The organism is Pseudoalteromonas spongiae UST010723-006, assembly GCF_000238255.3.
GTDB classification, from domain to species: Bacteria; Pseudomonadota; Gammaproteobacteria; order Enterobacterales; family Alteromonadaceae; genus Pseudoalteromonas; species Pseudoalteromonas spongiae.
In genome coordinates this window covers 1,383,674-1,499,016 of the sequence record NZ_CP011040.1, presented here as the reverse complement: position 1 = coordinate 1,499,016, position 115,343 = coordinate 1,383,674, and the positions used below count along the sequence as shown (strand labels likewise).

The window sequence follows — 115,343 nt, the reverse complement described above, 5'->3', positions numbered from 1 at the left end:
GAGTTTTAAGCGGTGAGTTGTCCATTTGCGAGACGAGATAATATGGGCGCACACCCACTTCAACTTTTTCATTATGTGTTTGTGACATGCTTTGGCAGCCACTAAGAAGTAGAATCATCAAGAAAATTATCGCGCGCATAAATCACCCTTATGGTTATGATTTACCCATTACAGCACAATAAAATGACAAAATGTGAAACAACACATTATTTTTGGCAATACTCATATTAACCTTGCTGTGGTGTATCAATTGAGCACTAGCAGTGTGATTTTATTACTTTATGGCCTTGCCTCAATAACATTGGCTAATCAATCAAAAACTTGAGCTCGGTGGCTGCTTTAGTCGGTATAACTTCTGTTATCTCGTAGCTGGCTATGTTTTCACGATAAAAAGGGTCGTGTGCGAGTTCGCGCTCAAGTGTTTTGCGATCGTTAATGGTTGAAATGATCACGCCACCTGTTCTTGGCTTTTTTCGGCCCGATAAAATGAAATGCCCTTGTTTATATTGGGCATTTAGGTATTCAATGTGCTCAGGTATAAATTTATCAACCTCCTTAAGTGGCACTTGATAGGTGAGTGAAATAATAAACATATGTCGTCCTTGATTTATAAAAGCAAAGTCTGATTACTCGCGCGTAAAGGCTAATACGCTTTAGTTGTTTTTAGCGATGCCCATTAATACCTGCATCGTGCTATTGTTGCTGGTTAATGAAAATCCGTTAGTCACGCTTTCAACAAGTAAATTTGCGCTTTCATAACCTTGGGTGATCATCTCTGGCGTAAAACCAAAATCATCCTGCTCATTGCGCTGCCAATCCCACTGTACAAACGTACCGCTTTGGTTTAACAAGCGTTTAAACAAGGTTAATAACTGCTGGTAATTTGGCACAAACGCACACACTGATGATGCAATAATTAAGTCAAAACCTTCTGTTAACAATGGGTTATTTTTAATTTCGTGTTCTGATAGTTCACAACAAAGCGTTCTGACATTGGTAAGCGATTTGGCGTTTAACACATCGATCATTTTTGCTGATGTATCAATGGCAATGATCTCTGCGGCTTGTTTCGCAACTTTTTCTGTAAGCAAGCCAGTGCCACAGCCAAAATCGAGCACACGCAGGCCATTTAGTTCTGTATATTGTGTAAGTGATTTGAACGCGTTTTCGGCGTAGAGGACTACATCTTGGTTGTTGTCCCAACCATCGGCATATTCATCCCAACTGTTGCTCATATTTGTTCCTGTTTAAAAAGTTTTTAAGATTTAATGCGCGCAAGTAGAGCACGTATTTCGCTTACAACCATTTCGGGTTCATCGTTTTGTGGGTAATGGTAGCTTTTATCGGTTAATACAGCTTTTCCTTGCGGAAAATCATTGGCCCAATCGGTATGCAGTTTACCCCACAGTTCACGGGCTTTGTCGGTAAAAAATAAGAGTGCTGGCTCGGGGTAGTGTTTTATTGAGGCAATGACGGTAACCGGAATATCTGGAATTTGCGGGTAGTCGGGCAGTGGGCGCTTAGACCAAAAATCTAAATATTGGTTAGAAAGTCCATTTGCTTGGTCGTCGAGTTTTACTTGCGCAATTTCCTTTTCAGCCTGCGCTAAGTTAATTTGGCGCATGATATCGACATCGTGCTCTGAGGCTGGCTCAATAAGCATTAATGCGCTTAGTTGGGTTGGGTAAGTTGCCGCAAATCGTCTTGCGATGTAAGCGCCGTAAGAATGGGCAATTAACACCACGGGTTTTTTAATATCTAGTGCAGCAAGTAGCAAGTGCGCTTCTTCTGCATATTCTTCAGAGCTGTAATTTTTGATTATTTTTTGCGAACCGCCATTGCCGATACGCGAATAGCGAATAACACGCGCATGCTGAGTTAGTGTGTTGAAAATAGGGTCCCAATCGGATAAACCTGCCGAACCTCCGGCTTCTAATAAAATGGTATGGTCACCGCTACCAGCCATTTGGTATTCGACGGTATATCCTTTCACTTTTGTAAATTGAGCGGTAGCGAAAACATTAAAAGTGAGCAGTGAACTTGCGAATAACAACCAAAATTTCAAAATAACTCCTTGTTATAGTGGTGGGAGGTGAATATTTTAAGACAAAAACTAATACCAGTTTGTCCTTAGCCAAAAAGCCTAATAGTCACAGGTGTATTTACTGTAATTCCAACTTCCACCTGAATCTAAGCAGGTGTCTGAGTGTAAAAATTCGTTTAAGAACGGCGTAACTGAGAGGGTGATTGCAGCAACTGCTAACCAGGCTTTAAATTTTCTGTGCGACTTTTTGAGAATAATAACTGCAAATAATGTGCACGATGCGGCCCACATTAAATTGTGTTTACTGTGCTCATTCCAAGCAAACTCGCTTGTATCAGGCAAGCTTATAGTCCAATAATTAAAAAATGCGGTGTTCACAAAAATTAATGCGCTAACAACAAGAGACGTTGCGATACACCATTTTAAAATCTTAAGCTTATTCATGTGGCAATATTCTGATTAACGTATTTGCACGATTATGACTTAATTTTAGGTACATGTATTGTAAATAACTGTATTAATTAATTTGTTAAGCGCCTAGTAACGGCAGGTGTTTACACCGCTGATAGGTTAATGCGAGTGTTAAACATTGGCGAATAACATGATGCGGTAAAGGCTTATTGAGCGGCAATATAATTGCTCTGTTTGCTTGAAATTCAAGTGTATCGCGATAGAGTTCTCGAAACGTATCGACAAGCTTGGTGCGGCAGTTAAAATACAATGCATAGTATTGAGGGTTTTTGGGCTTCCAGTCCATGCGTATTGGCGTACCTGATTTCACACTGTAACTTGGCTCGCCCCATTTTAAACACTCGTCAACATCGCCTAAGTTTAATTCTGTTGCCAGTGAAAATATTAGGCTGCGTAATTCTTCTAAACGTTGCTGTACGTGAAGAGGGTAAGTGCGCAATCGCTGTTGTACTTCATTGTTCATGTTGCTTCCTGCTATCGATTAGGGTTCTATAAATCTTATTTATGTTTTGGTCACAAATAATTAGAGCAAAGAGGCTAATACGCTCTGGTACTTAATCAAGTTTATTTATACCGCGGGCGAGTTACACTCTTTGCTAAAAATGGTATTAACTACCTTAAACACTATTTTAAATCGCCATGCTCTAGGTAGTATGCGTGAACTTTGATTGGATTAACATTGAGTTGGTGTGCAATTTCCTCATTACTAAGGCTTGTATTGGCACCTTCTATGCTAAATTTTTGCATTAGCGATGATGCGCTGTTAATCCAAAACAAGTGATCAACTCCAGGTTTACCTTCAATAATACGAGCATAGAATTGCCTTGCTACGCCATTGGGAGTGAGGCGAATGTATTCCGCAGTTTTTGGCATATCCGGATTAAGCTGTTGCCTAAAAATAACGTCTTTCACAATGATGTTTTGTTGAGGTAATTCAAGCGTTCCACCGCGTTCAAAATGATCTGAGTATAGATCAGCCTTAAACTGCCATATTCCTTTTTCATTTTGGGCTAGCTTGGTTAGGTCAAATCGTTCTGGCGATAGCGTCCAATAATTTGAGTTATTTACTAGCGTATTTCGCAGCTTATTGTGATTTACACTGTTGGCGAGCTCAAAACGCACAATTAACTGCATGTCGTGAGGAGCATGAAACATAGGTAAATGCGACGCATAAAGTGATTGCCCATCTGAAAAAAGCAGCATGCCATGTAAACCAACTCGCGCGTTGTGCAGATGGTTGCTGTTTTTCGCAGAGGCTGCATTAGCAACACCAAGTAAAATGGATAAAATGAGTGGCAATATGAATTTCATTATATAACTCCATGCTTTGTTTGTGAAAAAAGTAACCCGAAAACACTGATAGTGAGGGTGCATGTAAATACCCAAGCAGTAATCGACAGGGTGTTTTTAAACACGAAATGTTGAATAATTGCTTGCCCTAAAATGCCAAGGCCAACCCAAATAGCATACGATACCGTTATTGGGATTGTTTTACTGGCAACGCCAAGCAGATACAAGCTCAAACCCATGCAAGCGCATAGCATAAGAACATAAAAATGAGATTTTGCGGATGTGTGAGCGCCGAGTAGCGCAACCCATAAAATTTCGAAAAGTGATGCACCAAAAAGGGCGAGATAACTCAGAAACATAACGCCACCTAATTAAATTGGGTGGGGCCGTCCCCGATGAAAATGGAGCGGTAAGGTCGTCCTTACTTCCTAACGGATGCTAAAAATAGCAAAAGCAAAGCGCATCTGCAACACCCTTTTAACGGTTGAACAAGTCGCGTGTGTATATTAGTAACTCGTACGCTTTTGTTAAAACGAATACTGAAAATCCAACATTACGCGTGTACTTTCGTAGTTTATAGGTGATTGCCCCCCTTTAAAGGGTTGTACCGCATACACATTGCTATTGAAGAGATTTTTGATGCCAAAATTCCATAACGTATGAGTGGTTCTATATTGATAGAAAGCATCAACATCATAAATCGTATCTAATTTTTCTGGCTCGCCGCAGATAAAGTTTGGATCATTAGTACAAGCATATTGACCCGATACAATCCTACCTAGCAGATGAAAGCGCGAATTGGCAGTGAAACGATAGTGTAAATCAGCCTTAAACATATGGTTTGGAATACCCAAAACCGCATCTTTATTTGATGGAATAGTAAAGGAGTCAATATTACTTTTTTCAACTGTAAAGTATGAATAATTAGCATTGACGTGGAGCTTATCTAATTGCCACTTAAGTTGCAGCTCCATACCCATGGTTCTAAAGTCACCGAGTGTTGTATTACTGGCTGATTGCGGATTAAAACCAATAAAATTATCTACTTGTAATAGGTACAAATTACCGACGAGCGACGCCGTTTCGGTTAATTGATAACCGGTTTCCATTTCCCAACTTTTACTGGTTTCGGGATCTAATATGGGGGTGCCTGCATTATGTGCACTGGCAACAGTATCAAATTGCGGTATTTTAAATGCCTCGTTGTAGATTAATTTTGTATGAAGTTTATCCCAAGTTTTGGTAAGTGACAGCCTAGGTACCAGCTCAGGCCCAGCTAAGTCGTGGTTTTCGTAGCGGATACCGGCAAGTACGTTGGCAAAATCCCAATCAGATTCGTATTGGGCGTATAAGGAATAATCATTATTTGACGCATTATTACTGCCAAAATATCGTACTGTTGGGTCGAAAATGTAAGATTGGTTCACTTCGGCTTTTTCATAATAATAATGTGAGCCAATCAATAGGCTGCTGTTATCAGCTAATGCATACAAACCTTGTACATCGACACGAGAGCGGTTTATTTTACGTGAAAGATCATGACCATATTGCCCTTGGCTATTCCATGGTTTTTGATTGGTGTAAGTTAATTTACTGCTTAACGCGAGCTTATCATTAAGCTGCCACTCTTTACCTAAACTAATCGCTTGATGTAAAAAAGTTAACTCATTGGCTTGCGTATAACGCTGGTTTGGCGAAAAAAATAATCCCGAGTCACCAAACAATAGGCGGTCTTCTTGTTTTAACTTTTCATATTGTGCATTTAAATCCCAACCGTTATAGCGCAGATTCATACTTAGGTTAGTCGGTTGCGAGTTGCTATTGTTTTGCAGGTTAAATTGATAACCGTCCAGTGCTTGCCAAGTGGCATTACTGTAATCACCATAGCCTAAACTACCAGATAGCCCATATTCCAATTGGGAAGATTTAAGTGTTACTTCACCTGAGTGAGTAAAACCAACAATGCCATTATGAAAACCCGATTTACCAATGTCTGTCATCAGATTGAGTTTATTGTCGGCGGTAGCTTGGTTGAGTGTGGTGACGCGAATTACTGCTAAAGCAGCTTGACCGCCATATTTAACGGACCCAGGACCACGAATGATCTCTACCTGAGAGATATTACTTACTGGATAGCGGTTACCTAAAACCAGTGAGCCAAATGCCATTTCATTTTGTTCAATGCCATCAATAATCAGTAATATTTTAGCTTCCATGCCCCAAATGCCACGAAAGCTTACCGAGAATGTACCCAAGGTATCGGTGCCAACCCAAAAACCAGGTACTTGTTTTAATAAATCTTTTAAATAACGTGCGCCAGAGCTTTCAATGGCACTGCGAGTGATCAATGTTATGACACTTGGTTGTTCATTAATGCCTTTTTTATCGTTGGACGCGATATCAATTTCGATGTCAATTAATTCTTGAATGGATAGGGAGAAAAGGTCAGCTTCAGAACTCTGTGTTTGCGCGGATGTTTTAAACGATAACCCACTCAAAAAAGTTAACAAAGCACAGAGTATATAGGTGATAAGGTATTTGAAAATCATACAAAATTAATGGTGAGCAGGGTATATATATAGTTTAGAAGCATTGCTCTTTTTATCAACTATTTAGAGTAGTGCTTTATGCTAATTTGGCATTTAAACGGGCAAGGTTATACTTTTAAATTTGTCGATTAAACAACATGAATTAAGCTAGCAATAGCAGGAAAGCATACTGAAACTTCACATATTGACTTTAAAAGGTTACGCATGATTGAGCTGTTTTACCGTTCCGAGTAGATTTATTAGTGCATTTTTCTTAGCGCCTTTGGTCATGTCGTAATTGCTAATAAAGCGGGTCATATTTAAAAAGATTTGACCACCAAACGACTCACAATCATCAGGAGAAGCAAAATACGCCATTGACCATTCTGGGAATAATCTGCTATCAAGTTCTATTTGGTCAATAACCATCTTAACTCTATGGCGTTTGTCTGATTTTATTTTCAAAAATAATTCATCCAATGTATTGGCTGGGCCTTCAATGTATTGGACAAACTGGCTATTTTTAAAATAAAGAAAGCCGGTAATTGAATGTTTTTGATTGGTATTTGCGGCATTAATTAACAGACAATTTAGGTCCAATTCATCAAAAAACGTTGTTGCTTCACTGAGATACACTAATCCTGTAATCACGCTAAACTCCTTCCTATTATATTAGCAGAGCTTAGCGTAATTCTAATGTTTTACCATGTAGCGCTAAGAATTTATTACTCAAAAGTATGTTGATTAATAATGGGTTTATTGTTTTTAACTCTACTCACTCTCCTAACTCGGGAATTTTTCTTTAAAATCACTTAAAGCGAAATAGTTGTTAGACATTTTATGCCTGATTCTTTACCAATGCTGCGCCGTGTTTTAATGAAATAAAATAGTTGGCTTAAATTGCTATGGCTTGCGCATAAGCCAACTATTATTTATCTCATTTATCCAGCTTGTTGCTGCGGAATCTAATCTCCGCCCGAGTCACCATCGCTTCCCTTACTAGAGCTAGAATCAGCCAACGAATCAAATTAGCAATAAACACTTACTCCAAAGTCAGTATGTCGATAAATTAAAAGAGTGGTAAAAATAAGGGGAACGCTAATATGTTTAAGTACTAAAGCTCGGTATTACCAGCGCGATACCAAACAATAAAAACGTTACACCACTTATTTTATTGAATCGTTGACGGTTTTTATTACCACTAATTAGGTGCTTTGCCTTATCAGCCAGTGCGGCATAGCTGAAATAAATTGTAAAATGAATCAATGCACTGATAATACAAAGCACAGTTACTTGAGGTATCAATGGTGTTTTTGAGTAAATAAATTGAGGTAATAAGGCTGATACAAAAATTAGGGCTTTCGGGTTTAAAGATGTCACCCAAAAAGCTTGTTTGAAGATTAGCCAAGGTTGGGAGTGTATAGAAGGTCTAGACACACCAGTACTTAGTTGAAATACAGCTGAGCGATAAATCTTAATTCCTAAATAACATAAATAACTAGCGCCAAAAAATTTTATTACGGCTAATAATTCTTCAAACGCCAAAATAATCGTTGCTAAACTTGTAGCGCTGATAAGTAATAAGAGTTGAAATGCAATTACATTCCCTAAAACGCCGAACGCTGCGAGCTTTCTGCCGAAGTTTAAACCGTTATTAATTGAAAGTAATACGGATGGGCCTGGGGATGCCAAAAGCATCGTAACTATTATTGTATACGTAGCATATTGATCTAGATTCATTTTCTTCTCTGACTATTGCTTTAGTGTGTGGTTGTCACTGCCATAATCGCGAACTATATTGCCAACTCTTATTCTGAAATGACTAAAAAGCTCTTCTTTTCCTTTTTTCTGCGCGGTTTGGTGCTTAAAATGCGCTTTCCACTGTGTTACCGCCGCTTCGTTTTGCCAAAATGATAACGATAAAAATGTGTCTGGGTTTGAAAGGCTTTGAAAGCGTTCGACAGAAATAAAGCCATCAATTTGATTTAGCGAACTTTTTAATTCCTGCGCCATTTCAAAATAACGTGCCTTTCCGTTAGCTTTTGGAGTTACTTCAAATATTACTGCGATCATATATTTTCTCCTTAGGAACTCGCATGTACGTTACGGGGGTCTACAAAAACGTACGTTTTCATTAACAATAAATTTTTTAGTTTTAGCCAAGTGAGTATTGCTTTTATCTTGCTATGACAGATGTAACCTGCTCCGAGAGTTTTCATCATTTGCCATCGGGCTAAAGCTGATTAATACACGTACATCTAATTTAAAAAGATTTTATAAAAGTTGGTTATTTTCATACTTATTGTTTCCGTGTCTGTTTTTTGGCAGTCTACCGGTCTTAAATAGTGATGCTTCGACGGTGGTCGAACTGTGAAGGAATAAATAAGTGGAACCTAATATTGCTTACGTTGGAAGTCTAATAGGCGATAAAGCCAGATCAAAAATGTTGACTGCTTTGATGAGTGGTAAAGCGTTGACTGCAACAGAGTTATCACTTGAAGCCGACATTACCCCTCAAACCGCCAGCAGTCATTTGATGAAATTAGTTGAAGGCGAGCTATTGATCGAAAGAAAGCAGGGGCGTCATAAATATTTTCAGCTTAAAAACTTGCAAGTTGCTGAACTGATTGAGCAAATGCTAAATATCAGCGCAACGCTATCAAAGAGCAAAACTATTACGGGACCCGCAAACGAAAGGCTAAGAAAATCGCGTATTTGTTACGACCATTTAGCGGGGGAGCTAGGGGTAAGGTTACTTGATGCGTTAGTGGATCAAGGTTTGCTTATTGAGGAATCTACAGAGCTTACGTTGACAGAAGCAGGGCACGATTTTTTTTGTAAGATAGGTGTTGATTTTAACGTACTTAGCAAGCGCCGCCGACCGTTGTGTAAAGCGTGTCTAGATTGGAGCGAAAGGAGAAGCCACCTTGCGGGTAGTATTGGGAAATGGGTGTTAGACGATGCGATGAATCGTAATTGGGCAAGCCAAGACTTAGATTCCAGAGTGATTCAATTTACACCGCAAGGGTTAAACGCCTTTACGAAAAGGTATGGTATTTGAACGTTAACTGCACGCATTGTACAAACTCACTTTATTCCAGAATTCCAATTTAAGAATTTCACTTATTTTCAAACGGATATAACACACACTTTGCATGTTCAAAATCACCTAACTCTGGAATTTTTTCTTTAAAATCACTTAAAGCTGGAATATTTGTTAGACGTTTAATGCTGATTCTTTACCAATGCTGCGCCGTGTTTTACTGAAATAAAATAGTTGGCTTAAATTCGCAAAATTTAAGCAACAGCCAACTATTATTTATCTCATTTATCCAGCTTGTTGCGGCGGAAATTAATCTCCGCCTGAGTCACCATCGCTGCCCGAGCTAGAGCTAGAATCAGTCGACGAATCAAATTCGGAATAAACACTTACTCCAAAGTCAGCATGTCGATAAATTAGAAGCGCGGTAAAGACAAGAATAACGCCAAAAATGGGGTCATCATGCAGGTACATCCAAGCACCTAGTATTGCTATTAAGATAGAGATTATCTTTTTAATCATGTTTTACTTTCTTGTTTGGTTTAATTAAATGCAATTCCGATTTGCTAAATAGTGTCGCCATAGCTTAGTCCGGCAGTATTTTTGGCCGAAATGATGCTGTAGCAACTGGTTATATGCCGCCTAAAATATACCCAAAAGCAAAAGCGACACATGCAACCAAAATCAATTGATTTAACTTTGTTTTTTCATTGCGCTCTGAAACAGATTGCAACATAGCTTCAACAGAGCCTTTGTATTTACCAAATGCGTTAAGTGTATAAGTGGGTTTATTGTTTAGTTGGCAGAAAAAATCATTATTAGAATCGAGAAACTCTCTCAGTTGTGATTGGCTAATATTAGTTTGATTTGCCAAAGTTATGATACCGCATCCAGATTTACCATGGGATGCGACAGTTTCAAGAATTTGTTTAGTTTGGTTAAAGTCCATTTATTTTCTCCGTACTTTTAGTTGGTTTGTTATCTGTATACCATGCCTTTAGTTCATTAATTTTAATTACAGGCTTGCCATTAAAATCACTTATTACTGTGGGTGTTAAATGCTCGAAATGCTTAACATGCCAATCTTCCATATACAGCTAAGCGTTGCGAATCACTCTGAAATGCTTTGTTATGCACGTATTTGATATAAGTGCCCTGACTCAAATTCATTCTTAGCTACGCACTTTATTTGCCAACCAAGTTTATGCGCCACTTTTTGGCTACCCACATTATCTGAAGCAATGAAAACTTTAACTTGGGTTAAGTCGATGGATTGAGCCAGTTTGAATATTGCTGACTTGCACATTAGCCACGCCAGCCCTTTCCCCCAAAACTTCTGTCGAATGAAATACCCAAAGTCGAGCTCAGCATCAAGTAGCGTAATTCCACAAAACCCAACAATTTCGTTAGTTTCAACAGACCTGAACGCAAACCTAGTTTTTGCCTGTTGCTCATTAGCAAACCAAACTTCAGCTTCTGCATCAGTCAAAGGTCTTCTAGGTCCCAAAAACCTCATAGTTTGCTCGTTTTGAAGCAAGTCAAAAACAGCACTTCGATCACTATCAACTAATTGTGAAATAACGATTTTGTCCACGTTTACTCTCCTAGCACATAACGCCGCCAACAGCGGCCGAGCGTAGCGAGGTCCAGCGCACGGAGTGCGCGATGCTGCTTGGCCTTGTTAAATGGCTTGTTCATTGCTGCATGTAGCCTTTAAATTCTTGCAGACTATTTGCAATCTTAATGGCCGATTCTGGTGCCATACCAATGCTTGGCATGTAAAACACCTCTTCGGCTTCATTCACAACCAAAAGCTCACCGCCACCATTACCGCCGAATGTTAAAAAGCCAGGAGCGTACTCGGCGATCTGATAGTCGCGATTGAATTCTTTCAGTTCTTCAGGCTGCCACAAGACATACCATTCTGGCTCTACTGATAGTTCACCTTCTAGGTAGCCTTCCTCTAACCAAGATCTCAGAACTTGTTTGATAGCTTCGATATCCATGATTGCCATTTAACATGTTTATAGCGAGCGAATCGCGCATTTTTCTACCACAGCGTCGCTCGTTTTTATGAATGACTCATTTGTAACAAACTTCTTAACTATTTGCCAGTACTAACAAAATGCAGCAATGATGGCTTTTATCTCAGGACAAAAACGTGCGATTGGATTGTTTTCCTGACTATGCAAGCAATATACTCTGACGAAATAGAAAAGTAATTTTTAAAGACCGCTGTTCGCTCTTTTGCGGCATTCGAATAAACACGTCTTGGGGCAAAAACGTGTATAGGTGAACGTCTATTTTTGAGAACTTGGTTAATAGCGATTAGACGACCATTGAGAGTCGTTTGAATGTTCAAAACTCCCACCTTCTCCAGATTGAAATCTCAAAAAATTACTAACGGACAGAAAAAATAATCGATAAAAATAACGCTAATTCAGAAAAAAAGCTGCCATTTTTTCGGTTTAATTAGCCTAACCAACTGTTTTAATGAAATTAATCTAAGTTCAGATTCTGGAATTAGCTGAGTTTATACATACCTGATTTCCACAAAAACAAGTTCATTATTCAAGCTATTGAAACTCGATCAAATCTTAAAATTGGAATTTTGGAATTAGGTGACTTTATATACTCAGATATTACAAATTGAACTCAAATCATTTACTTAAACTCCCACGTTAAAGATTTTTTTCAAACCAAACCCATCAAATTTTTTAAAAAATAATCCTAAATAAAAAGGCTATTTGAAAGAGCTGATTTATTAAGCTGTGAAAGTTTTAACTTATTGTTTTATTTGGTTTTAAACTCATAAAAGGCATGTGTTAGCAGCTAGGTTAAAAGAGTGCTCGCTTAGGTTTATAAAGTAAAAACTCTATTTTCACCTATTAAGGGGCTTGAAAAAAAACACCTGTTCAGCTTACACTTGTGCGCTAATTGAGCGTACATGTGTAAGCCTAAACTATGAATGTTTTGTTAAACCCACTTTCTAACTGGTTCAGTAAACAGTTTTTCCATCACACATCGATGGCGGGATATATTGAGCCTGTAATTCAATTATTTAAGCCAAGTTGGCGCGATGGTTATTATCGAGCCAAGGTGGTTGTGGTTCAGGCTATTGCTAATCGAACACTTGCGATTGAGTTAAAAACAGAGTCCCGTTGGCCAACGCATAAAGCGGGGCAGCATATTGAACTAACGTTAGAGATTAACGGCCGATTAGTTACGCGTGTATTTACTATTGCTTCAAGCCCGAATCAGGCAATGCACGAAGGGGTGATCCGTTTAGTGGTTAAGCAGCAAGATGCGGGGGCATTTACCCCTTATTTAGCGCGCTTACAGGTTAATTCGTGGGTTAATATTTCAAAACCCAAGGGAGCGTTTTTATTACCGCAAAGCGGTGCGGTTACTTTTTTCGCTGCTGGCTCTGGCATTACGCCATTTATTGCGATGCTGCATCAAAACCTACACGAACAGGTGGATCCTATCCATTTGGTGTACTACGCAAAAGCAAATGAGCATCTAGTGGTGGCGGAACTTGAGAGCTTAAGCAATCGCTTAGCAAATTTTACCTTTACCTTACTTAGTCGAAGTAGTGACGGCGATGTTATTGAAAAGCTATCGGAGTTTCATAATTCAAAGTGGCTGGTGTGTGGTCCAAATGATTTTTATAAAACTATTCAAAATTATGCAGAAGCCCATCAGATATCAATTTCAAGTGAGCATTTTTCGTTAGTTAATTTGCATGTACACGGTGATGAAAAAGCGCATTTTCAGGTGGACCATGGCGGCATTAAATTTACAGCCGACAACCAACAGCCACTTTTAGCGCAGTTTCAAGCAAACAAAATTAATGTGCCTTATGGCTGTGGCATGGGTATTTGTCATCAATGCCAATGCGTAAAGAAAAAAGGCGTAGTGCGAGATATGCGCACCGGTAAATTATCAGATTACGGTGAAGAGTTAATTCAATTATGTGTATCGCAAGTGGTGTCAGATGTGGAGTTTAAAGCGTGAACACAGTAGCAGAACCAAATTATGATTTATTAGCCAAGCAGTTAAATGATATTCAAGCATCAACCATGGCTAAAGTGGGTGAGCAAGACGCAAATTACATTCGCCGTGTAATCGTTATGCAGCGGATTTTAGAATGGTCGGGGCGTATTTTATTGGTGCTTGGCTTTATTACGCCGTGGCTTTGGCTTGTTGGTGTGCTTGCGCTTGCAACGGCTAAAATACTCGACAATATGGAAATCGGCCACAATGTTATGCATGGCCAGTATGACTGGATGAACGACAAGCATATTAATTCTAAAGCGTACGAATGGGATATCGCCTGCGACGGTAAAAGCTGGAACCGCGTACATAACTTTGAGCATCACACCTATACCAATATTATCGGTAAAGATCGCGACTTTGGTTATGGTTTATTACGCTTATCAAACGATTTTCGCTGGCGAGTAAAAAACCTTTGGCAATTTATCACTTACCTAAATTTAAGTGTGTTATTTCAGTGGGGCGTGGCGTATCACGAGCTTGCCGCTGAGCGTGTGTTCTTTGGTAAGAAAAAAGAGAATCGCGATTACAAAGTGCCACACAGCGAACTAAAAACACGGTTTTTTAGTAAAGGTGCGCGTCAATTGATTAAAGACTATCTAATTTTCCCACTGTTAGCAGGGCCATTCTTTTTATGGGTATTAGTGGGTAATCTAATTGCCAATTTGCTACGTAACTTATGGACATCAACTATTATCTTTTGTGGTCATTTTACTGGCGATGTAAAAACATTCAGTGAAAAAGAATGCGAAAACGAGACAAAAGGGCAGTGGTATTACCGTCAAGCATTGGGCTCATCAAATATAAAAGGGAGTAAGTGGTTTCATGTTCTAACTGGGCACTTAAGCTTTCAAATAGAGCATCATTTATTTCCAGATATGCCTGCAAAACGTTACCGTGAAATTGCGCCTAAAGTGCAAAAGGTATTTCGTGAACACGGCATTCAATACAACACAGGTAGTTTTTTCAAACAATATGGCTCGGTAGTTAAACGTATTTTGCGCTATTCGTTGCCATAACTGGTTAAATCAGTTCCTTAACATAATGTGCCCGGTTATTGTCTGCCAACGATAGCGCGGGTGCATTATTTTCTAATCTAGTTACATAAGCTTAGGTTTCCTTTTTAGCACGTATTACTATTCACTACAGCTTGAGATAATAAATAGCGATGTTCAAACTTGCTTATACAAAACTGAAGGTTAAGTTCAACCTTCAGTCTGATTATAGTTGAATGCTTATTGCTCGCCGTAAATAGGGTAATCGGTGTACCCACGTTCATCACCACCAAACAAAGTGCTAGGATCTGAAATTTCGTTTAACGGTAGGTTGTTCTCTAAGCGATAAGGCAAATCGGGGTTTGCTAGAAATTTCCGACCAAACGCAACGTAATCAACCAAATTATCGCTTATGAGGTCGTTTGCTTTTTCGGGCGTGTAATTACCGGCGACAACAATTGCGCCAGAAAAATTTTTACGAAGTTGCTGACGAAATGTTTCGGTAACAGTCGGGGCATCATCCCAATCAGACTCAGCAAGGTGAATATAAGCAATGTCCAATTCGTCAAAATACTTTGCTAACAATAAAATAGCATCGATTGCTTCTGGGTCGTTCATGCCTCTTTGGGTTATAAATGGCGCTAACCTTATCGCTGTGCGCTCAGCACCTATTTCGTTGCTAATTGCTTTGATGATCTCTAATGCAAAACGAATACGGTTTTCTAAGCTGCCACCATATTCGTCATCACGTTTATTAGAGGTAGCGCGTAAAAACTGGTCAATTAAATAACCGTTTCCAGCATGCACTTCTACACCGTTAAATCCTGCTTCTATTGCATTTGCTGCCGCTTGGCGGTAGTCGGCTACAATGCCTTTAATTTCTTGCGTGGATAATGCGCGTGGAGTAGGGCAGTCAAGCATACGGCCAACGCCATCATCACCGACTATCCATACTTGTGCATCAGGTGCTAAGGCGCTAGGAGCAACGGGTAATCCATCTGAATGAAACACCGAATGTGACATGCGGCCTACATGCCATAGCTGAGAAAAAATAATGCCTCCGTTGTTATGTACTGCATGGGTTACTTTTTTCCAACCGTCGATCTGGGCTTGTGTGTAAATACCGGGCGTAAAAGAATACCCTTTGCCTTGTGCAGAAATTTGGGTGGCCTCCGATACGATAAAGCCTGCACTTGCTCGTTGTGCATAGTAAGTTGCCATTAAGTCTGTAGGAATGTCACCAGGTTGCGCGGTACGAGAACGCGTCATAGGTGCCATCACCACTTTATTATTGGTATTAAGGTTGCCAAGTTTACCGGTGTTAAATAATGCGTTTTTCATATTCTTAACCTTATTAGTGAATGTCATTGCTCGAAAATAGAATTTCGATTTTTAGGCCATCAGGACCTTTGATAAATACTTGATGTTCGTTTGCTTCAGGGATTTCTCGTTCAACAAATGGCATGTTTAACCTTGTTAAACGTTCTTTTATTCTGTGGTAGTCATTTGAGGTAAACGCTAAATGGTCTACCGTTGGCAAGCTCGGTATTGAACTATGCGTTTCGTGATGCCCTAAATAAAAAGATTGCACAGGGTTAATGTCATCTCTTTTTGCAATGTGGATACAAGGCACATTGAGTTCGTCATACAACCAAACACCTGCAAAACCAAATGGCGGACGTTGTCCTTTTTTCAAACCAAGTGTTCGTATTAAAAACTGAGACATTTCATCCAAATCCGATGCTAGCAATAGTGCGTGATTCAATTGCATATCAACCTCCTTAAAGCGATGTATTCAGTTTAACTATTTTGATTAAATTGATAATTGCTCGTAGAGTTAAATCACTATTCAGAATAATTGAAGAATTATGGCTAAAATTGATGATATGGCGTTGTTTGTTCACGTTGTAAAAGCGGGAGGATTGGCGGCAGCTGGACGAAAATTAGGGCTTTCACCCGCAAGCATGACAGCACGCATTAACCAACTTGAAATGCGTTACGGCACTAGATTATTGACGCGAAATACACGAAGTATCTCGTTAACTGATGTTGGTGAGCGTTTTTATGCTGGCTGTTTACGTGTAATTGAAGAGGTAGAAAATACGGAAAACATGCTTCAAGAATCGCAAGACACTTTGCGAGGAAATTTACGAATATCGGCAACATCTGATTTCGGCCGACAATATGTTGCCCCCGCCCTTGCAGAATTTAGCAGTATTCACCCAGATGTCTCACCTCATTTGATGTTAACTGACAGCTTAATTAACATCATCGATGAAGGGGTAGATATCGCGTTTAGATTTGGTAATTTACCAGACAGTAACCTTATTAGTAGGCAGTTAGCTAAAAATCGACGAGTGCTGTGTGCCTCGCCTGATTACATAAAAAATTATGGATTACCGCAACACCCTAAAGAGTTATTAAAGCATCGATGTCTGATTTTAGAGCGCTCAGGACAACCACTAAACGAGTGGTATTTTGAAATTAATAACAAACGGCAGCTAATAAAAGTAGCGCCGCATTTATCGTGCTCTGATGGTGAAGTAATTAGGCATTGGGCAGTTCAAGGTCATGGTATAGCATTTAAATCGTTGATCGACATAAGAGAAGATCTCTCTAAAAACAAACTTGTATTGCTATTAGATGAATACGTACGAGGGTTTAACCACAGCGATACTGAAGTAGTGGGCGTACAAGCCATTTATGCAAGCAGACAATATTTACCAATGCAGGTAAAAGTATTTTTAACTTATTTTGAACAGTGGTTGAATCATAAATCTATTAAAATATGAAATATCAAAGAGTTAGTTTTAGATGTTATGGCTTGACGACGTGGTGTGGTTTAAATTTTAAAATAAAAAAAGCGACTATCTGGGGATAATGATAGTCGCTTAGGCCTACTCGTTGGGTTTAAATCAGATTAATAAACTCTGTGGTTGCAAAGCTATTAGCAGTTTTGTTCTTCGCTGCCGATCTCTTCTTTCGCTTTTTCACACAGGTCTTCGGCTTTGTTTTGCGCGTCAGTGATGGCTTCATCAATACGCTCGCCTGCATCTTCTGCTGGGCCTTCAGAACAACCCGTTAGTGTAAATACTGCACCAAGTGCAATTACTTTTGTCATTGCCATTAATGTTTTCATGATATTTTTCCTTATAAAATTAATTGAGTATTAGCGGTTTTTGGCCCGCTTAAGCCCTGGGTGCCCTTACTCTGGGTAAAATCAGCGACAGTACCAACAGTGCGACAAATACAAAGAATAAAATTTTCGCGATACTCGCTGCGGCGCCTGCAATGCCACCAAATCCTAAAAGTGCGGCAACAATTGCTAAAACAATAAATGTAAGTGACCAACCAAGCATACATCCTCCTTAATTATCGGTTTCGGTTAACTATTAAGCGGTTACTTCTTGCAATGCTTTCATCTCGTCATGACACGCTTGCATGCTGTTTTGAATCAGTTTTAACGTACTGAAGTAAGGGGCTGGCAATGGCTCTTCAAGCGCAGCTTCAATTTTATCAAGCACGCGGTCTTCAACTTCTTCAAGTTGGGCAATGTAAGTATGCTCTTTGTCAGTACTTACTACCGACAACACCTTGGTATATGTTTCGCGCATTGATACAACTAAGTCGCTGTCCGTTTCGACTTCACCTTCATCAAGCACTACTAATGGTTGCAATTCAGCCGCGGCACGCTCTTTCTCAGAAATCATGCGGTCGAAGATGATTTCAAGACTTTGGCTAGAGACTTTTGTTTTAGCTTCTTTATAAAATTCGATACCGCCATTTAAAACTTTCACAAGCTCTTTTACCGGGGTTAAGTTGTAATTCGAGTTTGACATAAATGCTCCTTTTCAATTTTCTTAACGGTTCAAACTATTAATGCATGGCATGTGCCAAAAATTAAAGTATTAAAAATCAGTTGTTTAGGTTGTTTTGTTGAAAAGTGCCTGCGACACATTTACAGGCACTATGAAGTTTTTACTTATCTTGACTCTGTATATCTTGCAAAGAGTGGCCACCCTTTGCGTTAAAGTCCAAAGTACGGATTGGGAATGGAATAAGAATGTCGTTTTGTTCAAGTGTTTTATGAATAGTGGCAACCGCTTTGTGGCGCATTTCCATAAAGCCAATCTCGCCTGGGTAGTCTATCCAAAACCATACAAGCAGGTTTACTGAGCTGTCAGCAAACTCGCTGGCATATACTGCAGTTTCAGATTGTTTAATTACGCCATCAAGATCATTAATAGCATGGGTAAGTACGTCTCGTGCTTTATCTACATCGTCTGCGTAAGAAATCCCCACAGGTACTTCAATACGACGTTTACGTAGGCGCGAGTAATTTAATAGCTCGTTTTTAAACAGGATTTTGTTGGGCACTATGGCCATTTGACCATAAAAGTTCTCTATTAGAGTATTGCGCAGGTTAATACGCTCTACGGTGCCAAAGGTATCGCCCGCTTCTATAATATCGCCAACGCGAAATGGTTTACGAATACCCATTACAATGCCTGCAATTAGGTTTTCGGTCATATCTTGAAAAGCAAAGCCAATAGCAAGGCCAATAATACCCGCACCCGCAAGTAATGATGCTACTGCTTTTGACAGCCCCATAATGTCGAGTGCGAAAAAGAAACCAATAACAATAATCACCATGCGACAAATGCCTGTAATAAGGCCGGCAATTTGTGATGACTCAAAAATGCGGTTAAGTAACTTCTTTATCCAACCCGATATCCATTTAGATAAAACTAAAAACACAATGAAGATAACAAGCGCAATTACCATGTTGGGCAAATTCTTTATGGTTATTTCAAGCCAATGAGTGAGCTTTTCATTTATAAGAGACCAAAACTTCTCCAATGTAATCGACATAACTGCTCCTTTAATAAAGTAATGACGTTACCTTGGGGCACGCAGTTTATATGCCAGCGTAGCTAAATTGAGTAAGGCTAAGGTGTTGTGAGGCGTTTGTAATAATGGGGCGGTGTATTTGTGTAAAAGGTACATGGATATTTTTCACACTGGTTATGTAAATACTACATTGGCAAATTTCTATTTTTGTATAAGCTGTTGATATTTAATGCTAAAAATTCTGGTATGTGAAATGCATTAAGTAAATCGAACTCAGCAAAAAGGAAATTTATTATGAATCGTACATTTAATACACTTGCACTAGTTACTGTTTTATCTACAACTGCTCTTTCAGTAAATGCGAAAGACAACCAGTGGAAAAAAGAAGCAAGCGACGCTTGGATTGATGGTAAAGCTGAAGCAACCTTACTTTTCAATACACAGTTAAATTCGTTTGATATTAACACCGATGTAGATAAAGGTGTGGTAACGCTAACGGGTAAAGTAAATCACGATGTTGATAAAAAGCTGGCACAAGAGTTAGTGATTGGTATCGACGGCGTTAAAGAGGTTGAAAACCGTTTAACAGTGATACCAGATAGCAAAAACAAGTCAGAAAAAGACGACAGTCAAATTGAGTCTGACTTTGTAGACGCAAAAATTGCAACGGTAATCAAAACACGCTTATTGTTCGATACAGATATTAGCGGTACGAGCATTGACGTTGATGTTGAAGGCCAGAACGTTACCTTAACAGGTGAAGTTGAATCAGAAGCTGAAAAGCAATTAGCAATTACCATTGCTAAAAATGCAGACGACGTTGAAAACGTAGAAGATAACCTTCGCGTTGTAAAACAGTCTTAATCCTGTCCCAATTACTGCACTACAAAAAAGCACCGAAAGGTGCTTTTTTTATGCCTGTATTCAATTCATGTAATTTTTGTTTTAAACGCAATAATAAACTATATAACCATGTTGTACGTATACCAATTAAACTCCTATTAGGTACCTAGTTATGTTTTGTGCGGATTGCGAAAGAATCGATAACTACTTATTCCCTGAAACCACGTTTTGGTTATTTTTACCAACCTTTGAGAGCGTGAACAAAGCAATTGTGTTTTGTGGAAATGGTGATTACCCCGCAACTCAGGTTGACTCACATTGCATTCGGGTGAAAGTTACTAAGCGACAGGTTAATCGCTTTTTACTTGGTTTATTTGGCGAGTTTGAACCCAACGAACTAAATGCCTCAAAAATAACAACAACCGATGGAAGGGAGCCTAGTTTTGCTGATATTGGTCGTTTGGTGCCTGCAAGTGTGCTTATCAATCGATTAAACAGTGAATGGATAATTAACGCCATTGAAGGCGACAACTACGAAACGCATTTTCAACCAATTTTTGAATTAGACAAACACGGTGAAGTAACGCCATTTGCTTACGAGGGGCTATTTAGGATCCGTGATGAGTTTAATAACATTGTTCCGCCAGCTCACGCGTTCAAACTAGCGGAAGGCTCCGATTTATTGTTTTCACTTGATTTAGTCGCTCGTCGCTCGGCAGTTGGTCATTTCAAAAAATCAGGACTTAATGGCAAGCTGTTTATCAACTTTAATCCATCGAGTATTTACGATCCATCTTATTGCTTAAGGGCGACAGCCTCAGCCATTAACGTGCTGGGTATTCAACCACAAGATGTGGTATTTGAAATTACAGAAACAACATCAGCAACAGATGAATCGGTAATGCGTGGGATCTTAAATTTTTATCGTAATGCAGGTTTTGGTGTTGCACTTGATGATATTGGCTCGGGATGGTCGGGCTTAAATATGTTACACAAGTATCGCCCTGATTACGTGAAAATAGACATGGATTTAGTGCGTGGTTTACACGAAGATCCGTATAAACAAACAATTGTGAAGCATCTTATTCAGATAGCGCATGACAATGGCAGCAAAGTGATCGCAGAGGGCATAGAACATCAGCAAGAATTAGCGATACTGCGCGAATATAAGGCGGATTACTATCAAGGCTTTTTATTAGGTAAACCCATGCTGCAACAATCAAAACTAACTGTTGAAGCGCAAACACAAATAGATAATACGCTAAAAGGCATTAATTAACGTTAAGTCTGTATAACTGCGCATATAACTATCCAATGCCAGTAACCAACATCTAAGTTACTGGCGCCCATCTTCAATGTTTAAAGCGGTTAACATGTTTTGCCTAGCAGCTGTATTGAACTCTTTATTAATCTGTGTGGTCTACTAACTTCTTGTTTTATTTAACCTGAACTCGCGTTCAGGTATTTGTAAATTTACCTAGAGTACATTCTTCTTTAGGTATATCAGTTAGAGAATATATGGACGTAGTACTTAAAGAAATAACCAGTTCAAATTATGAGTTAGTGTGTGATTTAGATGTAACAGAAGATCAGCAAGATTACGTGGCATGTAATATGTGGTCGCTGGTTGAGTCGCATTACAATTCTGGCCATACCTGCAAAGCAATTTATTGTGATAACCAAGCTGTTGGCTTTTTTATGTGGGTGCAAGAATCACCAGAAAAAGTGTCGATTTGGCGTTTTATGATAGATCACAAATATCAAAATAAAGGCATTGGCAGAATCGCTTTAAATCAAGCGCTTGACGCGATTAAGTTAACACCGGGGTTGTGTGAGATTGAAATATGCTATAACCCTAAAAATCCTGTCGCGAAAGACTTTTACTCACGCTTTGGCTTTCAAGAAGTGGGCATGGATGAAGACAACGAAGATATGCTCGCGATAATATCGCTATAGTTTGCAATAATACTAAAAAGGGGCGGTTTTTAGTGAAAACTTACCCCATTTTAGTTGGCGTATCACCTAAAGCTAGCGTGTTAAATCACGTGTTTTAAGTCTGCTAACGACACAGGCTTTAAAATCACATGCTCAATTTGGTGTTTGGCAAGCGCCTCAGCGGGTGGTTCGCTACCGCTAACAATAACTAGGTTGGCACCACACTCTTTTGCCTTTATTTCACTTGCGAGGGTTAAACCCGAGCCATCAGCTAGGTTTAAATCGAGGCAAATCGTATCAAATGCGGTGTCGTTGTCTAACAAGGCACAGCATTCGCTAAAACCGCTTACACTGTGACTTTCACAGCCAAGTGAATCAAACAGCAAACACATTAAATCGCGGGTGTTTTTATCATCTTCTACCACTAAAATACGTTGTTTAGTTGCGTTTTCATCAGCAGAAGAAGCGGGTTTTTCCCTGATGCATGGTTTTGCTTGTAAATGCGCTTCAAGCGACTGGTAAAGCAATTCGGTATTTATTGGCTTGGTAATAATGCCATCAAAACCAAGGGCAAGCAGGGTATCGATATTGTCTTTTTGTGCAGCTGCGGTGAGGGCAATAATCGGTGTGTTAATACCTTGCTTTCTGAGCGTAACAATGGCCTCTCTGCCACCCATTTCGGGCATATGCAAATCCATAAAAATAAGATCAAACGCCTGCTCGCCTGAGCACACTAAGTTAACCGCATCGAGCCCGTTATTTACACAGGCTACTTTTGCGCCAGTGTTACTAATTAGGTTTTTTAATAGGGTTTGAATTTCGGGCAGATCTTCAACAATTAGTACATCGCCTTTAAGTGATAACGGGCAAAGCTGGCTTTCATCACTTTTGCTTGCTGCCAAACTCAGAGGCTGGCATTCACCAATGTCGGTGCCTAAGTCAATATCAAAACAAAAGGTGCTACCAACACCTACTTCGGATTCGAGCGTAATTTTTCCGCCAAACAATTCAACTAAAGCGGCACTAATTGCCAGCCCCAAACCTGCGCCTTCTGAGGTACGGGTAATGGTATCTTGTAATTGCTCAAACGGCTTAAATATTTGTTTTTGTTTTTCTTTTGCAATGCCAACACCGGTATCTTGTACTGCTACATTCAAACAATAGTTCTGATCTTGCTGCACCAGTTTGAACACCACTTCAACTTTGCCTTCGGGGGTAAACTTTATGGCGTTGTAAACAAGGTTAATTAAGATCTGCTTTAGCCTTTTGGCATCGGTCATAATTACTGTTGGCAGGTCGCCTTTTGCCACTATGCTAAGCGCAATGCCTTTTTTCTTTGTTTCCATTGAAAACAAACTTTGCAGATCGGCAATTAACGGGCCCAGCTCGGTGGGGGACTTTTCAATATTTAAACTGCTGGCATTAATTTTTGATAAATCGAGTACGTCGTTCAGCAGGTTAAGTAAATGCTGACTGTTGTTATGAATAATGTCTAATTCGGGCTTAATATTGCTAAGTTGGTGGTTGTCGCGCAGCAGCTCAGTGTAACCAATAATTGAGGTTAGCGGTGTGCGTAACTCATGGCTTAAATGCGCCATAAAACGGTCTTTTGCGCGGCTATCCGCCTCGGCTTTGTAGCGCTCTAAGCGCTCGTTTTCTAAGTCACGCCGTGATAGTGCATATAAAATTGCCCGATTAAAGCGTGGGCTGCTTATTTCAGATTTTAATAAAAAGTCATCTGCGCCGTGTGCAAGGGCTTCTTTATCAAGCCGCTCGTCAGATTGCCCAGTAAGCATAATAAACGTAGTACTAAGCTTAAGTGATTTAGCGGCCTCTAAAATAGATAAACCCGTATGAGCGCCCAAGTGATAGTCTAAAAAGCATAAATCAACCGGCTGCTGCTTTAATTCATCGAGCACACCTTGATAGTCACTTAACCATTTGATATCAAATTGGTAATTAGGAATTTGCTCAAGGTAATCGACCGTAAGCAAATAATCGTCTTCATCGTCTTCTACCAATAATACACTTACGCGCTCAACACTTGTCATATTAATTCCTATGGCAGTTCAACAATTTCAATCCAATACTTACCAAGCTGTTTCATCAGTTCAACTAAGCCTTCAAAAGTAACTGGTTTAGTAATGTACGATGCTGCGCCAAGATCATAACCACGCAATTTGTCTTCTTCTTGCTTTGAAGTAGTCAGAATAACCACGGGAATAGAGCGCAGTGCCGCATTTTCTTTAATCAGCTTTAGCGCTTCGCGGCCATCCATACGTGGCATATTTAAATCGAGCAAAATAATATTAGGGCGCGGGTATTTTTGTTTATCTTCAAACGGCGCTTGATTGTTTAAATACGCCAGCAGCTCAACACCGTCATTTACAAAATACAAATTGTTGATGACTCGGCTTTCTTCAAGCGCGTCTTGGGTTAGTAAACGATCATCTTCGTCGTCGTCGGCCATTAAAATATTAATTCGTTTTACTTCAGCTTCCAGCATTACTATTTTCCTCTAAATGAAATGATGATGCTGCAATCGGCAGGATCATGGTAAACGTTGTACCTTGGCCAACTTCGCTGTGTGCAGTAATTTGGCCGCCATGGCGCTCTACGATGCGTCTGCAAACCGACAAGCCAATGCCTGTGCCTTTGTAGGCGGTGCGACTGTGCAAACGCTGAAATGGGGTGAAAATTTTATCGCTGTAATCTTGTTCAAAGCCGATGCCGTTATCGCACACATCAATTTGTATCCATTCGCTGGCAATATCATCTAAATGTTGTGCTGGGGCGCTAGCCTCTGATACGGTTACATTGATTTCGGGCGCTTTATCGGCTTGGCGGAATTTAAGCGCATTTGATAACAAATTTAAAAATAACTGCTGTAGTTGGCTTTCGTCACCTTCAATTTTTGGCATGCTTGCCAACGTAATGGTGGCGTTTGATTCGTTAATGGCGATTTCAAGGTCGTCCAGCACGCCTTCAAGTACGGTGTTTAGGTCTACTTCAACAAAAGCTTTCCCTTTTGTCGTTACCCGCGATAACGCTAATAAGTCTGATATTAACAACGACATACGCGCAGCAGCATTATCCATACGCGATAAGTAATCTTTGCCTTTATCGTCAATTGCGTTGGCATAAAGCTCTGTAATACGCGCTGAAAATGCGCGAATTTTACGCAGCGGCTCTTGCAGATCGTGTGATGCAATAAACGCAAAATCTTCTAACTCGCGGTTACTGCGACCAAGCTCTTCGGCGTAAAGTTCCAGCGCTTGGGTACGTTCTTGTACTTTTTCTTCAAGTAATTCGTTACTTTTTTCAAGCTCTAATGCGTTTTGTTTAACATTGCGCAGGTGTTTAATAAGTAATATTAAAAACAAGCTACTCATCACAATACAAATAGTGGCAAACCAAATTAGGTTTGCTTCAGAAGTTTTACGTGCGTTACTTAAGCGGGTAAATAAGTGATTACGAATAATCGTTTCGTTTTCAATGATCTCTTGATAAATGGTGCGTAAGTCTAGGTCAGATATTTGCACATCTTTTAAAAGGCGCTTAGGCGATCGCTCAGAGTTTGTTTGTACGTGACGAATGCCTGCGCCCACTAAGGCAAACTTAGCTTCGGCGTAGCGCACAAAGTTGTCGATACGTTTTTGCTGAATATCGCTTTCAGAGCGAATTTCGCGGGCTTGCGTAATACTCTCAGAAAATTGATCTAACGCTTTTTTATAAGGCGCTAAATCGTCTTCTTGCAGCGTGATTAAATAAGCGCGCTGGCTTGATTCGGCGTTGAGTAAGTCGATATGCAAACGGTCAATAGCCAGCATCACCTTTGATGTGTTTTGAAAACTTTGCTGAATTTGCGCAATACTTTGGGTGTTTTGTAACCCAATAAACGTAATAGTGCTAATGCCCAATACAATAATGACAAATGCGCACCATGCAAAGCCGATACTGTGAATAGCACGATCGAAAAATGCTTTCATTATATTCACTTAGCGTTTTCAGCGATTTGTTGTAACAGCTCGCTGCAGGCTTTACTTGCGGCGATTATTTTATTCGCCGCATCGCTAATCTCGCTGTTTTTTGCTGCATCTTCACTTAAAATTTTAATGATTTCAGCATGCATTGAAATATGATTTAGTGGCTTTCGCGCATCGTGAACTAAGGTATTAAGTTGTTCATTGTTGTCAGTCATGTTTCCTCGCAAATCATGTTTTACAGTGATTCTTCGTAAGCGTTTAATCGGTTATAGAGCGTTTTAGTACTGATGCCAAGTAGCTTGGCAGCCAGTGTTTTATTACCTGAAACTGACTCAAGCGTTTTGTAAATAAGCTCTTTTTCTACCGCTTCAATGGTTTTTCCTACATCAACTTCTGGTGCATCGAAGGTAGTCGTTGGCGTACTTGGTGTAACCGCTTGCTGAGCAACTACTGGTTGACTGCTCGCTGGTGGCTGCGCAAAAGGCGATGGCTCTATTTGTTCAATATCGATTGTTTGGCTATTTGGATCAGCCATAATAAACGCGCGGTGAATACTGTGCTTTAACTCACGGATATTGCCTGGCCAATGATGGGCAAATAGCACCTGTTTACTGGTAGGTGAAAATTGATACTGGGTTTTATATTCGCGGTTTAGGTCATCTAAAAAATACTCGCTTAATAGCTCGATATCTTCTTTTCGTTCACGCAATGGCGGTATTTCAATTGGAAAAACCGCAAGGCGAAAATAAATATCTTCACGCAGTACTTTCTTTTCGGCAATCTCACTCATGGTGCGGTTAGTGGCCGACACCACACGGCAATTTACTGGAATTTGTTTGTTACCACCAACGCGTGTGACATGTTGGGTTTCTAATACACGCAGTAAATTAGGCTGCATATCAATTGGCATTTCGGTTACTTCGTCTAAAAACAAAGTACCGTTTTCAGCTTGTTCAAATACACCTTGCTTTTGTGCAACCGCGCCAGTAAATGCGCCTTTTTCATGACCAAATAATTCGCTGCCGATTAAATCTTTGGTGATGGCGCCGCAGTTAACCGATACTTGCTCGCCTTGGCATTTGCTGGCGTTATGAATAGCCTTTGCGACAACTTCTTTACCAACACCGCTTTCACCAATTAATAATACATTTGCGTTGGTTTTTGCCACGCGCTCTATCATGGTGATTAGGTGCTGCGCCGCTTTTGATTTACCAATTAAACAGCCAAAGTGGCGCTCTATTTTCGTTGTACTTTTACTAGTAACCGCAGGCTCTTTAAACAATACGCGCTTGACGTCGTCGGCTTGAATGGGTTTGGTTAAGTAGTCGATTTGGTCATCACAAAGCGAAGCGATGGCGGTTTTTACCGACGGATGCCCGGTAATTAAGGTGATGTTGACGTTAATACCTTGCGCGCGAATAAAATCGATTAGGTGAATTCCGCTGCCATCGGGCAACATAAAATCTAAAAAAACATGGTCAAAGCGCGTATTTGCAAGCCACTCTTTGGCCTCCGCAATGCTTTCAGCGGTGTACACTTCGCAGCCGATATATTCAAAAATACGCGCGCCTAATTCGTTAAATTCAGAGTCGTCATCGACTAATAACACTGTTTTCATAATGTCCTCAATGTACTGCACTACAAAGTAAACAAATTACTTTGTCATAATCCATAATGATTTTTCTTTTATTTCAATGGTTAGTGTTTCGCACGTTTTTATTTCGCCATCAATACTATACCTTACTGTGTCGCCGTGTTGGTGTAAACAAACACGCTTACAAAGCGCATGATTTACGTTGTTTTCGCTGTGTTTTTTCTTACCTTCTAGGCCATTAAACACAAGTTGCGCAAGGCTAAACGCTGCGCTGCTGTTTTCATCGTGTTCGATTAAGGTGATATCGAGCTGCCCATCTTGGTAGTTAGGCTCGCCACCGCCTTGTGCTAACACGGTAGAAAACGGCGCGGCATTGGCAATCACTAAACTGTTTACGTTCAACTCTTTGGGGTTTTGTTCATCAACTGCAATACACACTTTTTGTGATTTGCTTTCAGACACGGCATTAATAAAGCCGCTAATGTAAGCAAATTGACCACCTTGATTTTTCTCTTCGCGATTAGCAAAGCTGATCATTTGCTCTTCAAAGCCAAATGCAATTAGCAACAAAGCGGTGTGTTCATTACATTGAATGGTGTCAATTTGCTGTGTTTTACCTTTTACAATTGCTTCGCATGCAAGTGTTATGGGTTCTAACTTAGTTTGCACACCAAGCAATACGTGTGCGAGCGCATTAGCAGTACCCAGCGGAATAAAACCTAAATGGCAGTCGCTGTTAACAAGCGCATGGGCTACGGCTGTTACGGTGCCATCGCCACCACAGGCAATCACTTTATTATGATTACGTTTCAAACGCAGGGCGAGCGCACTTACATTGGTGTCTTTTTCGGTAAAGTGAAATTCAAGTAAAAAGCGCTGTGTTAAATAACCAATCACTTGGTTATCGTATTGATACCATTTACCGCTACCTGAAACTGGGTTTATCACCAGCGGTAGGGTTTCGGTTTTTGCGAGTAAATCAACGTGTGCAATGGCATTTAAGCGTTTTTTTTGCGAACGATTTAAACGCGCGGTTTGGCGTAATTCTTTTACTCTATCAAGCGCACCTTGAGTACTGAGCTTATGCTTATAAAGTAAATAAGCACATAATAAAAATACCGAACGACCACGGCCAAGCGCACAGTGGATCACCACTTTTTTGTTAAGCGTGTGCATCGCCTCAATCCAACGTAACGCATGGAGAATTTGCGCGCGAGTAGGTGACTGGTGATCAAGCACCGGTAAATTTAAGTAGTACAACCCTTCTTGCTCAGCCGACCAATTTAAGCCGTCAAATTCCGCAGTTACATCTAAAATCGCGTCAATTTTATTGGCTTTTAACATAGGAATATCGCTTGGGAATAAACGACACGCAATAAACATTTGGTCTTCAACTTGTTGTAACGCAGGAACGGAGTCTTTGTAGCGCTGCCATGCGTTGTAAAGCTGCGCGCACAGTAAATAAGGTAACAATACCAGTTTAATAATTACTGGAATTTGCCCTGTTGCGCGTTTGCGAAAGAAATTTGGTTTTTCAAATAGGTAAGCGCTAAATACGATTAACACCGAAAGCAGAATCCAGCTACTGGCAAAAATAAATAACGGGTGTTTAGACACATAAACAAGACCGGATGCCGCAACAACCAGCAATAAATAAATGAAAGTTACATTCATACTATCAACACCTCAAAACTAAATAACATAAGGTTACAAGAATCGTACCTAAGGCTTTTTGTATGTATTTCAATATGATAGTGGTTTTTAGGGCATGTAATAACTACCCGTTTGAAAAAATTACAAAGGGTATAAAGCAAAGGTGTGTAAAAATTACATACCTGTATAAATATGCTAGCCTAGCACTTTCTTAAGGAGATATTATGCGTTTTTCCCGCTATTTTAATGTAAGTATTTTAGCACTTATGTTGATCATCGTTGGTTGCGGTGAGAGTTATCAAGCGTTACGTGATCGCGAAGCAAAGGAGCAGCAAAGCTGGCCTAAATGGCCTGAGTTTGAAGCCGCTGTGCCAAAACCCGATTGGTGGCATTCAGTACCAATCAAGTACATTGATCCTATGAATTTTACATCGGAAGAGATGACAGCCTATTACGAGAAAAATACGGGCGATGATAAATATAAACGTGATTTTAAAGTAATTTATGCGCGAATGCTTAAGCATCAAAATAATGCCCAAGAGATTGCAGGCTTTTTAGGTCGTGGCACGGTAAGCGAGTTTAAACCATTTTACGAATTCTATATCACACACTTTTTAGATGAGACATGGCAAAGCGAGTATTGCGAGCAATGTAACGACGCTAACTCTGCCATTAATATTGGAACCCAATGGCTTTATTATTTAACAGAGGGCGGCGAGTATGAGCGGGCGCAAAAAATTATCGATCAGTTGTTAGAGTCGAAATACCCTCGGGCGATCCCGATGCAGCGATTCTATTTAATTCGCTCTTACCGACGCTTACTAGCCAAAACGGTTACCGAAAAAGAAATATACAACCAATTAGAACCGTACATTGTCGAAAATTATAAATTGGCTGAACAAAAGCAAGACTACAAATTAATGCAGCGATGGTTAGATTTATAACGTGGTTTGTTGCAGTACAAATTGAGCGACAAGGATTTATCAGTTGCTAGTTAGCAAGCCTTTAAACGCACGCATTAAAAAAGCCCGAATAACTCGGGCTTTTTAGATTTTAGTGCGCTTTACTTACCCGCTAATTTTGCACGAGCGCTGTGCAGCTTTTTGTAGCTTTCGATTAAGCGCAGGTGCTTATCAAGGCCTTCTAGCTGCGAGTTAGTTGGTGTTAAACCATAAAAACGCACATCGCCATTAATAGAGCCAATAATCGCGTTCATTACTTCCTCGCCAAACATACGAGTAAAGTTATGGTGGTAGTCTTCAAACTCAAGCTCGTCATCAAGTGCTACTTGCAGGGTTGCATGTAGCGCTTGGTAGAATAGGCCGCGTTCAACGGTGTTATCGTTGTACTGTAAGAAGCTTTCAACGAGGTTGTTTACTTCTTCTAAATCGCCTAATGCTAAGTAAATTAACAGCTTAAGCTCTAGAATAGTAAGCTGACCCCACACTGTGTTTTCATCAAACTCAATACCAATTAGGGTAATAATATCAATGTAGTTATCAAGTTCGCTCTCTTCTAAACGATTAACTAAATCAGCTAGCTCGTCGTCAGACAGTGAATGCAGGTTTAAAATATCGTCGCGGTATAAAAGTGCTTTATTGGTGTTATCCCAAATTAAGTCTTCTGCTGGGTAAACCTCAGAATAATCTGGTACCAAAATACGGCATGCTGTGCCAAGGCCAGTAAATTCAGCAACATATGCTTCTTTACCGATGTCTTCTAAAATACCGAATAGGGCATCGCACTCTTCTTGGTTAGTGCCAGAGAAATCCCATTCCACAAATTCATAATCGTGCTTAGCACTAAAGAAACGCCAAGAAATGGTGCCTGTTGAATCAATAAAGTGCTCAACAAAGTTTTCTGGCTCTTGTACTGCCATAGAGTTAAAGGTTGGCTTAGGTACATCGTTTAAGCCCTCAAAACTACGGCCTTGTAATAGCTCAGTAAGGCTTCGCTCAAGCGCCACTTCAAAGCTTGGGTGCGCACCAAAAGAGGCAAACACGCCGCCCGTTTTCGGGTTCATTAAGGTAACACACATTACAGGGAACTGGCCGCCAAGTGAGGCATCTTTAATGACTACTGGGAAGCCTTGCTCTTCTAGCCCTTTAATACCCGCAACTATGCTTGGGTATTTGTTCAGTACGTCTTCTGGTACATCTGGCAATACAATTTCTTGCTCGATGATTTGGCGTTTTACCGCGCGCTCAAAAATTTCCGATAAACACTGTACTTTGGCCTCTGCAAGGTTGTTACCTGCGCTCATACCATTACTTAAAAATAAGTTTTCAATCAGGTTTGACGGGAAATAAACAGTTTTACCATCTGAATAACGGGTGTAGGGAATAGAACAAATACCGCGCTCAACGTTACCTGAGTTAGTGTCGATTAGGTTAGAACCACGTAATTCTTGCTCTGGGTCGTAAATATCCAGCGTATAGTCGTCTAAAATCTCGCTTGGTAGCTCGTCTTCTGGGCCTGGTTTAAACCATTTTTCATTTGGGTAATGAACAAAATCGCTATTGGCAATTTCTTCACCAAAGAACTGATCGTTATAGAAAAAGTTACAGTTTAAACGCTCAATAAATTCGCCAAGTGCCGAGCACAGCGCGCTTTCTTTGCTTGCGCCTTTACCATTGGTAAAACACATCGGTGATGCTGCATCGCGAATATGAAGCGACCATACGTTTGGTACAATGTTACGCCACGATGAGATTTCAATTTTCATGCCCAAGTCTTCTAAAATCTTGGTCATGTTTTGAATGGTTTGCTCAAGCGGTAAGTCTTTACCTAAAATCATGGTATTGGCGTCGCCCTCAGGCTGACCCATTAACATGGCTTGCGCGTCTTCATCGAGGTTTTCAACTGCTTCTACAACAAACTCAGGGCCTGTTTGAATTACCTTTTTAACGGTACAACGGTCGATAGAGCGCAAAATACCTTCACGGTCTTTGTCAGAAATGCTCTCTGGCAGCTCTACCTGAATTTTAAATATTTGGTTGTAACGGTTTTCTGGGTCAACAATGTTGTTTTGCGACAGACGAATATCGTTAGTTGGAATATCGCGCGCGTTACAGTACACCTTTACAAAATACGCCGCACACAGCGCAGATGAAGCAAGAAAATAATCGAATGGACCAGGTGCGCTACCATCGCCTTTATAGCGAATAGGCTGATCGGCAATAACGTTAAAGTCGTCAAACAGCGCTTCTAAGCGCAAGTTATCAAGATAATTTACTTTGATTTCCATGAATTAGGTTCCAAGTGTGTTGCCGCGAATAGGTGGTTGCAGCAAGGCAAACATAATGGCTGTAATTATCCGCTTTTTTAGCGCTTAATTCACTAAAATCGGAAAATAAATCGAGTTTTGGTCATCTATTGCCACATTTGGTGACTTATTTAAGCGAGTAAATTAAGGCAGTAAATTAAGCGAGTGAACAATGTGCTTGCGGCTAAAAGCGTAGACGAAACAAAGTAAATAGTGCGAGAGAATGATAACGCAATATGTGGCTACATCCTTGCTAGCCCGCTTTTACAAAGTGACAATAAACAAACTTTTGGGTTGTAGCAAAAGGTGTTGTATGGGTTTCATAGCGTTGTTCTTTAAGCACAAAATGCTCACCAAATTCGGCATGTAAGCTTTCTGCACTGTAACGCACAATAGGCAAGCCACTGCACTTTTCTGGGCCATCTTCTGCAAATGTGGCAATAATAATGTGGCCATGTGGTTTTAGCGCATGCAATAGGTTTTTAATGTAAGCGCTGCGCTCTTCAGGCGTTGTTAAAAAGTGAAACACCGCACGATCATGCCATACATCAAATTGCTGTTTTGGCAGTCTTACCTCTGTTATATCCGCTTCTATCCACCCAACATTTGCTGAACTTTCACCAATGCGCTTTTTAGCTGTTGCAAGGGCAGCACCAGATAAATCAAGCACCGATACATTTGTATGCCCATTTAACAGCAAATCATCAACCAAAGTGGACGCGCCGCCACCCACATCAATAATGGCGGCACTTTTTTCACAGTTTAAACGGTTTATAAACTTTAACGAGGTCACCGCATGCGGCTGAAACCAACTCACATCACTTGATTCTTTAGTCGTGTAAACCGTTTCCCAATGTGATTTCTTTTGCATAGTGTTTCCTGAGTTGGTTTGGTGATGCCTTAATGAACCGCGGAAAATAGTAGGCTAAAATAAGCGACGAAGTAGCGCAAGTCTACTGTTTTGCGTCCACGGTTTAATTAAATTGTTATGTTTCAAACCCACAGTTTCCAGCGGTAAAGATTACCCTAGGTTTCCGCTGCTAAATCGACATAGCACTTTGTTAAGCATATAAGATTTTTAGCATTTAAGTCTGTTTTAATTTTAAAACCTGAGAAGAACAAATCATCAAGTTGATACTTAATCATCGAATCATGATGTTCCCAATGATATGTTTTTCTAAAGTATTCTTGAGCCATTTCATCGCTCGGAAAGGAAAAAACCAATTCGAATTTAGCAGACTCTAAATCAGAGCGGCCTTTTCGAAGTGACTTAACTATTGTTTCGATTCTATCCATGCTCAACTTGAACTAACGCCCATTCATTAATGCGCTTGTTAGGTACACTTTACGCCAGAGTATTAAAGCTTTCTACTCTATCAATTAACTCTTGAGGGAAAAAAGTAGTACCAGTTAGGTTTTCACCGACCCAATTGGGACCGAGCTTAAATTTAGCCTCAAACAACTGGGGCAACCAATCATTTTTGAATTCACTCAGTGTAATTTGATAAGGCTTTCCATTTGAATATTCTGCGAGGTGCATAAGGCTCTTTCTAACTCGTAATTCTGTTGACCAAATAGGTAGGACGCAAGTGCCATCTTCTTCCACCCACTCTAGGAATTGATCATCTTCAAATTCAATAACCCATAATGATTGAAACTGATTAACATCTCGACAAAAAGCGTTGATTTGTGAACCTAGGCTCATCCGTGTACCTAACAATTTAATATGACCCAATGGGTCGTTTCTCTACCGAGCCGCGGGTCATTTTTTATCATTGAACCAGTTCTATCACAAAGGCTAACTTATTGCTATATATACTTTTAATCATTTAAGTAATTATGAAAAGGATAAAAACGCCCCATTGGGTCTTTTCCATGACTATAGGAGCAAGTTACTAGTTAAAATGCATAAATTCAACGTATGTTATTCGCTCCAATTTGCCCTTGAAGGCTGGTGTTGAGAAAAACTTCCCCCTTTAATCAAACCTGAAAACAAAATTTAAATGAATAATGCGAGACAGGGAGCGAAGCGGTTGAGCAAGTCATGCTGAGGCATGGATGCCGATTTATGGCGTTTATATTCACATTTAAATTATGTTTGAAGAGTTAGTTTGATTTCTGGGGCGGCTTTTTCTTGGTTCGTTCTTTTTGGCCGTTTAAAAAGAATGAACGAGCGCATCATGGATGATGCGAGATAACAATCAAGGATGAGTGCTACTTTGCAAACGACTACTCATAATCCAAAAGCCGATTAGCAACTCCATCCACAATCAATCTCCTCTACAATTTAACCAATCGGATCAGAGTCGTTGATTTCTAGATCGAACGACTACTGTGCCTGCGATTTTGTCATGCCAGCCTTGCTTTTTTGCATCAAAAGCGACCCCAAAAAACCTAAGCCTAGGGGAAATAACGAAATGTAGTAGCCAACATAACGAATAATTGATTGTTGTTTGGAGGGCGCATTGCCTGTTTTAGCATCTACTACTGCGGCAACTCAGCACTTAATAATGCAATCGCCAATTTATTGTTTTTGCTTTTTGCAACGTCTAACGCGGTGTTGCCGCGCTTATTTTTGCGTGATGTATCGGCACCGTTTTTAAGTAAAAAACGCAAGTTTTCAATTTTTCCTAAGTACGCAGCATCAATGGTGGGTGTGTCGCCATTATTATTCGCGATATTTACATCAGCACCGTTTGATACGAGTAGTTTTACTAGTTCAAAATTGTTGGTGCTCCAGCCAGCAAGTATTAGTGCGGTGTCGCCAGCCTTTGTTTGCGCATTTAGGTTTGCGCCTTGTTGTATTAGTAGCTTCGCTCCTTCCAATAAATAAGGGTCTTTACGAAAGCTTGTTATAAATAATGGCAGAACGGAGCTGTTTGAATTATGCAGCTGGGTTTTGTTGTTTGCGGTATTTTGTAGCATGCGAAAATAGTCGTGCTTGTTGTTGGTTAACGCAAATGCAAACAATGAATCTTTATTGATGATGACATTTTCAAACTTCGCGCCATGGTCAATCATGGCTTTTGCTATTTGAACGCGATTTAGTATTACCGATTGATAAAAAGCCTCGGTGATTACGGCGTGTTGATTGAGTGTAGATTCAGTAATTGTGTTATTTAGTGCGCTTAAATCATTATGTACCACCGCATCTATCAGCGGGTGATTTGGTACTAACGCGGGTGCTGTACTTTCGATAACGCCTTGTAGCCAAGGGTAAATAGACGACACTCGGGTGTAATATTCGCCAACGCCGTAGTGCCCCTCAGGAGTGCCATTGCTAACCTGATAAGAGCTTATGCCAATCACAATTGGCGTGTTATCAACAAGTACAAAAGCAGGGCCGCCACTGTCACCGCGCGAGCTTATGCCTTCAAACTGGGTCGCCGTTTCGGGTTTATTAAAAGTAAATCCAATCACATGCTCATTAGCACTTGCTACGGTATTTGTTGCGCCTCGTTGCTTAGCATCATCTCGAATAAGACCATCTTGCCCGTTGCCAAAGGTGCCTCTGCCCACAAAAATAACCTGTTGCCCAACTTCATTTTTTTGCTGATTTAAAGTCGCTGGTTTTGCATTTTTTAGAGGATCTTTTAATTGAACCAGCGCGGCATCATAAAATTCGTCATTTGCGCGTTTAAATTTAGGGTGGGTAACAATTTTTGCGACGCGGTAATGGCTGTTGATATGCCGCGCAGTAAAAATATCACTTTCTTTACCTGCTACACAGTGCGCTGCGGTTAACAGCCAGTTGTTATTAATTACGGTTGCGGCGCAACCAGCAACATAAGCAACAGACGGTGAATACTGCTCGCCAAGCGCTAGGTACTTTTTATCGTCTACATCATGCCTGATGACAATGGCATTAACTGCAGTTGTAGCAAAAAGTAGTGCGAGCGAAATAACTGTATTCAATGTCAAAACGTATATCCCTATGTTGAGTTTGCAAGTGAGCGATTTCGCGCCTTGTGTTTACATCATCACAGTGCTTTTAGAGCTAAAAAGCGCAAACTAGTGTTACTACAATAGGTGAGACAGGGATAAAAGCCAACAGTATTTTCTAAGCTAAACAGATTGTTAGCTTTGTTAAGCACCTATAAGCATTCTTGTGTAAATGCAGCCCATACCAACGGCTATAAAACCAAAAAAGCAGAGACTGAAAGTGCGTTCAGGTATTGCATGAAAGGCTAACGACGGCATTTGTTTTAAAATTGATAGTGGCGGAATAACTAACACGGAATGGCGTTCGAATTTTTTATATTTACTCGCGAGCTTGGCAAAAAACAATTTAAAGCCAGCGACATACATTAAAACAAAAGTTGAAGCACCAAGTAACTCAACCATCGCCATGAGCTCTATGCTCATCATGATTTCAGGCCCTGCTACAAGCAAAACAATTATTGCAGCTAATGAATGCCAACTTCCTTTTGCTATTAATTTTTTGAACGAGTTAAACAAAAACCTCTCCTTTTATAGCTAACTAATTAGTTAAGCGGCGTAGCTTAAGCACCTTGTTAGACTGAAATAAACGCATATAACCATGAGAAAAAGAAATACAAGGGTACAGCTATAAAACACGAAGGGACTAGCGGTAACATAAGCACGACTAAGTTGTATGCGACAAATGTGTTTACTGTCTGATCTTTAGAGCCATTAGCATGAATAAAGTCATCTGTTGCATCTCTATTTTTAACTTCTTTATAGCCACTATCGAAATCAGGTGCGTTAGTAACAACAGCTTTATACATGTACTTAAACAATGGTGAGCAGATCAAAGCGCCTGTTATCACTGAAATTAGCGCTATTCCTATATTCAATGTTCACTCCTTGAAACTTAATAGTGTTGATAATACTTGGTAAAAATTAGTGACGAAGGAGCTTCAACAAATTGTTATGTTGCATTGAACCCTAAATTATTTATTTGTGCTCCACAATAAAAGCAATTTGTACGACGCTTTGAAATTCTGTGACCACAATCAGAACACTCAGTTGGTTGTGCTAATTTGCCATCGGCTTTACCATCTCGAAGATCTATTTCTTCAATTTTCTCCATAATTTGTTTTTGAGATATACCCAATTCATTTAATAGCTCTAACGCTGCCAAGTTCATAATATAAAGTTGGTCTATTTTTTCGGAAAGAGTGTCAACATGCGCTTCATTTTGATACGAACGAATTTTTGTTTGACTACCTTCAACTGAATTTTTAGATATTCGAAGATCTTGAAACATATTGGTTAGAAATTGCATCCGTTCTCCTTAGAAATATAACAGCGTATTAGCGTGCATAATGATTTAAGCGCTTTATATCGTGCAGACCAATAATTTTTTATTTAATTATTTCAGTAGATTATCAGTATCGTTTTAGGCTTACAACGTGAAGCTTGGCAAGTATTAAAATTGCCTCACTTAATCGCGTCTAAATTGGTATTGGTATAGACTTCTTCCTGAATTTTCACGTTTTATCTCAAGCGTTTTCATTAATTAGTTTGATCGGCGTGACATATCCTGTTTGGACATTAAGCCTTGTTAATTTTTACACCACGGATTTATCGTAACACACTAATTCTACAACATTATTCTCAGGGTCTTTTACGTAAATTGATCGCCACTGACACCATTGATGTTCGGCGGTTATTACTTCGCAACCGGCATTTTCTAGCCTTGTTTTCTCGCTTAAGTAATCTTCTGATGAAATTTCTAATGCAAAATGATGCAGGCTTGAACAAGCTGGTTCAATGGTTGAGGTATTGTCATTGACAAATGCTCTCGGTAACTCTTCGGCAAATAAGCCGATTACTTGTGTATGACCACCAAAGCCCTCTGCAATTTTAAAAAATGCGACTTTGGGAAATTCTTTAATCAGTTCAAGGCCAATAATGTTGGCGTAGAACGCTTTCATACTATCCAGATCGCGCACTCTAAGTACTGTTTCGCCTAATCCTTTAATTGCAGGGTTCATCTCTTTCTCCTTAAAACATAATACCAATTCACTTAAGTAGCTGATCATCCTAGCGGACTAAATATCATGCTAACTGCGTTAGAATTTATCAATGTAGAACAACTACATAAGAAAAATTCAGCCTTGTTACCATTTCATTTATCCAGCGCTATCTCTGATCACATACTTAACAGAATTGGTATAACAGCGTATTAGTGTGCGTAACGATTTAAGCGCGTTATCTAGATCTTAAAACCTTGCAGACTAATTATTTTTTATTTAATTATTTCAGTAGATTATCAGTATAGCTTTAGGCTTACAATGTTAAGTTTGGCAAGTGTATTTATGGCTTACTTAATGGCGCGAAACGTTGGATTACGTAAGGCAGCGGTTTAATTTAAATACGAGAGAAGCCTAAAAGTTTGCTTTGTGCAGCGTGTTTACAGCTAAGCAAAGGATTTAAACTGTGCTCTTATAAGAGAGCTAATTAATTATTTTGCGCCGCAATATCGGGTGCTTTAATAACAAAGTCACGTTCTCTGTCGCCGTCGAATCCGACTGCGCTATACACTTTATGGGCACCATTTAGCTTTGCGCCAGATAGCAGCATGACTTTGTAGCAGCTTAACTGCCATGCTAAATCAATTGCATAACTGAGTACTTGCTGGCTTAACCCTTGACGGCGAAAATCGCGGCGCGTTACAACATGTTCAATTAAACCAAACGGGCGTGCGCCAACGGCAATGCTTAAATTGATACTGAGTGCACACGTAGCTGCAAGCGTGCCATTAATATCAGCAACCACTATATGGGTTCTGTCGTCACTAATTATTTGTTGCCAGCGCTCAATGGCAAGTGAATCGGGCAGCGTTGGGTCGCTTGGTCGCAATTCGTTATAGAGCGTTAATACACCAACTAAATCATCCTTGTTAGCGAGTCGGATCATGGTATTTCCCTTGTTTGGCTACGTTATTGCGATTGCTTTTGTGTGCGTTTTAGCCAACGAATTTGTTCACTTTGGTCGCGCGTGGGGGTGCCGCCGTTGTCTTTTAGTGTTTGCGCGTTTTGTGCCAGCATGCGCTCGGTGTTGAGCTCAATTTTCTCAAGTACTGTCATCAGTAATGTTTGCTCTTCATCACTAATGCCATCGAGCACATCTTCACAGCGTTTGGCCATGTAGTTAGCAATATTTTGGTAAATAGGTATGCCAGCTTTGCTTAATTCAACAAATTTACTGCGGCTGGTGGCATGGTCGTTGGCGGCTTGAATAAGCCCTTCTTTTAACAGGCCATTGATTGCACGGGTAACTGAATAAGGGTCGAGCCGTGTTTGGTAAGCAATATCAGCCGCATTAATCGGCCCATAAGAGCCAACATTTAATAGTACGCGAATTGCTCGGGTGTCTAGGTCGGTAATTTGTTTTACATAGGCGTCTCTATCAAGTACCAGTAAATTACTGGCGGTTGCAATGCGGTAGGGAACCTGCTGATAGAGGTCAATCGCGTCATTGGTTTTACTGCTTAATGAAAAAGACGTTTGGCGTTTGTTTGTTGTCATAGCGCGTTATTGATTTTTATATTTAGGCACGGTACTGGCTGCAAAATAGCATATTTAGCCGATGTGAAACACTGAGAAATAAGTTTGTACAAAAACTAGACATGGTTTAGTGACTTGATTATATTTATGTTGCATATGCAACATAAATATAATCAACAGGAGAAATAGCATGGCGTTAGTAGCCCCTTTATCACCCGATCACGATAGCGAAGTGGCAGAACTAGCAAAGTTTTTTAACGAAACCTTAGGCTTTTGCCCAAATAGCGTATTAACCATGCAAATTCGCCCAGAAATAGCCCGCGCATTTATTAATTTAAACAAAGCGGTAATGGCAAATGATGGGCGCGTAACAGCAGAGCAAAAGCGTTTAATTGGTTACATCACCAGCGCAAATACTGGGTGTCGTTACTGCGAAGCACATACAATTTTAGCGGCTGAGCGTTATGGCGGTAGCGATGAACGTTTAAAGCATATTTGGCAATTTAGGTTATCCGATTTATACACTGATGCTGAAAAAGCGGCGTTTGAATTTGCCTTAGCAGCCTCAAGCGTGCCTAATGCGGTTGATGATGCGATTTCGGCAAATTTAAAAGAACATTGGGATGATGGCGAAGTGGTTGAAATTTTGGGTGTGATATCACTGTTTGGTTATTTAAACCGCTGGAACGATAGCATGGGCACCACCATGGAAGCGGGCGCTGTTGCCGCAGGAAAAGAACACCTAACACACAATGGTTGGCAGGTTGGTAAACACCAATAAGTGAATTATTGAAAAACTGAATATTGCACTTAAAAGTTATTTTTTAAGTGCAAACTTCACGGCGGCATCGGCATGAATGCCTGTAGTGTCGTAAAGGGGAATCTCCGTATCGTTTTGTGATACTAATAATGCGATTTCAGTACAGCCAAGAATTATCGCTTGCGCACCTTGGCGGTGAAGCTTATTGATGATTGCGAGGTAACGTTCTTTTGACTCAAGATTGATTTCGCCAAGGCATAGTTCGTTGTAAATAACGCTATGTACACAGTCGCGATCTTCTTGGTTGGGTACAATAACATCAATACCAAACCTTTCTGTTAGGCGGTTTTTATAAAAGCCTTGCTCCATGGTAAATGCGGTGCCAAGCAAACCAACGCGCGATATATCGTCTTGTATCAATTGTGCTGCGGTGGCGTCGGCAATATGCAGTAGCGGAATCGAAATATTCTCTTCAATTTGGTGCGCTACTTTATGCATGGTGTTGGTACAAATAAGTAGGCAGTGCGCACCTGCTGCTTCTAAATCTTGCGCAGATTTTGCTAGCATGTCGCCCATTTTTTGCCATTCGCCTGCCCGTTGCAGTTTTTCGATATGATCAAAATTAACGCTATAAAGTAAAATTTCTGCGCTATTAAGCCCGCCAAGCGCGGCTTTTACACCTTGGTTAATGGCTTTGTAGTAATTGAGCGTTGACTCCCAACTCATGCCACCTAAAAGACCGATTGTTTTCATCAATTACCAATAACACGCTTGATTAAGAGGCAATACACAACGTACTTCGCCAGTTAGTTCGCTAAGTGGTTTATCGCCAAGTGCAACCGCTTGCCAACCATGAGGGTACGACAGTGAAAAGGGCGGAATTAACAGAGTATCAGCCACCGCTTGAAACCCCGTTTTACTGTAAAAGTTAGGGTCGCCATAGGTCACAACAAAATCCACGTTGTGTGTTTTTAAATACGTAAGCGCGTGGTTTATGAGTGCTTGCCCGATGCCTTTACCTTGCTGCGAAGAAGCCACCGCCATTGGCGAGAGGATCACCGTGGTAAGATTTGGTTGGTTGCTAATCCATAATTTACTAAACAGTACAGCGGCAAAAAGCGTATCGTGCTCTTTAGCAACAAAGCCAATCAGTTCATCGCTTGTGCAGTCATTCAGCATGCGTTCGGTGAGTTCGCCGATTTTTAACCCAGCCTTTGCGCCATCAGCGTCGCTAAAAACATGGGTAAAGAGCGCAGTGATATCGGCGGCTGCATGATGAGAAATGGATTCAAATTGCATGTTAAACAGTTCCTTGCTTACATTGATTAATAAGTTTAGTGCTGTTTGCAATATTGTTGCGAGTTAATTTAGCAGTAATCACTTCAGATTTTGCGCTAAGTGTATTGATGTCTTGCAACCAAATTGAAATCGACTCATCGTGAATGGTGTGTGCGAGTTGATAGTTTCCGCCAGCTGGCAATGTGAGGTTGAAATTGGCAAATGCAACTTGGTACGAGTTGTGGTTATTTGCCTCTTGGTAAGTCGCTTTTACCCAAATATTGTGTTTACCCGCAGGGTATTGCCTTGCCGTAACCCAAGTGGCGGGTTTGTGCTTATGGCACATTAGGTAAACATATTCTTTTCTACCTTGGCTATTATCGTAGCTGGTATTTTCAATACGAAAGTGCCCTTGTTTAATGTCGTTATTAAAAGGCGACATAGCACAGGCAAACAGGTTACTTAATAAGAGTAAAATAATGAGGTGTTTAGTCATCATAATTCCATTTTGATGAGAGACGCGCTAGCGTACGGATTTTTGTGCCAAACTGCAACTGGTTGGGTAGTCGGTATAGCCTTTTTCACCGCCACCATAAAATGTACTGTGCGCATTATTGGCTAATTGCGTTAGTGGCATATTGCCCTTCATGCGCTCAACTAAATCGGGGTTACAAATATAGGCTGTACCAAAGGCAAATAGGTCTGCCATGCCTTTATTTAAAAAGCAGTTGGCAAGCTCTTGCGTTAAACCGCCCGCCAACATTATTGGATGTGGGTAAAGCGAGCGTATTTTTTTGCGATACGTATCGGTGATTGGCTGATAATTACCAATATTTTCAGATAGGTGCAAATAAGCGAGCTTGATTGGTGCGAGCGCCTTTAAAAGTGCTAGGGTTAAGGTTGGCATGTCGCTGTCATGCTGTTGAAAGCTGCTAGAAACAAATGGCGAAATACGCAGCCCCACTTTGTCGCTGCCAATAGCATTAGCCACAGCTTGGCACACATCAATTGTTAATCGAATACGGTTTTCAATTGAGCCACCGTATTTATCATCGCGTGTGTTGGCATAACGGCGCATAAATTGATCTAGCAAGTAACCGTGTGCGCCGTGAATTTCTACTCCATCGAATCCCGCCTGCATGGCGTTTTTCGCAGCAATAACAAAGTCATTCACCGTGTTTTGAATATCGCTTAAATCCATGGCTTTTGGCATTGTGGTGTCTATCATGCCTAGTTCGCCATTTGGTAGCGGGCCGTAAACTTTATCGGGTTCTTTTATTGCTGATGGTGACAGTGGTTGTAGCCCTTCGATAGCTGTACTTGAACGCCTGCCAACGTGCCACAACTGAGCAAAAATCTTGCCGTCGCGCTCGTGTACTGCATGGGTAACTTTACGCCAACCAGCAATCTGCTGTTCAGTGTAAATACCCGGCGTAAGTGAATAGCCGCGCGCAACCCCTGAAATAGGCGTTCCTTCGCTAATAATTAAACCCGCAGTTGCACGCTGAGCATAATAGGTTGCCATTAGGTCGTTAGGAATGTTGCCCGGTTGCGACGCCCGCGAACGCGTCATAGGCGCCATAACAATGCGATTTTTGAGTGTTACTGATCCTAATTGGATCGGATCAAACAGGCTTAACTTCATGAATTAAGCGTGTACGCTAAAATTTCGACAATTTGTGATGGTGATGTGGCCCACGCTTGCGCGCTGCCGTCTACTTCTTTTAATGCATGAACAATTTCTTCGCTATGCAGTGTTATGTAGGGCTTGCCAAGGGCGGCGCAGTAACCTGCATCAAATGCGGCGTTCCACTGTTTGTATTTATCACCAAAGCGAATAATCGCTAAATCACATGATTTAATGGCATTTTGAATACGTATTGCATTTACTTTTGCTGATTTGTGGTCGCGCCAAAATGAGTTAGTTTCTTCGCCTAGGCAATCGCCAGCAGCATCGCTTGATTCGTGATCTGTGTTTGGTGAGACAAACTGAATATCGAGATTTTTAGCTTGGCAGCCAGCAATAATTTGTTCGCGCCAATCACTGTGGATTTCACCTGATAAATAAACTTTCATTAAATGCCCCTTACTTATATGTTGTGTGTTGTTGGCTAATTTCATTAACTAGGGTCTGTTGACCTTTCAAGTTCGTTTTTGCAGCAGTTTGATTGGGTTTTATACAAGGCAGCGGCTGCGTGGCATAGTTATTCTATGTGAGTAAGCCGATAACACAGTAGAAAAGCCAATCAAGCGCTGCCGAACGGTTCTTTTGAGCGCACTTTTCTCATTGTTGCTCGATATTCGCTTAGATTGCTAGGCCACACATCGAGCGCCGCGATAAAAGCACGCTCAAAGAGAACAAAAATAGAACAGCAACGTTCAACAGACCCTAGCCAACTCAACCCTAACCTATTGCTTCAGCCAAATATAGTTTATGCGTTGCTTAGAGAGTTTCAGCGGTAAAATGACGTAATTAGTACCATACACGGTAATATTTGTGACTTCACCTTCGCTAAGTGCAAAGCTGTTGCTTTCACTTTCTAATTGCCACGCGCTGTTTTTAGCCAACACCTTAAACACGGTTCGCCCTGCATCGTTTGGAATTTTAACCTCTAACTGAGCGTTGTCTCCGTAAGCGGCAACTAACGCATCTTTTTGGTAGAGGCCGGTAAATTTAACCGCGCCTTGAGGCGAGTGCTGAGATGTATTTTTTAATCTACAATCACTGCAATTTACCACTGTTTGCCCGTTAAAATTTACTGCAACGTTTTGGTAATTTAAGCCAGTGTTAGTCAATTGCCAATCTGGCGAGCTGCTATCAAAGCAGCCCACCAAGAGTAACAACAAGATTACAATCGTTACTCTTTTCATGTTATTTACCAGCAGTAGAAATCATTTTTAACAGCTCCTTAGACGGCGCTTGTTCAACAATAACTTCTTGTAGATCAGAGTTCATTACGTTTTGTGGCTTTTGCTGTTCATTCGCAGTAAGCGTAGCGCCACCGTTTGCACCACTCCAATAACGCGTGAAGGTCAGCATTAAGTTGCCCCATTCGTTAAAGTCGTTTAGCTCGGCACTTAGTTCGCCATCAAAGTTTAAGTCGTAGTTAGTTAATACGTCGCTGCTGTTGCCGTTACAATCAAAATCAACCGCAACAGAATTTGCATTGACTAAACCAAGCGACTCATCGATTTGAGCTTCGTTAATTGTGCCGTTAACACCGTGCGAGTAGCTGATTTTGAAATCTGCTGGTGCAGAGGTGAAACCATTTGTTAGTTGCGTACCCTCTGGGAAACAGTTGTTGTTACCAGAGAAGAAACGACGGTGGTAACGATCGCCTTCGCTTTCGCCGATAGTTGATAAACCACTTAATTGATACAAGTAGTTCATTACGCTGTGGTGATTAGGTTTATTATTGGTGTGGTTGTTACCGCCATGACCAAGGCCTAGGTTGTGACCTAGCTCATGCATAATCGTGCCTGCTTGCATGTTGTAAACAACATTGCGGTCTATTTCCGTTTCTAGGCTAAAGCCCCAGTTACCCATAGAAATAATAAAGTCATTACCGTTGATTTCAGCAAGGCCAGAAGAACCTGCTGAGCCATCTTCGTTCTGACTATTTGCCATTAGCATGTAGTGGAAAATAGGACGACGTTTGATGTCGAAGTTTTTCACTTTATGGTCAAGAATACTTGGTGCTTCAGCTGAACCTGCAAAGTTAGTTTGCGCGTAAAACTCAACTTGGTTACCGCCGCCTAAGTCATAGTCAGCTGGCGAAATACCTTCAGCTTGGTGGTATAAATCACCAGCATCAAAATGCATTGCAATATTTTGCGCTGCAAATGCCGCTTTAACTGAATCTAATGCTTGACGATGCAATTGAATACCTGGGTCATTACTTTCCATGTAGTCGACTTCGATAAAGATGTCTCTTACACCTGCGCGAGCACCCCACTCATAAAGTGGTAGGCCTGCAAAGGTTGCGCCTTCTTGTTCGGCGCAATCTGGAATGCCGTCGTTGTCGTCATCGGTATTACAGGCTACGTCATTTTGTCCGCCTGGTGTCATGTAATAGCTTACTTGCCAGTCTTGCGCTGAGTTTGTATCGCTATCAAGCGCTGTGCGAACAACACTCATACCTAGGTCTTCTTCCATTGGCGCGGCATTATTACCTGCTTGCCATTGGCTTGCGTCAGTTGGCAGGTAGGCATTTTCACCAAAGCTAACAAAATCTACCGTTGTACCAGACACCGTTTGTAATTCAACAAAACCGCCTGAGTAGTACCATTCAGGGTGAATATTTGATTCGTCTGAAATTAACATTAGCTGATCTGATTCAGCGACACTTTGTTGCCAGTAGCCATTACCGTGCTTTGCTTGCAGCACAATAAATTCACCCGGTGCGAGCGTTTTGTCTGAAAGTGCAAAAGATCTTACGCCAGTATCACTCCAATCGGTATAGTTAATGCTTTCGGCAACAATTTGATAGCCTGCAAGTGAAACAGGGCTGGCCGTACCGTTATAAACTTCTACCCAACGATTATCATCCCAGTATTTTGACGATGACACTTCTGAAATAAGCAGATCGCTGTTTTCAGTTTTAAATGTAAAGCTTTGTTCAACAAGCGACGTACCGTGGAAGTTGGCAACATCACCCGTTACTTTTACAACGTAATCACTTGATGCAGAAAGGCTTTGAGCTGGATCTAAGGTTAAAACAGTTGGGTTAGCATCAGTTGTTGCTGAGCTTAAAGTAAGCGCAACACATGTAACAAAGTTATCGTTACTTACCTGAATGCTGCCGCTACATTGTGCATCTGAATTAGTGGTAACGCTGGTTGCGTCTAATACATCGTCGAATGAAATTGTAATCTTGCTATCAACTGCGACTAAACGTGCGTTTGATTCGGGTGTTTTGGTCACAATTACAGGGGCACTTGTATCAACTAATTGAATACTCACTAACTGCGTTGTTTCAAGGTCGCCATCGCTTAAGGTGATTTCAAACTCTTGGTCTTCAGCGCTGTTTAGGCTCGGAGTATAAGAAAATACGTTGTTTTCAAGTAATGTTAATTCACCTTGTTGCGGCGCAGCTTTAATTGCAACTTGTACCGTGTCGCCATCAGGATCTGAAATGCCTAAATCAAACTCTAGCGCTTGATTAAATTCAACTTGTACTTGAGATGCATCAGTAATCGGTGCGCGGTTTACATCGGTAATAGTAGTGCTGATGTTTAGCGTTGATTGTGCACCATCGTTGTCGCTTGCGGTTACGGTAAAACCGACAGCGCTATCGCTGGTAACTTCTGGCGCAGTAAAGCTTAAACTGCCATTAGCATATGCGAACTCGACCGTTGGGCCGCTAGTTTGCACTACGTTTGACGACTTAATGCTACCGTCACTGTCTGAAAGTGTAATGGCAATAGCAACATCACCACGCTCAGGGTAGGCACTGGCAATATTGCTTGAAATAGTTGGTGCTTTATTCGGTTTGTCGTCGGAACCACATGCCGTGAGTAAGAGAATGCTCGATGCAATTAGGCTCGCTTTAAATACTGGCGCTTGCATTTTAGTCCTTTATTTTTATTGTTAAGAATTTGAAATAATGGCGTAAATGAAAGCGCAAGTCTAGCGATTGTGATGGATTGTAATATTATGTTTTTAAATGACTTAATTAAATTTTGTTTATCAATCTTGTGCAACAAAAAGGCGGGTGAGTTTATTTACAACAGGTGCAACTAAGGTAACTGTTGGAAACGCAACAACAAATGCAAACCCCCAAGCTTTTAACCAAAGCGAGATTAAATTATCAACAAAGCCAACGTTGAATAATGTGATAACAAACGACATTAAAAATGACATTAACAGTGCCATAAAAAATGAAAAGACAAAACGTTGGTATTTGCTTGGGATCATTGCAGGGGACAACTTTATTTATAAAACACGCGCCAAGTTTACCATAGTAGCGCGTGTTTCAGGCAAGTCATGCGATTAAACAACACGAAACATCAATACTATTTAACCTAAGCTCAGCTTATTTAATTAAATTTAATATCGCTTTAAAGTGCTCGTCGCGGCAATCTTTCACTAATTCAAACAGGCTCATTTCAAGCCCCGTAATATGTGCACCCAATTGCTGCAGTTTAGTGATGGCAAGCTGTTTATTTTCTGCTTTACGAGATGCAATACAGTCACCCACCAAGTGTACTTGGTAATTGTTGAGCAGCAAACTAGAGCAGGTTTGATAAACACAAATATGCGCTTCAATACCACAAACCAGCCAATGAGCCTTACTTTCGTGCTCAATTGTTTGCATAAACACGGGCTCGCGAAAGGCATCAAAGGTGTATTTTGTGATCGGCGTAATATCGTCTAGTAAGTTTGCTATTTTAGGGTGTGTTTCACCTAATTTTTCAGGGTTTTGTTCAAGCCAAATGATCGGAAGATTAAGAATTTTCGCGCCTGAGATAAGCGCGCAACACTGGTCAATATAGGCATCACCGCCTGCCATTAGGCTTGCTAGTTTTCCTTGAATATCAACAACAATTAAGCCTGCATTATTACGTGTAATCATGTTATTTGCCTCGATTGTTCGCTCTGAGTTTAGCCTTTAGTGCGAGAGTAAACGGTTAATAATGGAAAATGACTTTCACCAAATTGAATGGTGAGCGATAAGGTTTCATCGTCTTTAAACATTTGCTCAAATGCTAATGGGCGAATACGCGCGCCATTGCTAACTTGTGCCATTAAATGTTTATGATTGAGCGTACGCGAGCCATTAGCAAGGTTTTGAATGGTCACTACGGCGAAACGCTCACCATTTTCGTTGCTCATTAACACAAAGTTTTTTACATGGAAGTCGCTTAATTCAGGTTCGATGTTGCGCTCGTTTGGAAATGCCAGTTCAAAACTATGTGGTACGACGCGATCAACACTAATCACATTTTGATTAGCAAATAAGGTAAGTGGCGAAAATGCGATAAGGCAAAATAATAATCTAATCATAAAAACTCCATTTAATTGGTATAAACAGGCGCTAAGGCGCTTCCTGTTTGGTTACGAAAGTAACACACTCTTTGATAGCAGCAGTATTAATATTTAGTTGTTTAAGCGTTTGTGCTATTTGCGAGCGGACTGGGTGCAAGTGCTCGCTATTGGTAAAATTGGATAAGGCATTTGTGTCTTCAAAAACGCATGTAATCTGCAAACTTTGCGGAAATTTTTGAAAGTTAACTGTGTGCGTAACCCAGCAAAACCCCGCTAAGTCTTTAAGGGTTTCTTCGCAAAGTTTCGTGAGCGCAATGCGGATTTGGTTATCTAATTTTTTATCGGATTTACGCATGTAATTTAAAAACCTTGGGCAGCGATTATTCGCTGCCCACTATAACTAACCTAAGCGTTAGATAACACATTATTTTCTAGCAATTATTTCTGTATTAAATGTGTTCACAATAGGTTGTTATTAACCCTCTAATTAGTTTTTACCTTTTAAATCAAACACCACATTAATTGTCGCCTTAAAGGTGAGATCGTCTTGTAAATAGGTACCGGGCGAAACCGATCCCATGTCAGCACTCATCATGCGTGCATTACCCATTTTTTCCATTGTTCCGTAATGCTTAATTTGGTCGTAATTTTGCGCGTTAATACTGTAAACCTTGCCAAGTGCTGCGCCAAATGAATTGGCGAGGGCTGCACCATTGGTTTTCGCATTTTCAATGGCAAGTTCCACCGCTTTTTGCTGGAGCTGTTCTTCTTTTGACGAAGCCATTTCAACACGTTGAATTTGGTTTACTTCAACGCTTAACGCTAAATCCATCACATCACTAAGCATGGTTAAATCGTTCACGGTTACTTGAATTGAGCGACTTGCAGCGTAGCCAACATGCAGTTGTTTACGCTCTTGCTGCGAATACTCGTATCGCGGTGATACAGCAATGCGTGATGCAACAATGTCTTTTTCGCTAATATTGTATTTTTTAAGACCTTTTAACAGGGTATTAAAGCGTTTATCGACTTCAGCTTTGGCCTCTGCACTTTTTTTATCGGTATTCTCTACCGAAAAATGTAAAACGGCGATATCTGGCTTAACTGTGGTTTCGCCGTAGCCGGTAATGGCAATATGGCGGTGATTTGGCAGCGGGCTGTTGGCAAATGCAAAACTTGAAAGGGCTAATAGCGATAGGTAAAACAATGGCTTCATGGTGCGTCCTTTTTAAATAAGTCTCTGTTTTGAGATACGAATTATAAATAAGTTCACCATAAAGCATTGTGAAGAATTGTTAAACCGCCATAAAATTACCGTGAAACCCAAGTGGTAAGGTGTAAGGCAGCCATGCGCGGCAAATAGGCCCATCACTAACATGACCTATTTTGAAAATATTAACGCAGGTTCGTTTTGACGGCACATGAAGCGCTGTGCCGACTAAATAGCCATTGCCTTCTTGATGCGAGTTATCAACAATCACATGCTCTTCAACCAAAAAGTCTTCGCCATACACAAAGGTATCTTGCTTGCCATTATTTACATTAACCACGCGTACACTGTCGCTCCATACATCACTTTTTACTGATGATAAGGTCACCAGTAAATTATTTTGTAACCCTGTTAAGTGGTCGTACACACGTGGAAATTCGCTGATACCTGCAATGGTTTGTTTATGAGCACTGCCGTTTTTATAAAGTGTGAACAATACAGTATTGGCAGGCGTTGCATTGGACGTTTTACCACGCATTAAATCACTCATATGATGTAAGTTTTCACAATTTGGGTAAAGGCTGGCATCAAAGCGAATCGTACCATCGGTGTCTTCCCACGCATTACCAAAATGAAAGGCAAAGCCTGCATCCACTTGGTATTCACGCGTCAGTGTTAAGGTATTTTTGTCAATGACTAATACCTTCATAGGCAGGCTTTTGTTGAATCGAATTGCGCTGAACAAACGCTCATCGGTTTTATCTCTATCAAGTGACGGTAAGATGATCAGTATATTATTCTGCGTGATTAAAAAGTCATGTAACATGCCGCCACGGTAATTGGTTTTAAGTAGATTTACTTTTTGCGTTATTCCGCGGTTATTAAGATGGTAAAGTACAATGTCGCCAGTAACGGTACTGCCAAAATTCCAAATCGTGCGGTCTGCTTCAATTTTTGGGTGTGCTGAAAAAGCGAGTCCTTTTAAACTATTGCTATAACGTGTGTTTTCGCCAAGGTTTACAAGACCTTTTGCGTCCAAACTACTTGTATCTATTGCGGTTGCAGAGCCAGCTTCCCAAAGTGCCCACAGCTCGCCATTTACCGGAATAATATTGGTATTGGCAGCATTAATAATGTCGGTTTTATTGACAGGCAAGCTGCCGGGTAATTTGCTATTTGGTCCAGAGAATAAAAATTTATCTGCGGCTTGCTCTTGAGTGTACTTGTTGGTTTTTACAAACTTTGCGCGGTGCTGAATGCCAGTATCAGCAAAATTAAAGTGTTGGATCATGCCATCACCTTCAAACAGATGAGTGTAGCGTTGTCCATTGCGCTGATGCACCGCAGGCCCATTACGATAAAAATTGCCGCGAAGCGCTTTTGGTAATTTCCCTTCAATGGTTAAGTTTTGCCAAGGAATATCACCAGACATGCTTTTTAAACCAATTAAACTAGGGTTACTAAGAGCAGCCTTGTCAAAACTGGTTGCGAACTGCGCCATGATATCTTCATTTGCGCTCGCCAAATTTGCTAGCGCAGGAAAGGGGTTACAAGCAGCTGCAGCAACAGATAAACCGAGCATACTTTTTAAGGCTTCACGTCTTTGCATTACTTCGCTCCCTAGTAGTTAACAGTTGATGAATTAATAACGGCAACATCCGATACCATGAAGGTCATTTGCTGATAGCTTGGCGGACCAAAATTTACCGGCGCATTATTTGAGAAACCATAACCTTCGATTGGCATACCAAACATGTTGTTGTCGAAGTCTCGGTTACTGTTTTCATCATGGAAGTAGCGAATGGCATAGTCACCGGGTTCAACATCATTGAAAGTCACTGTTAGTTTCCCTTTTTTTGCATTCACGATTGCAACATTGTGTGCTTCACCTTTTTTAAAGTTGTTTTCGCCTTTGAATAATTGGATGTATAACTTCCCCTTATCGTGTTGAATACCTTCAATATTAAATTGCACGGTTTGTGCAGATACAGGTAATATAAAAAGGCTTAACGAAAGCGTAGATAGTGTTAAAAAGTTCATTGAATCTCCTTAATTAAATTGTTTTTTAATGAGTGTTATTGTGCTCGTTGGAATCACAATATGACGATTTTTTTCAGTGCTCAATCGACCTTTCGTAAAGTGAGTTCATTACTTCGTGAAATAATAAAAAAAGCAGGATGTACAATTGGCGAATCGTGAAATTAACTTTAATAATCAATCGATAAGAGAGTTTTTAGAGGCAAGAGATTTAGCGACTGATACCGTTGTTGTTGCTATTTTTGTGTTGTTTTTAACGTTTCTTCGCCCGTTTGGTATGCACCAAATTGACATGTTTTATGCAGGGTTTTTCTGGAGTGTGATGTGCTTTACTGGCTACGTAATTTACTCGCCAACAATGTTCTTTTTGTCAAAACTATTCGATAGAAATTTACCCGAGCGGATAAACAACAAAGCCGTTCGACTTGTACTTTCAACATTAGTAGCCAGTGTTTTAATGGGGCTGTTAGCGCCCTTTATTATTAATCTCTTTTTTAACTATTTTGATAACAGCTATTTGCAATCATTACCTATGTCGATTTTATATTGCACGGTTATTGGTGGCATTATTGCAGGTGTAAGTTCAATTAAATCGTTAATGTTGCAACAACAGCAGCTGCTTAAACAAAGTGCAGAAGAACTGGCCCTTGAATCGGAAAAAGTAGATACCATTCAAAGCCAGCCAATCGAATCTTTGATTAATGAGCTGCCGATTGCCAAACGCGGCAGGTTAATTTGTTTGCAAATGGACGACCACTACTTAAATGTAATAACAGATAAAGGCGAGCATCTGTTATTGATGCGCTTTAAAGATGCACTCGCGAAACTTGAACATTATGACGGCTTTCAAACACATCGTTCTTGGTGGGTAGCTAAAGAGGCTGTGGTAGATACCAAAAAAGACGGGCGTAAGCTTATTCTTATTTTGCAAAACGGTACCGAAGTGCCGGTGTCTCAAACCTATTTAGCCAATACCAAAGCGGTGTTAGATCTTAAATAACTCCATTAATTTTGAAATTTTATAAGTGCAATGGCACCTGGCTTTTCTGTTTTGTTTGTAAGTGTTAACTCACCGTTTTGGTTTCGTATTAATTCGCGACTTAATACTAAGCCAATACCCGATCCTTCAGGTTTGGTTGAATAAAACGGCACAAATAGGTTGTCGTTTAAATCAACGCCAATACCGTTATCTTCAATGGCAATTTGCCAGTTATCGGTTTGATTAATCCGAATAGTCACGCCAGACGAGTTTGCAGTTAAATTTGCCTCATTGGCGTTTTTTACAAGGTTGAGTAGTGCTTGTTCGAGCTGCTCAATATCACAGGTTATAGTGCCATTTTGTTCAATGATGATATCGACTTCGGGGAATAGCGCCTCGCAGCGTTTGGCTATTGCATCTGTGGTAACGCTGGCAAGTTTTGCTCTTGGAATTTGAGACAGTTTGGAGTAGCTTGCAACAAACTCCAACAAGTGCTCGGCGCGTTTTTCAATCACGTTAAGCATGGTGGTTTGTAAATCTGATTGCGTTAGTTTTGGCAATTCTTGCAGTGATTGCGCCATTGAATAAATCGGCGTAAGTGAGTTGCGCACTTCGTGATTAAGTACTCTTACGAGCTTTTGCCATGCTTCTTTTTCGTTGTGTCTTAAAGACTGCTCAATCGATACAAACACCAATAAACGATAATGACGATTACCGCGGTTAAGCGCATGGGCAACGACTTTGTGGCGTTGATTATTCTGTTCAAGTTGCCATTTGTCAGCATCGACGCTCAGCCCTAAACTTGTTAAATCATTACCCAGTAAATTAGTTTTTTGGTAGTAGTTAGATGCTGCTTGGTTATGATGATAAACCTGCGATTGGCTATCAATCACGATTATGGGGAGTTCAAGTTCGTTAATAAAATCAAAGATAAAGCTTTCGTTTTGTGCGTATTCATGGCGTTTATTTTGAATGCGCTTGGCAATGGTGTGTAAATCACGTTTAAGCCCAGCAACACGACCTGCTGAGTATTTAGCAAGGTGCCATACCGTAAACTCTTCATTCGCTAAGCCATCAAGCTGCACAGCAACACTGTCGAGGGTATTAAAAAATCGGCGATAAAGTGCAGCGAACACTACAACAGTTGGTGCGAGTAGGGCAATAATCAGTGTTGTGCCTTCAAGAAAATCGAGCTTAAAGTGCACAATTAAAAAAATTAACAGCCCTAATAAAATCAAACAAGGTAGCGTAAAAAGTGTGATGACCGTGCGTTCTAAAGAGTGCTTTTGCATTAGTTGCTCTCTTTAACGCAAATATTGAATTTTTCGATACGACGATAAATAGCTGATTTACTTAACCCTAAAAATTCCCCTGCAGCAATAACGTTGCCATCAAAGTGTTTGAGCGCATTATTGATCATCAGCTTTTCAGCTTGCTCTAGGTTCATTAGCGGCACGCTTTCATGTTGTGTGCTGAGCTCGAGTTGCAAATGTGTTGCATCAATACTGTCGCCATCGGTCATGACCACTGCACGCTCTAACACATGTGATAACTCGCGCACATTGCCCGGCCAACTGTGTGCTTTAAGTTTTTCTAATGCAGTATTTGTAAGTAGTAAAGGCTCAAACCCATAGCGCTTACAGTGCTTTTCAATAAAGTGATTGGCGAGTAAGGCAATTTCGTCTTGGCGTTCGCGAAGCGGCAGAATTGTTAGCACTAAAGTGTTGAGCCTGAACAATAAATCGCGTCTAAATTCGCCATTGCTAATGGCTTTTTCAAGGTCGGCATTAGTTGCCGAAATAATGCGTGCATTGCTGGTTTGCGTTTTGGAGCTGCCGAGTATTTCAAATTCGCCTGTTTCAAGTACGCGCAGCATTTTAGCTTGCAGTGGCATTGGCAAAGTACCAATTTCATCTAAAAATAAGGTACTGTCGTTTGCAAGAGAAAAGCGTCCTTCCCGGTTTTCTTTCGCATCGGTAAATGCGCCTTTCTTATGACCAAATAATTCGCTTTCAAACAAGTTATCAGGAATGGCTGCCATATTCACACTCACCATATCGTGGTTTGCGCGTGGGCTGTTATCGTGAATGTACTGTGCAAGTAGGCTCTTACCTGAGCCATTTTCGCCGGTGATTAGCACATTTGCGTCAGTTTTTGCGATGCGGCTTGCGGCTTTAACTAGCGTTTTAGATTGTTCGCCTAATGCTAAAAAGCCGCTGCTTGGCTGGTGATCGCTGGTATTCTCTGGCGCTAATTGGTTTTCGATGGATTCGAGTAATTTGGCGTTTTTCCAAGGCTTTTCAACAAAGTCGGATGCGCCAAGTTGCATCGCTTTAACCGCTAAGTCCACTTTTGCCCATGCGGTGATGACTATCACGGGAATTGTCAGCTCTTGGCGTTTCAGCTCTTTTAAAAAGCCAAGGCCTTCTTCACCAGAGGTGGTGTCTTTGGTGAAGTTCATATCGAGCAAAATTAAATCGATTTGCTGATTTTTTAAAAGGGCTAAGCCGACACTTGGGTGGTCGGCTTCTGTGCACGTGTAACCATGGCTTTCAAGTACAATGCGCGCCGATAAACGCACATCGATGTGATCATCAATAATCAGTATTTTTTTCATAATTTTATTTTTATAGCTTTAAAGCCTTAACCAATTAAGGGCTTTCTTAACTGGCTAAGGACAGAGGTATTAACCCCAAATTTAGGTTAATTATCTCTTAGTGCTGCCATTGGTTTTGCATTTATTAGTTTGCTCATTGGGAATAATGTGGCAAACAGTGCAAATAACACAATGCTAGCTGCGGTTATAGTGAGCCATAGCCAATTGAGAAGCAACCAATTTGCTAACTCAACTTTAAACATTGTGTAACCACCTACCATCACCACCAATGCGGCTATAAAAGCAAACGCTAAAGGCAGTAAGGTGTCTGACAACAGTTGCTGATACAAACGCTTGCGTTTTGCACCGAGGGCCATGCGCATACCGTATTCGTAGCGGCGTAGACCTAGGTTATAGCTAAGTACACCGTAAATACCAATGCCTGCAAGTACTAGGGTAAAGAGAGCCAACACAATGCTTAAGCTTAATGTGATTCGTTCCATATGAACCATTTTGGCGTATTCATCTTCCAGAAAATCGAACTTCCAAAGGCCAATGCGGCTATCAACCGTACGCGCTGCCTGTAACAGCTGCTCTCGGTTTAAGGTTTTTCCTTGTTCCATTTGAATGATTAAGCCAAATGCATATGGCTGTGCAGCCCACCAAAAGTGTCGCCCTTGGTGTTTGTCGAAAAATTTTGGGTGGTTAAAGTTTTCAGTAATACCAACCACTTCCACAGGGTTATCAGGGTCAAAACTTAAGAACTTTTCGCCAACTAAACTGCCACCAGGTTTGAGCATATCGTTAACTGCTTTGGTGACCAAAAACTCGTGTTTTTCACCGCGAATAGCGGCTTCGCTAAAGGTGCGTCCTTCTATAATTTTAAGACCAGTAATATCAAAGTAATCAGGGCCAACCCAGGCTTGTGGAATAAAGACCGTTTCTTTACCTGACATATCTTTTACTGTGCTCGAGCGTAGTCCGTCGTTTACTGGGCTGTCGCCGTGGCCTACCTTAACAACACCATCGATGTTTGCCACTGCAGCGCGAATTTTTTGTAGGTCATTATATTTCTGTTCGAGAGTACGCTCTCTATCGTTGATAAAGAGCATGGTGCTATAGCGATTATCTACTTCACTGCCAAGCGGTCGTAATAGCGTTTCTAACGTTTTGTTTAATGCCATGGTGGCACCGATTACAAGGGCCGTTGCTAAAAACAGTTGCAGCGCAATTAACAACTTTACGGTGCTTCCTTTAATTTGGCTTACGCCGCCTTTGCCTGAGCTTTGAATTTGTGTTCTAAGCTGGCCAAAGTTGATTAATCGGCTGGTGATAAAAGCAAATAACCAAGCAAATACCACGCAGCAAATAACGGCAGAAGATACTACGGTCAGGTCGAGATTAATGGCGCTAACAAGTGGTAAATGGCCTTCACTTAAAAACTTAAATAGTTTGATGCCCCAAGCCGCAAAAAATAAACCAGCCAGTGCCGATACCACCATTAGCAGGCTTGATTCCACTAAAATACTGGTGAAAATAACGCCGCGTTTTGCACCTAAAACGGCTTGCAGTGCGAGTTGTTTGTGTTTTACTACGGCGCGAGAAATAAATAAGTTACTAACATTTAATAGTGCAATCAGCACTAGGCTTACTACGCCCACTAACATAAAAATTGCTAACGTATCGTTGCCGTTAAGCTCTTTTTCGCGAAACGGTGTAACGATAGGCACAATGTCGTCAACTTCATCAAACTCTGCTTTCCAATCACTTTTAATTTCTAAGATACGTGCGTGCAAGTAGGCTTTGGTAGATTCTGGCGTTTCACCCGCTTTGAGCGTACCGATAAGTTTTAGGCTACCAAATAAGTTCCACCACGGGCTTGGGCGATCGTCATTATAAAAGCGCGAATCACCGCTAAAGTGAAACCATAAATCACTTTTACTGCGGTTAAACATAAATGGGTTTGCGTAGTCTTTAGCTACCACGCCAACAATTTTATATTGGCCATGAACGAGTTCGATCGTTTGTCCGATCGCATTTTTACTGCCATCAAAATAGGTTTGCCAAATAGAATAGCTGATCAGTACTTCGGTACTTTTCTCATCAAGGCGTTTTTGTGGTGATAAATGTTGACCAGCAGCAAGTTGCATATTGGTAATGTCGTAATAGTCGTTGCTGGCAAAGGTCATATTTAACTTAGGCTGACCCGGCAAGTTCATGATTACGTCTTCGCCAATGTTAATTGCAGCAACTTTGTCAAAATTGTCGTGGTTGTTATACCAGTGAATAATCGACTGGAAGCTTTGAAAGCCGGGGCTGTTTTTATCGGAATAAACGTTATCTTGTTCCACCACCACAAGACGCGCTTCGTCATCGACATTAAGCGGTTTAATAAAGTAACTACTAAATAAACTCATTACCACAAAAAAGCAGGCAAGCGTGAGCGAAAGAGTGAGCACTATGGCGCTGGTAAACCCTGGCGCTTGCAGCAGTGAACTGCTGGCGTGTTTGATTTGTTTGGTTAGGCGTTGGACACTCATGCATGCGCCTCCAACTGTGTTGTTACATCAACCGCAGATACGCTTTCTTTGCCAGAATTGAGCACTTTGCCATCGAGCAGTTTTACCTGTTTTTTAGCGTAGCCGGCATAGCGCGGGTCGTGGGTTACCATGCAAATGGTAGTGCCTTGTTCGTTTAGTTCGGCAAGTAACGCCATTACCGCATCACCATTTTTCGAATCGAGGTTACCCGTTGGTTCATCCACCAATAAAATACTTGGGCTGCCAGCTAAGGCGCGGGCTATAGCAACACGTTGTTGTTGACCACCTGATAACTGATTTGGTTTATGTTTTACACGATGATCAATCTCCACTTGTTTAAGTGCAGTATTCACGCGGGTATCAATATCAGCTTTGCTTAAAGCGGGTTCGCGATACAACAGCGGTAGCGCCACGTTATCGTAAACACTCAGTTCATCAATTAAGTTAAACGATTGGAAAATAAAGCCAATATGCAAATTGCGCAGCTCTGCAAGGGTATCCATATTAAGGCTGCTGGTATCAACACCTTCAATTTTATAGCTGCCGCTGGTGACATCATCAAGCAACCCCATCACGCTTAAAAGGGTTGATTTACCGCAGCCTGATGGGCCGCTAATGGCAATATAATCACCTTTATTGATTTGTAAGTTGATATCGCTCAATGCGTGAGTTTCTACGTCGTCGCTAAAGTAAATTTTTGACACATTGGTCAGTTCAATTACCGGTGTATTGTCCATGATTGCTTCCTTAATTATTTGTAATCGTTATTGTTTGCAAGTGTTTAAAATCAGAGCTGTCTGAAATTACAAGGGTGTCACCGGCATTTGCACCTGAATTGATAACAATGTTATCGCCGGCTAGTTTACCAAACTCAACTTGGGTTTTAACCAATTGATTGTCGGCTGGGTTTAAAATGAAAATATGGTTTTGCGTATCGCCACTTACAAAGCTAGGGCGACGCACATAAAGGGCGTGATTAAGCTCGTCGGTGACAATATCACCTTCAATGGTGAGTTGTGGGCGGGCATTGCTTGGTAAGGTGCCTGTAAGTTCAAGCTCCACAGTAATGCGACCATCGCTGACAATTGGATTAATACGATTAACCACCGCTGAAACTGTACCTGCGAAGGTGTTTACCCTTGCTTTTTGACCGACTTCAATGCGGCTTGCTTCGCGCTCTGGCACATTTAAATCGGCAAGTAGTTGATGTTCACTACCAACTACCGCAAGTGGTGCGCCCATTTGCACGGATTGACCTTGCTCTACATTGACCGCTTGCAACATGCCATTGATACCCGCGGTGACATTGAGTTTGTCGACATCCAATTGTGCAGCATTAAAGCTAAGCTCAAATTCGCGCATTAATTCGCGCTCAACTTGTAATCGTTGGTTGTGTAAATCACTCGCTTGGCTAAGCTGCTGTTTGGCAAGTGAAACGCGTTTACTCAGTTGTGATACCGCTAATTGCGAGCGTTTATAATCAAGGGTAGATACAATGCCTTGCTCAATGAGTTTTTGTTCTGCTTCGGCGCGCAAATTGGCGTTGGCAAGTTCGCTTTCAAGCAACGTTAGGTTTGCTTCAAGGTTTAGTTTTTCACTTTTTTGGCTAAGTTTTAACGCTTCAAAGTTGGCTTTTTGACGAGCGAGCGTTAAACGAGCACGGTTTAGTTGTTGCTCAAGCGTGGGATTTGAAAGGCGCAAAATCACCGTATCTTTTTCCACGCGGCTACCCGGTAGATGAAATACTTGCTCTACTTGTGCTTGGTAACGGGCAGTAATAAAACGGCTGTATTTAGAGCGCAGTTGACCAAACCCCGACACCGTTAACTTAAGTGGCCCACTACTTACGTCTGCTAGCAGTAACTCATTACGGTTTATGGTGGCATCCCCATCACTAAAGGAAGATGCAAACCCCACTATTAAACTGAGCGATAAAATAATCGCGAGCGGCATAGGCCAACGTTTCTTTTTATTATTACTTGCAAGGCTTTGTTTAATATCCATCTGACTAACTTCATAACTTTTGATGGTTTAGTTATAGCGAACGCCGTGCCATAAATTAAAGTTAATAAAATCAGTTGCTTACTGTTTGTGGTTGAAGTTGATTTTTCCCTTGAACGGGAATGGGAATTAAAAGTGGGAAAAGTTGAACGTGATAGAGGGTGATACGTGTAAGTTTATAAAATTGTTATGTTTTGACTTTATACAATTCAAATATTCATATTAAAGGTTACTTTATGGCTAATATGACGATTGCTCAATTAAACAGTCAGGATATATTAATTGATGATGCGGTTGACCTAAGAGATAGGTCATCAGTTAGGCCTGACTTTAGATGTATTGAATGTGATGAACCTGTTCGAGCACATAAAGCTGGTGGTCACGTTGCTGCACATTTCGAGCACCTTAACCGGAACGCTAATTGCTCTTTAAGCCATAGAGCGCGGTGATTATCAATGTATTAAATCATAGTCAGTGACGATTTATTCTAATTTTAAAATATACACTGCTGTTTTGAAGTTAATGAATTTACTATAACAAATTCAATTCGTTGCATATATTCCTTCATAAGTGTGATCTGGCTTTATGGTATTCTCAAATTTAAACTTTAACGAGTAATCAAAATGATTAAGTATAGGAAGTAGAATGATTTGTATATAAGCAAAAGTGGTTCACTTTTGCTATTCGGCTTGCGCCAAAACCGACTTTAAAGCGATGGTGCCTCTCAAACAAATGAAATTAGAATGAATAGGTTTAGAATAGGCTAGATAAATCTGGTCAGTTCCGCATAAGATAGGGTTTTTAAAGTGGGTGTCATATAAAAAACTTACTTTCAAAGCTCTAAATCACCGATTCAACATTAGGAACCATTAATGTATATCAAACATTTTGCATTTGTTTTTTTGTTAGCGTCTTTTTTATCATTTTCTAAAGAAGACTCACTTCAACTAGAGGATGTAATTGCTGATATGAAATCCAATGAAGTATTGGAGTGGGCTGAAATCGATGTGGTAATTAACAAAGGGATTGAAGATGAACAGGCTGAAGCATACTTTATCAAAGGTTATGTTCATTTTTTTGGAATTTACAACAACACTAAAGACCTTAAAATAAGTACATCCTATTTAAAAAAAGCGGTTGCTAAAAATTATCAGGAAGCTCGATTTTACCTCGGGACTGTATTGCTTGAACAAAATGAACCAGCAGCTGTAGATGTGCTTTTGGAGTTATCCAAAGAGGGCGACATAGACGCAATAATTAATCTGTATCAAGCTTACAAAAAGGGATTGTATAAAGATCAGGAGAAATTGAAGGCTTTATTAAAGTTGGCATCTGATGCTGGTGATGATGAAGCTGCAATATGTTATGGAAGATTGGTCTTAAACGAATCAATAAATATTAATGATTCTGGCGCAATAATTAATATGGTTAAGTATCTATCGGTTAGAGCTGAGACCAAAGGTTTTTCGAATGATATGTATAAACATTTATATTATCACTTTTTTACTGTGTACAGCTTACCTCGTTCACCACTAAAAAATGAAAAATACAGCAAGTATTATCTAAAGCAAGCAGCTGAAAATGGACATGAGCATGCTATAAAGCTTATCAAACAAACTAACCTATGGTTAGAACAGTAAAAGGAAAACTAGGGTCAGAGTAAACTTAGGAAAACGGATAACTGTCAGATCAAGTCTGAGCTAGTACAGTTTGAAGTTAGACTAAATAATAAACATATTAATAGCAAAATAACGTCTTCAAGTTTTTCAAAATTGCCTGTTGTATTTAGCTTAGGTAGAAAGAGTGGTTTTATTTCTCAGCTGCAAGCTCAATATCTCTGAAGTAACTCACCCTAAAAACCACTTTTTATGCTTTTATCCCTTAAATCCGCCTTTTATCATTTAAAAAGGCGTGAAATGTGTAAACGTATTAGATTGCGTTGAATTGATATGAATAAGCATGAAGATGATAAAAATGAAAAAGTTACTTCCTTTAGCCTTTTTAAGTAGTGCTGTATGTGCCAGCGAGCCTTTTAATTTAGGTGAGTTTGCCAATGGTAAACTTAAATTTGGTTCTGCAAATACCGTGTTTGTTGCAGGCAATGAAAAAAAGGCGACGCTGCAAAAAATAAATTTAACAGATAACCATGTTACCCAACTGAAATTACCTGAAAACCCCATTATGTATTCAACGGGATATATGGCAGCAGAGCACAGCCCTCAAGCATTTGTGCTAACAGAGCAAGGCATTTTTCATGTAACTGAGAAGGCGCAAAACTTAATTATTACGGCGTCTTCAGTATTTACTAAAAACTCAGTTGAACAGTTTGAATCATTTCCGTTTACCCTTGACGTGAATAATGATGGCCTTACTGATTTTTATTTACCCGGTATTGAAAGCCAATCACTTTATATTCAGCAAAAAGATGGGCGCTTTTTGCATACAAGCCTACCATTAAAGGCTGAAACCACCGCAAAGTTTAATAATGGTCATTTAACCATAAGTAACCGGTTGCCTAAAATGCCGATATTGCTTGATCTAAATAATGATTCAATACGTGATCTGGTGTTTTTTGATAAAACTGCAATTACGTTTTTCTCCGTAACAATCGATGGCGTAAGCTCCAGCGTGAAAAGGTTTACTTCGTTTGATGTATTGCACAACGAAAGTAAGCAGCAACTTACTAAATTTGAAGATTTAAATGGTGATGGTTTTGCGGATATTTATACCAAAGAGAGCCTAGCAGATAATGCGCAAGGTGAAGTCGACTTTGATACTAAACTTATCCACCGTATTTATTTTGCAAAACCTGCAAACAATGAGCAATTGTTTACTACAAACCCAGATATTAAATTAACGCTGGAGGGGGCAAGTGCAATATCAAATATCAGTGATTTTAATGGCGATGGCGTTGCCGATTTAGCCTTAACCTCTATTGATATTGGCTTTACCGATATTCTTTCAATGGCGAGTGCCGCAATGAATAACGAAGAGTTTGAACTTGATACTGAAGTGGCGATTTATAAGGGAACTGGCAGCAATCAATTTGCCAAAAAAGCATCTGCGAGCAAAGACTTTGATATTGCTATAAAACTAAATGAATCAAACAGTGAAAGTGGCAAAGGCGTATTTTTAAAAGATTTTAACGGTGATGGCCAAACAGACTTAATGGTTAAAACAGATAACGATGAGTTAAGTATTTATCTTGGCGACAAAAAACGCGTACTGAGTCGCAAAGCGGTTTACATTGAACGCCCGCTACCCAAGTCAATTCAGAATATATACAGCACCGATTTTAACCAAGATGGCAAAGAAGATATCGTGCTAAAAATGAAAGATAAACAAGGCAACTACCGCATAGAAGTGCAAGAAGTTAAATCTGCTAAGTTGTAATGTGTTGTGTAGAAATAAGTAAGTGCCCATTTAAAAGTGAAATGGGCGCTTTTTCATTATTTTGTTAAGTGAGCTTTGCGAAAACAAATTAGCTTAAAAGCATTAACCGCAATTAAATACTAAATGTAGTTGATATGGGTCGCCGAGTGCATCACCGGCAATATCGCCACCAATACTAAGAGCTGCGCCCGCATCATCTACATGGCTTCTGCCAAAAATCCACATAGCAGTACCTGCAGCTTCAACGGCATCAGCGATATTGCGTTTAGTTAAATAGTCTTGTTCACTCATATTGCCAATGTAATCAACTTTTTCAGAAACCACATAAGGCTTCGACTTTGATTCTTTACAGTACGATTTTGCTTGCTTAAATGCTTGTTCTGAAACCTCTGTTTTGGTTTCGCCATACAAGTCAACGTAATGGTTGCCGTCACTGCTTGGGCGTACGTTTTGGTGGTGAGCACATGCGGTTAGTAATAGCGCTGCTGCTAGGGTTGTAGTCTTGGTTAAAAACGTCATATTGAGCCTATAAATAAAGTAACTATAGGTGTAATTATTACGGATGATTATTGCGAAAAATGTAAGTAAGTGTTGGGTATTTGTTGGCAAGTTAAAACACTTTTTAACCGCAATAAAAATATTAAAAAAAAGTAATGTAAACACTTGTGCTTTACATATTTTTAGCTAGTATTGCGGCGAATTAATTGACTCATTTTTAATCAAGAGGACAGCGATGAGTAAAACTAAAAAAATGCATCACGATCATGGCCGTGGTGAGATAAAAGACAACGCAATTAAAGCGTTAGTCACAAGCGTGTTATTTAAAAGCAAAGTTGAAAAGGCGAAAAAAGGTAAGGGTAGCTACCAGCGCAACAACAAGCATAAAGGGCGAGAGTCTTACCTTAAAGCAGCCTAAGCTTTAAGATAAGGCTTTTGTCTTTAGTTACGTAAAATTTATACAGTAAATATTTAATAGGCGATAACGCCGCTTAAACGTCATCGCGTTAGCGCACATTAGCTAATTCTATCAATGCCTTACAATTTTCTTGGCTTGAGGTTTGGTTAAATAGCATCGATATGCTTATCTTATTGGTGCTATTTTAGAAGTAACTGCCAGCTCATTGCTCAAACCTAACATTAGTTTTTTACTTTGTTAAAACTTGTCTGAAATTGTACTTGCAATACTACACTTGCTCACAAAGCTAAACGCTATCTTACAAGGCACAATGCTAAGCTTTCCGAAAATTTTTACTCAGATTTACGGATTATTATATGAAGCATTTTATCCCTTCAGTCATTGCCGCAGCAATTATTTTATCGGGCTGTGGTAGCTCTTCTTCATCAAATTCAGTTGATAACACCAGTTTGGAAGTACACGCGATTAAGCCCGCAGATGTAGCGAGCTACATTGAAAATTATACCCAGTTAGCGACGCAGCTAAATGTACAAATCGATGGCCATAACTCAGCTATCGAAATGCTCGACTTTGATATGGATGAAGGTGTTATTTACATTCGCTATGATCTTGGCGTGATTGTGTTGGGGTTTGATTTTGAAGGTGAAAAACCAAAGCAAGAAGTTGCAGTGATCACCAATCAAAATACCGAACAAGCCTTGCTTGGCGAGAATTTACAGCTAAGCGAGCAGAACGAAAACTTCGTAATAGAAGGTCAGCTTGTTGACAACACATCGGGTAATTTACATACGTTTAATATGACATTTAACGAAAGCTTAATCTCAGGTGGTAACAGTCAACTTGTGGTAAACGGCACTGCTGCGGAGCTATCGGGTACATTAGGCAGCAAAACCTATGTTCAGTTTCGTGATTTAGCGCTTGATCACCCAAGTGTAAATCGCATTATCTTTAAAAGTGTTGATGGTTCTGTGAATGATGATATCAATATGCACACAGGCAGACTAATTCATCAAGCACAATACACAACGGTAATGCCAGCCGATGGCGAAGCGTATTCTGGCGGCGTTGACTTGTATGCCGCAGGCATCAAAAAAGAGTATCAAGTAGGGGGCAAATTGGGTGTACATGCCTGGTGTTGCGAAGGTGATAAAGATGCAGGCCAACTTAGCAAGTCACATAGTGCACATGGTGCTCAATTGACTTATTTCCGCGAAATATTAGGGCAGGAACTCGGCCCTGAATTTTACTTTTTTACTATTAACGCAGCGCCTGCTGACGATATTTATTTGATGAAGCAAGCTGAAATAAACAAATACTTTTTTTAATTTTTAGGGGTTGGGATAATGTTCACGATAAAGCCTTGTATTACAAAGACTATAACCTATTTAACTTACGCAGTTTTACGTAAACGAATACGTGCAAATTAACGCACGTGTTAACAACTTATTGGATGAAGACTTTACATCGTATAGCACTAGCTACACAGACCTAAATGGTGACGGCGAGTACGAGTACTTAACCGGTCGTGGTGTGGTGAGTGAAGGTACATTTACCGACGATTACAATGTAAAAGATAAATGCCGTAACTTCTGGATCGGTGTTACTGCGTTCTTCTAAACATTAGATTTAGCAAGATTAGTCAATATGACTTTACAAGGAGCAGCCTAGGTTGCTCCTTTTTATTTTGTTTTTTAGTCGCATAGCGCTTTTCAAGCCATAGGGTAATTCTGTAGTCTTAGCAGGTCTATTCTTTAAAGGAGTTTCGCGATGTTGCGAACTATTTTATCTGTAAGCTTGGGGGTTGCTCTAAGCGCGGGTGCCTACGCCAATGAGGTAATGACACCAGAAAAACTTTGGCAATTAAAGCGTGTGAGCGCGCTTGGTTTAAACAAAGAAAAAACCCACGTTATTTATAAAGTGACAACACCAAGCGTTGAGAAAAACGATTTCAGCAGCAAGGTGTACCAAGTATCGCTTAAAGGTGGTGAATCACAACTGCTAGAGGCCTACCAAGGCGTGGTGATTGATAAAAGTATCTCACCAGATGGCAGTAAAAAGTTGTTCCATGAAAAAGTACAACTAGAAGATATTTTAGCGACCGACCGCCATAAAGAACTTGGCAAAGCAAATGCCTATGTATTTGATGACTTAAACTACCGTCATTGGGATACTTGGAAAGACGGCAACTTTAAGCACGTATTCTATCAAGACTTAAAAACCGAAGAAAAAGTCGATATCATGCAGGGCATGCCATTTGAAAGCCCAACCGCACCATTTGGTGGCACGTCGGATTACACTTGGGGTCCAAAAGGTGAAAACATTTACTACGTGAGCAAAAAGCTAACGGGTACTGAATATGTTCAAAGCACCAATACCGATATTTATCGTTACAACCTAGCAAGCAAAAAAACCACTAACCTGACCGAGAAAAACCTAGGCTACGACAAGTATCCTGCGTTTTCACCAAAAGGCCACTTAGCATGGTTACAAATGGACGAAGCGGGTAACGAAGCCGATAAACAAGACATTATTGTGCGTGTTAACGACCGCGACTATAACTTAACAGCGCATTGGGATGGCACCGTAAACAGCTTCAAATGGAGTGTTGATGGTAAAACCATTTATTTTGTAGCACCAGTGGGTGGTACTGTGCAGTTATTCCAAGTGTCGGTAAACACTAAAACCAAAGCACAGCCTAAAATCAAACAGCTTACCAACGGCCAATATGATGTAAACGGCATTGTAGCGGTATTAAAAGATAAGCTTGTTGTTACACGTAACAGCATGAATGCCGCGCGTGAAATTTACCGTTTTGATCTTGGTAGCAAAAAGCTTACTGCACTTACCAAAGAAAACGATGCGTTTTACGCTGAACTTGATTTACCAAATGTTGAAAAACGCATGGTAAAAACCACCGATGGCAAAGACATGGTCACTTGGGTGATTTACCCACCTAACTTTGACAAGAGCAAAAAGTACCCAACGCTACTTTATTTACAAGGTGGTCCACAGTCTGCGCTTTCTCAGTTCTACTCATTCCGTTGGAATTTCCAAGTAATGGCATCACAGGGTTACATTGTGGTAGCACCTAACCGTCGTGGTATGCCTGGTCACGGTGAGCAATGGAACAAAGATATCACCAATGATTGGGGCGGTCAGGTAATGGAAGACTACCTTGCAGCAATTGATGATGTAGCAAAAGAGTCTTACGTAGATAACTCACGTATCGGTGCTATTGGTGCAAGTTACGGTGGTTATTCAGCATTTTATTTAGCAGGTAACCACGAAGGTCGTTTTAAAACCTTTATTGCACACTGTGGTATTTTCGATTTACGCAGCATGTACGGCACAACCGAAGAGCTGTTTTTCGTAAATAACGAACTAGGCGGCGCATATTGGGAAGACAATGCAGCAACGAAAAAAGCATACGGTCAATTCAACCCAATTAACCACATTGAAAAGTGGGATGCACCTATGTTTGTGATCCACGGTGGTAAAGATTACCGCGTACCAGTTGAGCAAGGCATTGCCGCGTTCCAAGCAGCTAAATTACGAGGTTTAAAGAGCCGCTTCATGCTATTCCCTGAAGAAAATCACTGGGTACTTACGCCGCAAAACGGTATTGTATGGCAGCGTGAGTTCTTCAAGTGGTTAGAAGAAACACTGTAATTAAACACTAGTAATCTTATCGTTATTAAGTTAAAGGCCTTGCTCGGAATACCTTGCAAGGCCTTTTTAAGTTTCATGGTTAACGATATTTATTGTGTAAGTTCAAAATCTGTTAAGTTCTAATCGTTGCGCCTTTATTCATAACTTTTTGACCTGCCTGCTTTTTTAATTGGTAATAACCCACATTTTGCACAACTGCAAAAAATAGCTCTGGAATTAAAAACAGCAAAATAAGCGGGCTTGCGCCTAGAGTTATTGCATAAATATAAAACACACTAAAAAGTACTCTCGCAAAACCATCATATAAGCCAAGTAAAGGGCTGGTATGTTTTATTCTCAGCAGCGACCACACAATTACAACTGAGCCCAGTAAATGGGCAAACAGTAAATGCTGTATTTGAAAAGCGGGAAATTCTCCTTGAAAGCCAAGTGTTTGGTGAAAACTGGCAAACAAACTGATTACCCAGCTGGCAACACCGGGAATGGCAAACGGTGTCGTGATAATTAAATCATAGTAGGCGCTTCGTGCTACCCATTTATTGTAGTTTTGCATTGTGTTTGTGCTCCTTATTAAACATCGAGCACAAGTGTACGCTTTGCCCTATAGGGCAAAGTCAACGGTTAATTAAGCGCAGCTAGAATTTTCGAGTAAGAGATTAAAGCTTTTTATGTCGTTGAGCTGTTGTTGGCACTTGGTGATTTGTGTTTTTAGCTGCGCTTCACGCTCGCTTAGCGCGGTTAATAATACGTGTTTTGGCAAACCGTAATTAATATTTGCGCCTTGGCATAATTGTTTTATTTGATTAAGTGAAAAACCAAGAGATTGTGCCAAGCGAATTTGCTTTACGGTTTCAATGTAGCGCTCGTCATACACGCGATAACGGCCTTGGCGTTTTGCTTCGGGTAATAACCCTATTGCTTCATAATGACGAATGGTTTTGGTGGTAGTGCCAACCCGTTTGCTAAATTCCCCAATAAACATGCTATCCCTTTTATTACAGCTGCTATGAGAGTATTAAGACATATTTACGGTGTGATTAAAATAATTAAGGCAACGGAGCAAAGATCAACAGACCCTAGTTTAAAGCGTAAAAGGCTATGTTTTAAAAACACAGCCCGCCTTAATTTCGTCTTTATCCACTAAAATCATAATATTGAAAGCCAAAGCACCAGAAGGAAATTCTTCCTCATTGGCAAGCACGGCAACAAAGTAACCACTTTGCTCAGAGCGCAAAATATGGCTCACAAAACCATCAATACCGATGTCATGTCAATTAGTGTTGGTGGGTGCTTACATTCCAGCTAAGGCATAAGCATTTAAACTTACAGTGTACACTTTTTGCTTAAACCCTTCGTTAAATAGGTCTTTTAATGTTTAGTCTAAAACGTTGTCTGATTTTTAAACGAACAGTTGCTGAAATATTTAAATCTAACTAAGAATTGTTTTCAATTGCGTTGTTGCGTGCTAGCATGCGCACCTTTTAAATTCTGTCGAGCATATTGTGGAACGGTATTATTCAGAGGTGTTGGGCTATATTGCGCGTTCTGTTGGCTGTAAAGATAAAGCGCAAAACATAGTGCAAGAAGCGTATACCCGTCTATTAAGTCATAATCAAAACTATCCTCAACAAGATAAAACACATGCGCGAGCGTTATTTTTTAGAGCCGCGAAAAACATTGTGATAGACCAATATCGCAACAGTAAAAGTGTTGCGCAGCCAGATGAGTTTGAGCTTGTCGCCCCTGCTAATTTTGAGCCTGAAACTGTGGTAACAGCGCAGCAACAGCTTGCAGTACTACAGCGCTGCATCGATGCTTTACCGCTCAAAACAAAACAAGCTTTTGTTTTATATAAATTTAAAAACTTAACGCAGCCACAAATTGCAGAGCAGATGGAAATTTCTGTAAGCATGGTGGAAAAACACCTAGCAACTGCCATGTTAGCGTGTCGTGATGCACTAAAAAAATAATAAGAGAAACTGCAGAATGAACCGTCAAACACTCGCAATACAAGCACAAGCTAACAAATACATTGAACTCGAAAAATTGGGTTTTAATGCAGACCAACGCACTGAATTTAAAGATTGGCTTAATGCATGTGAAGCGCATCAAACCGCTTATCAAGAAAGCAAACACGTTGATGCGCTGCTAGCGCAATTTAACGAAAGTGAGCTTACGACTGAAAGCACAATACCAACACCGTTAAAGCCACAAAGCGAACATACACGTACTACTGAAAGAACCGTTTGGCTCAAAAACTACCGTGCCATTGCCGCGTGTTGTGCGCTTTTAATGATAAGCGTACTGAGTTATCACTTTGTGCCAAATATGTTTTCGCAGCAACCCTTTGTTGCCGAATATCAATCAACACGCGGTGATTTGCTTGAATACACCTTGCCTGATAATTCACATATCACCTTAGATGCAAAAACACAGTTGTCGCTGGCGTTTAATGACAAGCAGCGACTTTCACAGCTTACCTCTGGGCGGGTGCTATTCGATGTTGAAAGTGATAAAGCACGGCCCTTTGTTGTTAATGCTGGCACTACTAAAATAACCGTACTGGGTACGCGTTTCTCGGTCGATAAAAAAGCAAATCAGGTTCGTGTTGCGGTGGCACATGGCAAAGTGGCAGTGCAAATGAATGAGCATAATGTGGTGCTTAATCAGGGCGAAGTTGCACTCATTAATGGTAACAGCATAAAGCGTGATGCCATGGCACATGCCAATGTTGGGGCGTGGCAACAAGGACGCTTGGTGTTTAATAATGAGCCTTTGCTAAATGCCTTTCACACATTTAAGCGTTATCACAATCGCGACGTTATTTTTACTGATGCACACGCTGAACAATTACGTTTATCGGGCGTTTTTTCAGCATCTGAGCTAGACGGCTTTGTTAATTTGTTGCCACATGCGTTACCAGTCGAGGCTAAAATTATTAATAATCAGATAGTTATTAGCTCTAAAAAATAAATGCAAAAAAACAGTAATTTTATTGAGGGATTCTCATTCTCATTCGTTTTAATAACTAAGAAAATTAAATACGGATGACACAATGAGTACTTACTCGCCAATCAAAACTAAATTGACGCCGCTTGCATTTGCACTTGGGCTTAGCCTTTCGTTGCCAACCATGGCAAGTAGCAGCGCGTCAGTTTATCAATTTAACCTTGCTGAGCAGCCACTGGTTTACACCCTTACCACTTTGGCTGAAAAAGCGAATATGAACTTGATTGCCGACGCTAAGTTGCTTACGGGATTAACAGCGCCAGCGCTTGCTGGCGAACTGAGCTTGCTTAACGCACTTGAAATCACTTTGGCACAAAGCCAGTTAAGCGCACATATTGTGAATAACAATATTGTGATTAAAACAACTGCTGATACTTTACAACCTAATGGCGATCTAAAAAGTCAAAAATCAAAGGCCGAACCAAGTAAAGCCAATATTGAAGTGATCACGGTAACGGGCAATAAGCTGCAAATGCACCGCAGTGAAATTGAGCGCTCAAGTGGTCTGTCTAATTCAGATATTTTCTCAACATTTTCAGGCATTGAAGCGAATAATATTCGTAACGAAGCGGGCGCGTTAGATATTGGTATTCGCGGAGTTCACGGCGAAGGGCGCGTACCAATTTTTATTGATGGCAGCTTGCAATCAACCCATACCAACCGTGGCTATATGGGCTCAGCTGATCGCAGTTACATCGATTCAGACCTAATCAGCACCATAGATATTGAAAAAGGATCGTCAAGCAAAGCATCACCATATAGCTCAGGTGCCATTGGCGGTACTGTGAATATTCGCACTTTAGGTGTGCATGATATTTTAAAAAGTGGCGAAACATTTGGCGCGTTAGTTAAGTTAAAAACTCACAACAACAATAAAACGCCTAAAGTGCCAGAGAACTTTGGCTTGCAAAGCTATTACGAAGTAACCAATGGCATCGATACGCTCGATTTTAACGGCGGTGGTGTATCACTTGCCGGTGCATTTAAAGGCGATAAATTACAAGCCGTCGTGGCTTATAGCAAAAAGGAAGTTGGCAATTACTTCGCGGGTAAAAACGGCTTTGAAGAATTTGTAGAAGTAAAAGAATACATTCGCTGGGTGCCATCAAAAGAAGACCCGACAAAATATGTTGATGAGCCGTATGATTTCTTTATTCCGCCTCCGGTTAATAGAAATGGTGAAGTGGTAAACACCAGCTTTGAAAGCGACTCTTATTTAGCAAAGTTTACGTATGATTTTACCAAAGAACACTCACTGGAAGTTAATACGCGTTTGCATCAACAAGTGGCAGGCGAAATGCTTGCATCGTATTGGTATAAGCAGCGCGCAGGCGATACTAAATTCTGGAAAGAAGTTGACGAAAATGGTCAAGAGCAGTGGATGTCTGAAGAAATACCAGAGGGTGTTGAAACCATGCCACAATGGCAACCAGGCACAGCCAAGGTAAATAGTGCCAGTGCTTTGTACCATTACTTACCGAGCAATAATCCGTATTTGGATGTCACGGTAAATGTATGGCGCACCAGTGCGAATCTTCAGCAGTACAACGCACTTGGCAGTAATTTAGGTCAAAATGCGGGGCAGTATTTTCACCGTTACAACAACACCCGAATTGGTGCAAGCTTACTTAATGCCTCATACATTACAGTTGCTAACATGCCAATTGTGCTCACTTATGGTTTGTCGTGGCAAGAAGAGAAGTTGGCGCCACATAAAGATTGGTTAGATAACTTCAAAAAAGACTGGCTACCGGAAGACCATAAGTACAAGGCAACATCGCGCCACGGCAAGCAAGTTAAGCGCGCGCTATTTACCAATGCGCAAATCGATTTAGCACCCGTCGAGCTTACTTTAAACATTAACCATCACGATTCAACTAATGATGATTATCAAACGGGCGAAACCCTAACGTTCGATGCTAAAACCGATACAACGCTGCAAGCGCGGGTCAATGTGTTTAATAACACAAGCGTAAAAGCCAAATACAGTAATGCGTACCGTATGCCAAATCTTTATGAGTCAACGGTGTCAAACGAGGTGTTTTCCTACTCGCCAGATTACCCAGTTAAAGCTGAAAACACCCAATCTTATGATATTGGTATCGAAAGTGAGTTTAGCGATGTGCTGTTTAAAGGCGATCAATTAGTGCTTTCAGCCGAGTATTTTTACACTAACATCAAAGACATGTTAGCAACGGGTTTTTTACCGAGTACAAAACCAGATGCGCCGTCGTGGGATCAAACCTTTTCATTCACAAACTACGATTCATTCGAATTACCGGGTACCGAGCTGGGTTTTAACTACCAAAGTGAATGGCTCTACGGCAAGTTTAGCTACACCAAATACGCCAATGTTGAAATGTGCTCAAGCCTAATTGCTAACGCAGAAGGGGTTGATAAATGCAACGATACTGGGTTTTCGGGCAGTTTAACGCCGCTCAGAATTCCTGCCGATAAAAACTATATTGCAAATATCGGCACCAGCTTGTTAGACGATACTCTTGATTTAGGGTTTACCTATAAAAAGCATTCTGAAAAACACCATCCAGGTGGGTTTTTATCGGGGACTGCGGTAAATACATTGGAATATATTCCATCGGGTTACCAGCTTGATTTCTACCTAAGCTACGCAATTAGCGACAGCATAAAAAGCAATCTATCCGTTACCAACTTAACGGATCAATACAAGGTATCAACGGGTTCAATTGTGGCTATGCCAGAACCTGGGCAAACCATCACCATTAGCTTAGAAGCAAAGTTATAAACACCTTTTATGCCCAATAGCGCATTGCTGCGCTATTGGATACTTATTTTTACTTTTTCGGAGCAGTTATGACCACCGTCACTTCGTCATTTTCGCGTGCACAAAATTTAAAAGCCGCCACCGCAGATGTGCATGATAATGTTGATAAAAGCATTATGGCACACGACCCTTTTGCCAATAATCAAAGCTATTTAGCGTTTTTATCTTTGCAGTATTACTTCTTAAAAGATGTAAGCGCATTGTACGAGCATAGGGAGCTTAGCGAGCTTATTAACGATTTAATCTCTCGCCGTCGTTTAGGCATGCTAGAGCAAGACTTTGCTGATTTAGCAGCTGAGTTGCCACGCATCTTTTTAGCACCTGAAATCAGTGATTCAACTGACTTTGCCACAGCATTAGGCTGGTTATATGTAGTCGAAGGCTCAAAAGTGGGTGCTGCCATGCTGGGTAAACAAGCACAGGCAAAATTACCTGTAAGCCCTGACAATGGTGCGCGTTATTTAGCGGGCCCAGGTGCAGGGCGTGGCAGTGCATGGCGCGAGCTGGTAAATGTTATTGATACGATTGAGCTCAATGACGAGCAAGAAAATGCGCTAATTAATGGCGCACACCAAGCTTTTAGCCGCTTTCAAACTTTTCAGGCGCACGTTTACTCATGATTTTAAAAGCCGCTTTAGTGACGTATAAAAATAGCCTGTTATTTGTATTGGGATACGTGTTTGTCGCCCTTGGCGTGATTGGCATGGCACTGCCTGTTATGCCAACAACGGTATTTTTTATTCTCGCTTTGGCGTGCTTTACTAGAGCCTCTCCTAAGCTTGCACAAAAGCTGCTGCACCATCCACGTTTTGGTCATACGCTGCAATTATGGCAGCAATATCGTGTTATCCCGTTCAAAGCGAAAATTATGGCATTGCTTGGTATGGCAGTTAGCTTTTGTGTTTTGTTGGTACTTTCGCCCGCAACTTGGGTCGCCTGTGTGGTGGGCAGCATCAAGTTGTTGGTGGGCTCGTATATTTTAGCTAAACCATCAAAAGTATTGCTTTAACTAAGCAGTACTTTTGCACTTTTTATAAACGCAAAATTAAAAGTAAACTCTTTTAATGTCAGCACATTAACTTAAGTATTTTACAAAGTTCATTTCTTAAGTTTGATTTAAGGTTTGTCTCATAAAGTTACTCTATCGCAAGATGGAGAGCAGCTTTGTCTTCAACAGCGCATTGACGTTCTTTGTTTTAATGCACTGTAATAGCCTGATCGTTTACCACTAGCGACTGGCCGTTTTTTTGTGCGCGATTAAAGCTCGAAATCAACACGCTATTTGATAACGAGTTAATATCTTCGACTTCTTCCACCATGCAAAACATAATTGATTCCCAGCCTTTTTGCTTAATAAAGTTTTTGTGCTGTTTGATATTTTCTTGATAGTTTTTATCGGTAGTTAACAGGCCGATAGAGTGTTTATTACCTAGTTTGTACTTCTCATTACTCGTTGTTGCGCATTTTGCGTAACCACTTAATACATACACTATATTTGCTTGTTTGTTCATGGTGCTAACTTTTTAAATTGGTTCGATACAGTTTGGGTTTTATGTTTGTATGCATTTTTCAAACCAAGCTAAATAACATTTTTAAATTAGCTCTGTATGCCTTTAATTATGTGGGCTTTGCGCAGCAATGTTTTTTACAGTATGGTTTTGAGTCTAATATTTTTTAACAGCAGTCAATTTTTTGTGCCTGTACAAAACTGATAATTTTAAAGTGAGTGAATAATTTTTTCGAATTCTCTTAGGTATAGGTGTCATGACATTCTCCAAATTTTAGTTGGGAAAGTGTCAGCCTAATTTAAGATGGCACAAGATAAATAAAAAGGCCACATTATGTGGCCTTTAAAGTACTGGATTTTGGAACGCTTAAGCGTCTGTTTTATGTCCTTTCACACCGTAGAATACGATAAATACGTAACATACGGCAGGAATAATAAATGAGAGGGTAAGGCCAATCGTATCAGCGGCCATACCTTGGAAAACAGGAATAATGGCACCGCCCACGATAGCCAAACATAAAATGCCTGAACCTTGTGAGGTGTGCTCTTTCAAGTTGTTAATCGCAAGACTAAAAATAGTTGGGAACATAATTGAGTTACATAAACCGACAGCAAGCATTGTCCACATCGCGATAGGGCCAGAACTTAATATTGATACCACAATCAATACGATAGCAAGAGCCGCATTAAAGGCTAATACTTTTCCGCCAGATATTTTTTGCATAACGGCAGCACCAATAAAGCGACCGACCATGGCACCGCCCCAATAATAAGCGATGTATTTGGCAGCGGTGGCTTCAGTCATTTGTGTTGCACTGGCACTTGAAATGTAATTGATTAAGGTACTGCCAATGGCCACTTCTGCACCCACATAAACAAAAATACCGATAGCACCGAGCACTAAATGCTTGTGTTGCCACGCAGAGCCTTGAGTAACTTGAGGGGTTTCTTGATTCGCGATTTTAGGTAACTTTAATACTAAAAAGATAAGCGCGAGTACCAACAATGACGCAGCTAAAATTAAATAAGGTAACTGTACAGCGGTACCATCATGACTTTGATTAGCGCTATCAGCAGAGAAGAAAAGTGCCGCCCCAAATAATGGCGCTACTGTTGTACCTAATGAATTAAATGCCTGTGTTAAGGTTAAACGAGAAGGCGCTGTTTTAGGGTCACCTAACGCACTGACATAGGGATTTGCAGAGACCTGTAAAATCGTAATACCACTGGCTAATACAAATAAGGCCATTAAGAAAAGCGCATAGATGCCTGAGGTTGCCACAGGGTAAAACAACAAACAGCCCACACAGGCAATGGCTAAGCCAGTCACAATGCCTTTTTGATAACCGATTTTCCCGACTAACTTACCGGCAGGTAGCGAGATAATAAAATAGGCACTAAAAAAGCAAAACTGAATAAGCATTGCTTGAGTGTAATTAAGGGTAAATGCCTCTTTTAGATAGGGAATTAAAATGTCATTAAGACAAGTAATAAAGCCCCACATAAAGAAGAGGCTAGTTAAAGCAACGAGTGCAAACTGAGTGTTTGAGGTGTTGCCAACATCAACCTGAGCGGTTTGACTAATTGGGTTAGGTGAGCTCAATGTTATTTCCTTTAATATGTTGTCAGTTTTTTGTAATTTTTAATATTAAAACGCTAAAGTATACAATATAAAACAAGCTGAAAAGCATTACATACGATTGCATTGCGTATTTAAATCTTAAAATGCGCAGTTAGTTTGATAGTGAAAGCGAGCTAGCCGCCGTTTGACTTATCTTTGATAGGCCAGAGTAGCAACGTTTACTCTGTGACCAGTTGGCTGTATAGCCATGTTATTTTGGAGGTTTTTACATTCATCGCGAGATATGAACAATAAGGTTGTTACATTTAGAGCAAGTTATAAGGTTTTTGGTAATTTCACTTTGTTTTTTATTAAAATACAAAGCAATTTGTTTACGTTAGAAGCAGTCGACGATTGGGCAATCGGATAACTCATAATAGCGTGTTAACCTTTGTGGTTTAAATTGTGTTCTAATCCAAAGCTTTTTGATCGCGACGTTGCTTTGGATTGAACCTGTTAGGCTGCGCTTGTTTGGCACTTATTCTGTGTTGCCCTATATGGATGTAGGATAAGGTAACTTTGTAGGAGCACAAAGTCTTTATCGCTCATTGATGTAAAATAACGACACAACAATCGCTCTGCTTCGTCTAAATGCCAAACAAACTGCTGAAGAGACAGACAGTAAATGTCAGAACGCTCTTGCTTTTACTTTTCAAAAACAATGTATAGACTTTTAAAAAAGCTGTATTTCCATTTCTTTCGCAAATAGCTCTAGGGCATGTAAGCCGGCCACCGAGTTACCATATTGGTTTAATTCAGGCGACCAAACAACCACAGTGTAACGCTCAGGCACAACGGCTAAAATCGCACCACCGACGCCTGATTTACCCGGCATACCAATACGATAAGCGAAATCTCCCGCAGCATCATACAAACCACTGGTAAACATTAAAGAGTTCATTTGTGAGTTTTGCTTACGTGAAATAAAGGTTTCTTTTGTGGTTTGTGAAACCCCTTTATTGGCTAAAAAGCTGAAGGTTTTAGCCAGTTCTACTACGTTCATTTCGATGGCGCAGTATTTACAATAATTACTGAGCACAGCGTCTACATCGTTATCAAAGTTATTAAATGACTTCATTAAGTTTGCCATTGCCGCATTGCGAAAACGATGCTTAAACTCTGATTTTGAAACCGATTTATTAAAGTTAATTTTGCTATTGCCCGAAAGCTGACGCACCGTTTCTAAATAATGATGCAGTGGGGCACTTACTCGTGATTGTAGCGCGTCACATACAGCAAGCGCACCTGCGTTGATAAATGGATTGCGCGGTACGCCGTTTTCCATCTCAAGCTGAATTAGCGAGTTAAATGCGGTGCCAGATGGCTCTTTACCAACACGTTGCCACAGTGACTCGCCATAACGTTGTAGCGCGAGCGAAAGGGTTAATACTTTTGAAATAGACTGAATGCTAAAGCGTGTTTTGGCATCACCAGTAGTGTAGATTTCACCATCGACAGTGAGCACCGCCATAGCAAATTGCTGAGGCTTAATTTTGGCAAGTTCAGGAATGTAATTTGCAACTTGGCCTTGACCAAACAAGCTTCGACATTCTGAATTTATAGTGTTAAGCAGCGACGTAATCTGATCCATTGTAAAACCTCTAACTCTGGCATTAAGCTCATCACTATAAATGAGTTTAGCGAGTTGTCACCAACGAAAAGAACTTATTTGAACCAATTAATATAGCTAATGAGCAAAGATGCGTGTTATTTAGCGGCAATTCTTAGTGCCAGTGCGCGAGCATGGTCTTTTTTGGCATAGTAACGAACAGCATGACGAATAAGCCATTTGAGCTCAGTGTTAGCTGAACCTACCCAAGAATCAAGCAGATCGAAAACTAGCTCCGGATGATCTTTGGCAATATCTCCTAAACTATTGGCTACGCTGCGCCTAACGTACAAGCTGGAGTCGTCTTTTAAATGGCACAAGAAGGGTAAAATGGGTGTTGGATCGCTAATAATCGCAGGTAATCGTTTTCCCCAAGGTAGCTTTGGTCGAGTACCTTCTGAAACTAAACGGCGAATATGTCGGTTGCTATCAAATTGCCATTCATTCAGGGTTTCAAGGGTACGCGCTTGTTGCGTTATTAAAAAAGGCCGAATGCAAAACTCAGCGCTAAAACGTTGAGTAAGCTGATATTGCGCTTGCATTGATACATCGAACGGGTCGCTTCCATCATTGTATTTTGCATCTAAGCCGTAGTTTGCGATGTAAAAGCTAAAAGGTAAGTAATAAAAGCCCGCCAGTCCGAATTCTTCTGAGCTTTCGTCAGCATCAATTAAGGTACGTAATAAAATATCAATCGCAGTTTGGTAATGTGCGGGAAGGTATTGATGCAACGTAGCTGCGATAAATTGGCCTTTTGCCATTAATGCCAAATCACTCGGTGCTAAACGACAGGCTTCAACAAACTGCGTGCTATTAAATTCGGCATAGACAAGTTCGATATTACGCGCCAGAAAGCAAATGGCGTTATCATTTAATAGATCGGCTAACGAGCTTCCTTTTGCGATAGCGCGTGGCGCATTGGGAATGCTCGCTTTAGTAAATGATGGCAGTTGCACAGACATTTAAGGCTATTCGCTATCGTTTTCTTTTTGGTCGTTTTTTAGTGCTAATTTAAACGCTAAAATAACCAATGCAAACATTAAAAACGGCAGTGCTGCAAGACTGTATTCTGCCCACGCTTTATCGTAAAAAATGGGTTTCATAATAAAGTGTCCGGCAATTACCAAAACGATGGCAACCAGTAGTATTGGAATTGTGATTAATTCGCTTTTAATTTGTCCCTTGCTTCGCATAAGAACACTTTGTAAGTTATGAATAATCCGTAGTTTATCTGCTTTTTTGTTAAAACAATATAATGTAAATCAAGTTTGTAGTGTTCACTTTATAAGTGAATACATTTTTTTGATTGACGCAGGTGAAATTCCACCCATCATGTCATCGTTAGTTAGCGCAAAAAGAAAGTCGTCGATTTCATTGGTATCGATTGCTGTTTGATTGATTAGTACGGTAGCCCACAGTGTTAAATCATCGTCATCAATTTGCGCTGAGATATATAAATTAAGTGCATGTTTTAGATGTTGTTTATAAACTTTTAGCGGCAAAATTTTTTGCTGTGTTTGTTGAGCAAGTACACGATATGCATTATTAATATCGCTGCCGTAAGTAATGAGTTGATTTAATGCTTGCTCGTAGGTCATTTCACTTTCTTAAATGGATAAAGGAATCGTTAAATTGCAACAGACAGCCATAATTAGAAAAGCCGAACATCAAGATGTTACAGCGGTGCTTAATGTACGAAAACAAGCAATTTTGGCTGGCTGTAAAGATGCGTATGATAGCACACAACTTGATTTGTGGACCGGCGTTAGCGCCGATAAAGTGATCACCGACATGATTGTAAATTCATTTTATGTGTCAGAAATGGGCAACGAAATTGTTGGCACTGGTAAAGTAGACCTTACGACAGGACAAATCGATGGCATATTTGTTTTGCCGTCGCATTTTGGTTTGGGATTAGCGCGCGCTATGTTGACTTTTTTAGAGCAAAAAGCAAAAGCACACGGTTTAACAAAGCTATTTCTTGACGCCACACTAAATGCGGTAAATGCTTATAGTGCCTATGGTTTTATTGCTGATACGCCACGCAACTATGAATCGCCAACCGGTGCAGTGCTACGTTGTGTGCCAATGCAAAAGGAAATTAAATGACACTTGTATACACCCATGAAAATTTGACCTTAGTGGTTAATGTAAGTACTGCATTGCAAAATGCCGGTATTAAAACGCAAATTAAAAATCAGTATGCAGCGGGTGGGCGTGGCGAAATTCCTTGTTTTGAGACATGGCCCGAGGTTTGGGTAGCGTCACAGTTTCAAGTGAAGCAAGCGAAAGAGATAGTGGCGCAGATTACGTTAGAGAGTACACAGCCTGATTGGCAATGTACTCACTGTACCGAGCTAAACGGGGCAGCATTTGATTTTTGTTGGCACTGTGATAGCCCTAAACCACACTAAGTTTATTGCCATCTATGATCGCCTAGCGATACCGCTTACGTGATTGTTACACCACGCTAAACACATTTCACATACAGCGACACAAATAGCGCATTCCGCACTGCATAAGTGTGAACGCTTCAAAAATACCTCTTTGTAACATTTTAAATTATTGAATTTTAATAATAAATTTAATTGTAATTAGCTCATTACAATTAAAGGTAAAATAGTTGTTACTTTTTATGTAAATTAGGTTAATAATATAAGTACTATATCTTTCGTAGTTTTAAAAAAGCAGTTTGAGGCATTATGTCTGCATTTATTATTATTTGTATGTTGCTTAGTATTATCAGTACCTTATATTTTGCGATTGGCTCTAAAAGTAGTCAGCAAAAATATATTGAGCATGTTGAATTTCCAAGCGCAATTAAGCAAACATTGCGTGCAAAGTACAGTTCGCTTTCTGATGAGCAATGTGAACTAGTATTAGCCAATTTACGCGAGTATTTTTTGATTTGTCATATGGCAAAAGGGCAGCCAGTTGCAATGCCATCAAAAGCGGTTGATGTTGCGTGGCATGCGTTCATATTACACACGCGAGAGTATAAAACATTCTGTAAAAAAGCATTCGGTCGATTTTTACATCACACACCTATATCGGCATCGACAAATAGCCAAGACGTTGATGCAAGCTTACAGCGTGCGTGGCAGTATTCTTGTCAACGCCACTTTATTGATTATTCAACTCCTGAAAAACTGCCATTTTTGTTTGCGCTTGATGAGATGCTCGCTATTGAAAATGGTTATTGCTACTCGTTAGATGAGTCGCCGCAAGCTGGGAAAATCAATGTATTTTCACTAACTAATCGTGCTACATCTTCGCAGCAACCGAATGTGCAAACCCCACACATTATAAGTTGTGGCGGATATGCAAGTAGTTAGAAACCGCCTACTAAAACTCAGTTTGACGTATTGAAACTGAGTTTTGGGCCTTTACACTATAATTTAAAATCTACTTATCGCCTCTGACTTGAGTATGTACAGATTCGGTTTTCGAACGATTGATGCTCAACCACCGCGCTCAATATTTGCTGCTCGCTTTTGTTAAACGTCATTCGCCAGTGATACAATATCGCCACTTTCATTTCTCTTAACGCAATAAAGTAGTTGTTTATATTATGATAGATACGGTTAGTCCGGCCCTGTTGGTGGTGTTTATTCTTGCATTTTTCAGTTGGTATATTGCGTTTGTATTGTTTACCACTCGCGTAAAATACAACAAAAGTCAAAAACCTAAAGAGCAGTAGCTGTGTACGAATCATTTGTTGATTGGTATTGGTCTATATTCGGTGTTGGCGAAAATAATGTTGCGTTTGGCAGCCAAATTGCGGCCCTGTATTCTTGGTTAATGTTACTTGCTGCGGGCTTAACCTATTTAAAATACCTTAAACAGCAAGTGCCTAAATTCGTGTGTTTCGCATTTGCTATTGTTGCATTGTCATATTCATCAACCGACTTGTTAATGGCCGGTGTAAATGACTTTTACCGATATTTTGATGAAGGCGATAGTTTTCGTGCCATTGCGGTAAGCTATACGCTACTCGATAGTTTAACCGCCATTTTAGTGATGTTAGTGGTGCAGCGCATGTGCAAACAAGCCAACCCTTTTTTGGATGCTGTCGATATTATGGTGATGATATTGCTCTATAACGGCGCAGCTCATTTCTTGGTAAATGGATATTACATGGTAGTTGAACAAGGCAGTGTCGATTGGATTGCGATGCTATATTCGGCAACCATTATTATTACTGACGGTGTGTTGGTTCTGGTGATGTTTTTCCCAGCGCTGGGGTGTTGGCTCAAAAATATTCCACTGCGTACGCAATTAAAAAGTGCAAGTTAGCTTGCACTTTTTAGGGTCTGTTGACCTTTCAAGTTCGTTTTTGCAGCAGTTTGATTGGGTTTTATACAAGGCAGAGGCTGCGTTGCATAGTTATTCTATGTGAGCCAGCCGATAACACAGTAGAAAAGCCAATCAAGCGCTGCCGAATGGTTCTTTTGAGCGCACTTTTCTCATTGTTGCCTACATGGATGTAGGTAAGGGGCGAGAGCAGGACGCGGAAGCTTTGCTCGATATTCGCTTAGATTACTAGGCCACACATCTAGCGCCGCGATAAAAGCACGCTCAAAAAGAACAAAAATAGAACAGCAAAGATCAACAGACCCTAGTTATTACGTTTTAAACAAAATATCTACGCCTTTAGATATTTGCTGTGAAACGCAATATGTTCGTCAATAAAGCTTTGAATAAAAAAGTAACTGTGATCGTATCCTGCTTGCATACGAAGTTCTATTTCACTATCGCTTTGCTTCGCAGCAGCAATTAGGTTTTCAGGCTTTAGTTGCTCTTGCAAAAAGTTATCAGCGTCACCTTGATCAACCAGTATAGGTAATCTTGATTGAGCACTTGCCAATAGTTCAGATGCGTCGTACTCGCGCCAAGACTCTTTATTCGAGCCTAAATATTGTGTAAACGCTTTTTGTCCCCAAGGGCAATTCATTGGGTTTGTAATGGGACTAAATGCAGAGATAGAGCGGTATTGAGATTGGTTTTTAAGGCCAATAGTTAACGCGCCATGTCCGCCCATGCTGTGGCCTGAAATCGATTTTGTTTGAGTCACCGGAAAGTGCTGTTCCACTAACGCGGGTAGCTCTTTTACAATATAGTCATACATTTTGTAATGACTTGCCCACGGCGTTTGTGTCGCATTGAGATAAAACCCTGCGCCTTTACCTAAATCGTAGCCTTCATCGTCGGCAACATCGTCACCTCGGGGGCTGGTGTCGGGAGCAACAATTGCAATGCCAAGTTCAGCAGCCTTTTTAAATGCGCCCGCTTTTTGCATAAAGTTTTCATCTGTACAGGTTAAACCAGATAACCAATAAAGAACGGGAACGGGGCTTTCTGCTGATGCATTTGGCGGTAAAAATAGGGCAAATCGCATGTCGCAATTTAAGCTGATAGATTTGTGGCTGTATTGTTTATGCCAACCGCCACACACTTTGGCTTTACTTATCACTTCTAATGACATGTTGTTTCCTTTTAAAAGCGCCTAACATTTGTCAGGCGCTTTAACTAAAATTGCGGTGAGTTTAAGCTACTTATCCATATGCACTACAGAGCGAATGCTTTCGCCTTTGTGCATTAGCTCAAACGCCTCGTTAATGTCATTAAGTGACATGGTATGCGTAATAAACTCTTGTAGACCAAAGTCACCAGCAAGGTATTGTTCAACAATGCCAGGTAATTCTGAACGACCTTTCACGCCACCAAATGCAGAGCCACGCCATACGCGACCTGTAACAAGTTGGAATGGACGCGTAGAAATTTCTTGTCCTGCACCGGCAACACCAATAATCACCGATTCACCCCAACCTTTGTGACAGCATTCAAGTGCTTGGCGCATTACGTTTACATTGCCGATACACTCAAAAGAGTAGTCAACACCACCGTCAGTCATCTCAACAATGACTTCTTGAATTGGCTTATCAAAGTTTTGTGGGTTGATCACATCGGTAGCACCAAGTTGTTTTGCTAAATCAAATTTTGATTCATTGATATCAATACCAATAATGCGACTTGCCCCCGCCATGCGAGCACCAATAATTGCCGATAAACCAATACCGCCTAGGCCAAAAATCGCCACGGTATCACCTTTTTCAACTTTTGCAGTATTAAGCACTGCACCCATACCGGTCGTTACACCGCAGCCTAGTAAACACACTTCTTCTAGTGGCGCTTCTTTGTTTACTTTTGCTAGAGAAATCTCTGGCAGTACTGTGAACTCAGAGAAAGTTGAGCAACCCATGTAGTGGTAAATTGGCTCGCCATTAAGTGAAAAACGAGTCGTGCCGTCTGGCATTAAGCCTTTACCTTGTGTTTCACGTACCGCTTGGCAGAGGTTTGTTTTGCCCGATTTACAGAACTTACATTCGCCACATTCAGCAGTGTAAAGGGGGATTACATGATCGCCTACTGAAACGCTTGTTACGCCTTCGCCAACCATTTCAACAATACCGCCACCTTCATGGCCTAAAATTGATGGGAAGATCCCTTCAGGATCATCACCTGAAAGTGTAAATGCATCGGTGTGGCAAACACCTGTTGCAATGATGCGAATAAGTACTTCACCTTTTTTTGGCAATTGCACATCCACTTCTTCCATTTTTAATGGTTCGCCTGCTGCCCAAGCTACCGCAGCTTTTGATTTTATTGATGTTTGGCCTGGTTTAAGATCTAACGCCATAATATGTTTCCCATATGTGATTAAAACTGCCTGACTAGTGTGAGCTATAAAGGCTAGTTCATTTGCTACTTTGTTGGTAACTAGTTTATTTATTTCTTATTAAAAGATAATCACCCTAAATTGAAAATTATTATTTCATATATGTAATAATGTGTTCAGAATAGCGAAGAGATTAAAAAAGAATGGATTGGACTGGGGTAAGTGAATTTGTTGCGGTGGCAGAAACACAAAGTTTCACCGCGGCAGCAGATAAACTAGGTAGCTCTGTGGTTAATGTGAGCCGTAAAGTCAAAGCACTAGAGCAACGCTTAGGCGTTAAACTATTGCAACGCACAACGCGCAAGGTGTCACTCACCGAAATGGGCCAGCAATATTATTATGACTGTAAACCGCTGGTGGAAGGCTTAGCGCTGGCAGAGCTTAATGTGAGTAATATTCAGCACGGTATTAGTGGGCAAATTCGCGTTACCGCTCCGGTTACCTTTGGTGAGCGCTATATTGCGCCGCTGGTGAATGAATTTTTAGCGTTGCATGGGCAAATTGAAGTCGACTTAGTGTTAACCAACCAAAAACTCGATTTAATCGATAGCAGTATTGATGTTGCTATTCGTTTAGGTCACTTAAACGATTCAAACCTTATTGCAAAAAAGCTCGCAACACGACAAATGTTTGTTTGTGCAAGCCCTGATTATATTGCAACCCATGGTGAGCCACATACTTTATCTGAGCTTGCTATGCATCAATGCTTGGTTGGCAGCAATCAATATTGGCGGTTTTTACAACAAGGAAAGGGGCGTAATATTCGCGTAAACGGGCGATTAAAGTGTAACTCAGGCGTGAGTTTATTAGATGCTGCAATAAGTGGTTTAGGGCTTGCGCAACTGCCTGATTATTACGTTGGCGACGCATTAGCGCGGGGTGATTTGGTTGAAGTATTACCGAGTTATCGCGATAAAGAAGAAGGGATTTGGGCGCTTTATGGTCATAATCGGGCGCTGCCTTCTAAGCTCGATTTATTTATTCGCTTTTTACAGCAGCATATAAAAAAGCCCGCTTAACGCGGGCCAAGATTAGGAAGTCTTTTTATATTTAACTTGAATTAAATCATTCTACTAGGCGTGTTTTACAACCACAGTACCGGCAAGTAAGTCATGCCATGTTCGGTTCTTCTCATCAATGGCTGCCCAAATAAAGCCTAAACCAAGCGGTAACGCTGAAACGTAGTAACCAACGTAACGAATAATGCTTTGCACTACGGTTGGTTTCGCGCCCGTTTCGGCATCAACTACTTTGCTGTCTACTGCCATTTTGCCTGGGGTTGCTGCTTTATATACCCAAAACATTACGGTAAGTATAAAAGGCAGTACTTCGTGATTCATAAACTCTTTAAAGTCGAAGAAATTTAGTGGCGTCCATGGCAAATAATCATCGAAGAAGGTAAAAGCGAATGCGGCAATTACCAGAGAAAAAAGTAATCCATCTAAAATAAGTGCGGCAAAGCGTCTAAAAAAACCGGCGTATTCAATACGGGGTTGAACTGTTTGATAATCTGAATATGTCATGGCGACCTCTGTATGCTTCCTGTTGATGGGTTCATACTAGTCGGTCAGTTATTTTGTATTGCTGAAAAATGAATAACGGCGAATTTAAATTGCGAACGGCAAAATGCGTGTTTTGATCAATCGTTGATAACCTAAACTGTACGTTCACTTGATTATTAATAGATTATTTTTGTACCTAAAAAGTGTTTAAAAGATGATTTCGCTATATCCAAAGTAACAATAAATTTACATTTTTATTGGGTAGAGTTTTTGCTCTTTGTTTCAAACCCTTAAATAGGTACAAATAAACCCTATCTCACCTTGTAAAGCCAGTTTTACGTGCCAGATTTTGCATTTATTTTCATTTGTTTACATTAATAATTAAAATTGACAACGCTGTCTTTTTTCTGTTTTTTTGAGTGTTGTAAATGGTTTGTTAACTATTTGCGTGACTTCACAACAACAAAAAGGCAAACGTTATGAAAGCAAAATTTAATAAAACAACACAGGCTTTATTACTTTGCAGTACCTTCGCAGGCACAGCACTTGCGGCGGATAAAGTGTCACTTGATACCGATAGTTCAGAGCGATTTATCGTTACCCTTAAATCTGATTCATTGAAAATGGGTTTACCGGTTACAGCAGATGCACAGCAACAACAGGCTTTTAAGCTTAATAAACTGCAATCGTTAGCTAGCAGTGTTACGTCTCGGGCAATTCATGTATTACCGAGCACTAATTCGGTTGCACTTAAATTAACTCAAGCTGAGCGAGAGCAATTATTAAACCGCAGTGATGTGCAATCGGTGGAGGTTGATCCAAAACGCTATTTACTTGCAGAAAGCACACCTTACGGTATTGGTATGGTGCAGGCGGATCAGCTAAGTGACAACCTCACAGGTAATCGCAAAGTGTGTATTATGGATACTGGTTATCAACTGAGTCATCCAGACTTACCATCAAACGGCATCACAGGTAATGATGGTTATGGCAGTAATGATACCGGTAACTGGTATAACGATGGTAACGGCCATGGTACGCATGTTGCGGGTACTATTGCGGCAATTGGCGGAAATGGCCAAGGCGTCGTTGGGGTAAATCCTTCTAATCAGTTAGGCCTTCATATTGTTAAAGTGTTTAACGACCAAGGACGCTGGGCTTACGGTTCTGATTTAATTCGTGCGATTGAGCAATGTCAGCAAGCGGGCGCCAATGTGACCAGTATGAGTTTAGGTGGTTCGGGTCAATCAAGTGCCGAGCGCCAAGCTTTTGCAAACAGTTATGCGCAAGGTATGTTGCATATTGCAGCAGCAGGTAACGACGGAAATAGTTCGATGAGTTATCCTGCATCGTACGATGCAGTGGTATCGGTTGCTGCGGTGAATAGCGGGGAAAGTAAAGCATCGTTCTCACAATATAACAGCCAAGTAGAAATTGCTGCGCCAGGTGTAAGTGTGAATTCAACATGGATCAACAGTGGCTACAAAAGTATTAGCGGTACATCAATGGCAACGCCACATGTATCAGGCGTGGCAGCATTAGTATGGAGCCACTTTCCAAACTGTTCTAACCAGCAAATTCGCGATGCATTAAACACAACGGCAAAAGATAAAGGTGCAGCAGGACGCGATACCTCTTATGGCTATGGTATTGTGCAAGCCAAGGCAGCGTATGATTATTTAGCAAGTAGCAGTTGTGGTGGCGGTACCGGCGATGCAAAGCCTGTCGCCAATTTTGCGGTACAAGTCTCTGGTAACACTGCACAATTTTCTGATAGCTCAACTGATGACAAAGGCATAACCAGTTACGCATGGGAGTTTGGTGATGGCGCGACTAGCAGTAGCCAAAATCCTAGCCATACCTACGATAAGTTTGGCGATTACACCGTAAGTCTCACGGTTACCGATACTAAAGGTCAAACTAATCGTAAATCAAGCATCGTCACAATTAGTGATGGTTCAAGCGGTGGATGTAACGGACTAGCGAATTGGTCGACGTCAAAAGCGTATAAAGTGGGCGATAAAGTGGCGTATCAAAGCAATCAATACGAAGCAACTTGGTGGTCAACAGGGGCGCAGCCAGATGTATATACTAATGTTTGGAAAAACACAGGTAAATGCAGTGGCGATGGCAACGCAAATCAAGCGCCTGTTTCAAACTTTACGTTTAGTGCAACTGGATTAACGGTAGCGTTTAGCCAAACCGCTACAGATGATAAAGGCGTTGTAAGTTATGCATGGGACTTTGGTGACGGCATAACCAGTAACGCTACCAACCCGAGCCATAGTTATGCGCAAGCGGGCAGTTATACCGTAAGTTTAACAGTTGCTGATAGTGAAGGGTTAAGTCACTCAAAAAGCCAATCAGTAGTTGTAAGCAGTGATACTGGCGCAGGTTGTAACGGTGTGGTTGCATGGAGTGCCGGCACAGTGTTTCTAACTGGAGAGCAAGCATCTTACAATGGTCGTTTGTACTCAGCTAAATGGTGGACCCAAGGTGCAAACCCAGAGCAAAACTCAGGCCCTTGGGATGTATGGCAAGATGAAGGTGCATGTAACTAACCTAAACCCATATTTAACCTAAACTTGGGGTTAGAAGTTAACTAACACTTTATGATCCCGAGGTGAGGTTATCCATACCAAGCCCATTCTCAAATGGCGAAAGGCAACCATCTGGTTGCCTTTTTTAGCTTACACTCCGTATTTGCGTTACAAGGTGGCAATTATTTAGCTTGATATAAACAGTTAAAATATTAATAATAATGAGAATTGTTACTATGTATTTGTAGGGCTATGGATTCTTTCCAGCAAAATATTAGACACGTTTATATTGATAACCAATCATGGTTAGCAAACTGGTTACGTAACAAGGTAGGGTGCTCAGAGCTTGCATCTGATCTAACCCAAGATACTTTCATTCGTCTGTTAACTAACAAAAGAAATGCAACGATAGATAGGCATAAACCTCGCGCCCTATTGACGCATATTGCTAAAGGGTTAGTGGTCGATCACTGGCGTCGCAAAGACGTTGAGCAGGCTTATCTCGATAGTCTTATGACTTTCTCAGAAGAAGCGCAACCGGGTCCTGAGCAACGCCAATTGGTAATAGATACACTGATCCGCTTAGATCAGATATTGACTGAATTGCCTGAATTAACTCGAAAAATTTTTCTGCTATCTCAATTGGATGGTTATCGTTATAACGCGATAGCAACACTTTGTGATGTTGCCGAAATCACGGTAAAACGCCATATGAAAACGGCATTTATTGCTTGCCTATCGGTTGAGTAGTGTTGTGAAAACAAAAAACCAGCAAGCGTTAATTGAACAAGTAGCAGATTGGCTTGTTATTTTGCAAGACGGCAATGTAGATCAAGAGGTAAAGCAGCGCTTTGATGCCTGGCTTGCACAACACCCATCACATCGCGAAGCGTGGTCTCGTGCGCATTGCTTTTTAACTAACGTTGATGCAATGCCTAAAGGAATAAGCAGCAATACGGTGCTGACACTTAACCAAAAAAGCAGGCGCAGAATGGTAAAATTATTGACCATTGCATTTGCCTTACCTGGGCTCAGCTATCTAGGCTATCGTAAAGAGTTGCATCATTATGCTTACGCTGATCATATTACGCAACTGGGGCAAACTAAGCGTGTTACGTTAGATGATGGCAGTATCGTTGAGCTCAATACCAACACAAAGTTAGTCAATCGTTATTCAAATGCTGAGCGTTTAATCGAATTGCTTGAAGGTGAAGTGTTTATTAAAACCCATAGTGATAATCACACTCCAACAAGGCCTTTTAAAATAATTACACCCCACGGCGAATTACGTGCACTTGGCACAGAATTTAATGTTTCGGTAAGTAACAAACAGACTAATTTAAGCGTATTTACGCATGCAGTGAAGGTTAATACACCCTATTTCAATATTGTTGTGAATGCCGCTGAACGCTTAGTTTTTTCTAGTAAGAGTCATAGTGGAGTAAGAGTTGAAGCATTCACCACCGCAATGTGGCGAAAAGGTTTGTTCGTTGCCTCATCGTTACCTTTGAGACAGGTTATTGATGAATTGCGTCGTTACCACATAAGTTATATTCGAGTTGCTCCCAGTGTTGCTGATATTCGTGTATCCGGCACGTTTGATATTCATAACTTGATTAGTTCACTGGCATTGTTAGAGCAAAGTTTACCGATATCCGTATCGTATCGTTCAAAGTGGTGGGTTACGATCGACGATAAAAACAGTACATAATAATATTTTTAATTAAACGCACTGGGCAGTGATACTTTTTTTGGTTGAGTTCGGTAAGGAATGTATGCAGTCGTATTTGTTAACTAACAGGGTTTCAGTTGGCGCGCTTTTTCTCAAACTTTAAAATTCCTTTTTTCGTTACAGTGATTCATTTTGCGGCAATTGCGCTATTAATGGTCGACTTTAATCCAAAACCAGTCGTTCATAAGCGTGTTTTACAAGGCGTGCTAATTACACGTGCCCCAGCAAAGTCCGAACAAAAGCCTGTTGAACAATCACCTAACAAGGCTAAACCTGAAATTAATCAAACACCACAGGTTGTAGAAACACCGCCGAAAGAAGCTAGGGTTAGCAAGCCACTAATAGCGCAAAAAGCTGTTAAAAAGAAAGCAGTAAAAGAAGCGCGCGCTGAACTTACAGATAAAAAAAAGCCGGAAATAGCTAATAAACCATCACCACAAGTAAAGCCTAAAACGCCAGAGCTTATTAATAAAAGCCAAGCGACATCAGCCCAAACCAATACACCAGAAGATACGCCAACCGTAAGTGAAAATGTAACGACAAATGCCGTAATTCCACCGCGCATTGATGCTGCGCTTGGCAATAACCCTAGTCCTCCTTACCCACGAATATCGAGGCGATTAAAAGAGCAAGGCACAGTGTTACTTGAGATTTATATTCTTGCAAATGGGCAGGTCGGGGAAATGCGCATAAAACAAAGCAGTGGCTATCGAAGGTTAGATCAGGCAGCGCGTGCTGCCGTTGCAAAATGGCGTTATCAACCAGCACAAAAGAATGGACGGTCAATTGCTTATTGGTATGTACAACCGATTTATTTTTCACTCAATGATACAACACGTTTTTAAAAGGTATTTTAATGGAAAACCCTTATGGCATTGCCTCTTTATGGGCGCAAAGTGATTTTGTAATTAAGTCAGTCGCGGCTGTTTTATTTTTTATGTCAATTTGTACTTGGTCAGTTTTGATTACTAAATGGCTACATAACCGAAAGTTTAAAAATATTTCGTCCAATGTCGGCCAATTTTGGTTGGCGGCAAATTTAAATGATGGGCTAAGTACATTAAGCCAAGCATCAGGCTATAACCCGTTTAGTAACTTAGTGCAAAGTGGCATGCTGGCAAAAACCCAGCATCAAGCCAATGCAAACGCATTAACACACACTTTGCCATTAGCTGAATGGATTGCGTCAAGTTTACAAATGTCATTGGAAGAAACTAACGAGGCGATGCAAAAAGGTTTAACAACATTGGCTTCAATCGGTGCAACGGCCCCTTTTATTGGGCTATTTGGCACGGTTTGGGGAATTTATCATGCGCTGATTAATATTGGCACCAGTGGCAGCGTGAGTATCGATAAACTCGCAGGACCGGTTGGTGAAGCGCTAGTAATGACCGCATTTGGCTTATTTGTCGCGATACCCGCAGTATTAATATACAACGCATTAGTGCGCAGTAATCGTCAGTTATTAAATCGTTTAAACCACTTTTCACAACAGTTAAACGGATACCTAGTTTTGGGCACGTCACCAATAAAAACATCGTCGACCAAATCACAAGAGGAGGCGTCACATGGGGTTTAATACCCGCAGTATGGCACAAGATGACACTATGGCTGATATCAATGTAACGCCGCTAGTCGATGTGATGTTGGTTTTGCTAATCATATTTATGATCACGGTGCCGGTAATTACACAGTCTATAAATGTTGAGTTACCAAAAGCATCTCTTGAAAAAACTGATTCGCTGCAAAGCACGGTAGCATTTGAATTAAAGCCTGATGGCACTTATTGGTGGGATCAAAAACAGGTTAGTTTTGATGATGTAACTAAGCGCTTTGCCGAAGTAGCAGAGTTGGATACCCAGCCTGTAATTGAGCTTTATGCTGACGGCAATATACCGTATAAAAATGTGGTTAAGATAATGGCCGCAGCACAAAGGCAAGGCGTTACCTCGTTGGGATTTGTTACCGAATTAGAATGATTTCAAATAATAATGATACTTAATTCTATTTGGTTCGGTAGTTAGGGTAGTTCTCACTATTTTAAGAGTAAAAATAACTATGTTTCCACAACCTGTCCGCTCGTTGTTACGTGAACCTAATCGTAAATTGTCTTTTTCACCAGTTGCTTTTGCTGTTTGTATGGCGTTCAGCGCACCTATTGTGTGTGCTTCAGGTGATCCATCAAATCAAGTAACGCAGCAAAAAATCAGTTATCAAGTGCAGGCGGGTCCATTAAATGATGTACTAATTAATTTTGCTGCGGTTTCAGGGGTGAAGGTATCATTTGAATCAGCGTTATTTAATGGCATTCGCTCAAATGGATTAATTGGTAGTTACACGGTTAAACAAGGTTTTGACATACTATTGGCGGGAACTTCATATCGCGCTGATTATACCCAAAATGGATATGTGTTAACACGTGAACAAGATAGTGTAGCCTTGCCATCGGTAAATGTATTGGCAGATGGTTTAGAGCAGGCAACGGGACCAGTTGAAGGGTATATTGCAGCGCGCTCGAGTACTGCAACAAAGATTGATGTTGCAGTCGAAGATATGGTGCAATCGGTTGCGATTGTGACCGCAGATAAGATGGAAATGCAAGGGGCAAACCGTATTGGTGAAGCGCTTGCGTATTCTTCAGGGATTAATGTTGCCCCTTGGGGTGGTCAGCAACAATGGGATTGGTTTTACATTCGCGGTTTTGATGCCTATAACCCAGGTATTTATCTTGATGGCCTACAAATGCGTAACAATGGTAACTGGGGGATGTGGCAAGTTGATTCGTACAGTTTAGAGCGAATTGAGGTAATGAAAGGTCCGTCGTCGGTTATGTACGGGGTTAATGGTCCTGGCGGTGTGATTAATTTAGTGAGCAAACGCCCAACCACATTTGCTCAGCGTGAAATCGTATTTGAACTCGGCAATAATCAACATAAACAACTTGCGGCAGACATTGCAGGCCCAATGGATGAGCGGGGTGAATGGTTGTATCGAGCGACAGCACTAGTTAAAGACGGTGAACTTGAAGGTACGCCATTGCCAGATCAACGCTATTACTTTGCTCCATCATTAACTTGGAACCCAAGTGATAAAACGGCGTTGACTGTTTACGCCCAGTATTACGATATTGACTCTGGTGCAGATACGCACGAAGTACTGGTGGAGGGCTCACTTTTACCTAACCCAAATGGTAAAACTGAGCTGCCTATTTTCGGTGGTTCGGAAGATTACAACATGCTGAAACAGCAACAGTGGTTATTGGGTTATGATATTCAACATGCATTTGCTAATGATTGGACGTTAGTGCAAAAAGCACGTTATGCAGAGTTCGATTTTGATTTTAAGACAGTTTATAAGTCGGGCTGGATCACCATCAATGAGAATGATAGTAGCGACAAAGATAACTTTCGCTATATCAAGTTAACAGGTCTGGGCAGCGAAGAAGAGATCGAATCATTGAACTTAGACACCTACATTATTAAAGGGTTAACCTTTAATAATGTAACGCATCAGGTGCTAATGGGCATTGATTATCAAAAAACGGATATGAGAGTTGAAGCGTATTGGGGCGCAACCTTTGAGCCACTAGACACACTTAATCGTAAAGATAAATTGGCCTTTCAAGAAGTGCCGACCAATATCTCCGGTGTTTACGATATCACGCAAACGGGTATTTATTTACAAGATCAAATTACTATTGGCGAAAATTGGGTTGTCAATTTAGCGACACGCTATGATGAAACCAAAACGCAGACCTATGATTTAACGGGTAAATTTACCGAAGAGCAAAAGAATGATGGATTTTCATCTCGTTTTGGCGTGATTTATAAAGCGAATAATGGTGTGTCACCTTATGTAAGTTATGCTGAATCATTTGCGCCAACGGGGACAATTGACCCGGCTAAACTTGAACCTTTCCCGCCAGAAAAAGGCCAGCAGATTGAAGCTGGTGTTCGCTATACGCCGCGCAACGGCACTGGTCGTTATAGTGTGGCAGCATTCGATATTACACGAAAAGACTATACCCAATGGGTGTGGGATGAAGATCCGCACCCGGAGCAAAAAGGGGAAGTAAATGTGCAAGGTGCAGAAGTAGAAGCCTTAGTTAAGCCAACCGACAATAGTAATGTGATGGCAAGCTACACCTGGATCCCAAAAGCGGAGGTAGTAAACAGTGTATTTGAAGAAGAAATAGGTAAGCAGAGTAATGCAGTATCAGAGCATGCATTGTCTGTTTGGGGGGATTACACCTTTAATAATGGTTTGCAAGTTGGCTTAGGTGCACGATATGTCGGTTCAAACAAAGGCGTAGAAGAAAAAGCGCCTAAGCGCGTACCTGCTTATGTCATGTTTGATTCGACCGTGAAATACGATGTTGAACAATGGACCTTCGCGCTTAACCTACGCAACTTGTTTGACGACTATGAATTAACAACGTGTAATAATCGCAAATGTTATTATACGTCGGGTAGACAAGTAACATTAAGCGCAACTTATATTTGGTAATGCAACGATTCGCAATTGAGTAAAGGCAAAGGCAGCGATATTTTATAGCTGCCTTTTTTAGTGCGCGTTTTCACTGATATCAATCTGCCAAATTTGGCTGATTTGGTTATCCAGTAATGCACAAAAAAATTGCTGATTTACGTTAGACTGACGACATAAATTACGACCATATTTTGCCAATGAGCTGATGCTAGTCGTTTGCTTTGAGGCTAAATTTAGCCGTTTATAACCAAGGCTAGTGCGATAAACAATGCTGTTGTTCACATACTGCCAATCGCGCCACTGTAATAGCGCAAAATCTTTAACTAACACCCTTTCCTCATTTGTTAAAAAAGCACGTGCAAACAAGCCATCTTGACTAAATTTACTGTAATAAAGGGTACTTTCAGAAAAGTAGAAACTGTAGCCGCCATTAAAGGTAATTTGTTTAGCTTGGCTTGATGCCGAATCGAGTTGCCATATATTCCATTCTTGATTTTGCTCCGCACTCACAAACACTTGGTTCTCAGCATTAAAACCAACAAAGTGAATCGTATTAAATGTGTGATTTATTTTTTGCCACTGTGATTTTGCTATATCGTAGCGATAAATTTGATCGTTAATATTGGCAACAAGCGCAGTTGCATCAAATGACCATGCGATATTACCGACATACTCAATGGTCTTGTCAAACCTAAGTGTTTTGCTGGTGTGTTTGTCAGCCAGTTTTATGCTCAACTTACCGTTAAGTGATTCAACGTAAACCAGTTGGTCGTTAATAGGAGATGGTGCAAATTGTAAAATGCTGGCTTGGCGTTTAGTAATAGCTTGAGGCGCTTGATTATCGGTAATGTGATAAAGGTTTGAGATTACGGCGTAGTGCTCGGCAAACAGCACGTCTTTACTGGCAAAAATTCGGTTAAAGGTATCAGAGTAGTCTAGCTGGGTTAGTGTGCGTTGCTCGCGATTAAACTGATACAGCCCATCTTTTGCAGAAATAAGCAGAATATCATTAAACCAGCTTAAGGATTGCACGTGATCAATTAAGGGTACTTCAAAGAGTGGCTTAGAATCATTTAGCGTTTTAATCACTAAACTATCGGGTTTATTTGAATCGTAATTTATGTAGGCAAGCTGATTATCACTGATAGCAAATATGCGGTGCCCCAAACTGTTTCCGCTATTGTCGGGAAAGCTCAGCTGTTGCTGACGAGCGGTACGAGTATTAAAGGCCATTAATTTATAAGGTGCCGAGGCACTTTCTCGATAGGCATAAACTAAGCGATTATTGCTATCGAGCGCCATATTGGTCACAACGCTGGTACCGCACGAAAGTAATTGAGTTAGTTGCCGCGTAACTAAATTAAATTTAACCATGTTGCATTGTCGTTCAGTTAAATTAGAAAGCCTTGCCAAATATAGAAAATCGCCGTTTGCAACTACATCGGTGTAATAGAAATTATCGTTTACAAGGGGCGTTAAGCTGCCGTTTTGTTCTAGTTTCACTACCTTACTGATTGCAGCATTATTGCTTTTATGCAGGGCATAAAGTGTTTGTGAAGTCTCGTCAAAATAAGGGTTAAACGTCATGCCTAGTTGTTCAGTAAGCACGTGACGATTCGTTAATTTGAGCTGGTGATTAGTTTTACTTAATAAAGTAACCACCGATAAAATGATAAGCACGGTCATCGCAATTAAGCCAATTAGCCACTTAGTTTTACGTGTAGCTGGGGATTGCTTAACTTCATTTTCGGGTGAAGTTAAAGTTAATGCACTGGGTGTGACCGCAAAGCGATATCCCACTTTGCTTACCGTTACAATATAAATCGGTTTTGTGGGTTCAGGCTCAATTAATTTTCTGAGCTGACTAATCGCGCGATTGACAGCAGCATCACTTACCACTCGGCCTTGCCAAACATGTTCAATTAGTTCGTCGCGCGATAAGGCTCGTTGGCTGTTACGGCAGAAAAAAATCAGTAACTCAAATAACTTCGGCTCGCATTCAGTCACCTTTCCATTGATGGTTAGGGTATTTTTTTGCGTATTAACTTGAATAGCATCGAAGCTAAATGAACCTTCTATCATTATGATTTTACTAGTTATTATAATTTCATTATCAAATTATCATAACTTAATTAAGCAACAATAACAGCTTTTACATAATTTTAAGGCGGTCTTTGAACTTCAGATTGAGATAAAATAATGAGAAAAATTACAAAAATCGCTGTGCTAGCAAGTTGCTTAATTTCGGGTTGTGGTGGCAGTAGTAAAACAACAACACCTGTTAGTGAAAATAACACAAATGGTCCAAGTTTATGTGCTGGACAAGCTATTCCTGATGGTGCAGCATGTGTTGGTGTCGATGGCCGCCAGAATTTAATCTTTGGCGATACGAGCAAAGAATACAAAGGGCTAATTATTACCTTACATGGTGCACCGGGATATATGGCAAAAGTAGCCGGTATTTTTGATGCAAACATGCTTGAAGAAAAAGGGTACTTAGTCATTAGTCCAAATGGCAATGGCAGCGCATGGCAGTGGGATAGTAATACAGATGCTAACATCAGTGATGATAGCAATTACATCGCCAATTTAATTGATTACGCACATGCCAATTATACAATTGAAGGCGATAAAGCACGTATTTTCGGTTATTCCGCTGGTGGTTTTATGGCTTATACCTTAGCGTGTCACATTCCTGAAAAGTTGGTTGGTATTGTTGCATTAGCGGGGCAATATCGTGGTGATTTTGCTGCATGCACAACCACCACAGCAGTAGCAATTCATCATCTACATAGCCCAACAGATATGGAAGTGCCGGTTAAAGGCCGCGCCAGTGGCAACATTAAAAGTGTAGAGGATACGATTAATCACTGGCTCAGTATTAACGGTTGTGCCGTGCAATTTGAACAAATAACTCACCCTGCGGTCACTACTAACAGCAGTGGTACCGTTACCAATAATTGGCAACAGTGCGCGACACCTGTAGCATCCTCTAAGTTGTTTTCTGTGCCTCATGAATCAGATTATTTATCAGATGCGCTTTTCGAAATCTACCAATCAAGTATGGCATTGGAGAACTAACATGCGTGCATTATTTGGGTTAATGTTTTCATGTGCATTGGTTGCATGTTCAGATTCACCAAAAACACTCAATGACATTAGTAAAACAATTGATGATATAAACTGGCAACTTAAGCCTAAATACAGCGGTGAAGTTCCTAACAATCAAAGTGCTAATTCGTACCGTGTTGCAATAACGGGCAATAGCCATGTTGCAGGGCTAGGCGCTGAGATTAATAAGGTGATTACTCAGTTAACACCCCAAAAGCAGACAGTATCGGAGACTATTGGTAGTGGTTTTTTAGATGATAGCATTCGAAGTAGCATTGCAACTCAAGCGCTAGAAAACGGCAACTGGACGCACCTTATTTTGCAAGGGCAAAAATATTCGCAATCACGTAAGACAACGTATTCAACGACGGCGGCAGAAAAATGGATAGCCAATGCAAAGGAGCTTAATGTGATGCCGATATTATTTCCTGAGCACCCGCAGCGTGGCGATACAACAGAAGCGCAATATGTTTATGGTCTGCATTCAAATATTGTTGCGAAACAGGCGAGCTGCCTTGCGCCAGTCGGCCTTGTTTGGGATAGTGTTTTGCAGTTAATGCCTAACCTTAGGCTGCATGCCAGTGATGGTAATCACGCTGCGCCATTGGGTAAATATTTAACGGCGTTAGTGTTTGCTGAAGTGATCACCGGACAGCGAGTCGATTCGGTGATTTTAACGCCAGTAAATGGTGTGCGCGCTGACGAGCAACTCCTTATGGCGCAGGTCGTGTCGGAAGTAATTTATCAACTTCCTCCGTGTCCTTTTTCTGAATCCTCATAGAATTAGCGCATACGCTGATATCTCTAGCAGCAAAGCACAAGGTTCGCGCTAAGCAAACCCTTGTGCTTTTTTATATGCGTTAGTCCTACTTTTTAACGCGGTAGAACCCAGCATAAAGTGCGGGTACCACGCCTAAGGTTAAAACCGTGCCTACGCCTAAACCAAAGGCAATTACACAGGCCATACCGTAAAACAGCGGATCTTTACCAATAATAAGTGGCAGTAATCCCATCATGGTAGTGATGGTGGTCATCGCAATTGGGCGAAGGCGTGTTAAGCATGCATCAATAATGGCTTGATACTCGCTTTTACCTTCAGCTTGTTCAATTGCAATGCGGTCGATTAATACAATGGCGTTATTGATAATAATACCCGCAAGGCTGTAAAGGCCAAGTGTTACCATAAAGCCAAAGGGCGCTTGCATTAATAATAAACCTATCACCGCACCAATAAATGAAAGCGGAATAGTAAGTGAAATCACCATGGCTTTTCTAAATGAATTAAACTGCGCGACCAATAAAATAATAATAAAGCCAAGTACCATCGGCATATTAGCACTCAGTGCCTTTTGTCCCGCCTTTGACTCTTTAATTACACCGTCGTATTCAATGGTGTGATTAACCGGTAAGTCGTGTTTAAGCAGCTGAATTTGCTCATCGACAAGGGCTTTAAAATCTTCCGCAGAAAGCTTAGTGTTACGCGCTTCAATGCTAATGGTGCGAAACATATCTTCATGATGAATAATCGAAAACTGATTAATCGGCTCAAAGTCAGCAACTTGAAAAAGCGGTACGGCACGGCCTGATTTTTCAGAGTAAATATTTAACGTACGCAATCTATCTAGGCTATTACGCTCGTTTTCACCGGCGCGCAGCACAATTGGAATAATTTCATCTTGATCGCGGAAGTTAGTAATTACACCGCCGCTAAAGTAGCTCTCTAGGGCTTGTGCGATTTCGCTTGAGGTAAGCCCTGCACGTTTTGCACGGTGCTGATCCACTTTAACCGAGATTTTAGTAATCAAATTTTCCCAATCGGTACGCACGTTCAATGAGTTCGGCGCGGCATTTAAAACAGCCATTACTTCTTGTGCTTTTTGGTAAATAACTTCTTTATCAGGGCCTTTTACCTGCACTTTTAAAATAGACGAATCCGACGGCCCTAAGAACATTTTGCGCACACGTGCTGACACATTGGGAAAGCGTGCTTCAATTTGTGTATCAAGTTCTAACACCCGCGAGGCAATATCTGTTTCTGGCGTAACATTTAGTACAATAAAGCCTTTATTTTCAGCAGGGTCTTCCGGATTGAGTGAGAGTACAAAACGCGGGCCGCTAAAACCAACATAGCCTGAGAAGCTTTCAATATAGTCAAACTGCTCTTTGTTATTAAACCAAGTGAAAATTTCCTGCATTTGGCGATTGGTTTCGCGTGATGACGTACCGCGCGGTAAATCGATGTTAACGAGTACTTGAGTACGATCTGAATTGGGGAAAAACTGTTTGGCAACAAATTTCATTGATGCGCCAGCGCCAATAAACAGTATAAACATCGCCGCCATAAACAGGGCTTTGTGTTTTAACACCCAATGTAAAAACTGCTCGTATTTCGCATAGTAGCTGGTTAGTTTGCCAAATTCATTGCTATCGCTGCTGGTCGTTTTTGGCACTTTAATAAAGTAGTAACTTAAAATTGGCGTTACTGTCAGCGCTAATACCCAACTGCTTAGCAAGGTAATTAAAATCACCAATGAAATAGAACGCGTGTATTCGCCCGCAACATGCTCCGCCAGCATTAGCGGTAAAAAGAATAAAATGGTGGTGGCTGACGAGCTAAGTAGCGGAACTGCCAGCTCTTTACATCCTTGCACCATAGCTTTGTAGCGGTCGATGCCTTGTTCTAAACGGCGTTTAAAATCTTCGGCAATAACAATGCCGTTATCAACCAATAAACCAAGTGAAATGATAAGCGTAGCCAAGCTCATGCGCTCAAGCTTAATACCGCTGTATTGCATAATGGCAAGGGTTACCAGCATCACCAGTGGCACAATAGCACCCACAATTAAGCCGGTGCGAAGCCCTAAGAAAAGAATTACCACAACAAGCACTATCGCCAGTGTTTGCAGTACATTAATTGATACCCCTTTCACTGTTTTTTCAACTTGGTCGGCCTGATAGGTGGCAATATCGAGTTGATAACCAATGGGTAATGTGTGTTCAATCTCCGCAATTTTGGTTTTAAAACGCGGTGCAAACTCTAAGATGTTGTATTCAGGCAACATCGCATTAGCGAAGAAAATCGCTGGTTTACCATTAAAATACGCCAATTTATCAGGTGGGTCGATATAACCTTTTTTAATCGTGACGATGTCTTTTAGGGCAATGAAATCCTCGGTTCCGGGAATGGTAATATAGGTATTTTCAATGTCTGGAATGCTATTAAAATTACCCGTTGGTTCAATAATAAAGCTGCGGCTACCAGTATCAACACGACCACCTGACTGCACTATATTTTGCTTTTGCAGCTCGCTAATGAGTGCTAGTGGCGAAATGCCAAGTTGCGCCAATTTTGCGTTTGACGCTTCAAGGTAAATGCGCTCGGCTTTGGCGCCTAAAATCTCAATTTTTTTAGTGCCTTCAACACCGTAAAGGGTGTCGCGAATATGCTGCGCAATATCGTACATTTCGTCCATATCAAAGCCATCGGCAGTCAGCGCAAGGGTGATCACCGATACATCACCAAACTCATCATTTACATAAGACGGTAAGGTGCCTTGTGGCAGTTTGCCTTGGGCATTATTCACCTTATTACGTAAGTCTTGCCAAATATTGTCGAGGTTAAAGTATCGGTCATAAATTTTTACGTGAATAGTCGAAAGTCCAGTTGAAGATGACGACTTAATCTCTTTTACTTCCGGAATTTTGCGAATTTCTTCTTCTAATTTTCGCGTTATTAATTGCTCAACACGGTCCGGCGCCATGCCCGGAAATTGTGTGCTGACAATGGCTTCACGAATAGTAATAGTAGGATCTTCTTGTGCTGGCAGGGTGAAGTAGGCAAAAATGCCGTTTAGCATTAATAGTGCCACCACAAGTAATACGGGTTTTTTATAATTAAACGCCAAAGCGGTAATATTCATATTCCCGCTCCTTAGTTAAAACGCTGCACGGCGTTATCAAGCAGCGATACTTTTTGCCCGTCGCGCAAAAACGCAATGCCAGCTGTAGCAATAATCTCGTCGTCTTTTAATCCATTCGAAATAATCACTTGGTTATTAATAACGTTTTCGGTTTGCACAAAGCGTTTTTCTAACAGTTGCGTGTTAGGGTCAAAAACAAAAACATAGGATTTTTGCTTCACATCGGCCCCTAGACTACTTACCGGAATACGAATACTTGGCCCTGTAAAGCCTGTACGGCCAATCCCTTGATAAACAAACTCTACTTCGGCAGTCATACCGGCACGTAGCACCGAATTTTCTTCATCTAAAATAACTGTAACAGGGAATGCATTGGCAGATTCAGCGCGGGTGCCTTTTTCTGAAATATGCCCTTTCATCGACAGTTGTGGCATTACAGGGTAGGTTACTTTTAAGGTCATATCGCTGTTTAAGTCATGGATTATGCTTTCAGGCACCATTACACGTACTTCAAAGCCGTGTTGTCCTTCAATTTCAAATACAGATTGGCCAGCGGCAACTTGTTGTGAGGGTTCAATTAAACGTTTGGTGATAACCCCATCGTAAGGTGCTAGTAATTCACTATCTTGTACGTTTTTGCGGGCAATATTGAGCTGAGCATTTGCTACATCTACGGCACTTTTGGCAGATTCAAACGCTGATTTCGAATTATCAAAACCTGATTTTGACACTAAACCTTGTTCGCTCAGCGTTTTGTATCGCTCATATTCATTTTGCGCTTCTTGCAGTGTTGCTTCGGCTTGTTTCACCTGCGCTGATGCTGATTCAAAACTTAATTGAAACGTAAGTTGATTAAGCTTGGCAAGGGGTTGGCCTTTACTCACCGTATCACCTAATTTCACAAACACCTTTTCAACTTTACCGTTTACTTCAAAGCTTAAGCTGGCATTTTCAACGGGGGCAACAATGCCCGAAAGCGTGCGCACTTGTTCAAAATTTGAGGTTTTTACCGCTGTCCATGCGATTGGGCGGATAGGAGGTTCAGAGTGTTCTATTTCTTTTGAACAGCCAACAAGCGTGATAATACACGCAACAACGTAAAGTAAACGCATAACGGTTCCTGTAAAAGGTGCTAATTTTATAAGCACAAATTGAGTAAATTAATTTGGTACTATGCAGTACCAAATATTTTGGTACCATGTAGTACCAAAGTCAACCATGTTTTTACAATTATTAGGTACAGTCTTGAGTTTAGAACAAATTTTAAATGCAAAACCGTTATCAGAGCGCGGTAAAAAAATCCTCGCAGTAGCACAAATGCTATTTTTAGAACATGGTTACGACAATACCTCGCTTGAAATGATTATTAGCGAATCGGGCGGCTCAAGGCGCAATATTTACAGTGAGTTTGGTAATAAAGAAAAGCTACTGCTTGCTGTTATTCGTGAAAAAGCCGAAGTGCAAGTGGGCACTTTGCTTAATATCGATTACGACTTGCCGCCGCAACAAGCGCTTAGTCAGGTGTGTTATGGTTTTGCTCAAGGCTTTTTATCAGAGACTATGGTGAAGTTGTTCCGCTTAGTGACCAATATTGTGCCCAAGCTGCCGGAAGTAGGTGAATTGATTTATCACTTTGGCCCGTTACGAGGCAGTATTCCGCTAGCGAAATATTTAACCCATTTGCACCAACAAAACATGCTCGATGTCGACGACGCCGAATATGCCGCAAAGCTATTAATCGAAATGATCAAAGGGCGTTTGCACATTAAAGCCGTATTGCTACCAAACGAACCAATTAGCGATCAAGAAGTGCAAGAACATGTTGATAAAGCCGTCGCCCGTTTTTTAAAAGCGTATAAAGTGGTTTAAATGTGTTCTTGAGTAACTATCTGATTTTATATTATTTATAGCGGTTTTGTTCAGCGTTAAAAGATGGTTTGCTTATATGCGTGTATCTAGCTTTATCTCTTGATAAAGCTAACACTAATTTAGTGTAAGACAAACGTCAACGGTTATAAGTCATTTATTATGAGTAACAACTTTATAAGTTGTTGATCATAAAGCAAGGGCTTGTATAGTAGAGTAAACGATATAAAGGAATTGGGTGAGATGTTGAAACTTAGGCTAATACTGTTATTACTTCTCTTTGCACCCGCATTGATGCAAGCAAAAAACAGTCAGATTGTAATAATTAACAATGTAAATGTTTTTGATGGTAAAAATGAAAAGCTTACCAAGAACGCCTCGGTTGTGATTACAAAAAATTTAATTACTGCAATCACGCAAGATCCTTTAAACATAGATAATGCTGTGGTTATTGACGGAAAAGGCCGAACATTAATGCCTGGCTTAATTGATATGCACTGGCATTCTGCATACGCAAGTATTCCAATGCAAGTAGGGCTTAATTCCGAACATGCTTATCATTTACTGGTTGGTGCTAAAAGTAATGAAAAAGTGCTTATGAGAGGTTTTACTTCGGTTCGCGATGTTGGAGGTAATGTTTTTTCATTGGCAAAACTTACTGATGCTGGTGTCTATTCAGGCCCTCGTATATTTCCTTCTGGGCCAGCGATTAGTCAGACTTCTGGGCATACAGATTTTAGACCAGCTACCGCGGTCCCTGCTAATACTCATGACAAACTAGTGTACATGGAACAAATTGGTCATGTGATCGTTGCTGACGGCGTGCCAGAAGTACTCAAACGAACCAGAGAAGCGTTGCGGATGGGAGCCTCACAAATAAAAATCAACTCTGGCGGCGGAGTGTCATCAAGTTTTGATCCACTGGATGTGAATCAATTTACATTTGAAGAAACAAAAGCCGCAGTTGATGCTGCGAACGACTGGAATACCTATGTTGCTACACACACATTTACAGATGAAGCGACTCGAAGAGCACTAGACGCAGGCGTAATGAGTATCGAGCATGGCCACCTTTTAAGTGAAAAAACATTAAAGTTAATGAAGAAAAAAGGGGCATATTTAAGTATGCAACCTATTTTAGATGACGAGGATGGGATCAGTTTTCCAGAGGGCTCATTCAGTCACCAAAAATATCTGACGGTGACAGAAGGCACTAATCATGTTTATAAGCTGGCACGAAAAGTAGGTGTCAAAATTGTGTTTGGTACAGATACTTTGTTCGACCCTGAACTTGCTGAAAAGCAAGGCAAACAGCTAGCAAAATTGTCGCGCTGGTTTACCCCTGTCGAAGCTCTGCGCCAAGCCACTTCAATAGCTGGAGAATTATTGGCTTTATCTGGCCCGCGGTCTCCATATCCGCTCGGTAAACTTGGCGTGATTGAAAAAGGGGCTTACGCAGATCTGATATTAGTGAACGGTAATCCGCTTGAAGATTTAGATTTAGTTGCCAATCCTGAAAAAAACTTCGATTTGATAATGAAAGACGGAAAGATCTTTAAAAACACGCTTAATTAAGTTTTTAAATTTAATAACATTACCGATATAGTAAAACGGTAATGTTATTAGATGGTTCTAGAATCGCTGAAAACCATGTGTAAATATATTCTCAAAATCGAACTGTTCGTTTTCCCTTTGATTATTCGCCGCTAAAAACTGATTTGGATAAGTACTTTTCCAGTATCAACTAATCTGCTTTGTCACACTAATGCCTAACCGTTTTGCAAGGCGGGTTAAGTTAGCGCGGTCGGTGTTAAGTTCTCGTGCTGCCGCTGACCAATTTCCATTATGGTTAGACAAGGTGTTTCGTATCATTTCACTTTGAAAACGCTCTGTGGCCTGTTTTAAACTTTCATCTGGTTTTAGCAAAAATTGCTGCGTTTGAATTGGGTTAGCCTTTGGCTCATCGCTACTTGTGCCGTCAATTGCAAGCTCTCTGACTAACTCACCACAATCAACCGGGTTGATTGTCACTATGGTTGATTGGGTATTTACCGATGCTTTAAGTGCCGCGCGACTTATCACATGCTCTAGTTCGCGCACATTGCCCGGCCAGTGATAGGCATTTAAATAGGGCAGCACGTCTTTGGCTATTTTAAGCTGTTGCAAGCCAAGTTTGCGGCGCGATTGCTCGACAAAATAGCCTGCCAACAAGGCAATATCGCCATTTCGAGCACGCAGTGGTGGAATGTTAACGGGGTAAACGCTTAAGCGGTGAAATAAATCGGCGCGAAAGTTTCCGTTATTTACTTCGTCTGCTAAATCACGATTAGTAGCGGCGATAACCCGCACATCAACATAATGAATATCATCTTGGCCAACGGGTTGTATTTCATTGGATTGCAGTGCGCGTAGTAGTTTACTTTGCGCTGCGAGTGGCAGTTCGCCCACTTCATCTAAAAATAGAGTGCCGCCATCGGCCAACACAAATTTACCTGCGCGATTTTTATCGGCACCGGTAAAGGCGCCTTTCACATGGCCAAATAATTCGCTTTCAATTAAGTTTTCAGGCAGAGCAGCGCAGTTTACATACACCAAAGGTTTATCGGCGCGGCTTGATTGTAAGTGTAAGCGCCGTGCAATAAGCTCTTTACCTACGCCTGTTTCACCTTGAATAAGCACGCTAAACGGTGATGCAGCGACCAAATTAACCTCTTGTTTAAGCTTTACCATGGCTTGGCTGTCGCCAATTAATTCGTTGCCATCACGGGCGATGGCTTCTTGGCTAAGCTCTGCCATTAGTAAATGTGAGCGCGAATTACGCTGCTCTAATTCATCGAGTGTGAGGGCAATTTTTAAGGTGGCTGCAGCGATGGCTGCTAAGGCATCAAGCTTGTCTTGGCCTAAATCGTCAAAGGCGTTCGGCTTTAAAGAGTCAAAGGTCAAAATGCCAATCAAACGTTCGGCAAAATATAGTGGTAGGCCCATACAAGCATGAATTGGTAAATCACCGGGGTGATCAGCAACTAGGCCATCATACGGGTCGGGTAAGGGACTCGATGCTGCGAAACGCACAGCTGCTTTGGCATTACAAATTGCTGCAAAACGCGGATGCTCGCTAATAACAAAGCGCCTGCCGAGCGTGTCGGGTGTAAGCCCTTTAATCGCAAGTGGTTTTAATACTTCCCCACGCAGTGCCAAAAGCGCAATGGCCTCGCACTCAATCACCGTCGCAAGGGTTTGCAACAGCTGTTCAAATCTGTCTTGATTATCGAGACTGGTCACTTGGGCTTTTGCAAATTCTACTAAGGTTAAAGAGTTAATTGCCATACAAAACCACCTAAAAACACAATTGTGTCATTATGACTTATTTTTGTGCTGTGTCAAATTGACTTATTTGTTGGTATTTAACGGCGCTTACTTTGATTAACTATATGATTAATATCAATAAATTAATATTGGCATTGTTGCTGCTATATCAAGCTGAAATTAAATGAAATTAAGGCTTAATTATGCAGCAAGTTGTTAATGAGACTGCTTTTATCAATCACGAGCGTGCGCTAACGCTACCAAATAAAAACAAAAAAAATGTGTTTGGTTTTACTAAGCAAGTGGGTAATTGGTTAATGTTAGTTCCTGTTAGTTTGTTTATTAGCTGTTTAATGATTAGCTATTCATTTGCTGAATATTTTTCTATGGCACAGCAAATTGCCGCTCACATTGGCACTATGGTATTTCCTGCATTATTTAAAATTGGCTATGTTGTGCGTTGTATTGGGCAACATGGCTTAGGCCTTCGCGTGTAGGTGGTTCGATGTTAAATATTCAAGAACCTCAAACACAAGAAAACATGCCTGTTAGAACCTTTTCAGAACATGCCTTTTTTCAATTGGCATTTCGCTCAAGCTTTATTCTCGGGGCAATCGCATCAATCTTAGCCATGATAATGTGGCTTGGCTTTTTAAATGCGTGGTGGCAGTTAGATCCAACAGGCTTAACCCCAACGGTATGGCATTTACACGAAATGTTATTTGGCTTTGGTGCCACCATTGCAACAGGATTTGTATTAACCGCGGTGCAAACTTGGACTGGCAGGCCAAGTATAAAAGGCACGCCTCTTATTGCTTTGGTTAGTCTTTGGCTCATTATACGTGCGCTGTTTATTGTTAATTCAACGGCAAGTGTCATTTTAGCCACCGTTCTGCAAAGTATTTGGTGGCTCAGCATTATCGCTGTTTACTCACATATCGTTTTGGCTGCTAAAAATCGTCGCAATTATTTGTTTATCCCATTATTCAGTGTGATGGCGCTACTTGAAATGGCACTTTTAATCAGTGAGCTAACTATTGATACTGCACAGGCACTGCATATTGGCCGTACTATGGTGCTGATGTTTGGTATTTTAATGGCGATCGTCGGTGGTCGTGTTATTCCGTTTTTCACCCGTAACGGTGCCAAGCTTAAAGATGTGTCGCATCCGCCTTTGCTTGACCCACTATTATTGGTTACATCCTTGCTCGGCACTTTAGTGTTTTTTAGCCATTTTTATATTTCTCTGCCGTTATCGCCTGCGTATCTAATGATTGCAGCAGGCTGCTTGCACCTTGCAAAGCTGGGTTTTTGGCAAAGTAATAAGACGCTCGGTATCTCTCTTTTATGGTCGTTGCATCTCGCCTACGGCGCCCTTGCTCTTGGTCTTATTTTACTTGGAGCAAGTTATTTCACGCCGCTCATTCCTTTTAGCTCTGGGCTTCATGTAATCACAGTGGGCGCCATGGGTTTAATGATCTTATCCATGATGAGTCGTGTTTCGCTGGGTCACACAGGGCGCATGTTATTGCCTAAGGCCATTATGAGTGCGGCGTTTTTACTGTTGTTCGTAATGGCAGTAACCCGAGCGTTGCTTCCCGCTATCGGGCTTTCTCATTTCGCATGGCAGATAAGTGCGCTTGGTTGGATTATCGCGTTTGCAATTTTTGTTTGGGTTTATTTCCCGGTATTAATCGCGCCTCGCCAAGATAGTTTTCGTTAATTCCTAAGGTCAACCGACCCTGATTATTTAATTCTAACAACATGTTGCAACACACGAGGTAAACCATGTTACAACAACGTCATATCGATATTATTAAAAGTTTAGTGCCACTACTTACAGAAACCGGGCCTGCTTTAACAGATCATTTTTATTCGCGTCTTTTTACGCATCATCCTGAGCTTAAACATATTTTTAATATGAGCAATCAAGAATCAGGTAGACAAAAAGCAGCATTATTTGAAGCTATCGCAGCGTATGCGCAGCATATTGAGAATGTGGGTGCATTAAAAAGTGCGGTTGAGCGCATAGCCCATAAACACACAAGCTTTAATATTCAGCCTGAAATGTACCAAATAGTAGGACATCACCTAACTGAAACCTTACGTGAATTAACAGGGGAACTATTTACCGCCGAAATTGAAGAAGCGTGGACTGCAGCATATGACTTTTTAGCGTCTGTATTTATTCAACGTGAAGGTGAGCTTTATGAAAACCGTGCAAAAAGTCAAGGTGGCTGGCGCGATAGCCGCCCATTTGTGGTAAGTGAAAAAATTAAAGAATCGGAATTAGTCACCAGTTTTGTCTTAACGCCAGAAGACGGGAAAGCGGTAATTGATTATGTGCCGGGGCAGTACTTAGGCATTTCGGTGCAACCAAACGATCATCCATTTACTGAAATTCGTCAGTATTCGTTATCAAGTAAGCCTAATGGGCAAAGCTATCGTATTTCGGTAAAACGCGAAAAAGGCATGCCAGACGGCCTTGTATCTAACTACTTGCATGATCATATTGAAGTGGGTGATACCCTTGCAGTTAACGCCCCTGCAGGAGACTTTTTCTTCCAAGACAAGCAATCACCGGTAGTACTTATTTCGGCCGGGGTGGGTGTTACGCCAATGCAGTCAATGTTGGAGTATTTATCGGCGCTAAATTATGAGCACGATGTGTATTATTTACATGCTTGCGGCTCTGAGCAACAGCACTCGTTTAAACAGCGCACCAATGAGCTTGCCATGTTAAATAACTGGCAAACCTATACATGGTATGAGAATCACAATGAAGCAAAAACATTACCGGAAAACATATACCATGGGCTCGTTGATTTAAACGATGCACGGTTACCGTATGGGCAAGCGCATTTCTACTTGTGTGGTCCAGTTGCCTTTATGCGTTTCATCAAAAAGCAGCTATTAAATATGGGAGTTGGCGCAGAACGTATTCATTATGAAGTGTTTGGCCCGCATGCGGAGCTATAGCACCTAACGAATAAAGGCCCAGCATTGGGCCTTTTTATACTCGCTAACGAAACCGAGGTTATAGAAACAGAAATGCGCCATTTACAATATTTTTAGTGATTTGCAGTGCTTCGCATCTGTGAGGGCGAACACCCAGTCCAGCTGTTGTATGCGCGTACAAATGAGTTGTATTCATGAAAACCCAATAAAAAAGAGACTTCTTGCATCGGTAAATTGGTTTGAGTGAGATAGTGTGCAGCAAGTTCTTGTCTGACGTGTTGTAATACAGATTGAAAGCTCTGATTTTCGCTTGCGAGTTTGCGCTGTAATGTACGTTTACTCATTGCCATGTGTTTTGCTACAAAATCAGCACTGCTTTCACCTTGCGGTAATGAGCCTACTAAAACAGCGGCCACTTTTTCTGAGAGTGAATCGTCACTTTGTATGGCATCTAGTTTCTTTTGCAGCTCACCATCAAACAGTGCCAACATTGCCTGATTATCGGTTAGAAAAGGGGTGGTGGCATCCCTTGCTGAAAAGCTAATTTGTGCATTTTCACCTTGAGAAATCTCGCAACCAAAAAAAGCTTCATACTTAGCTAATGATTTTGGCAGCAGAGGAAGTACTACTTTTTGAGCGGGTATTCGCTCTCGGGTTGCAAGACGCGCTAATTGCGTAAAAAATATCATTTCAACTAAATTAAGCGTTTTGGGTAATTCACCCTTATGGCCGTAACAACCTAGGGTGAGGGTGGTCGCAGACGCATCTTGTTTAATATCTAACGTTAAAGGGCCGATTAACGGCTTGTAATCGCGTAAACGCGCCAGTGCAGCATTCAGATCAGTACTGCACAATGCAGCATAAATAGGCACATCACACGATTCGAGGCTGATCACTTCAGCAACTTTCAGTGGCATCTCATCATTGTTAGACACCGCTTCTATGCCGTGCCATAAGTCAAAATATTGTGACGGTGTCAGTTGTACTTTATTTTGCTCAAATAATTGTTGAGGCAAGCTTGCATGTGCCAGCACTTCATACAGAGATATACCAAGGTCATTGAATAGTACTTTCCAATTGGGTGGAATGGTAAATTTGCTTGCTCGTTTCATAATGTGATCCGCTTGATAAAATTACATCAATTGCTTACTTTTCCATAAATTGGCGCGACATGTTTAATACCATTTTACGTGGTAGCAATGGGATGATCCAATTAATCAAAAACTTAAGTGACGATTCGTTAAAGGTGACTAATTCGCCTTTTTGCATACCTTTGTAACCATATTCGGCAACAGAACGTGCTGATTTGGCATTTTTCCAAGCATCTAATCCATCAAGGTTTCCTGCTGCGACAAAGCCAGTATCAACAGTGCCTGGGCATAATGCTGTGACTGTAATATTGTGATGTTTAACCTCTTCAGCAAGGGCCTGACTAAACGAGGTAACATAGGCTTTGGTCGCGTAGTATACTGCTTGTAAAGGGCCAGGCATAAACGACGCAGTTGAAGATACGTTAAGTATTTTACCGTGATTACGCGCTATCATACCTTGCAAATATAAATGGGTTAAGCTGGTGAGTGTCATCATGTTTAATTGCATCATGGCGAGATCGTCTACCAGCGTACGCTCTACAAACTTGCCATGGCCGCCAAAACCGGCGTTGTTTATTAAAATATCAATGTTTAAACCAAGCGCATCAGTCTGCTCAAAGACCTGTTGTGCTGACTCAGGTAATGATAAGTCGGCGCTAATAACATGAACGCTAACGTCATGTTTTGTTTCGAGGGTGTGCTTTAATTCTGTAAGTTTATTTTCAGAACGTGCGACAATGACTAAATCGTCTCCATTCTCAGCGTGAATATGTGCCAGTTCTAAACCGATGCCACTAGATGCGCCTGTAATAAGTACTGTGTTTTTCATCTTTATGCCCTTTTAATGTATGTGTTTGGTATGGGAGCATATTAGGAAATAATGCACAGCGACCGTTAATCATAACGTGCCAACGACATATCAATTCGTGCCAATTTTTGTTAGTTACCTATTTGAAACTAAACGTGCATTTTGAGAAGAAAGTAAGGCTCCTGACCAGTAGCCTTACTTGATTGTGTTTTGTTTAACCTAGCGCTATTACTAAATCTTGGCGTTGAAAAATTACCGTATCACTTTTGCCGTTTATTGTGAGCTTCATAATGATAAAGTGATCTTCTGGTGTAAGTTTAAACCAAGGTAGCGCAAGTGATTTTGGTTTATTTTCACCGCTGCACGAAAACAAATACCGCATTTGTAATTGGCTATTATGGTGTGCAAGTCGATAAGCTTGTTTGGTTAATTTACACGAGCCATCGGCGTGCTCAATTTGCCACCCGCTAGAGATTGCATCTAACGTGGTGTCATGTTCTGCGTTTTCAGCCCCCAGTTGTTTGGCAATGGATTGTGCCTCTTTAATTGGGGTGGTTTGTAAAATTTCGATGCTATTTCCTTGTACGGTGACATCTATATTACTGGCATGCACCTCATGGGCTTGGCTGAAAAAGCTTACGCCAAGACCTGCAAGTAAAACTAAATACCGCATCATAATTAAAACTCCCTTCTAAAGCACTGGAATGAGCTGCTATTAAGGCTGCCGTAGTAATCTGGGCCATTAACCAGTGGGAATACAGGCGATAGGTTTTCATCCACACTGGTGTGATAGTGATAACCTAGACCATCATGGTCATGACCACTGTGTTCATCAAGGTACTCTTCACCTTGTGCTGTACACTGTGCATCATAGTAGTAATCTTCATAATAAATACCTGATACAGCAGGGCCATCGCCTGCGGTGAAAAAGTTAATAATGTCTGATGTTGCAGGACCAGCCGCCACGTTTTCAACGCCTAAGCTGATATTTTCTTCATCAATAAATTTACAGGTACGTTGGCCCTCGCTGCCACAGCCAGTTGCACTGTTTGCTGAATAATCACGTTTCTTCCAACAGCTTTTCGCAAGCACGTCTTTACTATGATACGGGCCGTGAATTGGGTAACCATCTCCTGCGTAACCATAAATCGGGGAGTGTCCTTTGCCTTCATCGCCGAGCTGTTGTTTTAAACACGCGTTATAACTGTGGTGGTGGTACATGCCGTTGCCTGAGTGGCCATTGCATACATCCATTGCGGCAGAGCGAAATGGCAGGGCAAAGTTATTCCAAACATCTTGGTTGTTGTAAGAGCTGGCATCAGACCAATTGTAAATGGGCACGCCGTTAACCCAAAGTCCAACAGGGCCAAGGCCAGTTTCACACTCTGTTTGTGTTGGGGTCGGGTTATTTGGAAAGGTTAGCGCCATGCCTGATTGAGACTCAGGGCATGCAGCACCCGCTTGTGGCCACCATCCATCGCCGCCTGTGTTACCACAATTTGCTGTCAGTCCAATATCTTGGCCGTAATCAATTTGCTGATTGAGGCTCAATACTTGGCCATTGGCATAGGCCGCTGCAGGTTTGCTTTGATAAACCGTCAGCACTTCATCGGTCACAACTACTTTGTAATTTGGAGTGGCATTGGTGGTTATTGTTGTTGACGTGCCATTGTCTTGCACAGACAACACATTCACCTCTACAAACGCACCACTATCCATCATATAACTTGATTGCTCATTGTGTTTATTAACAATCCAGCCGTCATTACTAAGTGCACTTAATTGACTGTCTAAATAGAAAAAGTCTGTTGGTAGGGATGCGCCAGCTGATATTAAGTCAGTTTGCTCTGAAATATCATTTTGTAAGTCATAAAAAGCGCGCGTACCATCAAGGTACTCAATGAGCTTATAACGGGCATTACGAATGGTGAAGGCTTCTTCATTTTGAGAAAAAGCGGTTTCACGCAGTGGTGTTGCGTTGGCATCATTAAGTAAATTGTTAAAGGGTAAGCTGTCGTGAATGGCCACTTCTTCTTGGCCTGCTATAGCCAAAATAGTGCTGAAGAAATCGGTGCCATTTAATACATTGGCTTCACGTTGCCCCTGACGCGTGACATTTTTGCCCGACACTATCATAGGTACGCGGATCCCACCTTCACTAATATTATTTTTACTACCAGATAACTCTGAATCTCTAAAGCGCGCTTGTGTTGGTGTGCCGTTATCGCCAATAAAAATCACCACCGTATTATCGCGTGTAGCTTGATCTAAACTATTTAACAAACGGTTTATTTCACTGTCGAGCGCCTCTACTGCTGCGAGATAATACGCGCGAGGATT

118 protein-coding genes (2 of these 118 running past the window's edge) are annotated in these 115,343 nt (G+C 40.9%); 40 read left to right on the top strand and 78 right to left on the bottom strand.

All coding sequences use genetic code 11. From position 1 onward, the window contains the following. The 12 genes from PSPO_RS20990 to PSPO_RS20935 form a co-directional block, all read right to left on the bottom strand. A protein-coding gene (locus PSPO_RS20990) for a glycerophosphodiester phosphodiesterase family protein (protein ID WP_010558553.1) crosses the window boundary here: on the bottom strand, positions 1–139 show its 5' end (the start). Its footprint begins 1,091 nt before the window's first position; 139 of the gene's 1,230 nt are visible here — the first part of the coding sequence; it begins with the start codon at positions 137–139; its stop codon lies beyond the left edge, outside the window. A gap of 166 nt (positions 140–305) precedes the next feature. Further along, positions 306–593, bottom strand: coding sequence for a YciI family protein (locus PSPO_RS20985; protein ID WP_010558554.1), 288 nt, complete (start codon positions 591–593; stop codon positions 306–308). Positions 594–653: 60 nt separating this feature from the next. After that, positions 654–1,235 carry a class I SAM-dependent DNA methyltransferase gene (locus PSPO_RS20980; protein ID WP_010558555.1) on the bottom strand — a complete coding sequence of 194 codons (582 nt, stop codon included), beginning with the start codon at positions 1,233–1,235 and terminating at the stop codon, positions 654–656. 23 nt (positions 1,236–1,258) lie between these two features. Further along, positions 1,259–2,065 carry an alpha/beta fold hydrolase gene (locus PSPO_RS20975; protein ID WP_010558556.1) on the bottom strand — a complete coding sequence of 269 codons (807 nt, stop codon included), beginning with the start codon at positions 2,063–2,065 and terminating at the stop codon, positions 1,259–1,261. A 78-nt stretch (positions 2,066–2,143) separates the two neighbouring features. Further along, positions 2,144–2,488 carry a hypothetical protein gene (locus PSPO_RS20970; protein ID WP_010558557.1) on the bottom strand — a complete coding sequence of 115 codons (345 nt, stop codon included), beginning with the start codon at positions 2,486–2,488 and terminating at the stop codon, positions 2,144–2,146. A gap of 85 nt (positions 2,489–2,573) precedes the next feature. Further along, positions 2,574–2,978, bottom strand: coding sequence for a DUF1801 domain-containing protein (locus PSPO_RS20965; protein ID WP_010558558.1), 405 nt, complete (start codon positions 2,976–2,978; stop codon positions 2,574–2,576). Between the two features lie 161 nt (positions 2,979–3,139). Continuing rightward, complete coding sequence (locus tag PSPO_RS20960; protein ID WP_010558559.1) at positions 3,140–3,826, bottom strand: hypothetical protein; 687 nt, start codon at positions 3,824–3,826, stop codon at positions 3,140–3,142. Beyond that, positions 3,826–4,164, bottom strand: coding sequence for a DMT family transporter (locus PSPO_RS20955; RefSeq protein WP_010558560.1), 339 nt, complete (start codon positions 4,162–4,164; stop codon positions 3,826–3,828). Before PSPO_RS20955 ends, PSPO_RS20960 begins: the two co-directional genes overlap by 1 nt. Before the next feature lie 168 nt (positions 4,165–4,332). Continuing rightward, a complete protein-coding gene (locus PSPO_RS20950; RefSeq protein WP_021033042.1) occupies positions 4,333–6,303 on the bottom strand; it encodes a TonB-dependent receptor plug domain-containing protein in 1,971 nt (656 codons plus the stop codon). Positions 6,304–6,552: 249 nt separating this feature from the next. Then, positions 6,553–6,984: a BLUF domain-containing protein gene (locus tag PSPO_RS20945; RefSeq protein ID WP_010558562.1), complete on the bottom strand. Its 432-nt coding sequence runs from the start codon at positions 6,982–6,984 to the stop codon at positions 6,553–6,555. Positions 6,985–7,440: 456 nt separating this feature from the next. Beyond that, a complete protein-coding gene (locus PSPO_RS20940; RefSeq protein ID WP_084616560.1) occupies positions 7,441–8,073 on the bottom strand; it encodes a LysE family translocator in 633 nt (210 codons plus the stop codon). 12 nt (positions 8,074–8,085) lie between these two features. Continuing rightward, positions 8,086–8,406 (bottom strand): antibiotic biosynthesis monooxygenase family protein, encoded by a 321-nt coding sequence (locus PSPO_RS20935; protein WP_010558564.1) that lies wholly within the window; start codon positions 8,404–8,406, stop codon positions 8,086–8,088. Positions 8,407–8,719: 313 nt separating this feature from the next. Between PSPO_RS20935 and PSPO_RS20930 the strand changes: the two genes are divergently transcribed. Continuing rightward, on the top strand, positions 8,720–9,394 hold the full coding sequence (locus tag PSPO_RS20930) for an ArsR/SmtB family transcription factor (protein WP_010558565.1): 675 nt from the start codon (positions 8,720–8,722) through the stop codon (positions 9,392–9,394). 291 nt (positions 9,395–9,685) lie between these two features. Here the strand turns inward: PSPO_RS20930 and PSPO_RS21760 are convergent, their stop codons facing one another. The 4 genes from PSPO_RS21760 to PSPO_RS20915 all read right to left on the bottom strand — a co-directional run bounded on the left by PSPO_RS21760 (position 9,686) and on the right by PSPO_RS20915 (position 11,379). Then, on the bottom strand, positions 9,686–9,847 hold the full coding sequence (locus tag PSPO_RS21760; RefSeq protein WP_158523477.1) for a hypothetical protein: 162 nt from the start codon (positions 9,845–9,847) through the stop codon (positions 9,686–9,688). A 157-nt stretch (positions 9,848–10,004) separates the two neighbouring features. After that, positions 10,005–10,322: a hypothetical protein gene (locus PSPO_RS20925; protein WP_010558567.1), complete on the bottom strand. Its 318-nt coding sequence runs from the start codon at positions 10,320–10,322 to the stop codon at positions 10,005–10,007. 180 nt (positions 10,323–10,502) lie between these two features. Next, a complete protein-coding gene (locus PSPO_RS20920) occupies positions 10,503–10,967 on the bottom strand; it encodes a GNAT family N-acetyltransferase (protein ID WP_010558568.1) in 465 nt (154 codons plus the stop codon). Positions 10,968–11,067: 100 nt separating this feature from the next. Next, on the bottom strand, positions 11,068–11,379 hold the full coding sequence (locus PSPO_RS20915) for a hypothetical protein (RefSeq protein WP_010558569.1): 312 nt from the start codon (positions 11,377–11,379) through the stop codon (positions 11,068–11,070). Between the two features lie 958 nt (positions 11,380–12,337). On the opposite strand from PSPO_RS20915, the gene PSPO_RS20910 reads away from it, so the two are divergent. Both PSPO_RS20910 and PSPO_RS20905 read left to right on the top strand, forming a co-directional pair. Further along, positions 12,338–13,390, top strand: a complete 1,053-nt coding sequence (locus tag PSPO_RS20910) for a flavin reductase family protein (protein ID WP_010558570.1) — start codon at positions 12,338–12,340, stop codon at positions 13,388–13,390. Positions 13,391–13,455: 65 nt separating this feature from the next. Further along, entirely contained in the window at positions 13,456–14,448 is a 993-nt protein-coding gene (locus PSPO_RS20905) for a fatty acid desaturase family protein (protein ID WP_051320912.1), read from the top strand. Positions 14,449–14,664: 216 nt separating this feature from the next. Here PSPO_RS20905 and PSPO_RS20900 read toward each other — a convergent pair whose 3' ends face one another. Further along, positions 14,665–15,765: an alkene reductase gene (locus PSPO_RS20900; protein WP_010558572.1), complete on the bottom strand. Its 1,101-nt coding sequence runs from the start codon at positions 15,763–15,765 to the stop codon at positions 14,665–14,667. A 13-nt stretch (positions 15,766–15,778) separates the two neighbouring features. Beyond that, a complete protein-coding gene (locus PSPO_RS20895; RefSeq protein WP_010558573.1) occupies positions 15,779–16,195 on the bottom strand; it encodes a VOC family protein in 417 nt (138 codons plus the stop codon). Positions 16,196–16,292: 97 nt separating this feature from the next. On the opposite strand from PSPO_RS20895, the gene PSPO_RS20890 reads away from it, so the two are divergent. Further along, positions 16,293–17,216 carry a LysR family transcriptional regulator gene (locus tag PSPO_RS20890; RefSeq protein ID WP_010558574.1) on the top strand — a complete coding sequence of 308 codons (924 nt, stop codon included), beginning with the start codon at positions 16,293–16,295 and terminating at the stop codon, positions 17,214–17,216. 155 nt (positions 17,217–17,371) lie between these two features. Here PSPO_RS20890 and PSPO_RS20885 read toward each other — a convergent pair whose 3' ends face one another. The 4 genes from PSPO_RS20885 to PSPO_RS20870 all read right to left on the bottom strand — a co-directional run bounded on the left by PSPO_RS20885 (position 17,372) and on the right by PSPO_RS20870 (position 19,296). Beyond that, entirely contained in the window at positions 17,372–17,563 is a 192-nt protein-coding gene (locus PSPO_RS20885) for a hypothetical protein (RefSeq protein WP_010558575.1), read from the bottom strand. A 49-nt stretch (positions 17,564–17,612) separates the two neighbouring features. Continuing rightward, positions 17,613–17,783, bottom strand: a complete 171-nt coding sequence (locus tag PSPO_RS20880) for a DUF1328 domain-containing protein (protein WP_010558576.1) — start codon at positions 17,781–17,783, stop codon at positions 17,613–17,615. 33 nt (positions 17,784–17,816) lie between these two features. Further along, positions 17,817–18,263: a ferritin-like domain-containing protein gene (locus tag PSPO_RS20875; RefSeq protein WP_010558577.1), complete on the bottom strand. Its 447-nt coding sequence runs from the start codon at positions 18,261–18,263 to the stop codon at positions 17,817–17,819. A 139-nt stretch (positions 18,264–18,402) separates the two neighbouring features. Next, positions 18,403–19,296, bottom strand: coding sequence for a mechanosensitive ion channel family protein (locus PSPO_RS20870; protein ID WP_193437085.1), 894 nt, complete (start codon positions 19,294–19,296; stop codon positions 18,403–18,405). Between the two features lie 273 nt (positions 19,297–19,569). Between PSPO_RS20870 and PSPO_RS20865 the strand changes: the two genes are divergently transcribed. From PSPO_RS20865 to PSPO_RS20855, 3 genes are all read left to right on the top strand, one after another. Beyond that, on the top strand, positions 19,570–20,139 hold the full coding sequence (locus PSPO_RS20865) for a BON domain-containing protein (RefSeq protein WP_010558579.1): 570 nt from the start codon (positions 19,570–19,572) through the stop codon (positions 20,137–20,139). 151 nt (positions 20,140–20,290) lie between these two features. Next, a complete protein-coding gene (locus PSPO_RS20860) occupies positions 20,291–21,397 on the top strand; it encodes an EAL domain-containing protein (RefSeq protein ID WP_010558580.1) in 1,107 nt (368 codons plus the stop codon). Positions 21,398–21,636: 239 nt separating this feature from the next. Beyond that, the gene (locus PSPO_RS20855) at positions 21,637–22,074 is read left to right on the top strand and encodes a GNAT family N-acetyltransferase (protein WP_010558581.1); all 438 of its coding nucleotides are present in this window, start codon (positions 21,637–21,639) and stop codon (positions 22,072–22,074) included. Between the two features lie 80 nt (positions 22,075–22,154). Here PSPO_RS20855 and PSPO_RS20850 read toward each other — a convergent pair whose 3' ends face one another. From PSPO_RS20850 to PSPO_RS20825, 6 genes are read right to left on the bottom strand one after another with little or no spacing between them, the layout of a single operon-like run. Continuing rightward, on the bottom strand, positions 22,155–24,104 hold the full coding sequence (locus PSPO_RS20850; RefSeq protein WP_010558582.1) for a response regulator: 1,950 nt from the start codon (positions 24,102–24,104) through the stop codon (positions 22,155–22,157). An 8-nt stretch (positions 24,105–24,112) separates the two neighbouring features. After that, on the bottom strand, positions 24,113–24,559 hold the full coding sequence (locus PSPO_RS20845; RefSeq protein ID WP_010558583.1) for a response regulator: 447 nt from the start codon (positions 24,557–24,559) through the stop codon (positions 24,113–24,115). Then, positions 24,546–26,042 (bottom strand): sensor histidine kinase, encoded by a 1,497-nt coding sequence (locus PSPO_RS20840; RefSeq protein WP_010558584.1) that lies wholly within the window; start codon positions 26,040–26,042, stop codon positions 24,546–24,548. Before PSPO_RS20840 ends, PSPO_RS20845 begins: the two co-directional genes overlap by 14 nt. Positions 26,043–26,047: 5 nt before the next feature. After that, positions 26,048–26,254 carry a hypothetical protein gene (locus PSPO_RS20835; RefSeq protein ID WP_010558585.1) on the bottom strand — a complete coding sequence of 69 codons (207 nt, stop codon included), beginning with the start codon at positions 26,252–26,254 and terminating at the stop codon, positions 26,048–26,050. Between the two features lie 20 nt (positions 26,255–26,274). Beyond that, positions 26,275–27,657 (bottom strand): sigma-54-dependent transcriptional regulator, encoded by a 1,383-nt coding sequence (locus PSPO_RS20830; protein ID WP_010558586.1) that lies wholly within the window; start codon positions 27,655–27,657, stop codon positions 26,275–26,277. A 36-nt stretch (positions 27,658–27,693) separates the two neighbouring features. After that, positions 27,694–29,307 carry a diacylglycerol kinase family protein gene (locus PSPO_RS20825; RefSeq protein WP_010558587.1) on the bottom strand — a complete coding sequence of 538 codons (1,614 nt, stop codon included), beginning with the start codon at positions 29,305–29,307 and terminating at the stop codon, positions 27,694–27,696. Positions 29,308–29,510: 203 nt separating this feature from the next. On the opposite strand from PSPO_RS20825, the gene PSPO_RS20820 reads away from it, so the two are divergent. After that, positions 29,511–30,230 carry a hypothetical protein gene (locus tag PSPO_RS20820; RefSeq protein WP_010558588.1) on the top strand — a complete coding sequence of 240 codons (720 nt, stop codon included), beginning with the start codon at positions 29,511–29,513 and terminating at the stop codon, positions 30,228–30,230. Positions 30,231–30,349: 119 nt separating this feature from the next. On the opposite strand, the gene PSPO_RS20815 is transcribed toward PSPO_RS20820, so the two are convergent. From PSPO_RS20815 to PSPO_RS20760, 11 genes are all read right to left on the bottom strand, one after another. Further along, complete coding sequence (locus PSPO_RS20815; RefSeq protein WP_010558589.1) at positions 30,350–32,533, bottom strand: OsmC domain/YcaO domain-containing protein; 2,184 nt, start codon at positions 32,531–32,533, stop codon at positions 30,350–30,352. Between the two features lie 271 nt (positions 32,534–32,804). After that, positions 32,805–33,422, bottom strand: coding sequence for a class I SAM-dependent methyltransferase (locus tag PSPO_RS20810; RefSeq protein ID WP_010558590.1), 618 nt, complete (start codon positions 33,420–33,422; stop codon positions 32,805–32,807). Positions 33,423–33,577: 155 nt separating this feature from the next. After that, a complete protein-coding gene (locus PSPO_RS20805; RefSeq protein WP_010558591.1) occupies positions 33,578–33,847 on the bottom strand; it encodes a hypothetical protein in 270 nt (89 codons plus the stop codon). Positions 33,848–33,896: 49 nt separating this feature from the next. Continuing rightward, entirely contained in the window at positions 33,897–34,256 is a 360-nt protein-coding gene (locus PSPO_RS20800) for a DUF2750 domain-containing protein (protein WP_010558592.1), read from the bottom strand. A 779-nt stretch (positions 34,257–35,035) separates the two neighbouring features. Then, on the bottom strand, positions 35,036–36,472 hold the full coding sequence (locus PSPO_RS20790; RefSeq protein ID WP_010558593.1) for a trypsin-like serine protease: 1,437 nt from the start codon (positions 36,470–36,472) through the stop codon (positions 35,036–35,038). Between the two features lie 165 nt (positions 36,473–36,637). Next, the gene (locus PSPO_RS20785; protein ID WP_010558594.1) at positions 36,638–37,009 is read right to left on the bottom strand and encodes a hypothetical protein; all 372 of its coding nucleotides are present in this window, start codon (positions 37,007–37,009) and stop codon (positions 36,638–36,640) included. Positions 37,010–37,065: 56 nt separating this feature from the next. Beyond that, positions 37,066–37,368, bottom strand: a complete 303-nt coding sequence (locus PSPO_RS20780) for a hypothetical protein (RefSeq protein ID WP_010558595.1) — start codon at positions 37,366–37,368, stop codon at positions 37,066–37,068. A 74-nt stretch (positions 37,369–37,442) separates the two neighbouring features. Further along, positions 37,443–37,799, bottom strand: coding sequence for a zinc ribbon domain-containing protein (locus tag PSPO_RS20775; protein ID WP_010558596.1), 357 nt, complete (start codon positions 37,797–37,799; stop codon positions 37,443–37,445). Between the two features lie 286 nt (positions 37,800–38,085). Then, on the bottom strand, positions 38,086–38,511 hold the full coding sequence (locus PSPO_RS20770; protein WP_010558597.1) for a VOC family protein: 426 nt from the start codon (positions 38,509–38,511) through the stop codon (positions 38,086–38,088). Positions 38,512–38,977: 466 nt separating this feature from the next. After that, positions 38,978–39,436, bottom strand: coding sequence for a GNAT family N-acetyltransferase (locus PSPO_RS20765; protein WP_010558598.1), 459 nt, complete (start codon positions 39,434–39,436; stop codon positions 38,978–38,980). A 23-nt stretch (positions 39,437–39,459) separates the two neighbouring features. After that, complete coding sequence (locus PSPO_RS20760; RefSeq protein WP_010558599.1) at positions 39,460–40,047, bottom strand: MarR family winged helix-turn-helix transcriptional regulator; 588 nt, start codon at positions 40,045–40,047, stop codon at positions 39,460–39,462. A gap of 169 nt (positions 40,048–40,216) precedes the next feature. On the opposite strand from PSPO_RS20760, the gene PSPO_RS20755 reads away from it, so the two are divergent. Further along, a complete protein-coding gene (locus PSPO_RS20755) occupies positions 40,217–40,807 on the top strand; it encodes a carboxymuconolactone decarboxylase family protein (protein ID WP_010558600.1) in 591 nt (196 codons plus the stop codon). A gap of 36 nt (positions 40,808–40,843) precedes the next feature. On the opposite strand, the gene PSPO_RS20750 is transcribed toward PSPO_RS20755, so the two are convergent. The 13 genes from PSPO_RS20750 to PSPO_RS20685 form a co-directional block, all read right to left on the bottom strand. Continuing rightward, positions 40,844–41,539 carry an aspartate/glutamate racemase family protein gene (locus PSPO_RS20750; RefSeq protein WP_010558601.1) on the bottom strand — a complete coding sequence of 232 codons (696 nt, stop codon included), beginning with the start codon at positions 41,537–41,539 and terminating at the stop codon, positions 40,844–40,846. Positions 41,540–41,542: 3 nt separating this feature from the next. Further along, the gene (locus tag PSPO_RS20745) at positions 41,543–42,085 is read right to left on the bottom strand and encodes a GNAT family N-acetyltransferase (protein WP_010558602.1); all 543 of its coding nucleotides are present in this window, start codon (positions 42,083–42,085) and stop codon (positions 41,543–41,545) included. A gap of 1 nt (position 42,086) precedes the next feature. Beyond that, positions 42,087–42,560 carry a hypothetical protein gene (locus tag PSPO_RS20740; RefSeq protein WP_010558603.1) on the bottom strand — a complete coding sequence of 158 codons (474 nt, stop codon included), beginning with the start codon at positions 42,558–42,560 and terminating at the stop codon, positions 42,087–42,089. Positions 42,561–42,587: 27 nt separating this feature from the next. After that, the gene (locus PSPO_RS20735; protein WP_010558604.1) at positions 42,588–43,709 is read right to left on the bottom strand and encodes an alkene reductase; all 1,122 of its coding nucleotides are present in this window, start codon (positions 43,707–43,709) and stop codon (positions 42,588–42,590) included. Beyond that, on the bottom strand, positions 43,706–44,140 hold the full coding sequence (locus tag PSPO_RS20730) for a YtoQ family protein (protein WP_010558605.1): 435 nt from the start codon (positions 44,138–44,140) through the stop codon (positions 43,706–43,708). Before PSPO_RS20730 ends, PSPO_RS20735 begins: the two co-directional genes overlap by 4 nt. A gap of 333 nt (positions 44,141–44,473) precedes the next feature. Further along, a complete protein-coding gene (locus PSPO_RS20725; RefSeq protein WP_010558606.1) occupies positions 44,474–44,935 on the bottom strand; it encodes a hypothetical protein in 462 nt (153 codons plus the stop codon). 1 nt (position 44,936) lies between these two features. Beyond that, complete coding sequence (locus PSPO_RS20720) at positions 44,937–47,633, bottom strand: Ig-like domain-containing protein (protein WP_010558607.1); 2,697 nt, start codon at positions 47,631–47,633, stop codon at positions 44,937–44,939. A gap of 120 nt (positions 47,634–47,753) precedes the next feature. Then, a complete protein-coding gene (locus PSPO_RS20715) occupies positions 47,754–47,981 on the bottom strand; it encodes a DUF2798 domain-containing protein (RefSeq protein WP_010558608.1) in 228 nt (75 codons plus the stop codon). Between the two features lie 118 nt (positions 47,982–48,099). Beyond that, positions 48,100–48,639, bottom strand: a complete 540-nt coding sequence (locus PSPO_RS20710; RefSeq protein ID WP_010558609.1) for an isochorismatase family protein — start codon at positions 48,637–48,639, stop codon at positions 48,100–48,102. 29 nt (positions 48,640–48,668) lie between these two features. Further along, complete coding sequence (locus tag PSPO_RS20705; protein WP_010558610.1) at positions 48,669–49,070, bottom strand: hypothetical protein; 402 nt, start codon at positions 49,068–49,070, stop codon at positions 48,669–48,671. Between the two features lie 469 nt (positions 49,071–49,539). Further along, positions 49,540–50,268, bottom strand: coding sequence for an SIMPL domain-containing protein (locus PSPO_RS20695; protein WP_010558612.1), 729 nt, complete (start codon positions 50,266–50,268; stop codon positions 49,540–49,542). A 79-nt stretch (positions 50,269–50,347) separates the two neighbouring features. Continuing rightward, positions 50,348–51,871 (bottom strand): carotenoid oxygenase family protein, encoded by a 1,524-nt coding sequence (locus PSPO_RS20690; RefSeq protein WP_010558613.1) that lies wholly within the window; start codon positions 51,869–51,871, stop codon positions 50,348–50,350. Between the two features lie 11 nt (positions 51,872–51,882). Then, complete coding sequence (locus tag PSPO_RS20685) at positions 51,883–52,302, bottom strand: DUF2141 domain-containing protein (RefSeq protein ID WP_010558614.1); 420 nt, start codon at positions 52,300–52,302, stop codon at positions 51,883–51,885. Positions 52,303–52,447: 145 nt separating this feature from the next. Here PSPO_RS20685 and PSPO_RS20680 point away from each other — a divergent pair, with 145 nt between their 5' ends. Then, the gene (locus PSPO_RS20680; RefSeq protein WP_010558615.1) at positions 52,448–53,299 is read left to right on the top strand and encodes a LytTR family DNA-binding domain-containing protein; all 852 of its coding nucleotides are present in this window, start codon (positions 52,448–52,450) and stop codon (positions 53,297–53,299) included. 5 nt (positions 53,300–53,304) lie between these two features. On the opposite strand, the gene PSPO_RS20675 is transcribed toward PSPO_RS20680, so the two are convergent. The 5 genes from PSPO_RS20675 to PSPO_RS20655 form a co-directional block, all read right to left on the bottom strand. Continuing rightward, a complete protein-coding gene (locus PSPO_RS20675; RefSeq protein WP_010558616.1) occupies positions 53,305–54,570 on the bottom strand; it encodes a sensor histidine kinase in 1,266 nt (421 codons plus the stop codon). After that, the gene (locus PSPO_RS20670) at positions 54,570–55,895 is read right to left on the bottom strand and encodes a sigma-54-dependent transcriptional regulator (RefSeq protein WP_010558617.1); all 1,326 of its coding nucleotides are present in this window, start codon (positions 55,893–55,895) and stop codon (positions 54,570–54,572) included. Before PSPO_RS20670 ends, PSPO_RS20675 begins: the two co-directional genes overlap by 1 nt. An 86-nt stretch (positions 55,896–55,981) precedes the next feature. Continuing rightward, a complete protein-coding gene (locus PSPO_RS20665) occupies positions 55,982–58,414 on the bottom strand; it encodes an ABC transporter permease (protein ID WP_010558618.1) in 2,433 nt (810 codons plus the stop codon). Beyond that, positions 58,411–59,151, bottom strand: a complete 741-nt coding sequence (locus PSPO_RS20660) for an ABC transporter ATP-binding protein (protein WP_010558619.1) — start codon at positions 59,149–59,151, stop codon at positions 58,411–58,413. The genes PSPO_RS20665 and PSPO_RS20660 overlap by 4 nt, the downstream gene beginning before the upstream one ends. Before the next feature lie 10 nt (positions 59,152–59,161). After that, positions 59,162–60,418, bottom strand: coding sequence for an efflux RND transporter periplasmic adaptor subunit (locus PSPO_RS20655; RefSeq protein ID WP_010558620.1), 1,257 nt, complete (start codon positions 60,416–60,418; stop codon positions 59,162–59,164). 869 nt (positions 60,419–61,287) lie between these two features. Here PSPO_RS20655 and PSPO_RS20645 point away from each other — a divergent pair. Next, a complete protein-coding gene (locus tag PSPO_RS20645) occupies positions 61,288–62,055 on the top strand; it encodes an SEL1-like repeat protein (protein WP_010558622.1) in 768 nt (255 codons plus the stop codon). A 334-nt stretch (positions 62,056–62,389) separates the two neighbouring features. Further along, positions 62,390–63,808: an FG-GAP repeat domain-containing protein gene (locus PSPO_RS20640; RefSeq protein WP_010558623.1), complete on the top strand. Its 1,419-nt coding sequence runs from the start codon at positions 62,390–62,392 to the stop codon at positions 63,806–63,808. A 102-nt stretch (positions 63,809–63,910) separates the two neighbouring features. Here PSPO_RS20640 and PSPO_RS20635 read toward each other — a convergent pair whose 3' ends face one another. Further along, complete coding sequence (locus PSPO_RS20635; RefSeq protein WP_021032972.1) at positions 63,911–64,327, bottom strand: hypothetical protein; 417 nt, start codon at positions 64,325–64,327, stop codon at positions 63,911–63,913. Between the two features lie 214 nt (positions 64,328–64,541). Here PSPO_RS20635 and PSPO_RS20630 point away from each other — a divergent pair, with 214 nt between their 5' ends. The 4 genes from PSPO_RS20630 to PSPO_RS20615 all read left to right on the top strand — a co-directional run bounded on the left by PSPO_RS20630 (position 64,542) and on the right by PSPO_RS20615 (position 68,393). Next, positions 64,542–64,724, top strand: a complete 183-nt coding sequence (locus PSPO_RS20630; protein ID WP_010558625.1) for an alternative ribosome-rescue factor A — start codon at positions 64,542–64,544, stop codon at positions 64,722–64,724. A 356-nt stretch (positions 64,725–65,080) separates the two neighbouring features. Next, on the top strand, positions 65,081–66,049 hold the full coding sequence (locus PSPO_RS20625) for a hypothetical protein (protein ID WP_010558626.1): 969 nt from the start codon (positions 65,081–65,083) through the stop codon (positions 66,047–66,049). Between the two features lie 91 nt (positions 66,050–66,140). Then, a complete protein-coding gene (locus PSPO_RS20620; RefSeq protein WP_010558627.1) occupies positions 66,141–66,341 on the top strand; it encodes a hypothetical protein in 201 nt (66 codons plus the stop codon). 150 nt (positions 66,342–66,491) lie between these two features. Further along, positions 66,492–68,393 (top strand): S9 family peptidase, encoded by a 1,902-nt coding sequence (locus tag PSPO_RS20615; protein WP_010558628.1) that lies wholly within the window; start codon positions 66,492–66,494, stop codon positions 68,391–68,393. A 112-nt stretch (positions 68,394–68,505) separates the two neighbouring features. Here the strand turns inward: PSPO_RS20615 and PSPO_RS20610 are convergent, their stop codons facing one another. The 3 genes from PSPO_RS20610 to PSPO_RS21755 form a co-directional block, all read right to left on the bottom strand. Further along, the gene (locus tag PSPO_RS20610; RefSeq protein WP_010558629.1) at positions 68,506–68,946 is read right to left on the bottom strand and encodes a hypothetical protein; all 441 of its coding nucleotides are present in this window, start codon (positions 68,944–68,946) and stop codon (positions 68,506–68,508) included. 72 nt (positions 68,947–69,018) lie between these two features. Next, positions 69,019–69,375, bottom strand: a complete 357-nt coding sequence (locus PSPO_RS20605) for a MerR family transcriptional regulator (protein ID WP_010558630.1) — start codon at positions 69,373–69,375, stop codon at positions 69,019–69,021. A gap of 114 nt (positions 69,376–69,489) precedes the next feature. Further along, a complete protein-coding gene (locus PSPO_RS21755) occupies positions 69,490–69,639 on the bottom strand; it encodes a hypothetical protein (RefSeq protein WP_158523476.1) in 150 nt (49 codons plus the stop codon). 256 nt (positions 69,640–69,895) lie between these two features. On the opposite strand from PSPO_RS21755, the gene PSPO_RS20600 reads away from it, so the two are divergent. The 5 genes from PSPO_RS20600 (at position 69,896) to PSPO_RS20580 (ending at position 75,214) form a co-directional block, all read left to right on the top strand. Continuing rightward, on the top strand, positions 69,896–70,363 hold the full coding sequence (locus PSPO_RS20600; RefSeq protein WP_040641285.1) for an RNA polymerase sigma factor: 468 nt from the start codon (positions 69,896–69,898) through the stop codon (positions 70,361–70,363). A gap of 16 nt (positions 70,364–70,379) precedes the next feature. After that, positions 70,380–71,366: a FecR family protein gene (locus PSPO_RS20595; protein ID WP_010558632.1), complete on the top strand. Its 987-nt coding sequence runs from the start codon at positions 70,380–70,382 to the stop codon at positions 71,364–71,366. An 82-nt stretch (positions 71,367–71,448) separates the two neighbouring features. Beyond that, complete coding sequence (locus PSPO_RS20590; RefSeq protein ID WP_010558633.1) at positions 71,449–74,166, top strand: TonB-dependent receptor; 2,718 nt, start codon at positions 71,449–71,451, stop codon at positions 74,164–74,166. A gap of 68 nt (positions 74,167–74,234) precedes the next feature. Beyond that, entirely contained in the window at positions 74,235–74,825 is a 591-nt protein-coding gene (locus PSPO_RS20585; RefSeq protein ID WP_010558634.1) for a biliverdin-producing heme oxygenase, read from the top strand. Continuing rightward, positions 74,822–75,214, top strand: a complete 393-nt coding sequence (locus PSPO_RS20580; RefSeq protein ID WP_010558635.1) for a YbaN family protein — start codon at positions 74,822–74,824, stop codon at positions 75,212–75,214. The genes PSPO_RS20585 and PSPO_RS20580 overlap by 4 nt, the downstream gene beginning before the upstream one ends. 187 nt (positions 75,215–75,401) lie before the next feature. Here PSPO_RS20580 and PSPO_RS20575 read toward each other — a convergent pair whose 3' ends face one another. From PSPO_RS20575 to PSPO_RS20550, 6 genes are all read right to left on the bottom strand, one after another. After that, entirely contained in the window at positions 75,402–75,716 is a 315-nt protein-coding gene (locus PSPO_RS20575) for a hypothetical protein (RefSeq protein ID WP_010558636.1), read from the bottom strand. Between the two features lie 363 nt (positions 75,717–76,079). After that, positions 76,080–77,315 carry a sugar MFS transporter gene (locus tag PSPO_RS20570; protein WP_010558637.1) on the bottom strand — a complete coding sequence of 412 codons (1,236 nt, stop codon included), beginning with the start codon at positions 77,313–77,315 and terminating at the stop codon, positions 76,080–76,082. A 691-nt stretch (positions 77,316–78,006) separates the two neighbouring features. Further along, entirely contained in the window at positions 78,007–78,924 is a 918-nt protein-coding gene (gene glsB / locus PSPO_RS20565; RefSeq protein WP_010558638.1) for a glutaminase B, read from the bottom strand. A 116-nt stretch (positions 78,925–79,040) separates the two neighbouring features. Next, entirely contained in the window at positions 79,041–79,904 is an 864-nt protein-coding gene (locus PSPO_RS20560; RefSeq protein ID WP_010558639.1) for a DNA alkylation repair protein, read from the bottom strand. A gap of 6 nt (positions 79,905–79,910) precedes the next feature. Then, positions 79,911–80,135: a hypothetical protein gene (locus tag PSPO_RS20555; protein ID WP_010558640.1), complete on the bottom strand. Its 225-nt coding sequence runs from the start codon at positions 80,133–80,135 to the stop codon at positions 79,911–79,913. Positions 80,136–80,219: 84 nt separating this feature from the next. Beyond that, positions 80,220–80,540 (bottom strand): hypothetical protein, encoded by a 321-nt coding sequence (locus tag PSPO_RS20550; protein ID WP_010558641.1) that lies wholly within the window; start codon positions 80,538–80,540, stop codon positions 80,220–80,222. A gap of 34 nt (positions 80,541–80,574) precedes the next feature. Between PSPO_RS20550 and PSPO_RS20545 the strand changes: the two genes are divergently transcribed. The 4 genes from PSPO_RS20545 (at position 80,575) to PSPO_RS20530 (ending at position 83,238) form a co-directional block, all read left to right on the top strand. Then, positions 80,575–81,051 (top strand): GNAT family N-acetyltransferase, encoded by a 477-nt coding sequence (locus tag PSPO_RS20545; RefSeq protein WP_010558642.1) that lies wholly within the window; start codon positions 80,575–80,577, stop codon positions 81,049–81,051. Continuing rightward, on the top strand, positions 81,048–81,356 hold the full coding sequence (locus tag PSPO_RS20540; RefSeq protein WP_010558643.1) for a putative signal transducing protein: 309 nt from the start codon (positions 81,048–81,050) through the stop codon (positions 81,354–81,356). The genes PSPO_RS20545 and PSPO_RS20540 overlap by 4 nt, the downstream gene beginning before the upstream one ends. 288 nt (positions 81,357–81,644) lie before the next feature. Beyond that, a complete protein-coding gene (locus PSPO_RS20535; protein WP_010558644.1) occupies positions 81,645–82,277 on the top strand; it encodes a glycine-rich domain-containing protein in 633 nt (210 codons plus the stop codon). 367 nt (positions 82,278–82,644) lie between these two features. Then, complete coding sequence (locus tag PSPO_RS20530) at positions 82,645–83,238, top strand: hypothetical protein (protein WP_010558645.1); 594 nt, start codon at positions 82,645–82,647, stop codon at positions 83,236–83,238. Positions 83,239–83,587: 349 nt separating this feature from the next. Here PSPO_RS20530 and fghA read toward each other — a convergent pair whose 3' ends face one another. Both fghA and PSPO_RS20520 read right to left on the bottom strand, forming a co-directional pair. Continuing rightward, positions 83,588–84,427, bottom strand: coding sequence for an S-formylglutathione hydrolase (gene fghA, locus PSPO_RS20525; RefSeq protein WP_010558646.1), 840 nt, complete (start codon positions 84,425–84,427; stop codon positions 83,588–83,590). A gap of 66 nt (positions 84,428–84,493) precedes the next feature. Beyond that, positions 84,494–85,642 (bottom strand): S-(hydroxymethyl)glutathione dehydrogenase/class III alcohol dehydrogenase, encoded by a 1,149-nt coding sequence (locus tag PSPO_RS20520; protein ID WP_010558647.1) that lies wholly within the window; start codon positions 85,640–85,642, stop codon positions 84,494–84,496. A gap of 182 nt (positions 85,643–85,824) precedes the next feature. On the opposite strand from PSPO_RS20520, the gene PSPO_RS20515 reads away from it, so the two are divergent. Next, entirely contained in the window at positions 85,825–86,700 is an 876-nt protein-coding gene (locus PSPO_RS20515; protein ID WP_010558648.1) for a LysR family transcriptional regulator, read from the top strand. 54 nt (positions 86,701–86,754) lie between these two features. On the opposite strand, the gene PSPO_RS20510 is transcribed toward PSPO_RS20515, so the two are convergent. Next, a complete protein-coding gene (locus tag PSPO_RS20510) occupies positions 86,755–87,204 on the bottom strand; it encodes an RDD family protein (RefSeq protein ID WP_010558649.1) in 450 nt (149 codons plus the stop codon). A gap of 458 nt (positions 87,205–87,662) precedes the next feature. Here PSPO_RS20510 and PSPO_RS20505 point away from each other — a divergent pair, with 458 nt between their 5' ends. The 7 genes from PSPO_RS20505 (at position 87,663) to PSPO_RS20475 (ending at position 95,961) form a co-directional block, all read left to right on the top strand. Further along, positions 87,663–89,744, top strand: a complete 2,082-nt coding sequence (locus PSPO_RS20505) for a S8 family serine peptidase (RefSeq protein WP_010558650.1) — start codon at positions 87,663–87,665, stop codon at positions 89,742–89,744. A 231-nt stretch (positions 89,745–89,975) separates the two neighbouring features. Beyond that, complete coding sequence (locus PSPO_RS20500; protein ID WP_010558651.1) at positions 89,976–90,473, top strand: sigma-70 family RNA polymerase sigma factor; 498 nt, start codon at positions 89,976–89,978, stop codon at positions 90,471–90,473. A 4-nt stretch (positions 90,474–90,477) separates the two neighbouring features. Then, positions 90,478–91,434, top strand: a complete 957-nt coding sequence (locus tag PSPO_RS20495; protein ID WP_010558652.1) for a FecR domain-containing protein — start codon at positions 90,478–90,480, stop codon at positions 91,432–91,434. Positions 91,435–91,532: 98 nt separating this feature from the next. Further along, a complete protein-coding gene (locus PSPO_RS20490) occupies positions 91,533–92,300 on the top strand; it encodes an energy transducer TonB (protein ID WP_010558653.1) in 768 nt (255 codons plus the stop codon). An 11-nt stretch (positions 92,301–92,311) separates the two neighbouring features. Further along, the gene (locus PSPO_RS22005; RefSeq protein WP_010558654.1) at positions 92,312–93,034 is read left to right on the top strand and encodes a MotA/TolQ/ExbB proton channel family protein; all 723 of its coding nucleotides are present in this window, start codon (positions 92,312–92,314) and stop codon (positions 93,032–93,034) included. Then, the gene (locus tag PSPO_RS20480; RefSeq protein ID WP_010558655.1) at positions 93,024–93,434 is read left to right on the top strand and encodes an ExbD/TolR family protein; all 411 of its coding nucleotides are present in this window, start codon (positions 93,024–93,026) and stop codon (positions 93,432–93,434) included. Before PSPO_RS22005 ends, PSPO_RS20480 begins: the two co-directional genes overlap by 11 nt. 79 nt (positions 93,435–93,513) lie before the next feature. Continuing rightward, positions 93,514–95,961 carry a TonB-dependent siderophore receptor gene (locus PSPO_RS20475; protein WP_010558656.1) on the top strand — a complete coding sequence of 816 codons (2,448 nt, stop codon included), beginning with the start codon at positions 93,514–93,516 and terminating at the stop codon, positions 95,959–95,961. A 57-nt stretch (positions 95,962–96,018) separates the two neighbouring features. Here the strand turns inward: PSPO_RS20475 and PSPO_RS20470 are convergent, their stop codons facing one another. After that, positions 96,019–98,025 carry a winged helix-turn-helix domain-containing protein gene (locus PSPO_RS20470; RefSeq protein WP_010558657.1) on the bottom strand — a complete coding sequence of 669 codons (2,007 nt, stop codon included), beginning with the start codon at positions 98,023–98,025 and terminating at the stop codon, positions 96,019–96,021. A gap of 117 nt (positions 98,026–98,142) precedes the next feature. Here PSPO_RS20470 and PSPO_RS20465 point away from each other — a divergent pair, with 117 nt between their 5' ends. Further along, a complete protein-coding gene (locus tag PSPO_RS20465) occupies positions 98,143–99,024 on the top strand; it encodes a CE1 family esterase (RefSeq protein WP_010558658.1) in 882 nt (293 codons plus the stop codon). Between the two features lies 1 nt (position 99,025). Continuing rightward, positions 99,026–99,835, top strand: coding sequence for a hypothetical protein (locus PSPO_RS20460; RefSeq protein ID WP_010558659.1), 810 nt, complete (start codon positions 99,026–99,028; stop codon positions 99,833–99,835). Positions 99,836–99,920: 85 nt separating this feature from the next. Here PSPO_RS20460 and PSPO_RS20455 read toward each other — a convergent pair whose 3' ends face one another. Both PSPO_RS20455 and PSPO_RS20450 read right to left on the bottom strand, forming a co-directional pair. Beyond that, positions 99,921–102,974 carry an efflux RND transporter permease subunit gene (locus tag PSPO_RS20455; RefSeq protein ID WP_010558660.1) on the bottom strand — a complete coding sequence of 1,018 codons (3,054 nt, stop codon included), beginning with the start codon at positions 102,972–102,974 and terminating at the stop codon, positions 99,921–99,923. An 11-nt stretch (positions 102,975–102,985) separates the two neighbouring features. Next, positions 102,986–104,086 carry an efflux RND transporter periplasmic adaptor subunit gene (locus PSPO_RS20450; RefSeq protein ID WP_010558661.1) on the bottom strand — a complete coding sequence of 367 codons (1,101 nt, stop codon included), beginning with the start codon at positions 104,084–104,086 and terminating at the stop codon, positions 102,986–102,988. A gap of 133 nt (positions 104,087–104,219) precedes the next feature. On the opposite strand from PSPO_RS20450, the gene PSPO_RS20445 reads away from it, so the two are divergent. Together PSPO_RS20445 and PSPO_RS20440 are read left to right on the top strand one after the other, a co-directional pair. Further along, complete coding sequence (locus PSPO_RS20445) at positions 104,220–104,843, top strand: TetR/AcrR family transcriptional regulator (RefSeq protein WP_040641898.1); 624 nt, start codon at positions 104,220–104,222, stop codon at positions 104,841–104,843. 240 nt (positions 104,844–105,083) lie between these two features. Continuing rightward, positions 105,084–106,415, top strand: coding sequence for a metal-dependent hydrolase family protein (locus tag PSPO_RS20440; protein ID WP_010558663.1), 1,332 nt, complete (start codon positions 105,084–105,086; stop codon positions 106,413–106,415). Between the two features lie 165 nt (positions 106,416–106,580). Here the strand turns inward: PSPO_RS20440 and norR are convergent, their stop codons facing one another. Continuing rightward, positions 106,581–108,167, bottom strand: coding sequence for a nitric oxide reductase transcriptional regulator NorR (norR, locus tag PSPO_RS20435; protein ID WP_010558664.1), 1,587 nt, complete (start codon positions 108,165–108,167; stop codon positions 106,581–106,583). A gap of 182 nt (positions 108,168–108,349) precedes the next feature. Here norR and PSPO_RS21920 point away from each other — a divergent pair, with 182 nt between their 5' ends. From PSPO_RS21920 to hmpA, 3 genes are all read left to right on the top strand, one after another. Further along, on the top strand, positions 108,350–108,643 hold the full coding sequence (locus PSPO_RS21920; RefSeq protein WP_010558665.1) for a hypothetical protein: 294 nt from the start codon (positions 108,350–108,352) through the stop codon (positions 108,641–108,643). 8 nt (positions 108,644–108,651) lie between these two features. Beyond that, positions 108,652–109,869 (top strand): NnrS family protein, encoded by a 1,218-nt coding sequence (locus PSPO_RS20425; RefSeq protein ID WP_010558666.1) that lies wholly within the window; start codon positions 108,652–108,654, stop codon positions 109,867–109,869. 65 nt (positions 109,870–109,934) lie between these two features. Next, a complete protein-coding gene (hmpA, locus tag PSPO_RS20420; RefSeq protein ID WP_010558667.1) occupies positions 109,935–111,125 on the top strand; it encodes an NO-inducible flavohemoprotein in 1,191 nt (396 codons plus the stop codon). A gap of 92 nt (positions 111,126–111,217) precedes the next feature. Here the strand turns inward: hmpA and PSPO_RS20415 are convergent, their stop codons facing one another. The 4 genes from PSPO_RS20415 to PSPO_RS20400 all read right to left on the bottom strand — a co-directional run. After that, positions 111,218–112,216, bottom strand: coding sequence for an AraC family transcriptional regulator (locus PSPO_RS20415; RefSeq protein WP_010558668.1), 999 nt, complete (start codon positions 112,214–112,216; stop codon positions 111,218–111,220). A gap of 34 nt (positions 112,217–112,250) precedes the next feature. Further along, positions 112,251–113,024 (bottom strand): SDR family NAD(P)-dependent oxidoreductase, encoded by a 774-nt coding sequence (locus tag PSPO_RS20410; protein ID WP_010558669.1) that lies wholly within the window; start codon positions 113,022–113,024, stop codon positions 112,251–112,253. 193 nt (positions 113,025–113,217) lie between these two features. Continuing rightward, positions 113,218–113,679 (bottom strand): hypothetical protein, encoded by a 462-nt coding sequence (locus PSPO_RS20405; RefSeq protein ID WP_010558670.1) that lies wholly within the window; start codon positions 113,677–113,679, stop codon positions 113,218–113,220. Between the two features lie 2 nt (positions 113,680–113,681). Beyond that, on the bottom strand, positions 113,682–115,343 hold the end of the coding sequence (locus PSPO_RS20400) for a sulfatase-like hydrolase/transferase (protein ID WP_010558671.1). The gene runs 1,869 nt beyond the window's last position; 1,662 of the gene's 3,531 nt are visible here — the last part of the coding sequence; its start codon lies off the right edge, out of view — the gene reads right to left on this strand; its stop codon occupies positions 113,682–113,684.

Coding starts and splice junctions, on each gene's coding strand:
- PSPO_RS20985 (WP_010558554.1), bottom strand. CDS start 593: ATGTTTATTATTTCACTCACCTATCAAGTGCCACTTAAGGAGGTTGAT.
- PSPO_RS20980 (WP_010558555.1), bottom strand. CDS start 1,235: ATGAGCAACAGTTGGGATGAATATGCCGATGGTTGGGACAACAACCAA.
- PSPO_RS20970 (WP_010558557.1), bottom strand. CDS start 2,488: ATGAATAAGCTTAAGATTTTAAAATGGTGTATCGCAACGTCTCTTGTT.
- PSPO_RS20965 (WP_010558558.1), bottom strand. CDS start 2,978: ATGAACAATGAAGTACAACAGCGATTGCGCACTTACCCTCTTCACGTA.
- PSPO_RS20960 (WP_010558559.1), bottom strand. CDS start 3,826: ATGAAATTCATATTGCCACTCATTTTATCCATTTTACTTGGTGTTGCT.
- PSPO_RS20955 (WP_010558560.1), bottom strand. CDS start 4,164: ATGTTTCTGAGTTATCTCGCCCTTTTTGGTGCATCACTTTTCGAAATT.
- PSPO_RS20940 (WP_084616560.1), bottom strand. CDS start 8,073: ATGAATCTAGATCAATATGCTACGTATACAATAATAGTTACGATGCTT.
- PSPO_RS20935 (WP_010558564.1), bottom strand. CDS start 8,406: ATGATCGCAGTAATATTTGAAGTAACTCCAAAAGCTAACGGAAAGGCA.
- PSPO_RS21760 (WP_158523477.1), bottom strand. CDS start 9,847: ATGTACCTGCATGATGACCCCATTTTTGGCGTTATTCTTGTCTTTACC.
- PSPO_RS20925 (WP_010558567.1), bottom strand. CDS start 10,322: ATGGACTTTAACCAAACTAAACAAATTCTTGAAACTGTCGCATCCCAT.
- PSPO_RS20915 (WP_010558569.1), bottom strand. CDS start 11,379: ATGGATATCGAAGCTATCAAACAAGTTCTGAGATCTTGGTTAGAGGAA.
- PSPO_RS20910 (WP_010558570.1), top strand. CDS start 12,338: ATGAATGTTTTGTTAAACCCACTTTCTAACTGGTTCAGTAAACAGTTT.
- PSPO_RS20905 (WP_051320912.1), top strand. CDS start 13,456: ATGGCTAAAGTGGGTGAGCAAGACGCAAATTACATTCGCCGTGTAATC.
- PSPO_RS20900 (WP_010558572.1), bottom strand. CDS start 15,765: ATGAAAAACGCATTATTTAACACCGGTAAACTTGGCAACCTTAATACC.
- PSPO_RS20895 (WP_010558573.1), bottom strand. CDS start 16,195: ATGCAATTGAATCACGCACTATTGCTAGCATCGGATTTGGATGAAATG.
- PSPO_RS20890 (WP_010558574.1), top strand. CDS start 16,293: ATGGCTAAAATTGATGATATGGCGTTGTTTGTTCACGTTGTAAAAGCG.
- PSPO_RS20885 (WP_010558575.1), bottom strand. CDS start 17,563: ATGAAAACATTAATGGCAATGACAAAAGTAATTGCACTTGGTGCAGTA.
- PSPO_RS20880 (WP_010558576.1), bottom strand. CDS start 17,783: ATGCTTGGTTGGTCACTTACATTTATTGTTTTAGCAATTGTTGCCGCA.
- PSPO_RS20875 (WP_010558577.1), bottom strand. CDS start 18,263: ATGTCAAACTCGAATTACAACTTAACCCCGGTAAAAGAGCTTGTGAAA.
- PSPO_RS20870 (WP_193437085.1), bottom strand. CDS start 19,296: ATGTCGATTACATTGGAGAAGTTTTGGTCTCTTATAAATGAAAAGCTC.
- PSPO_RS20865 (WP_010558579.1), top strand. CDS start 19,570: ATGAATCGTACATTTAATACACTTGCACTAGTTACTGTTTTATCTACA.
- PSPO_RS20860 (WP_010558580.1), top strand. CDS start 20,291: ATGTTTTGTGCGGATTGCGAAAGAATCGATAACTACTTATTCCCTGAA.
- PSPO_RS20855 (WP_010558581.1), top strand. CDS start 21,637: ATGGACGTAGTACTTAAAGAAATAACCAGTTCAAATTATGAGTTAGTG.
- PSPO_RS20850 (WP_010558582.1), bottom strand. CDS start 24,104: ATGACAAGTGTTGAGCGCGTAAGTGTATTATTGGTAGAAGACGATGAA.
- PSPO_RS20845 (WP_010558583.1), bottom strand. CDS start 24,559: ATGCTGGAAGCTGAAGTAAAACGAATTAATATTTTAATGGCCGACGAC.
- PSPO_RS20840 (WP_010558584.1), bottom strand. CDS start 26,042: ATGAAAGCATTTTTCGATCGTGCTATTCACAGTATCGGCTTTGCATGG.
- PSPO_RS20835 (WP_010558585.1), bottom strand. CDS start 26,254: ATGACTGACAACAATGAACAACTTAATACCTTAGTTCACGATGCGCGA.
- PSPO_RS20830 (WP_010558586.1), bottom strand. CDS start 27,657: ATGAAAACAGTGTTATTAGTCGATGACGACTCTGAATTTAACGAATTA.
- PSPO_RS20825 (WP_010558587.1), bottom strand. CDS start 29,307: ATGAATGTAACTTTCATTTATTTATTGCTGGTTGTTGCGGCATCCGGT.
- PSPO_RS20820 (WP_010558588.1), top strand. CDS start 29,511: ATGCGTTTTTCCCGCTATTTTAATGTAAGTATTTTAGCACTTATGTTG.
- PSPO_RS20815 (WP_010558589.1), bottom strand. CDS start 32,533: ATGGAAATCAAAGTAAATTATCTTGATAACTTGCGCTTAGAAGCGCTG.
- PSPO_RS20810 (WP_010558590.1), bottom strand. CDS start 33,422: ATGCAAAAGAAATCACATTGGGAAACGGTTTACACGACTAAAGAATCA.
- PSPO_RS20805 (WP_010558591.1), bottom strand. CDS start 33,847: ATGGATAGAATCGAAACAATAGTTAAGTCACTTCGAAAAGGCCGCTCT.
- PSPO_RS20800 (WP_010558592.1), bottom strand. CDS start 34,256: ATGAGCCTAGGTTCACAAATCAACGCTTTTTGTCGAGATGTTAATCAG.
- PSPO_RS20775 (WP_010558596.1), bottom strand. CDS start 37,799: ATGCAATTTCTAACCAATATGTTTCAAGATCTTCGAATATCTAAAAAT.
- PSPO_RS20770 (WP_010558597.1), bottom strand. CDS start 38,511: ATGAACCCTGCAATTAAAGGATTAGGCGAAACAGTACTTAGAGTGCGC.
- PSPO_RS20765 (WP_010558598.1), bottom strand. CDS start 39,436: ATGATCCGACTCGCTAACAAGGATGATTTAGTTGGTGTATTAACGCTC.
- PSPO_RS20760 (WP_010558599.1), bottom strand. CDS start 40,047: ATGACAACAAACAAACGCCAAACGTCTTTTTCATTAAGCAGTAAAACC.
- PSPO_RS20755 (WP_010558600.1), top strand. CDS start 40,217: ATGGCGTTAGTAGCCCCTTTATCACCCGATCACGATAGCGAAGTGGCA.
- PSPO_RS20750 (WP_010558601.1), bottom strand. CDS start 41,539: ATGAAAACAATCGGTCTTTTAGGTGGCATGAGTTGGGAGTCAACGCTC.
- PSPO_RS20745 (WP_010558602.1), bottom strand. CDS start 42,085: ATGCAATTTGAATCCATTTCTCATCATGCAGCCGCCGATATCACTGCG.
- PSPO_RS20740 (WP_010558603.1), bottom strand. CDS start 42,560: ATGACTAAACACCTCATTATTTTACTCTTATTAAGTAACCTGTTTGCC.
- PSPO_RS20735 (WP_010558604.1), bottom strand. CDS start 43,709: ATGAAGTTAAGCCTGTTTGATCCGATCCAATTAGGATCAGTAACACTC.
- PSPO_RS20730 (WP_010558605.1), bottom strand. CDS start 44,140: ATGAAAGTTTATTTATCAGGTGAAATCCACAGTGATTGGCGCGAACAA.
- PSPO_RS20725 (WP_010558606.1), bottom strand. CDS start 44,935: ATGAAAAGAGTAACGATTGTAATCTTGTTGTTACTCTTGGTGGGCTGC.
- PSPO_RS20720 (WP_010558607.1), bottom strand. CDS start 47,633: ATGCAAGCGCCAGTATTTAAAGCGAGCCTAATTGCATCGAGCATTCTC.
- PSPO_RS20715 (WP_010558608.1), bottom strand. CDS start 47,981: ATGATCCCAAGCAAATACCAACGTTTTGTCTTTTCATTTTTTATGGCA.
- PSPO_RS20710 (WP_010558609.1), bottom strand. CDS start 48,639: ATGATTACACGTAATAATGCAGGCTTAATTGTTGTTGATATTCAAGGA.
- PSPO_RS20705 (WP_010558610.1), bottom strand. CDS start 49,070: ATGATTAGATTATTATTTTGCCTTATCGCATTTTCGCCACTTACCTTA.
- PSPO_RS20695 (WP_010558612.1), bottom strand. CDS start 50,268: ATGAAGCCATTGTTTTACCTATCGCTATTAGCCCTTTCAAGTTTTGCA.
- PSPO_RS20690 (WP_010558613.1), bottom strand. CDS start 51,871: ATGCAAAGACGTGAAGCCTTAAAAAGTATGCTCGGTTTATCTGTTGCT.
- PSPO_RS20685 (WP_010558614.1), bottom strand. CDS start 52,302: ATGAACTTTTTAACACTATCTACGCTTTCGTTAAGCCTTTTTATATTA.
- PSPO_RS20675 (WP_010558616.1), bottom strand. CDS start 54,570: ATGCAAAAGCACTCTTTAGAACGCACGGTCATCACACTTTTTACGCTA.
- PSPO_RS20670 (WP_010558617.1), bottom strand. CDS start 55,895: ATGAAAAAAATACTGATTATTGATGATCACATCGATGTGCGTTTATCG.
- PSPO_RS20665 (WP_010558618.1), bottom strand. CDS start 58,414: ATGAGTGTCCAACGCCTAACCAAACAAATCAAACACGCCAGCAGTTCA.
- PSPO_RS20660 (WP_010558619.1), bottom strand. CDS start 59,151: ATGGACAATACACCGGTAATTGAACTGACCAATGTGTCAAAAATTTAC.
- PSPO_RS20655 (WP_010558620.1), bottom strand. CDS start 60,418: ATGGATATTAAACAAAGCCTTGCAAGTAATAATAAAAAGAAACGTTGG.
- PSPO_RS20645 (WP_010558622.1), top strand. CDS start 61,288: ATGTATATCAAACATTTTGCATTTGTTTTTTTGTTAGCGTCTTTTTTA.
- PSPO_RS20640 (WP_010558623.1), top strand. CDS start 62,390: ATGAAAAAGTTACTTCCTTTAGCCTTTTTAAGTAGTGCTGTATGTGCC.
- PSPO_RS20635 (WP_021032972.1), bottom strand. CDS start 64,327: ATGACGTTTTTAACCAAGACTACAACCCTAGCAGCAGCGCTATTACTA.
- PSPO_RS20630 (WP_010558625.1), top strand. CDS start 64,542: ATGAGTAAAACTAAAAAAATGCATCACGATCATGGCCGTGGTGAGATA.
- PSPO_RS20625 (WP_010558626.1), top strand. CDS start 65,081: ATGAAGCATTTTATCCCTTCAGTCATTGCCGCAGCAATTATTTTATCG.
- PSPO_RS20615 (WP_010558628.1), top strand. CDS start 66,492: ATGTTGCGAACTATTTTATCTGTAAGCTTGGGGGTTGCTCTAAGCGCG.
- PSPO_RS20610 (WP_010558629.1), bottom strand. CDS start 68,946: ATGCAAAACTACAATAAATGGGTAGCACGAAGCGCCTACTATGATTTA.
- PSPO_RS20605 (WP_010558630.1), bottom strand. CDS start 69,375: ATGTTTATTGGGGAATTTAGCAAACGGGTTGGCACTACCACCAAAACC.
- PSPO_RS20595 (WP_010558632.1), top strand. CDS start 70,380: ATGAACCGTCAAACACTCGCAATACAAGCACAAGCTAACAAATACATT.
- PSPO_RS20590 (WP_010558633.1), top strand. CDS start 71,449: ATGAGTACTTACTCGCCAATCAAAACTAAATTGACGCCGCTTGCATTT.
- PSPO_RS20585 (WP_010558634.1), top strand. CDS start 74,235: ATGACCACCGTCACTTCGTCATTTTCGCGTGCACAAAATTTAAAAGCC.
- PSPO_RS20580 (WP_010558635.1), top strand. CDS start 74,822: ATGATTTTAAAAGCCGCTTTAGTGACGTATAAAAATAGCCTGTTATTT.
- PSPO_RS20575 (WP_010558636.1), bottom strand. CDS start 75,716: ATGAACAAACAAGCAAATATAGTGTATGTATTAAGTGGTTACGCAAAA.
- glsB (WP_010558638.1), bottom strand. CDS start 78,924: ATGGATCAGATTACGTCGCTGCTTAACACTATAAATTCAGAATGTCGA.
- PSPO_RS20560 (WP_010558639.1), bottom strand. CDS start 79,904: ATGTCTGTGCAACTGCCATCATTTACTAAAGCGAGCATTCCCAATGCG.
- PSPO_RS20555 (WP_010558640.1), bottom strand. CDS start 80,135: ATGCGAAGCAAGGGACAAATTAAAAGCGAATTAATCACAATTCCAATA.
- PSPO_RS20550 (WP_010558641.1), bottom strand. CDS start 80,540: ATGACCTACGAGCAAGCATTAAATCAACTCATTACTTACGGCAGCGAT.
- PSPO_RS20540 (WP_010558643.1), top strand. CDS start 81,048: ATGACACTTGTATACACCCATGAAAATTTGACCTTAGTGGTTAATGTA.
- PSPO_RS20535 (WP_010558644.1), top strand. CDS start 81,645: ATGTCTGCATTTATTATTATTTGTATGTTGCTTAGTATTATCAGTACC.
- fghA (WP_010558646.1), bottom strand. CDS start 84,427: ATGTCATTAGAAGTGATAAGTAAAGCCAAAGTGTGTGGCGGTTGGCAT.
- PSPO_RS20520 (WP_010558647.1), bottom strand. CDS start 85,642: ATGGCGTTAGATCTTAAACCAGGCCAAACATCAATAAAATCAAAAGCT.
- PSPO_RS20515 (WP_010558648.1), top strand. CDS start 85,825: ATGGATTGGACTGGGGTAAGTGAATTTGTTGCGGTGGCAGAAACACAA.
- PSPO_RS20510 (WP_010558649.1), bottom strand. CDS start 87,204: ATGACATATTCAGATTATCAAACAGTTCAACCCCGTATTGAATACGCC.
- PSPO_RS20505 (WP_010558650.1), top strand. CDS start 87,663: ATGAAAGCAAAATTTAATAAAACAACACAGGCTTTATTACTTTGCAGT.
- PSPO_RS20500 (WP_010558651.1), top strand. CDS start 89,976: ATGGATTCTTTCCAGCAAAATATTAGACACGTTTATATTGATAACCAA.
- PSPO_RS22005 (WP_010558654.1), top strand. CDS start 92,312: ATGGAAAACCCTTATGGCATTGCCTCTTTATGGGCGCAAAGTGATTTT.
- PSPO_RS20480 (WP_010558655.1), top strand. CDS start 93,024: ATGGGGTTTAATACCCGCAGTATGGCACAAGATGACACTATGGCTGAT.
- PSPO_RS20475 (WP_010558656.1), top strand. CDS start 93,514: ATGTTTCCACAACCTGTCCGCTCGTTGTTACGTGAACCTAATCGTAAA.
- PSPO_RS20470 (WP_010558657.1), bottom strand. CDS start 98,025: ATGATAGAAGGTTCATTTAGCTTCGATGCTATTCAAGTTAATACGCAA.
- PSPO_RS20465 (WP_010558658.1), top strand. CDS start 98,143: ATGAGAAAAATTACAAAAATCGCTGTGCTAGCAAGTTGCTTAATTTCG.
- PSPO_RS20460 (WP_010558659.1), top strand. CDS start 99,026: ATGCGTGCATTATTTGGGTTAATGTTTTCATGTGCATTGGTTGCATGT.
- PSPO_RS20455 (WP_010558660.1), bottom strand. CDS start 102,974: ATGAATATTACCGCTTTGGCGTTTAATTATAAAAAACCCGTATTACTT.
- PSPO_RS20450 (WP_010558661.1), bottom strand. CDS start 104,086: ATGCGTTTACTTTACGTTGTTGCGTGTATTATCACGCTTGTTGGCTGT.
- PSPO_RS20440 (WP_010558663.1), top strand. CDS start 105,084: ATGTTGAAACTTAGGCTAATACTGTTATTACTTCTCTTTGCACCCGCA.
- norR (WP_010558664.1), bottom strand. CDS start 108,167: ATGGCAATTAACTCTTTAACCTTAGTAGAATTTGCAAAAGCCCAAGTG.
- PSPO_RS21920 (WP_010558665.1), top strand. CDS start 108,350: ATGCAGCAAGTTGTTAATGAGACTGCTTTTATCAATCACGAGCGTGCG.
- PSPO_RS20425 (WP_010558666.1), top strand. CDS start 108,652: ATGTTAAATATTCAAGAACCTCAAACACAAGAAAACATGCCTGTTAGA.
- hmpA (WP_010558667.1), top strand. CDS start 109,935: ATGTTACAACAACGTCATATCGATATTATTAAAAGTTTAGTGCCACTA.
- PSPO_RS20415 (WP_010558668.1), bottom strand. CDS start 112,216: ATGAAACGAGCAAGCAAATTTACCATTCCACCCAATTGGAAAGTACTA.
- PSPO_RS20410 (WP_010558669.1), bottom strand. CDS start 113,024: ATGAAAAACACAGTACTTATTACAGGCGCATCTAGTGGCATCGGTTTA.
- PSPO_RS20405 (WP_010558670.1), bottom strand. CDS start 113,679: ATGATGCGGTATTTAGTTTTACTTGCAGGTCTTGGCGTAAGCTTTTTC.